At 62.4% G+C, this 113,467-nt stretch carries 106 protein-coding genes and 3 tRNA genes (1 of these 109 cut by a window edge); 43 read left to right on the forward strand and 66 right to left on the reverse strand.

Annotated features, from left to right (window positions below; translation table 11 throughout):
* The 6 genes from KIH45_RS11350 to KIH45_RS11375 form a co-directional block, all read left to right on the forward strand.
* Nucleotides 1-3,099: DUF5801 repeats-in-toxin domain-containing protein (locus KIH45_RS11350; protein WP_213176130.1), on the forward strand; the 3,099-nt coding region annotated here is incomplete at its 5' end.
* 31 nt (nt 3,100-3,130) lie between these two features.
* A complete protein-coding gene (locus tag KIH45_RS19530; RefSeq protein ID WP_420481937.1) occupies nt 3,131-3,826 on the forward strand; it encodes an OmpA family protein in 696 nt (231 codons plus the stop codon).
* 12 nt (nt 3,827-3,838) lie between these two features.
* A complete protein-coding gene (locus KIH45_RS11360) occupies nt 3,839-5,239 on the forward strand; it encodes a TolC family protein (protein WP_213176132.1) in 1,401 nt (466 codons plus the stop codon).
* 39 nt (nt 5,240-5,278) lie between these two features.
* The gene (locus KIH45_RS11365) at nt 5,279-7,450 is read left to right on the forward strand and encodes a type I secretion system permease/ATPase (protein WP_213176133.1); all 2,172 of its coding nucleotides are present in this window, start codon (nt 5,279-5,281) and stop codon (nt 7,448-7,450) included.
* Nucleotides 7,425-8,519, forward strand: a complete 1,095-nt coding sequence (locus tag KIH45_RS11370) for a cell wall hydrolase (protein ID WP_337925470.1) — start codon at nt 7,425-7,427, stop codon at nt 8,517-8,519. The genes KIH45_RS11365 and KIH45_RS11370 overlap by 26 nt, the downstream gene beginning before the upstream one ends.
* A complete protein-coding gene (locus KIH45_RS11375; RefSeq protein WP_213176135.1) occupies nt 8,516-9,787 on the forward strand; it encodes an HlyD family type I secretion periplasmic adaptor subunit in 1,272 nt (423 codons plus the stop codon). Before KIH45_RS11370 ends, KIH45_RS11375 begins: the two co-directional genes overlap by 4 nt.
* A gap of 27 nt (nt 9,788-9,814) precedes the next feature.
* On the opposite strand, the gene KIH45_RS11380 is transcribed toward KIH45_RS11375, so the two are convergent.
* From KIH45_RS11380 to KIH45_RS11395, 4 genes are all read right to left on the reverse strand, one after another.
* Nucleotides 9,815-10,792, reverse strand: coding sequence for a transglutaminase-like cysteine peptidase (locus KIH45_RS11380; RefSeq protein ID WP_213176136.1), 978 nt, complete (start codon nt 10,790-10,792; stop codon nt 9,815-9,817).
* A 265-nt stretch (nt 10,793-11,057) separates the two neighbouring features.
* The gene (locus tag KIH45_RS11385) at nt 11,058-11,387 is read right to left on the reverse strand and encodes a 2Fe-2S iron-sulfur cluster-binding protein (RefSeq protein ID WP_213176137.1); all 330 of its coding nucleotides are present in this window, start codon (nt 11,385-11,387) and stop codon (nt 11,058-11,060) included.
* 4 nt (nt 11,388-11,391) lie between these two features.
* Nucleotides 11,392-12,480, reverse strand: coding sequence for a cysteine desulfurase family protein (locus KIH45_RS11390; protein WP_213176138.1), 1,089 nt, complete (start codon nt 12,478-12,480; stop codon nt 11,392-11,394).
* On the reverse strand, nt 12,477-13,529 hold the full coding sequence (locus KIH45_RS11395) for a cysteine desulfurase family protein (protein WP_213176139.1): 1,053 nt from the start codon (nt 13,527-13,529) through the stop codon (nt 12,477-12,479). Before KIH45_RS11395 ends, KIH45_RS11390 begins: the two co-directional genes overlap by 4 nt.
* A gap of 160 nt (nt 13,530-13,689) precedes the next feature.
* Here KIH45_RS11395 and KIH45_RS11400 point away from each other — a divergent pair, with 160 nt between their 5' ends.
* Entirely contained in the window at nt 13,690-14,346 is a 657-nt protein-coding gene (locus KIH45_RS11400; protein WP_213176140.1) for an alpha/beta hydrolase, read from the forward strand.
* A 4-nt stretch (nt 14,347-14,350) separates the two neighbouring features.
* On the opposite strand, the gene KIH45_RS19465 is transcribed toward KIH45_RS11400, so the two are convergent.
* Nucleotides 14,351-14,701 (reverse strand): PilZ domain-containing protein, encoded by a 351-nt coding sequence (locus KIH45_RS19465; RefSeq protein WP_213176141.1) that lies wholly within the window; start codon nt 14,699-14,701, stop codon nt 14,351-14,353.
* A 226-nt stretch (nt 14,702-14,927) separates the two neighbouring features.
* Between KIH45_RS19465 and KIH45_RS11410 the strand changes: the two genes are divergently transcribed.
* Genes KIH45_RS11410 through KIH45_RS11420 form a run of 3 tightly spaced genes read left to right on the forward strand, consistent with a single transcriptional unit; the run spans nt 14,928 to nt 16,843 of the window.
* Entirely contained in the window at nt 14,928-16,043 is a 1,116-nt protein-coding gene (locus KIH45_RS11410) for a PP2C family protein-serine/threonine phosphatase (protein ID WP_213176142.1), read from the forward strand.
* Between the two features lie 25 nt (nt 16,044-16,068).
* Nucleotides 16,069-16,407 (forward strand): STAS domain-containing protein, encoded by a 339-nt coding sequence (locus tag KIH45_RS11415; protein WP_213176143.1) that lies wholly within the window; start codon nt 16,069-16,071, stop codon nt 16,405-16,407.
* Nucleotides 16,408-16,411: 4 nt separating this feature from the next.
* Entirely contained in the window at nt 16,412-16,843 is a 432-nt protein-coding gene (locus tag KIH45_RS11420) for an ATP-binding protein (RefSeq protein WP_213176144.1), read from the forward strand.
* Between the two features lie 10 nt (nt 16,844-16,853).
* Here KIH45_RS11420 and KIH45_RS11425 read toward each other — a convergent pair whose 3' ends face one another.
* On the reverse strand, nt 16,854-19,124 hold the full coding sequence (locus tag KIH45_RS11425; RefSeq protein WP_213176145.1) for a serine/threonine-protein kinase: 2,271 nt from the start codon (nt 19,122-19,124) through the stop codon (nt 16,854-16,856).
* Between the two features lie 139 nt (nt 19,125-19,263).
* On the opposite strand from KIH45_RS11425, the gene KIH45_RS11430 reads away from it, so the two are divergent.
* A complete protein-coding gene (locus KIH45_RS11430; RefSeq protein ID WP_213176146.1) occupies nt 19,264-19,926 on the forward strand; it encodes a PP2C family protein-serine/threonine phosphatase in 663 nt (220 codons plus the stop codon).
* Between the two features lie 75 nt (nt 19,927-20,001).
* A complete protein-coding gene (gene glsA / locus KIH45_RS11435; RefSeq protein WP_213176147.1) occupies nt 20,002-20,991 on the forward strand; it encodes a glutaminase A in 990 nt (329 codons plus the stop codon).
* Between the two features lie 10 nt (nt 20,992-21,001).
* Here glsA and KIH45_RS11440 read toward each other — a convergent pair whose 3' ends face one another.
* The 4 genes from KIH45_RS11440 to KIH45_RS11455 form a co-directional block, all read right to left on the reverse strand.
* The gene (locus KIH45_RS11440; protein ID WP_213176148.1) at nt 21,002-22,333 is read right to left on the reverse strand and encodes an alkaline phosphatase PhoX; all 1,332 of its coding nucleotides are present in this window, start codon (nt 22,331-22,333) and stop codon (nt 21,002-21,004) included.
* Nucleotides 22,330-23,340 (reverse strand): phytase, encoded by a 1,011-nt coding sequence (locus KIH45_RS11445; RefSeq protein WP_213176149.1) that lies wholly within the window; start codon nt 23,338-23,340, stop codon nt 22,330-22,332. The genes KIH45_RS11440 and KIH45_RS11445 overlap by 4 nt, the downstream gene beginning before the upstream one ends.
* Nucleotides 23,340-26,165: a TonB-dependent receptor gene (locus tag KIH45_RS11450; protein ID WP_225899876.1), complete on the reverse strand. Its 2,826-nt coding sequence runs from the start codon at nt 26,163-26,165 to the stop codon at nt 23,340-23,342. Before KIH45_RS11450 ends, KIH45_RS11445 begins: the two co-directional genes overlap by 1 nt.
* Before the next feature lie 191 nt (nt 26,166-26,356).
* Nucleotides 26,357-26,590 (reverse strand): DUF6894 family protein, encoded by a 234-nt coding sequence (locus KIH45_RS11455; RefSeq protein ID WP_213176151.1) that lies wholly within the window; start codon nt 26,588-26,590, stop codon nt 26,357-26,359.
* A 338-nt stretch (nt 26,591-26,928) separates the two neighbouring features.
* Between KIH45_RS11455 and KIH45_RS11460 the strand changes: the two genes are divergently transcribed.
* Nucleotides 26,929-27,002, forward strand: a tRNA-Gly gene (locus KIH45_RS11460).
* A gap of 59 nt (nt 27,003-27,061) precedes the next feature.
* Here the strand turns inward: KIH45_RS11460 and KIH45_RS11465 are convergent.
* Nucleotides 27,062-27,137: transfer RNA gene (locus KIH45_RS11465), tRNA-Val, on the reverse strand.
* An 85-nt stretch (nt 27,138-27,222) separates the two neighbouring features.
* Here KIH45_RS11465 and KIH45_RS11470 point away from each other — a divergent pair.
* Nucleotides 27,223-28,941 carry a mechanosensitive ion channel family protein gene (locus KIH45_RS11470; RefSeq protein WP_213176152.1) on the forward strand — a complete coding sequence of 573 codons (1,719 nt, stop codon included), beginning with the start codon at nt 27,223-27,225 and terminating at the stop codon, nt 28,939-28,941.
* A gap of 44 nt (nt 28,942-28,985) precedes the next feature.
* A complete protein-coding gene (locus KIH45_RS11475) occupies nt 28,986-30,026 on the forward strand; it encodes a peptidylprolyl isomerase (RefSeq protein ID WP_213176153.1) in 1,041 nt (346 codons plus the stop codon).
* Here KIH45_RS11475 and KIH45_RS11480 read toward each other — a convergent pair.
* The 3 genes from KIH45_RS11480 to hemF form a co-directional block, all read right to left on the reverse strand.
* A complete protein-coding gene (locus KIH45_RS11480; protein WP_213176464.1) occupies nt 30,023-32,113 on the reverse strand; it encodes a RelA/SpoT family protein in 2,091 nt (696 codons plus the stop codon). The genes KIH45_RS11475 and KIH45_RS11480 overlap by 4 nt on opposite strands.
* A gap of 150 nt (nt 32,114-32,263) precedes the next feature.
* On the reverse strand, nt 32,264-33,460 hold the full coding sequence (locus KIH45_RS11485; RefSeq protein WP_213176154.1) for an MlaA family lipoprotein: 1,197 nt from the start codon (nt 33,458-33,460) through the stop codon (nt 32,264-32,266).
* 174 nt (nt 33,461-33,634) lie between these two features.
* Nucleotides 33,635-34,492, reverse strand: coding sequence for an oxygen-dependent coproporphyrinogen oxidase (gene hemF, locus KIH45_RS11490; RefSeq protein WP_213176155.1), 858 nt, complete (start codon nt 34,490-34,492; stop codon nt 33,635-33,637).
* Nucleotides 34,493-34,538: 46 nt separating this feature from the next.
* Between hemF and pdeM the strand changes: the two genes are divergently transcribed.
* Together pdeM and infC are read left to right on the forward strand one after the other, a co-directional pair.
* The gene (pdeM, locus tag KIH45_RS11495; protein ID WP_213176156.1) at nt 34,539-35,237 is read left to right on the forward strand and encodes a ligase-associated DNA damage response endonuclease PdeM; all 699 of its coding nucleotides are present in this window, start codon (nt 34,539-34,541) and stop codon (nt 35,235-35,237) included.
* Between the two features lie 195 nt (nt 35,238-35,432).
* Nucleotides 35,433-35,951, forward strand: a complete 519-nt coding sequence (gene infC, locus KIH45_RS11500) for a translation initiation factor IF-3 (protein ID WP_213176465.1) — start codon at nt 35,433-35,435, stop codon at nt 35,949-35,951.
* Between the two features lie 29 nt (nt 35,952-35,980).
* Here the strand turns inward: infC and KIH45_RS11505 are convergent, their stop codons facing one another.
* The gene (locus KIH45_RS11505) at nt 35,981-36,373 is read right to left on the reverse strand and encodes a VOC family protein (protein WP_225899877.1); all 393 of its coding nucleotides are present in this window, start codon (nt 36,371-36,373) and stop codon (nt 35,981-35,983) included.
* Between the two features lie 69 nt (nt 36,374-36,442).
* Here KIH45_RS11505 and KIH45_RS11510 point away from each other — a divergent pair, with 69 nt between their 5' ends.
* The gene (locus KIH45_RS11510) at nt 36,443-37,858 is read left to right on the forward strand and encodes an SLC13 family permease (protein ID WP_337925471.1); all 1,416 of its coding nucleotides are present in this window, start codon (nt 36,443-36,445) and stop codon (nt 37,856-37,858) included.
* Here the strand turns inward: KIH45_RS11510 and mltG are convergent.
* The 4 genes from mltG to aspS all read right to left on the reverse strand — a co-directional run bounded on the left by mltG (nt 37,855) and on the right by aspS (nt 42,452).
* Nucleotides 37,855-38,829 carry an endolytic transglycosylase MltG gene (mltG, locus tag KIH45_RS11515; protein ID WP_213176157.1) on the reverse strand — a complete coding sequence of 325 codons (975 nt, stop codon included), beginning with the start codon at nt 38,827-38,829 and terminating at the stop codon, nt 37,855-37,857. The two genes, KIH45_RS11510 and mltG, sit on opposite strands and share 4 nt — an antisense overlap.
* A 5-nt stretch (nt 38,830-38,834) precedes the next feature.
* Nucleotides 38,835-40,094 (reverse strand): beta-ketoacyl-ACP synthase II, encoded by a 1,260-nt coding sequence (gene fabF / locus KIH45_RS11520; RefSeq protein WP_213176158.1) that lies wholly within the window; start codon nt 40,092-40,094, stop codon nt 38,835-38,837.
* 123 nt (nt 40,095-40,217) lie between these two features.
* Nucleotides 40,218-40,454, reverse strand: coding sequence for an acyl carrier protein (locus KIH45_RS11525; protein ID WP_047821044.1), 237 nt, complete (start codon nt 40,452-40,454; stop codon nt 40,218-40,220).
* 180 nt (nt 40,455-40,634) lie between these two features.
* Nucleotides 40,635-42,452, reverse strand: a complete 1,818-nt coding sequence (gene aspS / locus KIH45_RS11530) for an aspartate--tRNA ligase (RefSeq protein WP_213176159.1) — start codon at nt 42,450-42,452, stop codon at nt 40,635-40,637.
* A 185-nt stretch (nt 42,453-42,637) separates the two neighbouring features.
* Between aspS and KIH45_RS11535 the strand changes: the two genes are divergently transcribed.
* The 4 genes from KIH45_RS11535 to KIH45_RS11550 all read left to right on the forward strand — a co-directional run bounded on the left by KIH45_RS11535 (nt 42,638) and on the right by KIH45_RS11550 (nt 46,763).
* Nucleotides 42,638-43,603, forward strand: coding sequence for a hypothetical protein (locus KIH45_RS11535; RefSeq protein WP_213176160.1), 966 nt, complete (start codon nt 42,638-42,640; stop codon nt 43,601-43,603).
* Between the two features lie 10 nt (nt 43,604-43,613).
* A complete protein-coding gene (locus tag KIH45_RS11540; protein ID WP_213176161.1) occupies nt 43,614-44,579 on the forward strand; it encodes a hypothetical protein in 966 nt (321 codons plus the stop codon).
* Nucleotides 44,580-44,664: 85 nt separating this feature from the next.
* Entirely contained in the window at nt 44,665-45,867 is a 1,203-nt protein-coding gene (gene rnd / locus KIH45_RS11545) for a ribonuclease D (RefSeq protein WP_213176162.1), read from the forward strand.
* On the forward strand, nt 45,864-46,763 hold the full coding sequence (locus KIH45_RS11550) for a hydrogen peroxide-inducible genes activator (RefSeq protein ID WP_213176163.1): 900 nt from the start codon (nt 45,864-45,866) through the stop codon (nt 46,761-46,763). Before rnd ends, KIH45_RS11550 begins: the two co-directional genes overlap by 4 nt.
* Nucleotides 46,764-46,766: 3 nt before the next feature.
* Here KIH45_RS11550 and KIH45_RS11555 read toward each other — a convergent pair whose 3' ends face one another.
* The 4 genes from KIH45_RS11555 to KIH45_RS11570 all read right to left on the reverse strand — a co-directional run bounded on the left by KIH45_RS11555 (nt 46,767) and on the right by KIH45_RS11570 (nt 49,555).
* Nucleotides 46,767-48,308, reverse strand: coding sequence for a phospholipase D-like domain-containing protein (locus KIH45_RS11555; RefSeq protein WP_213176164.1), 1,542 nt, complete (start codon nt 48,306-48,308; stop codon nt 46,767-46,769).
* A gap of 47 nt (nt 48,309-48,355) precedes the next feature.
* On the reverse strand, nt 48,356-48,847 hold the full coding sequence (locus KIH45_RS11560) for a hemerythrin domain-containing protein (protein ID WP_213176165.1): 492 nt from the start codon (nt 48,845-48,847) through the stop codon (nt 48,356-48,358).
* Nucleotides 48,848-49,002: 155 nt separating this feature from the next.
* Nucleotides 49,003-49,079: transfer RNA gene (locus KIH45_RS11565), tRNA-Arg, on the reverse strand.
* Nucleotides 49,080-49,135: 56 nt separating this feature from the next.
* The gene (locus tag KIH45_RS11570) at nt 49,136-49,555 is read right to left on the reverse strand and encodes a (deoxy)nucleoside triphosphate pyrophosphohydrolase (RefSeq protein WP_213176166.1); all 420 of its coding nucleotides are present in this window, start codon (nt 49,553-49,555) and stop codon (nt 49,136-49,138) included.
* A 125-nt stretch (nt 49,556-49,680) separates the two neighbouring features.
* On the opposite strand from KIH45_RS11570, the gene KIH45_RS11575 reads away from it, so the two are divergent.
* Entirely contained in the window at nt 49,681-49,866 is a 186-nt protein-coding gene (locus tag KIH45_RS11575) for a Flp family type IVb pilin (protein WP_213176167.1), read from the forward strand.
* A gap of 134 nt (nt 49,867-50,000) precedes the next feature.
* Entirely contained in the window at nt 50,001-50,180 is a 180-nt protein-coding gene (locus tag KIH45_RS11580) for a Flp family type IVb pilin (RefSeq protein WP_213176168.1), read from the forward strand.
* 142 nt (nt 50,181-50,322) lie between these two features.
* Here KIH45_RS11580 and KIH45_RS11585 read toward each other — a convergent pair whose 3' ends face one another.
* The 5 genes from KIH45_RS11585 to KIH45_RS11605 form a co-directional block, all read right to left on the reverse strand.
* On the reverse strand, nt 50,323-51,828 hold the full coding sequence (locus KIH45_RS11585) for a M48 family metalloprotease (protein WP_213176169.1): 1,506 nt from the start codon (nt 51,826-51,828) through the stop codon (nt 50,323-50,325).
* A 126-nt stretch (nt 51,829-51,954) separates the two neighbouring features.
* Nucleotides 51,955-52,923: an acetyl-CoA carboxylase carboxyltransferase subunit alpha gene (locus KIH45_RS11590; RefSeq protein ID WP_213176170.1), complete on the reverse strand. Its 969-nt coding sequence runs from the start codon at nt 52,921-52,923 to the stop codon at nt 51,955-51,957.
* 10 nt (nt 52,924-52,933) lie between these two features.
* Nucleotides 52,934-53,839 carry a tyrosine recombinase gene (locus tag KIH45_RS11595; protein WP_213176171.1) on the reverse strand — a complete coding sequence of 302 codons (906 nt, stop codon included), beginning with the start codon at nt 53,837-53,839 and terminating at the stop codon, nt 52,934-52,936.
* A gap of 13 nt (nt 53,840-53,852) precedes the next feature.
* Nucleotides 53,853-55,754 (reverse strand): hypothetical protein, encoded by a 1,902-nt coding sequence (locus KIH45_RS11600; protein ID WP_337925472.1) that lies wholly within the window; start codon nt 55,752-55,754, stop codon nt 53,853-53,855.
* Nucleotides 55,751-55,906, reverse strand: coding sequence for a hypothetical protein (locus KIH45_RS11605; protein WP_213176172.1), 156 nt, complete (start codon nt 55,904-55,906; stop codon nt 55,751-55,753). Before KIH45_RS11605 ends, KIH45_RS11600 begins: the two co-directional genes overlap by 4 nt.
* 110 nt (nt 55,907-56,016) lie before the next feature.
* Between KIH45_RS11605 and KIH45_RS11610 the strand changes: the two genes are divergently transcribed.
* The gene (locus tag KIH45_RS11610; RefSeq protein WP_225899878.1) at nt 56,017-56,652 is read left to right on the forward strand and encodes a shikimate kinase; all 636 of its coding nucleotides are present in this window, start codon (nt 56,017-56,019) and stop codon (nt 56,650-56,652) included.
* A gap of 5 nt (nt 56,653-56,657) precedes the next feature.
* Nucleotides 56,658-57,779, forward strand: a complete 1,122-nt coding sequence (gene aroB, locus KIH45_RS11615) for a 3-dehydroquinate synthase (protein ID WP_213176470.1) — start codon at nt 56,658-56,660, stop codon at nt 57,777-57,779.
* Here the strand turns inward: aroB and KIH45_RS11620 are convergent.
* From KIH45_RS11620 to KIH45_RS11665, 10 genes are all read right to left on the reverse strand, one after another.
* A complete protein-coding gene (locus tag KIH45_RS11620) occupies nt 57,754-58,224 on the reverse strand; it encodes a DUF421 domain-containing protein (protein WP_225899879.1) in 471 nt (156 codons plus the stop codon). The two genes, aroB and KIH45_RS11620, sit on opposite strands and share 26 nt — an antisense overlap.
* 87 nt (nt 58,225-58,311) lie before the next feature.
* Entirely contained in the window at nt 58,312-58,752 is a 441-nt protein-coding gene (locus KIH45_RS11625; protein WP_213176174.1) for a DUF488 domain-containing protein, read from the reverse strand.
* The gene (locus tag KIH45_RS11630) at nt 58,752-59,123 is read right to left on the reverse strand and encodes a tRNA-binding protein (RefSeq protein WP_213176175.1); all 372 of its coding nucleotides are present in this window, start codon (nt 59,121-59,123) and stop codon (nt 58,752-58,754) included. The genes KIH45_RS11625 and KIH45_RS11630 overlap by 1 nt, the downstream gene beginning before the upstream one ends.
* Nucleotides 59,124-61,163, reverse strand: a complete 2,040-nt coding sequence (locus tag KIH45_RS11635) for an acetyl-CoA carboxylase biotin carboxylase subunit (RefSeq protein ID WP_213176176.1) — start codon at nt 61,161-61,163, stop codon at nt 59,124-59,126. It abuts the gene before it with no gap.
* Complete coding sequence (locus KIH45_RS11640; protein ID WP_213176177.1) at nt 61,163-61,984, reverse strand: heme-dependent oxidative N-demethylase subunit alpha family protein; 822 nt, start codon at nt 61,982-61,984, stop codon at nt 61,163-61,165. The genes KIH45_RS11635 and KIH45_RS11640 overlap by 1 nt, the downstream gene beginning before the upstream one ends.
* 10 nt (nt 61,985-61,994) lie before the next feature.
* Nucleotides 61,995-64,139 carry a methylmalonyl-CoA mutase gene (gene scpA / locus KIH45_RS11645; protein ID WP_213176178.1) on the reverse strand — a complete coding sequence of 715 codons (2,145 nt, stop codon included), beginning with the start codon at nt 64,137-64,139 and terminating at the stop codon, nt 61,995-61,997.
* A gap of 19 nt (nt 64,140-64,158) precedes the next feature.
* Nucleotides 64,159-64,938 carry an enoyl-CoA hydratase-related protein gene (locus tag KIH45_RS11650; protein ID WP_213176179.1) on the reverse strand — a complete coding sequence of 260 codons (780 nt, stop codon included), beginning with the start codon at nt 64,936-64,938 and terminating at the stop codon, nt 64,159-64,161.
* Nucleotides 64,938-65,381, reverse strand: coding sequence for a methylmalonyl-CoA epimerase (gene mce / locus KIH45_RS11655; RefSeq protein WP_213176180.1), 444 nt, complete (start codon nt 65,379-65,381; stop codon nt 64,938-64,940). Before mce ends, KIH45_RS11650 begins: the two co-directional genes overlap by 1 nt.
* Nucleotides 65,378-65,857: an OsmC family protein gene (locus KIH45_RS11660; protein ID WP_213176181.1), complete on the reverse strand. Its 480-nt coding sequence runs from the start codon at nt 65,855-65,857 to the stop codon at nt 65,378-65,380. Before KIH45_RS11660 ends, mce begins: the two co-directional genes overlap by 4 nt.
* A gap of 10 nt (nt 65,858-65,867) precedes the next feature.
* Nucleotides 65,868-67,400, reverse strand: coding sequence for an acyl-CoA carboxylase subunit beta (locus KIH45_RS11665; RefSeq protein WP_213176182.1), 1,533 nt, complete (start codon nt 67,398-67,400; stop codon nt 65,868-65,870).
* A 147-nt stretch (nt 67,401-67,547) separates the two neighbouring features.
* Here KIH45_RS11665 and KIH45_RS11670 point away from each other — a divergent pair, with 147 nt between their 5' ends.
* The gene (locus tag KIH45_RS11670; protein WP_213176183.1) at nt 67,548-68,951 is read left to right on the forward strand and encodes a helix-turn-helix domain-containing protein; all 1,404 of its coding nucleotides are present in this window, start codon (nt 67,548-67,550) and stop codon (nt 68,949-68,951) included.
* A 6-nt stretch (nt 68,952-68,957) separates the two neighbouring features.
* Here the strand turns inward: KIH45_RS11670 and KIH45_RS11675 are convergent, their stop codons facing one another.
* From KIH45_RS11675 to gor, 3 genes are all read right to left on the reverse strand, one after another.
* A complete protein-coding gene (locus KIH45_RS11675; protein ID WP_213176184.1) occupies nt 68,958-69,263 on the reverse strand; it encodes a hypothetical protein in 306 nt (101 codons plus the stop codon).
* Between the two features lie 71 nt (nt 69,264-69,334).
* Nucleotides 69,335-70,351: a S66 peptidase family protein gene (locus KIH45_RS11680; RefSeq protein WP_213176185.1), complete on the reverse strand. Its 1,017-nt coding sequence runs from the start codon at nt 70,349-70,351 to the stop codon at nt 69,335-69,337.
* Entirely contained in the window at nt 70,348-71,694 is a 1,347-nt protein-coding gene (gor, locus tag KIH45_RS11685) for a glutathione-disulfide reductase (protein ID WP_213176186.1), read from the reverse strand. The genes KIH45_RS11680 and gor overlap by 4 nt, the downstream gene beginning before the upstream one ends.
* A gap of 217 nt (nt 71,695-71,911) precedes the next feature.
* Here gor and KIH45_RS11690 point away from each other — a divergent pair, with 217 nt between their 5' ends.
* Both KIH45_RS11690 and KIH45_RS11695 read left to right on the forward strand, forming a co-directional pair.
* Nucleotides 71,912-72,313 carry a TadE/TadG family type IV pilus assembly protein gene (locus tag KIH45_RS11690; protein ID WP_213176187.1) on the forward strand — a complete coding sequence of 134 codons (402 nt, stop codon included), beginning with the start codon at nt 71,912-71,914 and terminating at the stop codon, nt 72,311-72,313.
* Nucleotides 72,314-72,324: 11 nt separating this feature from the next.
* The gene (locus KIH45_RS11695) at nt 72,325-73,968 is read left to right on the forward strand and encodes a TadG family pilus assembly protein (protein WP_213176188.1); all 1,644 of its coding nucleotides are present in this window, start codon (nt 72,325-72,327) and stop codon (nt 73,966-73,968) included.
* Between the two features lie 30 nt (nt 73,969-73,998).
* On the opposite strand, the gene pgi is transcribed toward KIH45_RS11695, so the two are convergent.
* Nucleotides 73,999-75,531, reverse strand: coding sequence for a glucose-6-phosphate isomerase (pgi, locus tag KIH45_RS11700; protein WP_213176189.1), 1,533 nt, complete (start codon nt 75,529-75,531; stop codon nt 73,999-74,001).
* Nucleotides 75,532-75,623: 92 nt separating this feature from the next.
* On the opposite strand from pgi, the gene lepB reads away from it, so the two are divergent.
* From lepB to era, 3 genes are read left to right on the forward strand one after another with little or no spacing between them, the layout of a single operon-like run.
* On the forward strand, nt 75,624-76,505 hold the full coding sequence (gene lepB, locus KIH45_RS11705) for a signal peptidase I (RefSeq protein WP_213176190.1): 882 nt from the start codon (nt 75,624-75,626) through the stop codon (nt 76,503-76,505).
* 7 nt (nt 76,506-76,512) lie between these two features.
* Entirely contained in the window at nt 76,513-77,184 is a 672-nt protein-coding gene (rnc, locus tag KIH45_RS11710; RefSeq protein WP_213176191.1) for a ribonuclease III, read from the forward strand.
* A complete protein-coding gene (era, locus tag KIH45_RS11715) occupies nt 77,177-78,079 on the forward strand; it encodes a GTPase Era (protein ID WP_213176192.1) in 903 nt (300 codons plus the stop codon). Before rnc ends, era begins: the two co-directional genes overlap by 8 nt.
* A 4-nt stretch (nt 78,080-78,083) precedes the next feature.
* Here era and KIH45_RS11720 read toward each other — a convergent pair whose 3' ends face one another.
* The 4 genes from KIH45_RS11720 to plsY all read right to left on the reverse strand — a co-directional run bounded on the left by KIH45_RS11720 (nt 78,084) and on the right by plsY (nt 84,146).
* Nucleotides 78,084-79,529: an MFS transporter gene (locus KIH45_RS11720; protein ID WP_225899880.1), complete on the reverse strand. Its 1,446-nt coding sequence runs from the start codon at nt 79,527-79,529 to the stop codon at nt 78,084-78,086.
* A 50-nt stretch (nt 79,530-79,579) separates the two neighbouring features.
* The gene (gene topA, locus KIH45_RS11725) at nt 79,580-82,126 is read right to left on the reverse strand and encodes a type I DNA topoisomerase (RefSeq protein WP_213176193.1); all 2,547 of its coding nucleotides are present in this window, start codon (nt 82,124-82,126) and stop codon (nt 79,580-79,582) included.
* Nucleotides 82,127-82,441: 315 nt separating this feature from the next.
* Nucleotides 82,442-83,542, reverse strand: a complete 1,101-nt coding sequence (gene dprA, locus KIH45_RS11730; RefSeq protein ID WP_213176194.1) for a DNA-processing protein DprA — start codon at nt 83,540-83,542, stop codon at nt 82,442-82,444.
* A gap of 10 nt (nt 83,543-83,552) precedes the next feature.
* Nucleotides 83,553-84,146 carry a glycerol-3-phosphate 1-O-acyltransferase PlsY gene (plsY, locus tag KIH45_RS11735; protein ID WP_337925475.1) on the reverse strand — a complete coding sequence of 198 codons (594 nt, stop codon included), beginning with the start codon at nt 84,144-84,146 and terminating at the stop codon, nt 83,553-83,555.
* A gap of 120 nt (nt 84,147-84,266) precedes the next feature.
* Between plsY and murI the strand changes: the two genes are divergently transcribed.
* The 3 genes from murI to KIH45_RS11750 all read left to right on the forward strand — a co-directional run bounded on the left by murI (nt 84,267) and on the right by KIH45_RS11750 (nt 87,268).
* Nucleotides 84,267-85,097 (forward strand): glutamate racemase, encoded by an 831-nt coding sequence (gene murI / locus KIH45_RS11740; RefSeq protein WP_213176195.1) that lies wholly within the window; start codon nt 84,267-84,269, stop codon nt 85,095-85,097.
* A gap of 291 nt (nt 85,098-85,388) precedes the next feature.
* Nucleotides 85,389-86,603, forward strand: coding sequence for a 5-aminolevulinate synthase (gene hemA, locus KIH45_RS11745; RefSeq protein WP_213176473.1), 1,215 nt, complete (start codon nt 85,389-85,391; stop codon nt 86,601-86,603).
* Nucleotides 86,604-86,608: 5 nt separating this feature from the next.
* The gene (locus tag KIH45_RS11750) at nt 86,609-87,268 is read left to right on the forward strand and encodes a leucine-rich repeat domain-containing protein (protein ID WP_213176196.1); all 660 of its coding nucleotides are present in this window, start codon (nt 86,609-86,611) and stop codon (nt 87,266-87,268) included.
* Here the strand turns inward: KIH45_RS11750 and KIH45_RS11755 are convergent.
* The 5 genes from KIH45_RS11755 to KIH45_RS11775 all read right to left on the reverse strand — a co-directional run bounded on the left by KIH45_RS11755 (nt 87,265) and on the right by KIH45_RS11775 (nt 91,694).
* Nucleotides 87,265-88,191 carry an NAD(P)H-dependent flavin oxidoreductase gene (locus KIH45_RS11755; RefSeq protein WP_213176197.1) on the reverse strand — a complete coding sequence of 309 codons (927 nt, stop codon included), beginning with the start codon at nt 88,189-88,191 and terminating at the stop codon, nt 87,265-87,267. The genes KIH45_RS11750 and KIH45_RS11755 overlap by 4 nt on opposite strands.
* 73 nt (nt 88,192-88,264) lie before the next feature.
* Nucleotides 88,265-88,897: a CPBP family intramembrane glutamic endopeptidase gene (locus KIH45_RS11760; RefSeq protein WP_213176198.1), complete on the reverse strand. Its 633-nt coding sequence runs from the start codon at nt 88,895-88,897 to the stop codon at nt 88,265-88,267.
* A gap of 41 nt (nt 88,898-88,938) precedes the next feature.
* A complete protein-coding gene (locus KIH45_RS11765) occupies nt 88,939-89,577 on the reverse strand; it encodes a CPBP family intramembrane glutamic endopeptidase (protein ID WP_213176199.1) in 639 nt (212 codons plus the stop codon).
* Nucleotides 89,578-89,629: 52 nt separating this feature from the next.
* Nucleotides 89,630-90,832, reverse strand: a complete 1,203-nt coding sequence (locus KIH45_RS11770; protein ID WP_213176200.1) for an alanine racemase — start codon at nt 90,830-90,832, stop codon at nt 89,630-89,632.
* 277 nt (nt 90,833-91,109) lie between these two features.
* The gene (locus KIH45_RS11775) at nt 91,110-91,694 is read right to left on the reverse strand and encodes a LemA family protein (protein ID WP_337925476.1); all 585 of its coding nucleotides are present in this window, start codon (nt 91,692-91,694) and stop codon (nt 91,110-91,112) included.
* Between the two features lie 52 nt (nt 91,695-91,746).
* Between KIH45_RS11775 and KIH45_RS19470 the strand changes: the two genes are divergently transcribed.
* Complete coding sequence (locus KIH45_RS19470; RefSeq protein WP_213176201.1) at nt 91,747-92,688, forward strand: DUF3137 domain-containing protein; 942 nt, start codon at nt 91,747-91,749, stop codon at nt 92,686-92,688.
* On the opposite strand, the gene KIH45_RS11785 is transcribed toward KIH45_RS19470, so the two are convergent.
* From KIH45_RS11785 to KIH45_RS11805, 5 genes are all read right to left on the reverse strand, one after another.
* The gene (locus KIH45_RS11785) at nt 92,685-93,578 is read right to left on the reverse strand and encodes a helix-turn-helix domain-containing protein (RefSeq protein ID WP_213176202.1); all 894 of its coding nucleotides are present in this window, start codon (nt 93,576-93,578) and stop codon (nt 92,685-92,687) included. The two genes, KIH45_RS19470 and KIH45_RS11785, sit on opposite strands and share 4 nt — an antisense overlap.
* Nucleotides 93,579-94,112: 534 nt before the next feature.
* Nucleotides 94,113-95,294, reverse strand: a complete 1,182-nt coding sequence (locus KIH45_RS11790; RefSeq protein WP_213176203.1) for a carboxynorspermidine decarboxylase — start codon at nt 95,292-95,294, stop codon at nt 94,113-94,115.
* A 3-nt stretch (nt 95,295-95,297) separates the two neighbouring features.
* The gene (locus KIH45_RS11795; RefSeq protein ID WP_213176204.1) at nt 95,298-95,600 is read right to left on the reverse strand and encodes a hypothetical protein; all 303 of its coding nucleotides are present in this window, start codon (nt 95,598-95,600) and stop codon (nt 95,298-95,300) included.
* 95 nt (nt 95,601-95,695) lie between these two features.
* Nucleotides 95,696-96,082, reverse strand: coding sequence for a hypothetical protein (locus KIH45_RS11800; RefSeq protein ID WP_213176205.1), 387 nt, complete (start codon nt 96,080-96,082; stop codon nt 95,696-95,698).
* Between the two features lie 6 nt (nt 96,083-96,088).
* Entirely contained in the window at nt 96,089-97,300 is a 1,212-nt protein-coding gene (locus KIH45_RS11805) for a saccharopine dehydrogenase family protein (RefSeq protein ID WP_213176206.1), read from the reverse strand.
* A gap of 188 nt (nt 97,301-97,488) precedes the next feature.
* Here KIH45_RS11805 and KIH45_RS11810 point away from each other — a divergent pair, with 188 nt between their 5' ends.
* Nucleotides 97,489-97,923 (forward strand): MAPEG family protein, encoded by a 435-nt coding sequence (locus KIH45_RS11810; RefSeq protein ID WP_213176207.1) that lies wholly within the window; start codon nt 97,489-97,491, stop codon nt 97,921-97,923.
* Here KIH45_RS11810 and KIH45_RS11815 read toward each other — a convergent pair.
* Genes KIH45_RS11815 through ilvD form a run of 3 tightly spaced genes read right to left on the reverse strand, consistent with a single transcriptional unit; the run spans nt 97,920 to nt 102,401 of the window.
* Complete coding sequence (locus KIH45_RS11815; protein ID WP_213176208.1) at nt 97,920-99,131, reverse strand: class I SAM-dependent RNA methyltransferase; 1,212 nt, start codon at nt 99,129-99,131, stop codon at nt 97,920-97,922. The two genes, KIH45_RS11810 and KIH45_RS11815, sit on opposite strands and share 4 nt — an antisense overlap.
* Nucleotides 99,128-100,537: an NAD(P)H-hydrate dehydratase gene (locus KIH45_RS11820; protein WP_213176209.1), complete on the reverse strand. Its 1,410-nt coding sequence runs from the start codon at nt 100,535-100,537 to the stop codon at nt 99,128-99,130. The genes KIH45_RS11815 and KIH45_RS11820 overlap by 4 nt, the downstream gene beginning before the upstream one ends.
* 4 nt (nt 100,538-100,541) lie before the next feature.
* The gene (ilvD, locus tag KIH45_RS11825; RefSeq protein WP_213176210.1) at nt 100,542-102,401 is read right to left on the reverse strand and encodes a dihydroxy-acid dehydratase; all 1,860 of its coding nucleotides are present in this window, start codon (nt 102,399-102,401) and stop codon (nt 100,542-100,544) included.
* A 158-nt stretch (nt 102,402-102,559) separates the two neighbouring features.
* Here ilvD and KIH45_RS11830 point away from each other — a divergent pair, with 158 nt between their 5' ends.
* Both KIH45_RS11830 and KIH45_RS11835 read left to right on the forward strand, forming a co-directional pair.
* Nucleotides 102,560-102,991: a DUF3806 domain-containing protein gene (locus tag KIH45_RS11830; protein ID WP_213176211.1), complete on the forward strand. Its 432-nt coding sequence runs from the start codon at nt 102,560-102,562 to the stop codon at nt 102,989-102,991.
* A 624-nt stretch (nt 102,992-103,615) separates the two neighbouring features.
* Nucleotides 103,616-104,179: a hypothetical protein gene (locus KIH45_RS11835; protein WP_213176212.1), complete on the forward strand. Its 564-nt coding sequence runs from the start codon at nt 103,616-103,618 to the stop codon at nt 104,177-104,179.
* 76 nt (nt 104,180-104,255) lie between these two features.
* On the opposite strand, the gene KIH45_RS11840 is transcribed toward KIH45_RS11835, so the two are convergent.
* From KIH45_RS11840 to KIH45_RS11865, 6 genes are all read right to left on the reverse strand, one after another.
* Complete coding sequence (locus KIH45_RS11840; RefSeq protein ID WP_213176213.1) at nt 104,256-104,849, reverse strand: hypothetical protein; 594 nt, start codon at nt 104,847-104,849, stop codon at nt 104,256-104,258.
* Nucleotides 104,850-104,998: 149 nt separating this feature from the next.
* Nucleotides 104,999-105,211 carry a cold-shock protein gene (locus KIH45_RS11845; protein WP_213176214.1) on the reverse strand — a complete coding sequence of 71 codons (213 nt, stop codon included), beginning with the start codon at nt 105,209-105,211 and terminating at the stop codon, nt 104,999-105,001.
* Between the two features lie 213 nt (nt 105,212-105,424).
* On the reverse strand, nt 105,425-106,147 hold the full coding sequence (locus KIH45_RS11850; protein ID WP_213176215.1) for an N-formylglutamate amidohydrolase: 723 nt from the start codon (nt 106,145-106,147) through the stop codon (nt 105,425-105,427).
* The gene (locus KIH45_RS11855; protein ID WP_213176216.1) at nt 106,144-106,965 is read right to left on the reverse strand and encodes a 4-(cytidine 5'-diphospho)-2-C-methyl-D-erythritol kinase; all 822 of its coding nucleotides are present in this window, start codon (nt 106,963-106,965) and stop codon (nt 106,144-106,146) included. Before KIH45_RS11855 ends, KIH45_RS11850 begins: the two co-directional genes overlap by 4 nt.
* Before the next feature lie 3 nt (nt 106,966-106,968).
* Nucleotides 106,969-107,412, reverse strand: a complete 444-nt coding sequence (locus KIH45_RS11860; protein ID WP_213176217.1) for a DUF3592 domain-containing protein — start codon at nt 107,410-107,412, stop codon at nt 106,969-106,971.
* Between the two features lie 43 nt (nt 107,413-107,455).
* Nucleotides 107,456-109,102, reverse strand: a complete 1,647-nt coding sequence (locus KIH45_RS11865) for an electron transfer flavoprotein-ubiquinone oxidoreductase (RefSeq protein WP_213176218.1) — start codon at nt 109,100-109,102, stop codon at nt 107,456-107,458.
* A 138-nt stretch (nt 109,103-109,240) separates the two neighbouring features.
* Between KIH45_RS11865 and KIH45_RS11870 the strand changes: the two genes are divergently transcribed.
* The 3 genes from KIH45_RS11870 (at nt 109,241) to moaB (ending at nt 112,443) form a co-directional block, all read left to right on the forward strand.
* The gene (locus tag KIH45_RS11870; protein ID WP_213176219.1) at nt 109,241-110,008 is read left to right on the forward strand and encodes a uracil-DNA glycosylase family protein; all 768 of its coding nucleotides are present in this window, start codon (nt 109,241-109,243) and stop codon (nt 110,006-110,008) included.
* A gap of 98 nt (nt 110,009-110,106) precedes the next feature.
* Complete coding sequence (locus KIH45_RS11875; protein ID WP_213176220.1) at nt 110,107-111,903, forward strand: lytic transglycosylase domain-containing protein; 1,797 nt, start codon at nt 110,107-110,109, stop codon at nt 111,901-111,903.
* Nucleotides 111,904-111,915: 12 nt separating this feature from the next.
* Complete coding sequence (gene moaB, locus KIH45_RS11880; protein WP_213176221.1) at nt 111,916-112,443, forward strand: molybdenum cofactor biosynthesis protein B; 528 nt, start codon at nt 111,916-111,918, stop codon at nt 112,441-112,443.
* A gap of 4 nt (nt 112,444-112,447) precedes the next feature.
* Here moaB and KIH45_RS11885 read toward each other — a convergent pair whose 3' ends face one another.
* Nucleotides 112,448-112,963 (reverse strand): YcxB family protein, encoded by a 516-nt coding sequence (locus tag KIH45_RS11885; protein WP_213176222.1) that lies wholly within the window; start codon nt 112,961-112,963, stop codon nt 112,448-112,450.
* A gap of 94 nt (nt 112,964-113,057) precedes the next feature.
* On the opposite strand from KIH45_RS11885, the gene KIH45_RS11890 reads away from it, so the two are divergent.
* A protein-coding gene (locus KIH45_RS11890) for a sodium:calcium antiporter (RefSeq protein ID WP_225899882.1) crosses the window boundary here: on the forward strand, nt 113,058-113,467 show its beginning. It continues 625 nt past the right edge of the window; only the first 410 of its 1,035 coding nucleotides appear in the window; its start codon is at nt 113,058-113,060; its stop codon lies off the right edge, out of view.

The following is a 113,467-nucleotide window of genomic DNA, read 5'->3' on the forward strand; positions in this document are numbered from 1 at the left end:
AACGGCGGCGCGGATACGGCCTTCACGGTCGAGATCAACGACGACGGCACGCTCACCGTCACGCAGTACGCAGCGCTCGAGCACACCGATGCGACCGACGACAACGACACGCTGGATCTTGCCGGCCTGATCGACGCCACGGTCACGATCACTGACAACGACGGCGATACTGACAGCGGCACGGTCGCAGTTGGCGCAGCGGTCACCTTCTACGATGACGGCCCGGCAGTGACCAACGCCACGGCAATTGTCGACGACGACGGGCTGACCGTTGCCGCGGACGACAGTGCTTTGGGCGACGATGTTGGCGGTTCGGGCGGCGACCAGACCCTGTTCGAAGGTACGCTAGACGTAAGCTTCGGCGCGGACGGCGGTTCGGTTTCCTTCTTCGACGACATGAACGGTGAAACGGCCGTGATCGGTCAGGAAACGGTGACGTACTACTTCAACGGCGGTGTTCTTTACGCAGAGATCACCACCAGCGACGATGCGACCCGTCTGAACACGGACCTGTTCTCGGTCACGCTCGACGAGGCGAACGGTGACTTTGCCGTGCAGCTGTTGCAGAATGTTCTGCACACTGACGACGGCACTGATACCGAGAACAACGCTTCGGCGACCTTGGACTTCACCGCGACGGACAACGACGGTGACACCGCGTCGGGCACCCTGCAGATCAGCTTTGACGACGATATTCCGGTGTTTGAAGCGAAGACTGCGGCGTATCGTACAGATCCCGATAACGCCCCCAACACCTTCGTCGGCGACTTTGAGTACTCGATCGGTGCGGACAGCTACAACACGTACGATACGGCAGAGAACTTCGAGATCGATCTGACTGCGTTCAGCGGCACGGTCGGCGGCGGGGCGATCCTGATCGACGACTCGACCTATGCCGATGGCATCCAGTTCGTGTCGGCAAGCGCGACGACCGAAGTCTACAACATCTACTTCAGCTACGCTCCGAACCCGGGTGAGCCGCAGACGGGCGATAACGATGTCGCCACCTTTGCGACCGTTACGTTCGACAAGGCGAATGGTGAATATTCGGTTGTGCTTGACGCTCCGATCCAGAGCTATTCGATCGACACGGTGCAGTCGGACTCGACGATCGCGTTTTACAACAGCCCGGGCAACCCGTTTAACGGGGCCGGTCAGTTTGAAATTGCGAACGCCGCTTTCGACAGCGATTTCTACGCCCAGTTCACGAGTGTCTACAACAACCTCGCGCTAGCGGCTGATGGACAGTTTACCGGACAGCTCGGCTATGTCGCCATCTCTTCGACCGCAATCGGTGTGAACGGAAACGCGATCCAGCCAGGCGAAATGCTCGATTTCATGTTCTACAATGCCGATCCGGGCGGTCAGCCGGGTGCCACTGACGCGCTGACCACTGCCGTCGGCACCTACTTCCTGCTGGACCAGTACAACGGCGAAGACGTGGTCGTGGTCCTCAAGATCGCGGATCCGGCAGACCCGTCCAACTATCAGTCCGTATCCCTTATCGTGGACGCAGCGGACATCTTCACCCCTGGTGATGATGCAGGGGCACCGTATCCGACGCTTACGGGCAACCAGGCCCTGATTGTCATCGAGCAGGACGACTACATCAACTTGGACGGCATTCCGGACAATTATCAAATCGTAGGCGTCCAGCTGGTCACTTCGACCGAGGGCCTCAGCGGCACGGCTTATGAATTCAACGGTGACCTCAACGCCTTCGACAATGATCCGACATCATTCACGACTGCAAACAACAGTCGCACGAACGATCAAGACGTGATTAAAATCCTCGATATCGGCGTCATTCGCGAAACCGAAAACTCGGAATCGCTTTCGCTCGATCTCGACGTCACGGTCACTGACAGCGATGGTGACAGCTTCAACCAGACGCTGTTCGTCAATCCGGCCGTTGTGCCGCCGGTCGTTCTCGACCTTGACGGTGACGGTGTCGAACTCGTCGGCCTCGATGCAAGCGAGATGTACGATTACGGCAACGGCGCAGTTCATACCGCGTGGGTTGGCGGTGAAGACGGCATCCTGTTCCACGACACGGACGGCAACGGTGCCGTTTCGGGCGCGGAAGAGTTCGTCTTCGGTAGCGACGGCGTAACCGATCTGGCCGCCATTGCCGCCGAATACGACAGCAATGAAGATGGCGTGCTGTCCGGCGCAGAACTGAACGACTTCGGGGTCTGGATGGCTGACGGTTCGGTTGCCACGGTCGAAAGCCTCGGCATCACCGAGATTTCGCTCACCACCGACAGCCAGGGCTACCGCGCGGCAGATGGCGACGCGATCGTCTTTGGCGAAGGCAGCTTCGTCATGGATGGCGAAGAGCATGTTCTGGCCGACGTAGGCTTTGCGACCTCGGAGTATGAAGGCGAACTAAGCGACAGCCAGGTCCGCCAGGCCGAAGCCGCGCTGCTTGCCGCAGCGGTGCCCGGCCTGCTGGTTTCGGCTGCTCTCGACACCACCCCGCTTTTCGATGCTCCGGAAATGGTTAATTTCGAGCCAACGGACATCGATTTCGCCATGGCTGTTAACGCGATCACTCCGGTCGACGTCGAATTGTCACATGTCTCGCCCATGGCGAACATGCCTGAACTGACGGAAACCGGCGCGATGCCCGAAAGCAGCAACCACTTCTCCGATGACGCCGCCTCGGCTTCGCGCTCCACCTTCAACGCCGCGAATGACGCGCCGAAGATGGACGCTGCCGACCTTGGTCAGTCGTCCGAAGCAGGTGCAGATTTCGGCGGCGCGAGCCACGCGGCAAGCGGCGGCGTCAGCGGTGATGTCCTCGAAGCTCTTCTCAACATTGGCGTACCTGCCGGTGACGATAGCGAGGGCGTTCAGGGCAACGGCGCAATGGATGCCGTGCGCGTCGCACTGCAGGAAGTTACAGCGACAGACGACATCTCTGCGCTGGTGAACCATGTTGTTGACAACGCTCCGGAAACGGCTCAGCACGGTCCGGTAGGAACCGAGATCATGGAAGCGCTGCTGAACAGTGGGGTTGCAGGGCATCACTTCCAGATGGCCGCACTGCCGGATGGAGCGGATGACGCCGCCAACCTTGCAGTGGCAGCAGCCTGATAAAGTTCTTGGGGTAATAGGGGGCCTTAAAATGAAAACCTGGCAAGTCCTCGCGGGCGCATCTGTCCTTGCGACGGTCGTAACCATGCCTGCATTCGCGCAGGAAGCTGTCGACCTCCAGTCGCTGGACGACGATACGCTCCGCTCGGAGTTGGAAATGCGGTACGAAGCATCGCTCGCTGCGACGCTTGATCCCGCGATCGTGAACTCGACCGACACTCGCTACATGTGGGCGTCCGAGGCGAAGGTGCAGTGCGCCATCGCGATCGGGTTCATGAAGAATGACCTGCGCGACGCGGATTCCATTCGTAAATGCGACGCGGCTTATCTGCGTTGGATGACGCCGCCGGCACCGCCGCCGCCGCCTCCCCCGCCGCCGCCGCCCGCCGTCTGCAACACTGGCAACTTCATCGTGTTCTTCGACTGGGATTCGGCCGAGATCACGCCTGAAGCGGCCAATACACTCGACAGCGCGATTGCGGGCCTTGCCGATTGCTCGACCGTTTCGATCACGCTGGGCGGCTATACCGACACCTCAGGTTCGGACAGCTACAACATGGGCCTGGCCGGTCGTCGTAACGACTCCGTTTCGTCCTACCTCACCTCGCGCGGTGTGATGGATGGCGACATCTCCAGCTCCGCTTTTGGTGAAACGAACCTGCGCGTTCCGACTGCGGACGGCGTCCGCGAGCTTCAGAACCGCCGCGTCGAAATCAACGTCCAGTAAGGGGGGACGGACATGAAGACCTATCTTAAGTTCGCCGCCGTAGCCGCAGGCCTTCTAAGCGCCTCGGTGTCCGGCACTGCCCTTGCACAGGGCGCACCGATCTCGCTTGGCGAAGCTGTCGCCGTCGGCGTCGATTCCAATCCGGAAATCAGCCAGGCGCAGATGAACAAGGAAGCTATCCAGTTTGAGCGTAAGCAGGCCCAAGGCCTCTATGCGCCGCGCGTGGACATCGAAGGCAACATCGGTGCCCGCAAGCTGGAAAACCCGACCCGCCGCTCGCTCGGCATTTCGGACGACTGGCTCTACCCAAAGGAAGCGCAAGTCCGCGTCGACTGGACCGTGATCGACTTTGGCCGCCGCCGTGGTGAACTGCTACGTCAGGCTTCGCGCGTCGACGGTGCTTCGCTCCGCGTTCTCGAACGTTCGGAATTCGTCGCCCTGCAGATTGCGCGTCAGTACCTCGACGTCATGCTTCAGCAGCGCGTCATGGCCGCATCGATGGACAACACCGGTTTCCATCGCGAATTGGTCGGCAGCCTGAACCAGGGTGTCGAACAGGGCTCGATCTCTATCGCTGACCGTCAGCAGGCAGAGGAACGCCTTCAGGCCGCCCTCATCCGCGAAGCCGAAGCCGCCGAAACGCTGCAGAACGCCAAGATCCGCCTGCAGTCGCTGACCGGCCTGTCGATCGACAATGTCATGACTCCGCCGGACCTGTCGGCCATGCTGCCGCCCAGCGAAGCGGACGCCATCGGTCTCGCCCGCACGCGCAATCCGCTCGTGCTCGAAGCAAAGGCTGACGTTGACGCGGCACGGGCCCTTGCCGATAGCGCAAAGGGTGACCTGCTGCCCACGATCGGTGTCGAGGCCTATGCCCGCACCGGTGAAGACATCGACGGGTTCCGTGGCAACACCAACGACCTGATGGCCCGCGCTTACCTGCGCTGGAACATCTTCGACGGCGGTATCAACCACGCCAAGTACCAGGAAATGGTCCGCCGTTCGAGCGAGGCCCGCTTCCGCCTTCACACGCGTGAGCGTGAGGCCGAGGAAGACGTCCGCATGGCGTGGAACGGCCTTGAAACGCAGCGCCGCATTGTCGGCGAACTCGCTACGCAGAGCACAGTCACCGACAACCTGCTGGATTCCTACCAGAGCCAGTTCAACGTCGGCCGCCGCTCACTGCTCGACGTGCTCGATGCGCAGAACACGCGTTACAATGTGCAGGTCCGCCTGGAGACTGCGCGTTTCTCGGAAATTTTCGCACAGTACCAAACTCTGGCAGCTACCAATCGCTTCCTTGAAGCGCTCTCGGTTCCGCCGCACTATGGTGCCGGTGAAAACGAACGCGAACGTTTCGACTACGGTCCGCACATCCCGGCCGAGCGCGAAAGCCGCGTCTATCCGAAGTAAGGGAACTGCCGCGCGCAGTTCCCGGGATCGAGGTCTTCGATGAATTCCGCTGCGCCGGAGAAGTTTGAACTACCCCCGCAGGCCGCGGGGGAACAGCAGGCCAGGCAGGTCGATCCGCTGATCGTCTGCCTGGCCCGGCTTGCCCGTCATTTCGACACGCCATTCGCGCCGGCGACACTGGCCTCATCGTTGGCATTCGCAGCCGACGGCACCCTGCCCTGGCATCAGGCAAAACCTGCGCTCGATTTGCTCGGCCTCAATCATGACGAGAGCCCGGCAAAGCGCCTGCCGGTCGCCAAGTCCTATTATCCGCTGATCCTGCGCGACGCCGCGGGCGAACTGACAGTCCTGTTGGAGCGCGAAGGCGACGATGTCCTCGCCTGGCGACCGGGCGATAGCGCCGACAGCTGGCAGCCGGTTAGCCAATTCAATGGCGCCGCCCCTTTCACGCTGCTCTCCGTCGAAGGTGATCCGTCGACCTTGCGCGATGCCGGGCAACCTTGGCATCAGCGCGCACGCAGCCACTGGTTCTGGTCCGAAATCGCACGCCGGCGTCGTGAGTTCTGGCCGGTCATTACCGCTTCGGTCATAATCAACCTGCTGGCGGTCGCGCTGCCGATCTTCACGATGAACGTCTACGATCGCGTCATCCCGAACCAGGCCACGGCCAGCCTGTGGGTCCTTGCGATCGGTGTGTTTATTGCCTTCACGCTCGAGTTCGCCCTGCGCAAGGCGCGGACGAACGTTCTGGACGAGATCAGCCGCGACCTCGACATCAGCCTTTCGCAAAAGATCTATTCGCGCGTGATGTCCATGCCGCTTGCGGCGAAGACGGGGCACACGGGCAACCTCGTGGCGCGGGTGAGCGAATATTCCGTCGTACGCGATTTCTTCGCATCGACGACCATCGTGCTGATGGTCGACGTGCTGTTTCTGTTCATTTTCATCGGCTTCATCGCGATCATTGCCGGCCCGCTGGCCCTGATTCCGCTCGTCGTGATTACCGGCATGATCCTCCTCGGCATCCGGCTACAGCGAAAGATCACCGATAGCGCGCGCGACGCACAGGCCGACTACGGCCTTCAACAAACGCAACTGGTCGAATCCATCGCCGGTCTCGAAACCCTGAAGAGCATTGCTGGCGAAGGAGAAATGCTGGGCCGCTGGCGGCGCATTTCCGATATGGCAAGCCGGTCGCAGAAGCGCCTTCGCGAAGTCAACGCGACCGCCATCGGCGCTGCCTCGACGTTCCAGCAGGTGTCGACGATCTCGCTCGTTATCGGCGGATATTACCTCTTCGATGCCGGCATCATTTCAATGGGTGCGATCATTGCCATCGTCATGCTCGCCTCACGCGCACTCGCACCGGCAGGGCAACTTGCTTACCTTCTGACCCGTTGGAAACAGGCCAGCGAAACCCTCGATTCCATCGAACACCTTTGGGACGGAGAGGATGAGCGGAAAATGGGCAGCAGCGCCCTGCCCCCTCAGGTCCGCAGCGCCAATGTCCGTCTTCAAAACGTGAACTTCGCCTATCCGGGATCGAGCGTTCCCTCGCTGAAGGACATCAATCTCACGATCCGGCCTGGTGAACGCATTGCCATTATCGGGCGTGTCGCTGCCGGAAAATCCACACTGGGCCGGGTAATTTGCGGGCTGTTTCAGCCTGACGAAGGGGCAGTCCTGATCGACGGCATAGATGCGCGCCAGTATCGACCGCACGACATCCGCCGCAATTTCCGCTTCGTCGCTCAGGATTCGAACCTGTTTTCGGGTACGATCAAGGACAACTTGGCCCTCGCAGGCAGCCGGGCGAGCGAGCAGCAGCTGATCGCAGCCCTGCGTAAAGTCGGGGCAGACCGCTTCCTTTCGCGCGATGCAGGCGGTTTCGACCGGACCGTCGGCGAAGGCGGCCGGTCTCTTTCGGGCGGACAGCGAAATTTTCTTGCCCTCGCACGCGCGTTCGTTTCGCCGAGTCAGTTGCTTTTCATGGACGAGCCTACGGGCGCGATGGATGCCCAGACCGAAATGCTGTTTATCGACTCACTGTCACAAAGCCTGACACCTTCGCAGACGCTGGTTGTAGCGACTCATCGTCCCGCGCTATTTGCATTGTGTGACAGGGTCATAGTCGTGAACGACGGCCAGATTGTCGCCGATGGCAAGAAGGAAGAGGTCATCAAGAGTGCCGGTATCGACACCCGCAGCTAAGCCCGGCTCTGCCGAGGCAAGTGCGAAGCGCCGCTTCGGCGTTCGCGCACTGCTGCTTGGCGTCCTTGTCACTGCACCTGTGCTGGTACTGACCGGCACTACCATCATGCCCGGCGGGCTCACCGGCGAGGCACAGGCTGTTCCGATCAAGGTGGACCGCGTTACCGCGCAAAAACGCGCCGTCGCTGCCCTGACCGAGGGCGACAAGACCGAATTGGTCGCCAAGGGAGACAGCGCGATCGAGCGTAATGCAGGCATCCGCTTCTCCGATCTGCCGATCGAGAAAATGCGCGGATTCAAGCCTGCCAGCGTGCCCGTAAACGCCGAACGCTGCCTTACACAGGCGATCTACTACGAAGCCGGTTTCGAACCTGAAGAGGGCAAACGTGCCGTCGCGCAGGTGGTCTTGAACCGCGTTAGCCACCCCGCCTATCCCAATTCGGTCTGCGGCGTGGTCTATCAAGGTTCCGATCAGCGCGTCTGCCAATTCAGCTTTACTTGCGACGGATCGCTCGGACGGCGTCCGGCTGCCGGCGCCTGGGCTCAGGCAGGCCGTGTGGCGCGTTCGGCCCTTGCCGGCCATGTTGAAGACAGCGTCGGATCGGCCACACATTACCATGCCGATTATGTGGTGCCGCGCTGGGCCTATTCGCTAGGTAAGGTTCGGCAGCTTGGCCGTCACATCTTCTATCGCTTCAACGGTTCTCTGGGCCGCTCGCAGGCTTTCAGCGCGCGTTATACCGCGCGGGAAACGATACCGAGCATTCGCTTGGCCGAAGTAGACGAAGGTCTCGATACCTCCACCGGTCTCTATGAGAACGGCCTGACCATCGCACCTGACGTTAAGGACCGGCACGCACAGTCCGATATCGGCGGCCGTCTGGACACGACCAAGGGGTGGCGCCTCGAACTGCCCAAGACGGGCAAATATCGTCAACTCGTCGCCAAGCACGGCGAAGCTGAGGCAGATGCGAAGCCGCCCGTGGCTGCTGCTACTGCCGAAACTGGCATGGCAAGGCCCGGTCTAGTCACCGACCTTGATACGGAAAGCGCGGATCCAGGCGCATGATCGCAAAAATGAAGGCACGGTGGGAGCGGCTCGATGCGAGCCGCAGGCTGATCGTCGCAGCGGCAATCGGGATATTCCTGCTGCTCATCTGGGCCGCTTTCGCTCCGCTTGACGACATCACGCGCGGTCAAGGCAAAGTCATCCCGAATAGCAAGGTCCAGGTCGTGCAGGCCGCGGACCCAGCGACAGTCGATGAAATCCTTGTCCAGAACGGCGAACAGGTGAAACGCGGCCAGCTTCTCGTCCGACTGAACGACAGCGAAAGCGCAAGCCAGCTTGGCCAGCTTCAGACCGAGACCAGTCGCCTCTCCGCTCGCGCGGAACGCCTCCGTCAGGAAGCGTCAGGCGAAGGTGCCGGATGTGAACCCGGTAGCGTGTGTGCTGAAGAACAGCGTCTGCAACAGGTCCGCCTCGCCGCGGCCCGCAGCCGTCAGACAGCCTTGGCCGCAGCGGTCGAACAGCGTCGCCGCGATCTGCGTGAGGGTGAAGCCACGGCCACGTCGTTGGAGAGCAACCTGAAGCTGGCGCAGGAGCAAGTGAACATGCTGACCCCGCTGGCCAAGCAGGGCATCGTGCCGCAAACCGAACTTCTGACTGCACAGCGCGACGTCGTGGACATTCAAGGCCGCCTCGCCGCCGCTCGCCAAGGCGTCCAGCGCGCCCGCGCCGCCGTCAGTCAGGCTCAGGCCGATCTTTCGAGTGCGCAGTTGGATTTCCAGCAGCAAGCACTCAACGAACGAAGTGAACTGGCGACCCGCATTGCCGTGAATGAGGAATCGATCAAGGGCGCGGAAGCACGCGTCTCGCGTAACGAATTGCGCGCGCCGGTCGACGGCATCGTGAACGACCTGCAGGTCTCTACTGTCGGCGGTTTTGTGTCACCGGGCGAGACGATCATGCAGGTCGTGCCTACGGGTGACCGACTTCTGGTCGAGGCGAAAATTCGGCCTTCCGACATCGCTTTCATCAAGGTTGGTGATCCAGCCAATGTGAAAGTCACCGCCTTCGATTTCTCGATCTACGGCGGGCTTCGCGGCAAAGTCCGTCAGGTCAGCGCGGACAGCGTCTACGACGAAGATCTGCGCGAAAGCTTCTACCTTGCCCAGATCGAGACCGACCGCGCCTATATCGCGCATGGCGGGCAGAAGCTGGCGATCATGCCCGGCATGATTTGCGAGGTGGAGATCATCACCGGCCGCAAGAGCGTGCTGCGTTATCTGCTGAAGCCCATCACTCGCGGGCTGGATACGGCGCTGACTGAAAAGTAATCCGCGCCGCACTGGCGCCGGACCTGCTCAGTACCCGTGCAGGTAGCTGGCGTTCTTCTTGAACGACATGATCGGGCGATAATCGTTGGCACGGTCGCCATCGAGCAGCGCATCGCTCGCGTTGTCGAGCATGATCGAGCGACCATTCAGCTTCACGATCAACACGGCGTGATCGTCACGGCGGACAAGGTCGCGAGCGATCGTCAGGTACATATCGTCACGCGACACGCCCATCGCGGCCAGGATTTCCATCTTCGCGATGGCGTAGTCCTCGCAGTCGCCTTTGCCTTTGCTCAGCGTTTCGCGCGCGCTGGCCCAATAATCGGCCTTGCCGTAGAGCTTGGCGTCGGAGACATAGGCGACCTTGCGGTTCACCCAGCGGTTTACGCTGGCGATGCGATCTTCCATTGATCCCGCGCCGTTGTCGGCGGCAACGACCGAAGATGCTGCCACGCCCTTGCCAGCTACGCGGCCCCAGTCTGCATCGAAACTCGTGGTCGAAATCGGCAGGATGCGACTTTCGAGGAAGTCGAAGCTCTTGCGTCCGATGCCCGGGCGCGCCGCGTCGAAAGTGGTGGCGCAGCTGATGCCGAACTCGGCTGCCGGAACGGGCTTTGCCGCTTCGGTCGCCTGGGGCGCGGCGATGCCGCTGGCCTGCATGGCGATGGCGGGCATGTAGGCTGGACGCTCTACCGCGGTGCCGGTCATGACTGCGGACTGCGGGTTGGCCTGCTGCATCCGCATCCTTTCGAGCGCAGTCATCGCACGCTTACGCGGGCGGCTGACGAGAGCGGCGGTGCCGACCGTCTGCGCCGTGGTAAAGCTGGTCGCGCTGAAACGGTTGCACCCCGTGGCGTGCGAGACATTGGCAACGGCGGTCGCGATGATCGCAGCCCCTGCCGAACGCGCCTCAGCCTCACCGGGCGTGGCGAGTGCCAGAACGGCAGCACCGGCGGCCAGAATGCCGAGGGTTTTCGAACCGTTGCAAGAGGGCGCACTGAACATGCTCCCCTTTTCGCCCGCGAGCGATCAAGGAATGCTTGCGCCTTATGCTTGCGCAGATTGGTTAACAAAAATCGGCAGCCGATCGCCGCAGCAGTGCTCGGTTATCCCAGCGTTAACCACCAACAGCACCGGGCATCCGAGCCTGAAGATCTCTGACTATTGGTTAAGTCCCAAACCTCGAATTGCGCGGTCCAGTGGTTAACGTTGGCGCGCAGCGCTCAGATAAATTTTCAGGAATTTTGATAAAAAACCGAAATCACGCGCATCAACGCTGCACATTGTGCACGTGTGCGGGGATCGCCACTTCCAGCCCGTCAAGGCTCTCATCCAACGTGATCTGACAGGCCAGTCTGCTTGTCCCCTGCACACCTGCGGCAAGGTCCAGCATATCTTCCTCGTCCTCCGAAGCGGCTTCCAGCTTACCGAACCATTCCGGCGCCACCACGACATGACAAGTCGAACAGGCCATTTGACCCTCGCAGGTCCCTTCAAGCGGCATGCCTGCGACCTGTGCGACCGTCAGCAGGCTTTCACCCCGATCGCCTTCTGCCGCGACCTTGTCGCCTTTTGCCGTCGTGAAGTTGACCCGAACCATGCGTTCAAATTCCCTGCGCCGATGCTGCAGCGTTTATCGCCGCTGCTGCCTCTTCGAGGTCATCCATTCCCGTGTAGCGTCCGAACCCTAGCCGGATCGAATTTTTAACATGTTTGTCATTCAATCCGATGGCCTGCAAGACCCGGCTCGGTTTGCCTGATCCCGAAGCACAGGCCGAACCTGCCGAAAAAGCGACATTTCGGACATCGGACATTAGTCTTGCGACATCGAGCCCGTCTCTCCGCAAATTGAGATTTCCGTGCCAGCGCGCATCGTCGCTACCGTTGAGCGTCCAGCCTTCGAACAACTCGAGCGCACGCGCCCACAAGGTTTCGATATGATCCGCATCGGCCTGCATCCGGTCGTTGGCGAGCTTTGCAGCAACTCCAAAACCAGCACAAAGCGCAGGGCTAAGCGTACCGGACCGCAGACCACCTTCCTGCCCCCCGCCGGTGATCAGCGGCGCGACTTCAACCCCGTCACGCAGCCAGAGCGCTCCGATGCCTTTCGGTCCATGCAGCTTGTGCGCAGAGATCGCGATGGCGTCCGCATGGGCAATCGGAATGCGACCCGCCGCCTGCACTGCATCACAAACGAACAGCGCGCCCGCAGCTTTCGCAGCCGTCGCGATCTGTGCAACCGGCTGGATCGTGCCAATCTCGTTGTTCACCTGCATCACCGCGACCAAGCCCACGCCATCTGCAATCTCTGGCTCGGGGTGGACGAGCCCCTCTGCGTCCACTGCCAATTCGTGGAACGGGTTCGCAAGCGCGCGTGCCGTATCCCAGACCGCCGCATGCTCGATGCCAGAGACCGCGATACCAGCCCCTGCCCTCACCGGCTCGCATCCGCGCATCACAGTGTTGAGCGCTTCGGTTGCAGAGCCGGTAAAATAGACTTTCCCGCCCGGAGGAAACAGCGCCGCGACCCGTTCCCGCGCCAGATCGACCGCCGCCGCCGCCTGCCGCCCCAGCCTGTGCGGACTATGCGGATTGCCAAAGCCCATGCCATCCGGCCCGTCGAGCCAGCGCATCATCGCATCGCGCGCCTCGGGCGCGAGCGGGGTCGTGGCCTGGTAATCGAGATAGATCATGCGCTGGCCCGCACCTGCTGCGCCAATGCCGTCCAGACTTCGAGGAAAGCGTCGATGTCGGCCTCGGTCGTGTCGGGCCCGATCGAAACGCGGATCACTTCGGCAGCGGCTTTCTCGTCCATTCCCATCGCCGTCAGGACGCGGCTGGCCTTGAGCGAGCCCGACGAACAGGCACTGCCTGCCGAAACCGCGATACCTGCCCCGTCGAGCCGGATCAGTTGAACCGCCGAGGCCAGCCGCGGAATTCGGATCGAACCGATCGTCGCGATGCGCGGGCTATCGGCAGCAACGATCTCGCCGCCAGCCTCGATCGCTGCATCCTCGAGCTTGGCGCGCAGGCGCAGCGCCTCTGCCATCCATGCGTGGCCGGTTTCAAGCGCGGCGGCCATGGCCATGGCGCCGGCCACATTCTCCGTACCCCCTCGATAGCCGCGCTCTTGCCCGCCGGTCGGCGCGAGCAGAGAGAAATCGCGGACCAATAGCGCGCCGATACCCGGCGGTCCGCCGAACTTGTGCGCGCTGATCGCGGCCATGTCGCAATCGGGCAGCGGTATCTTGCCCGCCCCTTGCGCGCAGTCCGCAAGCAGCACGCCGCCCCCCGCCCGCACGGCATCGGCGATCGAGCCCAGAGGCTGCATCACGCCGGTCTCGTTGTTCACCTGTTGCAGGGCGACGATCGTATCGGAAACGTCGCCCAGTGCATCAGGATCGACGAGCCCGCGCGCGTCCACAGCCAGCACCCGCGCACCGGTTGCATGGCGTGTCACGGCCTCGTGCTCGACAGCCGATACCGCGCGCCGTCCGGCGTGCGTGCGGGTCAGCGCCAGCATCAGCGCTTCGCTCGCCCCGCTGGTGAAAACCACTTCGCCTTTCCAGCCAAGCGACGCCTTTACCCGCTCGCGCGCATCTTCCAACGCGCGGCGCGCGGCGCGGCCAGCGGCATGCGGGCTCGACGGATTGGCGTCGAGCGCGAGCCCTGCCAGCATCGCCTCACGCGCTTCCGGCAGGATCGGCGCGGTGGCCGCATGGTCGAGATAAGTCCGCTTCATCGCTCGCAAAACTGCTCCGGGATCATACAAGACGCCACCTATTTCGGATGTGGTCGTCACCAAGATTGTCAATAGGCGCGCAATTTCTATATAGGCACCATCAAATTGTCACACCCGGCATCCTTTCAGGCCGGTGTTCGTCCCGAATTCACGAGGTTCCATGCCCTCCGTCATTTTCCCCGGTCCCGAAGGTCGCCTCGAAGGCCGCTATCACCCCGCCCCGCGTCCGCGCGCTCCGCTTGCCCTGATCCTGCACCCGCACCCGCAGGGCGGCGGCACGATGAACGAGCGTATCACGCAGGCGCTCTACAAGGATTTCGCAGCGCGCGGCTTCGCCGTCCTGCGCTTCAACTTCCGCGGCGTCGGACGCAGTCAGGGCAGCTTCGACAACGGCATCGGCGAACTGTCGGATGCGGCAGCGGCCCTCGACTGGGTGCAGACGGTTCATCCCGAGGCACAAGTCACCTGGGTCGCGGGCGTCAGCTTCGGTGCGCTCATCGGCATGCAGCTCCTGATGCGCCGTCCGGAAATCCGTGGCTTCATCTCGATCGCGCCGCCGGCGAACATGTATGACTTTTCGTTCCTCGCGCCTTGCCCCGCTTCGGGCATCATCATCCAGGGTGCGGCCGATACGGTCGTCACGCCCGGCGCGGTTCAGAAGCTGGTCGACAAGCTGCGCACGCAAAAGCACATCACGATCCACCACGACGAGATCCCCCGCGCCAACCACTTCTTTGAGCATGAGTTCGACGATCTCATGCGCTCGGTCGACAACTACCTCAATTTCCGGCTCAACCCGGACTGCCCGATCCGCTGATCGATCAGGGGGCGTGATCGTCCTCTGACACTTCTTGCCACTGCTGCGGGACCAGTTTCACGCGTCCCGCGCAGTGCGCGACCAGCAGGTCCAGCTGCCCAGCATCGACGGGATCAACAAAGCGGAAGCCCGCCGCAATGCCGCGCTCGTGCCAGCGCACTTCACCCTCGTGGGGGTCGAGACCATCCACGAATACGGTGACCTTGTCTCCGACGAAAAGGTTGCGCGACGGGCCCAGGACCCGACATCCGAATTCGGAAATGTCGACGACCGAGATGAATACGTCAGCACCCGCAGGGGATCGGTAAGCCCCCGCAACCCTGATTTCCCAACGCGGCTGACAACGCCTTCCCACTGGTGCGACCCTCTTTTTGCGTAGCGTCGCCAGTAGCCGGTCGCACCCAAGCCCCTGTCTATGAGGGGCTAGGTCCTTGTACTTATTGCAAACCTCGACCGTGGCGCTGACGGGGCCGTAAATGTTCCGGTGTCCCGCATTGCAGCAAAGGTCGTGTTGCTCTTGCGAAGGACCATCGAAGCCTGCACACTCGCGCAATTCAGGGATTCTCGACTTGGTGGGGCAAGTGGCGGATATCGATCAGACCCAGATAGTTACCTTGGCGCGCGACATCGATCTGGTCGCGGGCGACAGGCTACATTGTCTCGAATACTCGCTCAGCGCCGATAGCGAGGAACGCCACGTCATCGGTCCGCTCGGCCTGAAGATCGGCCGTACTTCTCCTGCCGACATCGTTATCGCCGATTCAGAAGTTTCGCGCGGACACTGCATGGTGACGATCGTAGGCGAAGATGTCGTCGTCGCGGACCTGGGCTCCACGAACGGCACTTATGTCGACGGTACACGCGTGACGGCACCGACGGTCCTGCCGGTCGGATCAGTGCTTCAGGTCGGCAACCGATCGATCAAGCACGAGTGGCGTACAAGCAGCGAAATAAAGCAGAGCGACGACTTCAACCGCGAATTGAAAATGGCCGCGTCCTACGTCCGCGCGCTTCTGCCCGAACCGGTGACCGACCAGTCTATCCGCGCGCGCTGGACTTATCTGCCCTCGGCCAAGCTTGGCGGCGATGCCTTTGGCTATGGCCACCTTCGGGACGAACTGTTCGTCTGTTACCTCGTCGATGTTGCGGGCCACGGCGCAGGTGCGGCCATGCACGCGGTCGCAATCATGAACCAGCTTCGCCAGCATGCCCTGCCCAATACCGACATGGCTGATCCGGCAGCCGTTCTGCGCCGTCTGAACGAACTGTTCCAGATGGACGAACACGCGGGGCTCTATTTCACGATCTGGTACGGGGTCTATGACGGTGCGACCCGCAGGCTCGAATATGCGAGCGGCGGCCACCATGCCTCCTATCTCGTTTCGCGTGACCGTTCAGAGGCGATGCCGCTGCGCACGCGTAATACTCTGATCGGTGCTATGCCGGGCATCCAGTACAAGTCCGACAGCCTGATCGTGCCGAACGGCCACCGCCTCTTCATCTTCAGCGACGGCGTTTACGAGATCATCGACAAGGACGGAAAGCAGTGGGGCATCGCCGATTTCGTCGCGCTGCTGCAGAACGGCCCCGAAGACCACGCGGATGAGACAAACCGGCTATATCGCGAAGTCTGTGCCCGTGCGCGGCCCGATACGCTCGATGATGACTTCTCACTCGTCATGCTGACATTCGACTGAATTTCCGAAAAAGCGAGAACCATAGATGGACGTCACGATCACAGAGATCGGAAGTGTAACCAAAGCCGCGCTGGCCGGTCGCCTGGACAGCGCGCAAGTCGGCGTCGTGGAGTCTCAGTTTACAAGCGGGATCATCCCGAAAGAACAGGACACGCTGGTCGACCTGTCGAGCGTTACCTTCATCGCGTCCCTGGGCATCCGAATGCTGCTGACCGTGGCGCGTGGACTTAGCCGTCATGGCGCGCGGATGATCCTGTTCGGAGCGACGCCCGAGGTGATGGAAATTCTCGAGACGACGGCACTTTCGGATATCATCCCGGTCTTTGACAGCGAGGGCGACGCCCTGGCCGAGGTCAGCGCCTGACGGAATGGAGAAAGCCGTCGCCTCCCCCGGCGCTTGCGCTTTCGCACTGGACCTGCCCTGCGGGATCGACGCGGTGGAGCAGGCACGGGCTGGGCTGGAGGCTAACTTCGCTCGGCTCGATCTCACCTCGCACGTCGTGAACCGGATCGAAGTCGTGCTGGAAGAGCTCGTCAGCAATGTCGCCCGCCATTCGGGCGAGGCGACCGTCATACGGATGGAGGCGGAAGCGGACAGCGCAGAGATCAGGCTGATCATCTCTGACGACGGCGCGCCTTTCGATCCGCTCAAACAGGACGATCCGCAAGCGTTCAAAGACGTCGACAGCGCCCGCCTTGGCGGGCTTGGCATTCCGCTGGTCAAGCGGCTGACCAAGTCGGCCTGCTATCAGCGCGTCAATACCCGCAACGTCGTAAGCGTGACGTTCGCCCGCGCCTGATTTCACCTGCTTATTGAGCGGCGGTCGAACGCGAGAGCAGCACTACCAGATAGCCCTTGTACTTGTTCGCTTGCGAGACGACGTCCTTCGCCTCCCCCGCATTTTCCGCCTTGCGAATGTCACCAGCCAACCGGTCTAGATAGGCGACGTACTGCTTCGCCCTGTCGGCATTGTCCTTCCGCAGTTCGTAGTTGGCTTTTTCGGAATCGCTGGCCTTGGAACCGGGCCTACGCCCCTCACCCATCGCGATAACTCTTGCCGCAAGATCCTTGGCACTCGCGACGATGCCGTCGACCTCCGTAATGCGCGCAGCGGGGGAGAACGCCGCGGGCTCGCTCGTCGGTTCTGGAGCGGCGGCTGCAATGGCGGGTTCGTCTTCGGCGGGCGTCGTGGCGCTATTGCGCGCCAGTCGAGTTGCTTGAGTACTCGCGGCCACGAACTCGGCATAATCGGTGAGAGCAGCGCGCGTCGCGGTCAGCGATCCCTCGAAGCCGTCGGCCTGTTCTGTCGCCGCTGTGCTTGTGATCAATGCCTCGCGGCTTGCCTGTAATTTGTCGGCGAGTTTGCGCTCGTTCGCGTTCGCCCTGCTGCCCGGCACCGTCCATGGCGCGGTGCGGGCCAAAGTCCGGCTCTTTTGCTGTGCATCGCTCAGAAGACCGGTAGAAAAAACCTCCAGCGCCTGCGACGCGGCGAGGTTCATTTCCGCCATTCCCTCGCGGAGCTCATCGGCCTCTGCCTTTTCCGCGGCCCTGATCGCCAACGCTTCGTAACGACCAGTCAGATCGGTAGCCGCATCATCCAGCCCCTTGGCAAGCGCCCCGCCCGCCCCGGCGTTGCGCGCCTCTGTGGCGAGTGACAGGAGCGCTTCCGAAAGACCCGACACGGCGGTGAGGTCGACGCCATCGCTGGATACTATCGGCGCTGCCAGCGGGGTCGGCCCCTCGGGAGGCCGGCTGCTTTGTGCCCAGAAGAAGCCGCCGACGAAAATGGCAATGGCCGCAGCTCCGATCCCGGCGATCAGGGCCGGGCGAACACCGGGCCCCTTCTCCTTGGCGGCATCCACGGCCTTGGGAGAAGCATCGATCGGATTTTCTGGTGTGGCGACATGCTCTGCAACCGGTGGCGGGGTCGGTACCGTGGCGGGTTCCTCGACCAACTCCGCAGGCGGATCAATCGCAGCCTTGCGCGGCCACGCACCGGTCGCTTCACCCGCCAGCTTGAAACTCGCCTGACTGGCCCGATCGGGTACGTCGGTCTCACCATCGATCATGTGCTGCACCCCATCGGGCGGCGCATTTACCGGAACGATTGGCTGGGGCATGTCTTCGATCCTGACGATCCGCGTCGCGTCGTCATCGTCGAAGTCAGGCAGGTGCATCGGGGCGGGCCCTGCATAGTCCTCATCAAACATGCGCAGCCATTCACCGATGGACTGCGGACGATCATCGGGACGAATGATCATCGCCGCATCGATCGCCTTCAACGTCCGCTGCGAGAAGCCTGGCCAGTCGCCTTCGGCAAGGTTCTTACCCAGTCCGCCATGCAACCGTTCGAGAACTTCAGGCGGCTTTTCGCCGGTGACGCATTCATGCAGCACGACGCCCAGCGCGTAGATATCGGTCCACGGCCCTTGTTCGTAGGTCTTCACGTACTGCTCGATCGCGGCATAGGGCGGCGTGTGGAACGTGACCGTCGTGCTCGTCGCCTGGTTCGCATCGAAGCGTGCCGACCCGAAGTCGATCAGCACCGGCCGACCGTCATCGTTGATCAGGATATTGGGCGGCTTGATGTCGCGGTGGAGGACGCCAACGCGGTGGGCCCGCTCCAGCCCCTCGGCGATCGGGCGGACGAGATCGAGCAGCTCGGCCTCGGCGAATTTCCTGCCGCTTTTCAACAGTCGCGACAGTGAAACGCCGTCCTCGAAGTCCATGACCATGTAGGCCGTGCCGTGGATTTCGAACAGGCTGCGCACGCTGACGATGTTGGGATGGCGAGTCGGGGTCGACAGGTTCCAGAGGAGTTTTGCCTCCTCCACGAACTTCTTCAGACCCAGCGCGTGGATTTCCTCGGCATCGGAATCGATCGGCACGACCGTATCGCCATCCCGCCTTTCGGCGATGGAGCTCGGAAAATATTCCTTGATGGCAACTAGTTCGTCGAAATAGATGCCGCGGCCCTTGTAGACGATCCCGAAACCGCCGACGCCCAATACTTCCTCGAGCCGCCATTCGCGCAGCACGGTTCCCGCCGGAAGTGCTTTTGTACTGTAAGGCTTGTTCATCGCGTGCCCCCCGGCCTAGACTTGCTGCAATGCAGCGAGAATCGCAAGCCGGTTGATTCGGCATATGCCGGATTGATCAGCGTCACCTGGTCACGGGGGGATCATGGGCTTCACTTGCGCGGTACGAACGCATCCGGGCTTGCGCCGCAAGCACAACGAGGATGCCGTCCTGTCACGACCCGATCAGGGCCTGTGGGCCGTGGCCGACGGCATGGGCGGGCACGAGGCCGGTGACCTTGCAAGTGGCATGATCGTGGATGCACTCGGCGGGCTTTCGCGGCCGACCCCTGAAACGGTTGCAGCGAAATTGCGCACCGTGAACGACGCACTCGTCGATCTGGGCGCAGGGCATTTTCAGCAACGCACGATCGGCAGCACTGCCGTCGCACTAGTCATTCAGGACACGCAATTCCGCTGCCTCTGGGTCGGTGACAGTCGCGCTTACATGATGCGCAGCGGCGAACTGATGCAGATGACCCGCGACCACAGCCTTGTGCAGGAACTCGTCGATGCAGGTATGCTGGAACCCGATGAGGTCGAGGGGCATCCCAATGCCAATGTGGTTACGCGGGCCGTGGGGGCATCGGATGATCTGGTTGTCGATGTCGTCGGCGGCAGCGCGAAGGTGGGCGATCTGTTCCTGCTTGCGAGCGATGGGCTGACGAAGGTCGTTACCGATGGGGAATTGGCACAAAGGCTTCAGGGCGATGGTCTTGAGACTATTGCCGACGGGTTGATCGAAACGACGCTTGAACGCGGTGCACCGGACAATGTCACCCTCGTGCTCGTCAGGACCGAATGAACGGGTCACAAAATTGTTGCATCGCACAAAGAGGAATGATGATATTCGCCCGGGTGGGCAATTGGGGGATCACGCATGGCAACACAGCGGCACGCTCTATCGAGTAAAAGCGAATTCGAGAGTGCGCTGGAACGGGCCTATGCGTCGCAGATCGACAATCACGCTGGCGCGGTTGCCGACTATATCCCCGAATTGACGAAGGCTAATCCCGATCACTTCGGCATGGCAATTGCTACCGCCAAGGGACGCATATTCGAAGTCGGCAATACCGACATTCCCTTCACCATCCAGTCTGTGTCAAAGGCTTTCGTCTTTTGCCTCGCGCTTGAACTCGCCGGGCCGGAACTGGTCGCCGAAAGGGTCGGCGTGGAACCCAGCGGCGATCCGTTCAATGCGATCGTGTTTGATCCAGGTACGAACCGGCCATTCAACCCGATGGTCAATGCCGGCGCCATCGCGGTGGCAGGGATAATCTACGAAAAGCTTGGCAAGGACGCTTTTGCTTTCCTGATCGACCGCTTTTCCGATGCGGCCGGCAATCGGCTGGACCTCAATCAATCGGTCTATCAATCGGAGGCCGAAACCGGTCACCGCAACCGGGCCATCGCACATCTGCTCTTGGCCAACGATGCCCTCGCCGTGCCGCCGGACGAGGCACTCGACCTGTATTTCCGTCAATGTTCGATCAACGTGTCGGCAGCCGACCTTGCCTGGATGGGCGCGACTTTTGCCAATATGGGGACTAATCCGGTCACCAAGAAATTCGCATTCGACATTGCCGCCGTTCGCTCCACCCTCGCCGTGATGTTCACCTGCGGGATGTACGATTATGCCGGCCACTGGGCGTACGATGTCGGCATTCCGGCCAAGAGCGGTGTCGGCGGAGGGATCGTTGGCGTGGTCAACCGCCAACTCGGCATCGCGAGCTATTCGCCCAGGCTTGATCCCAAGGGCAACTCGGTCCGCGGAGTTGGCGGCTTTCAGGTCCTGGCGGACCATTTCGGGCTGCACGCGTTCGATTGCACGAACATCGGTTCGTCCTTCATTTCATCGCTAGTGCGCTAAACCCGCCCCCTCAACCGAGGTAAGCCGTACCGACATCGATCGCGACGGTCGTGCCAGGCGAGTAGAGGTTTACGAACAGCGTTCGCCCATCGGGCGAGAAACAGGCCCCGGCCAACTCGGTCTGCAGACGCAGCCGCGCAAGCGGATAGGCCGTCCCGTCGGGCATGACGCAGCGCAGATGATTATCGACGACGTCGGTATACTGGTCCTCGCAGACGATCAGGCAGCCGTTCGGCGCGATCGTCAGGTTGTCACCATAGTCGAACTGCTCGCTGCTCTCGCTTTCGAAGAAAAGCTGCATGCGGTCGGCTTCACCACCCACACCGGGCACAAGGCGGAAGATCTGGCCAAGCTTGGCCGCGCCGCCCGAAGTGCAGCAGAAATAGAGCTCGCCCTCGCCCATGTGGATACCCTCGCCCCGCGCGAAGATTGCGCCGCCGGCATCCGCCGTACGGAAGCGCAGATCATCGTCAGGTGCTTCGGGGTTGTCGAGGTCGATCCACGTAACTTCCGCCCAGCCACGCGGCGCAAAACCGCTGCCGTTCCAATTGCGCGTGTCGGCAGCCTGACCAATCACTTTCGCAGCCTGCAACCGTCCACCCTCTGCCAGATGGCCCGGACGGTTCGGGATGAAGCGATAGAGTGCACTCTCGTCCCGGTCCTCGGTCATGTAGACGATGCCTGTGCGCGGATCGACGGCGGCCGCTTCACGCTTGAACCGGCCCATCGCTTTCAAGGGTACCGCATCGACCATGCCGGGTGCATCTGCAGGCACCTCGAAAATCCAGCCATGCGGCTTCGTCGCTTCGTCGCCCGGGGTGGTGACGTCCTCTTCGCACGTCAGCCAGCTACCCCAAGGCGTGATACCGCCCGCGCAATTGCGAATGGTACCGGCGAGCGAGCGATGCTGGCGCTTTACCGCCAAGGTCACGGGGTCGAGGATCAGCGTCGTCGTACCGCCCGGCAGCGGAGCGCCGCCCGGTGCCGTGTCGAAGCCCGACACCAGTTCCCCGCCCGGTGCGTCCTTGACCTTGAGTTCGTGATTGCGAACCAGCGCAAGCGAACCATCCGCCAGACCGATGCAGCCCATACCATCAGCCTTGTCGGGGACGGTCAGGCCATCATCCATCACGTCGCCGAGGCTGGATATCACGCGATAGGTCATGCCCCGAGGCAGGTCGAGAATGCCTGCGGGATCGGGAACAAGCGGCCCGAACGGCGACGCCAAGGCAGAAGAGCCCGACAGGCTACGAGCCGTGCAGCCACTGGCCAGCAAGGCAGCGAAGGCCCCCGCCGTCGACTTGAGAAAGCGACGGCGGGAAGCGCTATTTTCGTGGATCATTTCAGTTCCAGAGCCGCGACGATTTCGTCCCAGCGGACCATCTTGAAATTCTGCGCACCGGCGGCGTTGATGCCGTCCTGTGCGATGAAGATCCCGGCAGGGAACGTCGGTCCGAAATTACCGGCCTTCACCTCGATCCCGTCGGTTTCGTCAGTTGCCCCGAATTCACCCGCAACGACGCGGAAGCGCCCTGCAAATGTCATGTCGGGCAAGCGATAGACGGCATACGCGCTGTCACCCTGGCTCGACGCGACAAGCCAGCCTGAGTCCGTACCTTCCGCTACGAGAGCGAGGCCTTCGACATCGGCGATCAGCTGTTCGTTATCGATGGGCGCGACGATTTCACCTTGGGTCTCGCCCGGCTCAAAGCGCCAGATGCCGGCCACTTCCTCACCGACGTAGAACGTGCCGTCGCGGGGATCGACGACACACCCTTCGGCCTGGCTCGGCACGCTAAGCGTGCGAACCCGCGTCGAAGCAGGTGTCGCCAGATCGAGTGCGTATTCCTCGATCGTACCGTCTTTCAGGACCGAAAAGGCATGAAGGGCATCGGGTGCCTTGTGCAGGCAGAAGCCATAGCCCTCGCCCGTGCCGCCCGGCACTTTGCCAAGCGCAGTCAGTTTGCCTTCGTGAGACAGGCGATAGAGGCGGATGGCCGCGTTAAGCTCATCCGTGCGGTCGCTGGCCGCAACGATGATGCCTTCTTCGCCCATGTCGAACAGGTCGACGTTGTTGAGCTCGCCGTCCGGGGCATAGTCGAGCACTTCGCCATCCATCGAATAGACGTAGAGCCCGGCTTTCTTGTCTGTCCCGACAATAAGGCTGGCGCCAGGTTCATCGACATTGCGCCAGATGGCCGGATCGTCTGCTGCGTCCGCGTTGGCAGTACCGACGGGCGATGTCTCCCCCCGGGCCACGACTTCAGCCGTAGGCAGGGGGGAAACGATCGGCGTGGTGGCGCAGCCGCACAAGGCGGCTGCACCGATCAGGGCAGGAAGGGCGCGCATCAGAACACCACCCGCGCGCCGAACTTGGCGGTCCAGTCGTATTCTTCGTACTGGTACACGTTCCGCTGGTTGCCCAGATTGTTGTACGCAAAGTACTTGGCGTTGTTGATGTTGATCCACTCGCCAAAGATCTGGACCATGTCGGTCAGCTGGTACTTGGCGCTGAGGTCAAGCTGGAAATGGTCGTCGACGTAGCGATCCTCTTCCGGCTCGTCGCCAAGCTCGTCGAGATACTTGTCGCGGAAGGTACCCGACAGGCGCAGCGATAGCGGGCCCTTTTCATATCCCAGAACGGCGTTGAACGTGTGCTTGGACGTCGAAGGCAGCGTGATCTTGCGAAGTTCGCTCACGTCGCCATCGGTCGGCACCGTACCGGTCGCGTCGGTATAAGTGTAGTTTGCCTGGACCACGAACCCGTCGAGCGGGGCCGGAAGCATTGTCAGCGCTTGCGAGAAGCTGAGCTCCGCACCGAAGACTTCCGCGCTCGGCCCGTTGATCGGAATGACCGCCTCGTCGGCGTAAATGCCATTGAAGGTCACGCCTTCCTGCACCGTATCGACGATGTAGTTCTTCACGTCCTTGTAGAAGACAGCGGCGCTGATGCCGCCCGTACGCGACATGTACCATTCGAGCGAGGCATCGAGGTTCCATGCCTCGTAGGGATCGAGGTCCGGGTTACCGAATTCGCCTTCGATCTCGTCATCGTCGTTGATCTCGACGGCAAAGCGCGGGGCCAGCTTCGAAAGCTTCGGACGGACAAGGCTGCGATAACCGGCAAGACGGACCAGCACGTCTGCCTGAACCTCGTAACGCAGGTTCAGGCTCGGCAGAAGATGACCGTAGTCCTTCTCGTACTGCACAGGCGAGAAGACGACGGTATCGTCGGTTGCAGTCGTGCCATCGGGAAGCGTGGAGTCTTCCTCGTAGAGCGTGACCGTGTTGCCGAAGATGTCGTTCTTCGTGTGCTCGTAACGCAGGCCACCGATCGCGCGAAGCGGGCCGTTGTCGTAAGTCGCCATGACGTAGCCGGCCATGATGTCTTCATCGACGCGGTAATCCTCGACCGAAGAATCGAATGCCGTGTCCACGCCCTGAAGCTCGAACTGGTCGAAGTTGTCGTAGAAGAACTCGGTCGGCGCGGTGAAATCAGGCAGCGGAGAGATGCCGATCAGGTCGAAGGTCTGGTAACCCTGCACCATGTCGAGCGTATAGTCGCCGTCACCGTCCCACTCGTAGAACTCGACCGTCTTGTCGTAGGTCTTCTTGCGGAAGCGCCCCTTGGCACCGGCCTGAACGGTCAGGCTGGCATTGCCCATGAACATCTCGTACCCGGCGTCGAACTGGCCGGCGTATTCCTCGTCCTCGGCGCTCGACAGTGCGGTAAGTTCAATGTCCTTCAGTTCGTAGCCTGCAGGATCGAAAAAGCCCGAAGTGTTGCCCGATGCCGAGTAGAGCGGCACGCGCGGATCGGAATAGTCGACGCCGATCAGCAATTCGTCGCCAACGATGCCGCTGTCGCCTTCGAAATCCTGTTCGAACTGTGTCGGGTCGAGCGAGCCGTTCTCCCGTTCGGTCGCCTTGGCGTAGCTGGCCGAATACTCGGCAAAGAAGCCGCTATCGAACTCGGTCTCACCACCCACCACGATCGAATAGATGCGTTGGCGTTCGAAGCGGTCCTTTACGTCACGTTCTGCGGTGAACTCGGCCGTGTCGGACGAATAGGTGGCCGTGCTGCCGGCGAAAGTCGGCAGGGCATCGTCTTCGAAATCGCCGAAGTCGAACGTCAGGCGGCGGCGGAATTCCTGGTCGTCGAACTGGCTCCACGTGCCCTTGATGTAGAGTTCGGTCGTGTCGCCGGCGCGGAAGTCCATGCCCAGCGTCGCGCTGATGCGCTCACGCTCGACGTCATAATCGCGATACTGGATTTCCTGCGCGTATGGCGTGCCGCCATCGTCGGTCCAGTCGTCAGCCTCGATGTTGTCGGTTTCGAACTTGCGCTGGTAATAGGAAACGCCGCCCGAAATACCGACGTTCTCGCCAAGACGGCTGGCGAAGTCGATGCTGCCCTTGGGGGTCAGTTCGTTGGCCTTGTCGTTGTAGCTGCCCTCGATCTTGGCGACGAGCAGGTCCTTTTCGCGGTCGAAGGCGCTGGTCGTCTCGATCTCGATGCTGGCGCCGATGGTGTCGGCGTCCATGTCGGGAGTGAGCGACTTTTTCACTTCGATAGATTCGATGATGTCCGAGCTGATGACATCAAGCGCGACCGAGCGGACATCGCTTTCCGGAGCCGGCAAGCGCACGCCGTTGAGCGAGGTCGAATTCAATTCGGGATCAAGGCCGCGAACCGAAACGAAACGGCCCTCGCCCTGATCGTTCAGGACGTTGACGCCCGGCAAGCGGCGCAGCGATTCCGCGACGTTCTGGTCAGGAAACTGGCCGATGGCGTCACGCGTGATAACGTCGCTGACGGTGTCGGCGGCGCGCTTGCGCGACAGGGCGCTGCCAAGGTTGGCGCGTTGACCGACCACGAGGATCTGGCCGTCGAGACCGGCGAGCGTAAAGTCGGCATCGACCGAGCCGGTCGGCGGGACCGTGACGGTTATTTCCTGGGCTTGGGCCCCGATGTAGTCCGCGCGAAGCGTATATGTGCCCGCGGGCACGTCGACGAAGCGGAAAGTACCGTCGCTGGCCGTTGCGGCCTTGCGATCAAGCTCCTCGATCTCGACCTCAACCGCGCGAAGACCTGCGGTGCCGGTTGCGTCGATGACGCTACCTTCGATTTCCCCTGCGATTGCCGGTGCGCTGCCCAGCGCAATAGCCCCCATGGCAGCCCCGAGGAGCCAGCGTGACGATCCCATTATTCAACCTCCGTGATGTTGTCGGGAGGCCGGATAGGAGCGTCATTTTACTGGTTCGCGACGTTACGAAGAAAGTCCCGTGACGCATGTGCGAATGCTGTAATGGATTGGAAACATAACAATTGCGTCGCCAACATTCGCAAACGCAGTGCATCGGGTCAGGAAATGCAGATCGCCTCGTCAAGCGGCACGCTATCAACAAGCAGGCCAAGTTCGTCCTCGATCAAAAGCATCTGCGAAATGCGCAGGCGGCCCTTCAGAATGTCTTTTGCAGCGAGTTGGCGGGCCACGTATTTGGCGGTCAGATGCGCCGAATTGAGATCGGGGCAATCCATGACGCAATCGCGCTTGTTCGGCGCGGTGTCTTCAAGGCGGAAACGATACTCAGGCATTGTAACTCCATCCGCATCAGACGCCGGAAGAACCCCGGACTTTTGGCAGAATTGGCGCAAAGCGGCAACGAGACTATCCTGACAACAATGTGACACGACAGGTGTCCCATCCGTTCATGCCGTTCGTCGCGAAAAAATTTTGCGGACGCTGGAACCGATGGGACTTCAGGGCATTCACCAATGCAAGACGGTGCCGCCTCCCTGGCCCCTCGGTGTCAAAGAACGCACCGTCTCAAACCTCCCCTGTCACAATTCGATCTGGCCCCAACCTGCTTTGGCAGGGCCACAATCCGAATCGATTGACGTTCAGGCAAAGCTTTGCGAATTGGACCCGCCTCGCGGGTGTAGCTCAATGGTAGAGCAGCAGCTTCCCAAGCTGACGACGAGGGTTCGATTCCCTTCACCCGCTCCAGCGTTCTCGTCCAGCAATGTCGGGATTTTTCGGCCTGCGAGTTTCGTCGCGCCGGTTCATGGTGGGCGGTGAGGGGCTCGAACCCCCGACCCTCTCGGTGTAAACGAGATGCTCTACCAACTGAGCTAACCGCCCTTGCCGGGGGCGCTTAGCGCAAAGTCTTGCGTTGGGAAAGCCGAGTTTTCGTGAACGAAACCGGATGACGTGCGTTCGATCAGACATGATCGCAAAAACCGCAGCAATCCGTCTGTCGCAGGCCCTGGTATTTCTTGTCCTTGCCCTGCTCGCCAGCCTCGCCCTTGTTGCTCCAGCCTTTTCCCAATCGGGCGGTTCTTCGTCCGAGCCCTACGTCTATGAAGTCGATTCGATAAACCCCGGCCTAAGGACGACATTCTCCGGCTCGCAGAACGATACGCCGCAGGCGCTGATGGAAGCCTTCATGGAGGCCGGACGGAACGAGGATTGGCGCAAGGCTTCGGGCGCTCTCGACCTGTCATATCTTCCCGTATCGGAACAGGCCGGACAGGGTCCGGAACTGGCCCGCAAGCTCCATTCCGTTTTGAAGCGAGCAATGACAATCGACTGGGCCGGTTTGCCCGATCGTCCCGACGCCGTGGACGTCACAAGTTCAGACAAGAATCCAATGGCCGGCATCGCGCGCCGTAACCTGATGCTGGCACGCGTATCAACCGAAGACCGTAGCGTCTCGATCCGGATGCATCGCCTGAAAGTCGACGGCGGCGAGCCTGTATGGTTGTTCGCCAGCCAGACGGTCGAAAATGTGCCGGCGCTTTACAAACGGTTCGGCCCCACCAAGTTCGAACAGAAGATGCCTCCCTGGCTTCGCGCTCCCGCGTTCTGGACGCTGGCTTGGTGGGAAGTCATCGCCATCCCGCTCGTTTTGCTGATCGCATTACTGGCAGCAGCCGGTACGTGGGTGGCAATCCGCACCTTCTGCCGCCGCTATGGAGAAACACTGCCGGGCCGCATCCTTGCCGCGATGAAAGCACCTGCTGCAATACTCGCCTTTGCCGGAACATTTGCGGTCGTCCGGCGCATCGTTTTCACATTTTCGGGCGCAGTGAACACCCTACTTGATCCGCTGCAGACATTGCTGATCGTCATCGCCCTTGCTGCGCTGTTCCTCGCCGTGATCGAGGCGATCCTAGACATGGTCGCCGACAGCCAGATCGACGATCTTGGAAAGCCGGATCACGAGAAAGACCGGAACTACTACACCACGCTTTCGGCCGTCCGCCGCATCATCATTGTTCTGCTCATCCTGCTCGGCATCGGGATCGTGCTGATCCAGACCAACATGACCGATACGCTCGGCTTTTCGCTTCTGGCAGGTGCAGGCATGTTCTCGCTGGTCCTCGCCTTCGCGGCACGCAAGATGCTGAGCGACATCATGGCGTCGATGCAGATCGCTTTTGCAAAGACCGCGCGGATCGGGGACGCGGTCGAGTTCAATGGGGAGTGGTGTTACGTCGAGAAGATCGGCTTTACTCATCTGCGCCTGCGCACGTGGGACGATCGCCGCATCATGGCCCCGGTCGCCTCGTTCGTTCAGTCGAGCTTCGAGAACTGGACCAAGCAGGATGCGAGCTTGCTGAAGCTGGCGCACTTGAGGCTCGACCACCGCGCCGATGTGGACGCCTTGCGCAAGGAATTCGCCAAGTTCGTCGAGGACGAAGACGGCATCTGTGACAAGGAGAATGCCAAGATTCAGGTCGTGGATCACGATGCCAGCGGCATGTGGCTGCGCATGATCGCCCGCTCGCCCGACCCCGCCACGGGCTGGGACATGCATTGCCGGATGCGCGAATATATGCTGGCCGCTGCCGCAAGGCTCGATGCGGCGGCAGGCAACGAGCCCGCACCCGCCTACCTACCGCGAGAGCGCGAGGTGCGGATCGATCTTGCGGACAAGGGTTGAGCAAGGACTTGCGCACAGGGCGTCAGGCGGCAAGTCTTGGTCCCATGAAATTCAGGACCTTGCTCGGCTCCATCGTCGCCGCCTCCGCCCTCACCGCTCCCCTCTCTGCGCAGGAGAGCGCGGAGTCGGCCGTCACGCCTGGCAGCGTGGTGAAGGCCGCCGATCCATCCGAATGGCGGGAAATTCCGGCGGAAGACCTGCTTGTCATGACACTCGCGCCCGACGACGCGGGCAAGCCGCGCGAAGTCGTGATCCAGTTGATGCCCGATCCGATCTCCAGTGCGTGGACCGCGAACATCCGCACGATGGCCAAGGCGCACTGGTGGGACGGGCTTTCGATCTATCGCTCGGTCGACAACTGGGTGGTGCAATGGGGCGATGGAGAAGACCCGGACAACCCGGAACCGAAGCCACTGCCGGACGGGATCGTCCCGACTAGCGAGGATGACTACACGCTGGATTGGTCGACTGGCATGGTCGAAACACTTTGGGGCGGCTTTGGCAGACGGCATGCCGAAGAAACCTACTACAACATGGCTGACGATGGGCCATGGTTCTCCGATCCTTATTCCAGCGCGATTGGATACGTACGGGGTCTGCCGGTAGCCACCGACCTTGAAACGCAGGTCGACGTGCAGGGAGAGCGGGTCAATCGACCGACAAGGATCTGGCCGGTCCACTGCTACGCTTCTGTGGGAGTCGCACGAGACTTGTCGCCCGATGCAGGTACCGGTGCGGAACTCTATGCCGTGATCGGCCATGCCCCTCGCCAACTCGACCGTAATATCGCGGTTGTCGGCAAAGTCATCGACGGGATCGAGCACATGTCGATACTGCCCCGCGGAACGGGCGAATACGGTGTCTACGAGACAGAGGCGGAGCATACGCCGATCGTCTCGGTTCGGCTGGCCAGCAAGCTTCCGGAAAGCGAGCGCCTCACTTTCCGCTATCTCGACACCGACAGTGAGAGTTTCGCCAAATATGCCGACGTAATCGCCAACCGGAACGACGAATTCTACAAGGTCGCGGCTGGCGGTGCGGACGTTTGCAACGTCCGAGTGCCGGTAAGGCGCGTAGAAGACTAGATCCGGTCTGCCTGCGCGACTGCATCACTGGCGCGCAAGGCGCTGATGATGCGGGTCAGGTGCGCCAGATCGCGGACTTCAATCCCGACTTCGTAAGTGCCGAACAGGTCATCGCGTGACTGTAGGCCAAGATGCGTGATGTTCGCGTGATTTGCCGCAAAAACGCCGGTCATTTCCGACAATGTGCCAAGCCGGTTGTAGAGCATGACGCGCAAGTTGCCGGTCGCACCATCGCTTCGCGGATCCCACTGCAAGTCGATCCAACGCTTCCCGTCCTCGTCCGCCAGCGTCATGCAGTCGATCGAGTGCACTTCGACCTTTCGTCCTTCCTTCACACCGATGATACGATCGCCGGGCACCGGATGGCAGCAGGTCGCCAGGGCGAACTCCGCCCCCTTGGGCAGACCGCGCAAACGAACCGAACGCGCAGGGGCCTGCCAGAAACTATCGTCGGGGAGCTCTGCCGCGCTGCCGGGGATAAGCGCTTCCATGACCTCTTTTTCGGTCAGCTTGGCGCTGCCGATCGCCAGCATAAGAGCGGTCTCATCGTCCAGGTCGAGGCGTTTCAACGCACCGTTCAGCGCCTTCTTGCCGACCTTCATCGGCATGCGCGCAACGATCGAATCGTAAAGCTCCTGCCCGATCCGCGCCGTTTCCTCACGCTCTTTCAGGCGGACCGAGCGCCGGATCGCGGCGCGGGCCTTGGCGGTGACCACAAAAGACAGCCACGCCAGCTGTGGCTCGCTGTCGGGGCCCTTGATGATCTCGACAATGTCGCCATTCGCCAGCGGCGTACGCAGCGGCATGTGGCGGCCGTTGATCTTGCAGCCCACGGCACTCGCGCCAAGGTCCGTGTGGACCGAGAATGCGAAGTCGACCGGCGTCGCGCCCTTGGGCAGCTGATACAGCGCGCCCTTGGGCGTGAAGGCGAAGATGCGGTCCTGGTAAATCGCCAGCTTCGCATGTTCGAGCAGTTCTTCCGCGTCCACCGCGGTGTCGAGAATCTCGATCAGGTCGCGCAGCCAGCCCACTTGCCCGTCCGGCGTGCGCCCGCCCTGCTTGTAGGCCCAGTGCGCAGCAAGGCCGAACTCGTTCGTTCGGTGCATTTCCTGCGTACGGATCTGCACTTCGACGCGCATCGAATTTTCATAGACCAGCGAGGTGTGCAGCGATCGATAGCCGTTCGACTTGGGCGTCGAGATATAGTCCTTGAACTTGCCGGGGATCATCGACCACGTCTGGTGCAATACGCCCAGCGCGCGATAGCAGTCTTCCGGCGTGTCGGTGATGACGCGGAATGCCATGATGTCGGTGATCTGTTCGAAGTTCACGTGACGCTCGGCCATCTTCTTCCAGATCGAGAACGGGTGCTTCTCGCGCCCCGAAACCTCGACGTTCACACCGCCTTCGGCCAGCGCCTGCTTGATACGGAACGCGATGTCATCGACCCGCCCGCCTTCTTGGCTGCGGATCTGGGCAAGTCTGCCGGTGATGGTGGCATACGCTGCCGGCTCCAGCTGCTCGAACGCAAGAAGCTGCATCTCGCGCATATATTCGTACATGCCCACACGCTCTGCCAGCGGGGCATAGATATCCATCGTCTCACGCGCGATGCGGCGGCGCTTGTCCTCATTCTTGATGAAGTGGAGCGTGCGCATGTTGTGGAGCCGGTCGGCGAGCTTAACCAGCAGGACTCGAAGGTCCTCGCTCATCGCCAGGAACAGCTTGCGCAGGTTCTCAGCCGCGCGCTCATTCTCCGGCATTTGCTCGATCTTCGACAGCTTGGTCACACCGTCGACAAGCCGGGCCACGTCGGTCCCGAAATTCCGCTCTACGTCGTCGATCGTGGCAAGCGTATCCTCCACCGTATCGTGGAGCAGCGCAGTGATGATCGTTTCCTGATCAAGCTTCAGATCGGTCATCAGACCGGCGACTTCGACCGGATGGCTGAAGTAAGGATCACCCGATGCGCGCTTCTGCGTGCCATGCTTCTGCACGGTATAGACATAGGCGCGATTGAGCAGCGCCTCGTCCGCTTCCGGATCGTAGGCCTTTACACGTTCGACGAGTTCATACTGGCGCAGCATCGTGCCCCTGATGTGCGCATTCACAGTTGCGATGCAATGACAATTTTACGCCTTTGCAACGCGGAATTGACGGAGCGGGATAAAATCCCCGTCCTCGCCTCAATTATCGGCTGAATTGATCGCTTGGCGGAAACTGATTTAGCGAAACTATCAGACAGCGAACCCCGGCCGGGGGATTGCGCCAACGCGTTCCGCCTCTGCCGGAGCTTCCTCCATGATCGGTTCCGCGTCAGGCGACGGTTCGATGATCGGCTCTTCCACGGTTTCTTCTACCGGCTCCTCGACCTGCGCCGCATCCTCGTCATCGAGGAGCGTCGTCTGGCCCTTCACAAAGCCTTCGCCCTTTTCGGGAACGATGCCGGTCTGGATTTCGATATCGCAGTTGAATTCAAGGCGTTCCTGAATTTCGCCAAGATTGGCCGTCACGCGCCCGCGCAGGCGGTCAATCTCGACCTTGCGCTGGATCAGGTAGAGGTCGCGCGTTGCCGCATAGGGATCGCCGCACTGGTCGCGAATGGCGTCGATCTGGGCATCGGTTTCAATCCGCGATTCCAGCGAGGTCAGCGCGCCGACAGGGATCGCGAAATAGGGATCGTTGAACGGCTTACCAGCAACAGCCGGAACTATCGAAAGGTCGACAAGGCGACCCGCAAGGTCGCGGACAGTCGTCGATCCGATGAACGGCAGGTACAGGTAAGGGCCTGAGCCAACCCCGTAATAGCCGAGCGTATTGGCAAGGCCGTTGTACTCGTACTCGATGTTGAAAGGCTTCTTGGAAGCGACATCGAAAACACCCGCAATGCCCAGCGTCGTGTTGATGGCAAAACGGCCAAGCGACTTAAGCGCCTTGCCCGGCTTCAACTGCAGGAGCGAGTTCAGGATATTGATCGGCTCGCCGAGATTGCGCAGGAAATTGCCCAGCCCCTGGCGGATCGGCTTGGGCAAGGCTTCGTCGTAGACTTCGGCAATCGGCTCAACCACGGCGGCATCGACCGCCTGAGAAACCTTGAACGTCGCTGCGTTCAGTTCCTCAGCCGGATCGCCTTCGGGCGGGCCAATCTCACCCTCGACGATAATGACATTTTCTTCCTCGGGCGCTTCGGCGCCGATCTCGTCCTCGGGCTTTGCGTCGAGAGAGCCATTGTCGACAGCGTCCAGCGAGGTATCCGGCGTCTCTTGCAATGCATAGACGATCGGCTTCGGCATGGCCGCGATATCGCCGCGAAACAGCGGCGTGGCAGCGTCTGCGCGAACCAGTGACGGGTCTGCAACACAATCGATATCGCGCACGCACGCCGGATGCGGCGTCGCGAGCGAAACCGTCAGTGCAAGACCGGAAATTAACATAGAACCCTCACGATACCCTGCCGCCACGACTCTTCGCGAGCGGGCAGGTTCCCCGAAAATGTCAGGCATCTGCCGCGCGCACAACAAAGCACGCGGATGGCGACCAACATGATTACAGCAGATAAGGAGCCGATGGTTAAGACCGGGTTCTCACAAATCCGGACGAAACTTCGATCACGACCACGTGGCTTCGGGCGGAAGGCTCATCAGGATGGCGTCGATATTGCCGCCGGTCTTCAATCCAAACAGCGTGCCGCGGTCATAGACGAGATTGAATTCGGCATAGCGCCCGCGCCATTCGAGCTGGCGCTGCTTGTCCGCCTCATCCCATTCCATACCCATGCGGCGACGGACCAGCTTGGGGAACACATCGAGGAATGCTTCGCCAACGTCGCGGGTGAACGCGAAGTTGCGCTCCCATGCTGAAACGTCCGCGCATTCGAGGTGATCGTAGAAAATGCCCCCTACCCCGCGCGCGACATTGCGATGCGAGATGAAGAAGTACTCGTCCGCCCACTTCGAGAAACGCTCGTAATAAGTCGGGTTATGCTTTGCGCAGGCCGCCCGGAATGCCGCGTGGAATTCCTCGGTGTCCTCTTCGTAGGGGATCGGTGGATTGAGATCGGCACCGCCACCGAACCATGCGGCTTGCGTCGTCAGGAAACGCGTATTCATGTGCACCGCCGGCACATGCGGGTTCGCCATGTGCGCGACGAGGCTGATGCCGGTCGCGGTGAACTCGGGATTTTCCTCGCTTGCACCGTTGATAGATGCAGCGAACTGCGGCGCGAAAGATCCGTGCACGGTCGACACATTGACGCCGACTTTCTCGAAGACCTTACCCTTCATGACGCCGCGCACGCCGCCACCCGGGTTGTCGTTGCCCTCTTCCTCGCGGTTCCACGGCGTATATTCGAACGATGCCTCGCTTCCGGCTTCACGCTCGATCGCCTCGAAGGCGGCGCAGATACGGTTGCGGAGGGTTTCGAACCACTCTTTCGCGGCGGCGGTCTGTTCTGTCCACTCGGTCATGCAGCAGCGCTTGCCAAACCACGGGCGCTGCGGCAATAGCGCTCTGATGGTTCCCGTTTCGTTCGCATCTTTTTCCTTCGCTGGCGAGGAATGGCACATGGTCGACGGCCGTGCCCTGTTCTGGCCGCGCGAAAATGCTCTGCTGGTCGCAGACCTGCATCTTGAAAAGGCAAGCTGGTATGCAAAGACGGGACAGCCCCTGCCCCCGTACGACAGCCGCGAAACGCTCGAACGGTTGGCCAACGCGATCAAGGCGACGGGCGCGCGGCGGGTGTTCACGCTGGGCGACAATTTCCACGACAACGAAGGGCCGGAAAGGCTCGAAGCGCATGCCAAGGGCATGCTCGACGCGCTGACCCGTGCGGTGGATTGGGTCTGGATCACCGGCAACCATGATGAGAAACATGGACTGCGCCGCGCTCCGGGCGGAACCCAAGTGGCGGAGATGGAAGCAGGCGGCCTTCTGCTACGCCATCAGGCGGCACCGGGCGAAACGCGCCCCGAACTGTCGGGACATTTCCACCCTCGCCTGCAGGTCTCGATCCGTGGCCGCCGCATCGTGCGCCCCTGCGCCGTGACGAGCGAGAGCCGCATGGTCCTGCCCGCATTCGGTTCTCTTACTGCCGGCATGGACGCTGCCGACCCAGCCATCCGCGCCGCCCTGCAACCGGCCAACAAGGCCGATGCCATCGTTCCGGCCGCGGGAAAGCTGCTACGTTTTCCGCTCTGGTCCACCGCCGCATAGTGGCCAAACGGATGCACTAATCGCGTATCGGCGCGGATCGGGGCCTGTTGCCCCTTTAAATACATCCGATTTGGTTCTAAACCGCGCGCGACGAGGGGGAGCCGTTTGCAAAGCCGCAATGCGGACCCCATCTTTTATTCGTAGTATTCAGCCGACTGAGGAGAAGGCCCCATAGCACGTCCACCCCGCCGCTCAATTCAACCACCGGTCAAGAGCGGGCCGCGATTCAACAATTTCATTCAGGTAGACAAGGTCCGCGTCATCGATGACGAGGGCGAAAACCTTGGGGTGATGTACACGCGCGAAGCGATCGAGCGCGCCGCCGAGGTTGGCCTTGACCTCGTCGAGGTGTCGCCGAATGCCGACCCGCCGGTGTGCAAGTTCCTGGACGTGGGCAAGTTCCGCTACGAGGCGCAGAAGAAAGCCAACCTCGCACGCAAGACGCAGAAGACGCAGGAACTCAAAGAGATCAAGATGCGTCCCAACATCGATGACCACGACTACGATGTGAAGATGAAGAACATCGTCAAATTCATCGAACACGGTGACAAGGTGAAGTGCACCCTGCGCTTCCGTGGCCGCGAAATGGCGCACCAGGAACTCGGCCTCGAACTGCTGAACCGCGTTCGTGCCGACGTCGATGAGATCGCGAAGGTCGAGGCCTTCCCGCGCCTCGAAGGTCGTCAGATGGTGATGGTGCTGGCGCCCAAGTAAGCGCCGCACCTTTATCCGCCCGCCAGCCTTCAGGCGGCGGGCGGCTCCCACAATTCGATAGCGTTGCCGTCCGGATCATGGATTCGGGCGAAACGCCCTGTTTCGGGCGAATCCCATTCGTCCCGACGCTCTGCGGCTATGCCGCGGTCGGCAAGTCGCACGACCAGCGCATCCAGACCTGACACCCGCAGATTGATCATGAACGCCTTGTCGGCGGCGAAATAGTCGCTGTCGGCCTTGAACGGCTGGAAGACCATCGCGCCTGCCTCGGGAAACCAGAACCAGTCGGCGGCAGGATGCCCATCGGCCACGCCGCAACCGGGCCCGACGCCAAGATGCTCCTTGTACCACGCAGCAAGCGCATCGGGATCACTGCTTCGGAAAAACAGCCCACCCATGCCCAGCACTCGACCCTCGCTCATGGCCTACTCCTCTTGCCCTGACCGGAGGCGAGGCTAGAACCGCAACGGGACGAGCGGAAGGGGCATTGCGTGTCGGGGGCAAGGATCGGATTCTGGCTGGGGCTGGCGCTGATGGCGGTCACTGTCGTCTTCCCGCCGCCCGCCGGGATGGAGGGAACGGCGTGGCATACCGCCGGGCTCGTGCTGTGGATGGCGACATGGTGGATGACGCAGGCCATCCCGCTGTCGGCGACGGCCATGCTGCCTTTCGTAGTCCTGCCGCTTTCGGGCGTGTCACCTGCAAAGGCGGTGGCATCGTCCTACTACTCACCGATTATCTTCCTGATTCTCGGCGGCGCCATGCTGGCGCTCGCCATTGAACGAACCGGCCTGCATCGCAGACTTGCGCACGGGCTCGTCAGGCTCGGCGGGCATAGCGCCTTTTCGATGCTGCTCGCCTTCATGGTTGCGACGGCCCTCCTCTCAATGTTGATCAGCAATACATCCTCGGCCCTCATCATGGTTCCGATGGCGCTCGCCGTGATTGCTGGCGGCGCACCGCAGGAAAGCGAAGAACCGGTGCAGACCGGCATTGCGGGGGCCTTGCCCATTGGCATCGCTTTTGCCGCGACGATCGGCGGGTTCGGCACCATCGTCGGCACGCCGACAAACGCAATCGCGGTGGCATTGCTTGACGAGATGCTGGGCGTGAAGATCAGCTTCGCGCGCTGGATGGCTTTCGGCCTGCTGCTGGTTGCGATCTCGCTGCCGGTCGCAGCGATCCTGATCGCGCGTGTACAGCGCCTGTCCGAAGACCGTTTCGATGTCGATGCCGCCCGTGCTTCCCTCGCCTGCGCGGATCACTGGACTCAGCCGCAAAAGCGCATGAGCGTGATCATCGCCCTCGCCTTCGTCGGTTGGCTGGTCGCTCCATTCCTCGTCAATAGCCTCCCTGACGGTGCTCTGACCGACGGCACCGTTGCGATCATTGCAGCGCTGATCCTGTTCGTACTTCCGGACGGAACCGGACGCCCCATGCTGACCTGGAAAGAAGCAAACCGCGCCCCGTGGGATGTCTTGTTGCTCTTCGGTGGCGGGCTCGCCTTGGCCAGCGGAATGGCAGCCTCGGGGCTGGCCGACTGGCTTGGTCAGATGTTGCTGCCGCTGCAGGCCGTGCCGCTTTTCGTCGTCGCCATGGCAATCTGTGCTCTGGTAATCGTCATCACCGAGTTTGCCAGCAACGTAGCCACCGGCAGCGCCATAATCCCGGTAGTTGCCGGGCTTATCGCGGCACTCGGCGTCGACCCGATCCTGCTTGCCATGCCCGCGGCCATCGCGGCTTCGTGGGGCTTCATGCTTCCGGCTGGAACAGGACCAAATGCTATCGCGTGGTCTTCGGGGCATATTGCCCTGCCCGCGATGATCCGCTCCGGATTCATGCTCGATCTGGCAGGGGTGATCCTGCTGCCAAGCGTGATCTGGGTCGTCGCGCTTATGCTGACCTAGGGTATTTCGCCCCGTTCACGCCTGATCTCGCGCCACTTCACGACGTTGTCGTTGTGGCCCGACAGACTGTCGGCAAAGGCGTGACCGCCCGAACCATCGGCGACCATGTAAAGGGCCTTCGTCTCGGCGGGATGCAACACCGCGAGGATCGATTCCCGGCCCGGATTGGTTATCGGCCCACGCGGCAGACCGTCCATCGAGTAAGTGTTGTAACCGTTGACGGCATCGATCTCCGACCGCCTGATCCGGCGGCCCAGCGGCTTGCCCTTGGTGATCGGGTAGATGATCGTAGGATCGGCCTGAAGCCGCATGCCGACTTTCAGGCGGTTCGAATAGAGCCCCGCGACCATACGCCGTTCGCTCGGCACCCCGGTTTCCTTTTCGACAATGGCAGCAAGGCTCAGCGCCTCTTCCACAGTCTTTACCGGAATGTCGGCATCGCGCTTTGGCCACTCGGCGGCGAGAAAATCGGTCATTGCCTGCTGCATCCGGGCCAGCACGTCCGCACGGCTCTCACCGCGCTCGAAATCGTAACTGTCGGGCAGGACGGAGCCTTCGGCAGGAACATCGACTTCACCGGTCAGCAACGGTTCTGCCATCAGGCGTTCGTGAACCATGACCGAGGGCAGCCCCTCAGGGATCGTCACCATGCGGCGGATGACTTCGCCATGCTGCAAGGTATTGAGAATGCTTGCCGGGCTTGAGCCTGCCGGAAGCATGAATTCGCCCGCCTTCACCGGATCGCCACCGCCAAGTATCTTGGCGCGCAGCAGGAATGCATCGGCTGAGCCGATCAGACCTTCTTCTTCCAGCTTGGCCGCAGTCGAGGTCAGTGACGCGCCCGAAGGCACGATAAACGCGGTATCCTCGTCGATCGCGGATGCCGCATACCAACCGGAGGCGAACCAGCCCGCAATGCCCGCGATGGCGACGACCGCCACCGCGAACAGCACGAGAATCCCGCGTTTCATGATGTTTAGTCGACCGCCTTCATGATCAGCGATGCGTTGGTGCCGCCGAAACCGAACGAGTTGTTCAGCACGGCTTTCACGTCACGCTTCTTCGCGATCTTCGGGACGAGGTCGACGCCTTCGGTGCCTTCGTCCGGATCGTCGAGGTTGAGCGTCGGCGGTACGATCTGGTCACGGATCGCGAGGATGCAGAAGATCGCTTCGACAGCGCCTGCGCCGCCCAGAAGGTGGCCGATGGCCGACTTGGTCGAGCTCATCGATGCGCCGCCCAGATCGTCGCCCAGCACGCGCTTTACTGCGGCCAGTTCGATCGTGTCGGCCATCGTGGAGGTGCCGTGGGCGTTGACGTAGTCGATATCGCCTTCGCCAAGACCTGCCTTCTTCAGCGCCATGCGCATCGCGTTTTCCGCACCCTTGCCTTCCGGGTGCGGCGCAGTGACGTGATAGGCGTCGCCCGACAGGCCATAGCCTACGACTTCGGCATAGATTTTCGCACCGCGCGCCTTGGCGTGCTCGTACTCTTCCAGCACGACGACGCCCGCGCCTTCGCCCATGACGAAGCCGTCACGACCCTTGTCATAGGGGCGGCTGGCCTGTTCCGGTGCGTCGTTCGACGAGCAGTTGAGAGCCTTCGCCTGCGCAAAACCGGCAATGCCGATCGGGCAGATCGTGCTTTCCGCCCCGCCCGCCAGCATGATGTCGGCATCGCCGTCCTTGATCATGCGAGCCGCGTCACCGATCGAGTGCGCGCCCGTGGAACAGGCCGTGACCACCGCGTGGTTCGGCCCCATGAGGCCGTACTTGATCGAGACCTGGCCCGAGATCAGATTGATGAGACGCCCGTGGACAAAGTGCGGACTGACGCGGCCCGGGCCCTTGTTGGCCAGAACCAGCGATTCGCTTTCGATACCTGGCAGACCACCGATGCCCGAACCGATTGAGCAACCGGCACGCAGCTTCGTGTCCTCGTCCATGTCGAGGAGATTTGCATCTTCCAGAGCCTGACCGGCAGCATCGATGCCATAGACGATGAAGGGATCGACCTGGCGGCGGATCTTGAAATCGACGCGCTTGTCCGGATCGAAACCATATTCGTGATCGGCAGGTTTCACTTCACAAGCGATCGTGCACTTCTGGTCCGACGTGTCGAAGCGGGTGATCTGGCCTGCGCCGCTCTTCCCGGCGATCAGGTTGTTCCAACTCGTTTCGACATCGCCGCCAAGCGGGGTGACGAGGCCAAGTCCGGTTACGACGACACGGCGCATCTTAGTATCTCCGGGAAACTCTTCGCGGCAAATCCGCTGCAAACGCAACAGGCCCAGCCCAGCGGGCCGAGCCTGTCGTTAAAGGCCCGATCCGCTGGTGCGGCGGGCAGAACAAAAGGGTGATTAGCCCTTGTGCTCTTCGATGTACTTCACGGCGTCGCCGACAGTCGTGATCTTTTCGGCAGCGTCGTCCGGGATTTCGACCCCGAATTCTTCTTCGAAAGCCATGACCAGCTCGACAATGTCGAGGCTGTCCGCGCCCAGATCGTCAATGAAGCTCGCATCCATCGTCACCTTGTCGGCTTCAACGCCCAGGTGTTCGACGACGATCTTCTTAACGCGTTCCTCGGTGTCGCTCATTGATAACCCTCTCGGTAAAAGCGGTATGTTGAAACTCGCCGCTTGCCCTAATCAAGCGGCTCAGGCGTTGCAAGGGGAATGAACCCTTCCCCACAACCCCTTTCGCACGGCCGTAGCGTCAAGTCCGCTCTCGTGGTGAGAGATGGACACCGACGCATGGCGGCCGCGCAAGGTCCTTGATCAGTCGCCGATCTGGTCCACGCGCACCTTTTCGGCGTCGGTTGCCTTGGGCGGCTCGATCGTGCGGATGTGCAGTTCACGCAGCTGCTTGGGGCTGACCACGGTCGGGGCCTGCATCATCAGGTCCTCGCCCTTCTGGTTCATCGGGAAGGCAATGACCTCACGGATCGCCTGCTCGCCAGCCAGCAGCATGACAATGCGGTCGATGCCCGGCGCCGAACCGCCGTGCGGCGGCGCCCCGAACTTGAAGGCGTTGATCATGCCCGAGAAATTCGCGTCGACTTCTTCCTGGGAATAGCCTGCGATCTCGAACGCCTTGTACATGATGTCCGGACGATGGTTCCGGATCGCACCCGAGGACAGCTCGTAGCCGTTGCAGACGATGTCGTACTGCCACGCCAGAATGTCGAGCGGATCCTTGGTTTCCAGCGCTTCCATCTCGCCCTGCGGCATCGAGAACGGGTTGTGGCTGAAATCGATCTTCTTCAGGTCCTCGTCGTACTCGTACATCGGGAAGTCGACGATCCAGCAGAACTTGAAACAGCCCTGTTCGATGAGGTCGAGATCCTCGGCAACACGAGTGCGGGCGGCACCGGCCAGCTTTGCCGCGTCCTTTTCCTTGCCGGCGGCAAAGAACAGGCCGTCGTCGGGGCCGAGGCCAAGCTCGTTGTAGAGCTGTTCCATGCGCTCGGGCCCGTGATTCTTGGCAATCGGACCGCCAAACTCGCCGCCCTTGCGGGTGACGTAGCCAAGCCCTGCGAAACCTTCGCCGCGGGCCCAGTTGTTCATGTCGTCGAAGAACTTGCGGCTCTTGTCCGCAGTGTTCGGGGCCGGGATCACGCGGACCTTACCGCCGCTGCCCACGATCTTCTCGAACAGGCCAAAGCCCGACGTTTCGAAGTGCGAGGTAACGTCGGAAATGATCAGCGGGTTGCGCAGGTCCGGCTTGTCGCTGCCGTACTTCAGCATCGCCTCGGCATAAGGGATGCGCGGGAATTCACCGGCCGGCGTCACCGAGAAACCGCCTGAGAATTCCTCGAACACGCCCGCAAGCACCGGTTCCAGCGCCTGGAACACGTCTTCCTGCGTGACGTAGCTCATTTCGAAGTCGAGCTGGTAGAACTCGAGGCTGCGGTCGGCGCGAAGGTCTTCGTCGCGGAAGCAGGGTGCGATCTGGAAGTACCGGTCGAAGCCCGAGACCATCAGCATCTGCTTGAACATCTGCGGCGCCTGCGGAAGCGCGTAGAACTTGCCTGCATGAAGGCGGCTGGGCACGAGGAAGTCGCGCGCGCCTTCGGGGCTCGACGCCGTCAGGATCGGGGTCTGGTACTCAAGGAAGCCCTGGTCCGTCATGCGGCGGCGCAGCGAGGAAATCACCTGCGAGCGCAGGACGATGTTCTTGTGCATCGTCTCGCGGCGAAGGTCTAGGAAGCGATACTTGAGGCGGATTTCCTCGGGGTACTCCTGCTCGCCAGCCACAGGCAGCGGCAGTTCGTCGGCGCGGCTCTGCACCGTAATGGCGCGGGCGAAAACCTCGATCTCGCCGGTCGGCAGGTTCTTGTTAATCGTCGATTCGGCGCGGCTCTTCACTTCGCCATCGATGGTTACGACCGATTCCACGCGAAGCTTGTCCAGCACTTCAAGTGCCGGGCTGTCTTCGTCGGCGACGATCTGGGTCATGCCGTAGTGGTCACGAAGGTCGATGAACAGGACGCCGCCGTGGTCGCGCTTGCGATGGACCCAGCCCGAAAGGCGAACGGTGGAACCGACATCGGCCGCCGTCAGCGCGGCGCAGGTGTGAGTGCGATAGGGATGCATGATGCTGTTACGCTCGAATAATCGAAAATGAATGGATTGGCGCCGCCCCTAGGCCATGCCGAGGGGGATTTCCAGAGGCGGTTTCAAGCTCGCCACATGGTTAACGGCATTTCAAGCCTGTGGCTAAAACTCTTCTTAACCATCGCCCCGTTAGAACCATGCTCAGATGACTTAAGGGGCCATGCATGTTTGCGAGCAACATTTTCGGCAGCGAGGACGAGCTTTTCGCCTTCCTCAGTGACGTGGAGGCACTGCTGCGCCGCGGTCAGCCGGACGTTGCGGCGGGTATTCTGGAAAGCCAGTTGGGCGACCTTGCCGACGAAGGCAACGAGCTTGCGAAGCTTTGCCTGAAGGTCCCGGTTAGTGCGATCCGCATCGTCGGATGGGAACAGCTGACGACGAAACTCGAAAAGCTCGACCGCCCGAACCGCCCCGTTACCGCCGTCAGCATCGACATCTCCGCTCCGTTCGAAATGCCGCAGCTCGAAGAAAAGCACGGCAATTTCTACGAACCGGACATCGACACGGTCTATTATACAGACAGCCTCTACAAGTTCACCGGCTCCGACCGTGACACGATGCTGGAGGCCTATACCCAGCAAGGCGCGCCGTGGCACGGCCACTTCGAAAACGTCGACTCCACTATCGGCATTCGCGGGCTTGGCGGGATCTACGGCGAAGTCCTGATCGCGCAAAAGGCCTGCCGCGCCGACGATCACGAAGACGCAATGGAACAGGATGCAGCCGCGATCGCGTCGGCCTTCATCGCCGTCCGCCTGCACCAGGCCATCAAGGCCACGGCCGAAGGGCGCGGAATGCCCCGCCCGATGACGCTTCTGGTCGGCAACAATGAAAGTTTCCCGTTCTACGACGCCCCCGTCATCACGCGCCTCGAATACGAGGACATGCTGGATGCAGAGGGTGAAGAGGACGATTGCGGCAACTACGACGCCATGTTCGCCCCGTTGCAACTGGCGCCGATGCCCGACGATTACGATCCCTTCGCAAGCGTGCCCGGAGAGGAACAGGTCTCCGGCGCGTCGCTGCGCAAGCGCCTGCGCGAAGCGGAACCCGAACAGGAGGCGGCGAACGACCAGTCGCCCGGCGGCTTCGGCGGCTTCCTGAACAAGATCCTGAAGCGCAGCGCCTGAGGAGAACCGCATGGTCTTTGCCAGTCAGCTTTTCGCCACCGAGGAAGAGGAACGCCGCTTCCGCCTGAAGGTCGAGATGATGCTGCGCGAAGGCAAGCCTGACCTTGCCCTTGCCGCCGTCGATGCACGCCTTGGCGAAATTGCGGAGCGGCCTTTTGCCAAGCTCGCCCTCTCGCTCGAGCCTGAAAGCATAGAAATCACCGGCTGGGAAAAACTGGCGACGACCATCGATTCGCTCGACGTCCATGGTCAGCCTATCAGCGCGATCGGCATCGATTTCTGCAATCCCGCGCAATCCGGCGGCAAGCCGGACGATGCAATGAACCTCAAGCCCGTTCTGGAAACCGTGTACTACTGCGACGAAGTCTTCCCCTTCACGAGCAGCGACCGCCCCGCCGTCAACGCGGGATATGGCCGGGCCGGACCTCGCTGGCAGGGTGGGTTCGACCATAATGACCACGAGATCGGTGTCACCGGCCTCGACGCGATCTATGGCCGCTATCACGCCGTGCTGCCGCATATGGAAGCGGGCGAGCTGACCGAACTTGCAGATTACGACGCGCCTCGCCTCACCGCGATGCGTACGGCGGTCCTGCTGCACATGGCCGTCGCCTGTGCGGTCGAGGAAAAGGGCCTGCCCCGCGCGATGGCCGTGATGGTCGGCAGCAACGATGATTATCCGTGGTTCGACGCGCCCGTCATCACACGCGACGAATATGACGAGGCCACCGACGCGCAGGCCGAATCGGGTGATACCGACGAGGCGCTGTTTACCTCGCTCGCCACGCTGGCCCCGGTTCGGCAGAACTCGACTTATCGCTTCACGCCCGAAACCGAACATGTTTCTGGCCGATCCTTGCGCCACAAGCTGGTGCGCGAGGCACAGGAAGCAAGCGCCGAAGTGGATACCGTTGTCGCAGGCGAAGCGAACGAGCGTACGGGACTTTTCGGCCGCCTCTTCCGCCGCTCTGCCTGAAACGGGCACAAAATGCCTGAAATCGGGGCACGACAGTGCATGCGCCGTTGAATGAGACCGGCCGGTGCACTAATGCGCCGTCTCGATGAAAGTACACGATCTGATCACGTCTACCGATGAGCTTCGCGCCATCTGCGATCGCTTTGCCACCGCGGATTTCGTAGCCGTCGACACCGAATTCATGCGCGAGTCCACGTATTGGCCGCTGCTCTGCCTCGTCCAGATCTCCGACGGCAAGGAAGCGGCCGCGATCGATCCGCTGGCCGAAGGCATCGATCTCAAGCCCCTGCTGGACCTGCTGACCGAGAACGAAGACGTTCTGAAGGTCTTCCACGCGGGCGGACAGGACGTTGAGATCATCTACAACCTGACCGGCAAGACGCCGCACCCGATCTTCGACACGCAGATCGCGATGATGGCGATCAGCCAGTCGGAACAGATCGGTTATTCCAACCTCGTCGAATCGTGGCTGGGCACCGCGATCGACAAGGGTGCGCGCTTTACTGACTGGTCCCGGCGCCCACTGACTGAACGTCAGCTCGAATATGCGATCGGCGACGTCACTTACCTGTCGAAGATTTTCCCGAAGATGCTGAAGAAGCTGGTGAAGACCGGGCGCGGCGCCTGGCTGAACCAGGAGATGGAGCGACTGGCCGATCCGTCGAACTATGCGACCGATCCGGGCACCTTGTGGCGCCGCGTACGTGCATCGGGCCGCAACCCGCAAATGCTGGGACGGCTCAAGGCGCTGGCCGCATGGCGCGAAAACGAGGCGCAGGACAAGGACATCCCGCGCGGCCGCATCATGCGTGACGAGACACTGGCCGATCTTGCCAGCCACCCGCCGAAAAAGCAGGCCGACCTTGCCAAGGTGCGCGGTCTTTCGAACGGCTGGAAGGACAACGACATCGGCAAGCGCCTGATGAAGGTGCTCGACAACGCCGAACCGCTACCCGGTGACGAAATGCCCGAGCGTAAGCGCGGCGCGCCGCTGGGCAAGGAAGGAGCGTTGGTCGCCGACCTGCTGAAACTGCTGCTGAAAATCCGCGCCCGCGAGATCGACGTCGCCGCTCGCCTGATCGCGCGGTCGGACGACATGGAGCAGCTTGCCGCCGGCGTGCGCAAGGATCTGCCCATGCTGGAAGGCTGGCGTTTCGAAGAATTCGGACGTGATGCGCTCGATCTCGTCGAAGGCAAGCTCGGCTTCGGTGTTGAAAACGGCCGCCTCAAGATCGCCCGCATCGGTGAAGACCCGATTGCCCCCGTGCCGGAGAATCAGGAAGCGTGAGCGCGACCTACCTGCCGACGCTCAAGCAGCTGCAGTACCTTATCGCACTGCATGAGCATGGGCATTTCGGCAGGGCGGCCGAATCGTGCTTCGTTTCGCAGTCGACCCTTTCGGCGGGCATTCGCGAACTCGAATCGCTGCTCGGCGTCACGCTGGTCGAACGCACCCGGCGCGTCGTTCGCTTTACGCCGCTTGGCGAGCAGGTCGTCGCCAAGGCACACCGCCTGCTAAGAGAGGCCGAAGAACTTTCCGATCTCGTCCAGTCCGCTGGCCAGCCCCTTTGCGGCGAATTGCGGATGAGCGTGATCCCGACGATCGCCCCGTTCCTGCTGCCACGCATTCTTCCGCGGCTTCGCAAGGAACGTCCGAAGCTCAAGCTGTTCCTGCGCGAAGAGCCAAGCGCGGACGCGATCGAATCGCTGCACCACGGGCGAGCCGACTGCGTCCTGCTCGCGCTCCCCTTCCCCACCGGCGAAGTCGAATCGGAGAAGATCTGCGACGATCCGCTCTACGTCGCCTTCCCCAAGGATGATCCGCGCGATCCGCCCAAGGAAGTGCCGCCGTCGATGATCGACGAGGCACGGCTGATGCTGCTGGAAGACGGCCACTGCCTGAAAGAGCACGCGCTCGCGGCCTGCAACCGGCCCGAGATGCGAGCAAGCGCGACAATGATCGGCACGTCGCTCCACACGCTGGTGCAGATGGTCGATAATGGCCTTGGCCTTACGATGCTGCCCAAGATGGCGCTGGACGCAGGTATCCTGCACGAAACGCAAGTCATCGCCCGCCCGCTGCAGTCCGACAACGCGAGCCGCGAGATCGCTCTGGTCTGGCGAAAGGGGAGTCCGCGTGCTGACGAGTTCAAGCTCCTCGCCAGCGAACTGCGCGAGGGCTGAGCGTTACTTCGGCCTGCGGATGCGCCGGAAAAGGCCCTTACGCTCGCTGATTGGTTCGAACATGTCTTCCGCACTTTCCGGATCGAGCAGTTCTTCGTCCGCCAGCGTCTTCTCGATGCCGTTGAGTTCGGGAATCTTGTAAAGCTGCAGCGCGCGGCCGGGTTGCGGATGGTTCTGGATCAGGGCGTGCATCGAACCATACTTGGCGAGCAGAGGCCCGATTTCGCTCTCCTCCAACCCGCAATGCTCTGCCAGCAGTGAATAGCGTAGGCGGCGGATCTTCTCGACTTCATCCTCATTTCCGAACCGCGTTGCATCGAGCAACAGGTCACACTCGGAATCGAGGCCAAGCGAGCGGTTGTTCATGTTCGCCGAACCGATCTTCAAAATCTCGTCATCGACGATCATCAGCTTCGCGTGGACGTAGATCGGATTCCCGCCAGTGGTGTGCGGAATGTAGACGCGAAATCGCTTCTTCGTGTCAGCCTGTCCGATGGCCTTCAGCAGCCGCGCACGCGCGGTGTCCATCGCCTGCTGCTCAAGCCAGCCTTCGGCTTCCTGCGGATTCACCAGGACGATCTCGGGGGGATCATCTTCTGCCATGCGTTCGGCAATCGCCTCGCCGATCTTGCGAGAGGCGAAATACTGGCTTTCGGCGTAAATGAACTTCTTTGCCCGCTTGATTAGCGAGATGAAAAGCGTCTCGATTTCGCGGATTTCATCGTAATCCTCGAAAGCTGCGCGTGTTCGCGAAACGCCGAGCATGATGTTATCGAAGCTGGGCTCCAGATCTTCCGGCCATACGCTGTGGGGCTGTTCCGGCACGCGGTCCAGGTCCTTGCCGCTGGCGATATTCCACCGCTTGCGCCCCAGATCGTCAAGCGCGCGAGCAACGTCCCCTTCGACCAGCATCGTCATGTCGTGCCACGGCATATAGATGCCGCCACCGGGTTCGCGGCGAAGGCGATTGTCGTCGAGGTGGTCTCGCGTGTCCCAACGGTCGGCCGTCATGTCGATCCCGCCGCACACGGCAAAACGATCGTCAACGATAACGATCTTCTGATGGTGGCTGCAGCCGACAGGATGGGCGGCGTCGAATTTGAAGTGAATGCGCTTGTGCTTGTACCAGCGCCATATGTCGGCGAGCATCCGTCCGCGGAAGAACATCTTCACCGCACCGAAATTCCATTTCAGCACGTAGATTTCCAGATCGGGATTGCGATTCGCCAGCCAGACAATGAAACGGCCAAGCCTGCGCGGCGGGCGGCTGCGGGGCAGTAGCTGCCACCACTTGCGGCCGCGGCCAAGGGCGATGCGCGTGTCGAAGTCCCATCCGATCAGGAAAATGCGCTTTTTCGCGCGCATCATGACGTCCTGCATCGTCAGGAAATAATCGGCCGCATCGACGATCACGCGGGCCCTGTCGGCATGCTCGAAACGCCAGACCCCGGGTTCGGCGCTCTTGGCGAAATCCGACCCGGGGCCCTCGTTCTCGATATCGGCCGGGACGTCCGGCTGGTCCGGACGAACCGTCTTGTCCGTCATGCTACCTCCTGGTGATGCGACCCGGCCTTCATGGCACTGAGCCGCATTTAGTCCTTGGCGTCTTCCATCTTTTCCGGCGTCACTTCCTGCTCGTCACATTCCGCGTCTTTGCGGCGCTGGAAGACCGAACGCATGTGGGCCAGATCGGCATCGGTGAGGTACTTTTCGAAGTCGGGAAAGTGATCTTCTTCCTCTTCTTCGATGTGATGTTCATAGCGGTGACGAAGATCCTTGAACTTCGACAGCCACGCGCTCGAGCTCATGTCGGTAGCGGCCAGATCGTTGAGCATCTCCTCGATCTCGTGGTGCTCAGCGACGGAGTGACGGGTCTCGCCCGTCGTTTCGGGCTTGCGCAGCATCGTCGAGTAGAGCGCCTGCTCTTCCGCGGCGGCGTGGCTCTTCACTTCGACAGTGAACTGCTCGAGCAGGTTCGAACGCTCGTCACTTGCGCCTTCGGTCTCGGCCATCTTTTTCAAAAGCTCACGATGCTTGTCGTGATCTTCCTTGAGACGGTCAAAAATGCCGGATGCGTCGGCCATGGCAATACTCCTGCGATAATTTGTGCGTTTGCAGGAATAACTGGATTTGGCGGGTGTAGTTCCGGCGGAAACGCGAATCGCGTGCGTCGTCGGCGCATCACCAAGGTCCAAAAGCACTTCGCCCCGCCTGCCGATGGGCAAGCGGGGCGATGTAATGGCGCGCCCGAAAGGATTCGAACCTCTGACCCCCAGATTCGTAGTCTGGTGCTCTATCCAGCTGAGCTACGGGCGCGCTGTGGAGCCGGCATTTAGGCGGGGGGTCCGGGCTTGGCAAGCCCCCAACGCAGGTTATTTTTCAAGAGTGTGAAATAATCTCTCGCTCTGCGGCTGGGACAGCAGAACACGGTCGAGCGGAGCAAGGTCCAGCGCCTCACACTCAGCCCTGTCGCACCAATCCACGCCCTCCCCCTCGATCGAGCGAGGCTCCCCGGACCAGGCCCGGCAAGTGTAAAAAAGAATTACAAGCCCGCCCATGGCCCCTGGCGGCGGCGGCCCTGTAACGAAAGATAACGGCTCCAGACACGCCGGATCGACGCTGATTCCCAGTTCTTCGGCCAGTTCGCGCACCAAAGCGCGCTCTGGCGATTCGCCATCGTCGACCTTTCCGCCCGGAAACTCCCACAGACCGCCGTGATGCTTGCCTATCGGACGGCGGTGCATAAGCACCCTGCCCGCCCCGTCTAAGAGTGCTGCTGCAACGACTAACATGGTTTCACACCTGTTTACGGGGACGGGGTGTCGGAAAGTTTTTCAATGCTGCCGGCGCTCTAAACCAAAATTTAAGAAGTGATGCCCATTCTCGGTGACGGACCACAGGAAGAGGCCCGAAACTAATGTTGAGCACCATCGCAAAATTTCGCGACGACGAAAACGGGGCGACGGCCATCGAATATGGCCTGATCGCTGCGCTCATCGGCATTGCGATGATGGTTGGGCTTAACGGCGTTGCGGGCGCAACTAACGGAATGTGGACCTATGTTGCCGACAGCGCAACTGAAGCAATGCAGAATTCCGGATAGGTTTACGCATTATTCAGGATTTGCACTTAGGCAAGTAAACGCTCGAAACAGGAACTGGGGGCACCGAAGTTAACTTCGCCAGAACTTGATGAGAGCCGGGTGAACGTAAGTAAATTTGAACCAGGAGACCTACCATGCAGTTTTTCAAGAACCTTCTCGCTGACGAATCCGGCGCAACCGCAATCGAATACGGCCTGATCGCCGCTCTCATCGCAGTTGCCTGCATCGCGACCCTGACCGCCGTTGGTTCGGAACTGAACGAAACGTTCGGCACGGTCCAGACGTCGCTCGAAACTGCGAACGACGCAGCCTAATAGACGGTTCTACCGTTCTTGAGCGAGCGGGCGGCAGGAAACTGCCGCCCGCTTTGCGTTTGGGGCCTGCATCGCTTGCAAGTCCCATTGAAAAAGGGCGCGACGGCAACAGCCATCGCGCCCTTTTTGCATTCTGCGATGATCAGTAGGTAACGATCTTCACTTTCTGACCAACTTGAAGCGAACTGTTGCTGTCCAGCGAGTTCAGTACAAGAAAGCGCTCCATCTTGTAATCGTCGTAGGCCATGCGGCTTGCCAGCGACGACAGGGTGTCGCCCGACCTGACAGTCACGACGTCGATCTTCCGCGCCTTTACCGCCGCAGCCTGGGTCGCATTGATGCGCTGCATGCTCGAATACATTGAATTGAACACGCCTGCATTACCGGCCTGCGTGATCGTAACGAAGTGGAAGGCCTGCGAGTTCGAAAATTCGTAGGCGAAAACCGTCACATCTACCGCGCCATTGCCCGAATTGACGCGGGCAGTACCGTAAGCCGCAGGGATGCCGTTTACAGTGGTACGTTCGATCGAAGACGGCGTGACCTGCTGCTGCCCATCGGTGAGCGCGTTGAACGCGTTCTGGAAATAGGTGTTCATATCCCCGTTGTACGAGCCAGCCGTCAGCTGCCCCTTACCCGACTGGCCGCTGATCGAGACCGCCCGCGTGCCGTTGACCATGAAATAGCCACTCGGGACGCTGAACTTGAAACGATAGACCGGGTGGATGAAGGTATCGCCGTCGACGACGCCCTGCTTGGGATCGTCACCGTACATCATGCCGTCGATCCGCGTCAGGAAGGTGTCCTTGTTCGTGACGCTACCCGGCAGGCCCTGCGCTTCGCTCAGAGCACGACTGACGCGGCTGGCCGGGTCGGGGTGGGTCGAGGCCCATTCAGGGACCTGATTCGACGAACCCATGCGCTGTGCATCCAATGCGTTCTGCGCGGCGAGGCTCTGCAGCACGGTTCCCATCGCACGGGGATCATAACCCGCATTCGAAAGGTAAGCGATGCCAAGGTCGTCGGCCTGGATTTCCTGACTGCGCGAATATTTCAGCGTCAGAAGCTGCGAACCCTGCATGGCCAGCTGTTGGCCAAGCTGACCAATCTGGCTGTTACCGAACAGAACACCCGAAAGTATGGCGCCCACAGCGCCGAGGATGGAATTCTGCTGCGCGGCCTGCTGGCGCTGCTGCGAGTGGCGGGCAGCCACGTGGCCAACTTCATGACCAAGAACGCCGGCCAGTTCCGCCTCGTTATCCATCAAGGCGACGAGTTCGCGGGTGGTGTAAATATAACCGCCGGGAATCGCGAAAGCGTTGTTCACCGGCGAATTGAGCAGCGTGACCGTATAGGCCGTGCGCGCATCGCCAAGGCCGGACTGCATCGCGATATTCTTGCCGACCTGCTCCACGTAGGCGGCCTGCGGGCCAGTGTAGGCGCCGCCGAATTCAGCAAGCAATTGGGGATGCGCTTCGGCGCCAAGCTGGCGCTCTTCCGCACTCATTTGCGGAGCCTGGCCGGGGACGACGGGAGTGGTCGACGTCGCAGCGCAACCGCCAAGAGCAAGCGCGAGCGCCCCTGCGGATGCGAGGGCGGCAAAACGACTGCGCCTGTTGTGATGATTCGTGTCGGACGGGATCGGCATCTTTGGCTCCTCGATCATAATAGATAAGGGGAGCCACCACCCCTACGACGGATGGCGAACGTCCCCTCGTTCGAGGATAAAAACCGGAGATGCCGGGGGTTTGTTCCCGAGCAGGTCGCGAGAAGGCTAGGCGAGAGACCCGATTTTCAGGAAGCGCTTGGCCCGGGCATCGCGCAATTTGTCTGCGCTCTTGCCGGAAAGAGCGCCGAGTTCCTTGGCAATCGCCTTGCCAAGCGATTTGGCCGCCGCAACCGGATCGCGATGGGCACCGCCCAACGGTTCAGGAACGATCGAATCGATCACGCCAAGCTGCTTCAGGTCCTGTGCGGTAACGCGCATCGCCTCTGCCGCGTCGGGGGCACGATCGGCCGTGCGCCACAGAATCGAGGCACAGCCTTCGGGGCTAATTACCGAATAAACGGCATTTTCCATCATCAACACGCGTTCCGCGCTGGCCAGAGCGACTGCGCCGCCCGAACCGCCCTCACCCACGATGGCCGCAACCATTGGCACCGGCAGGTTGAGGCAAGCCTCGGTCGCACGGGCGATGGCTTCGGCCTGTCCGCGTTCTTCGGCCTCGACGCCGGGGAATGCACCCGAAGTGTCGACCAACGTCACGACCGGAAGCCCGAACTTGCCAGCCATTTCCATAAGGCGGATCGCCTTGCGATAGCCCTCGGGTTTTCCCATGCCGAAATTGTGCTTGAGCCGGGACTGCGTGTCGTTGCCCTTTTCATGGCCGATCACCATGACTTTCACGCCTCCATCAGGCGTGTCGAGGGTCGCGAAGCCACCAAGGATCGCCTGATCGTCGGCAAAGGCGCGATCGCCGCCAAGCGGCACAAAATCGGTAAAGGCGTGTTCGATGTAGTCGCCAAAGTGCGGGCGCGAAGGGTGACGCGCGACCTGCGTCTTCTGCCAGGGCGTCAGTGACTTGTAGATCGTGGCGAGCTGCCCCTGCGCCTTCTTTTCGAGGCGAGCGACTTCGGCGTCGATATCGACGGCAACATCGTCCTGATCGGCGGCGGTGCGCAGCTCTGCAATGCGGCGCTCCAGCTCGGCCAGCGGCTTTTCGAATTCGAGATAACTGGTCATCGCACTTGCGCTAGTCGTCCTTCGCGGGCGGGGCAAGTGGGATAGGCGCACCTCTGCCCAGAGGATGCCGCGCATTCACCAGTTCGACGAGCCGCGCCGAATCGACATGAGTGTAGATCTGCGTGGTGGCTATATCCGCGTGGCCAAGCAGCGTCTGAAGCACGCGCAAGTCCGCCCCGCCCTCCAGCAAGTGCGTCGCAAAGGCATGGCGCAAGACGTGCGGGCTCACCGATTCGGGCGCGAGCCCCGCCCTGCCCGCAAGTTCACGCAGCATCTGGAACAGCCTGATGCGGCTGATGTGCTTGCCGCGCGAAGGGAAGACATAGCGCCCACCCTTGGGTCGCACCTCAAGCCAGCGGGACATCGCGGCCCGGGCGCGGCTCGACACCGGGACCATGCGTTGCTGCCCGCCCTTACCGGTGATGGTCAGCAGCGGAGCATCGCGCGGCACACTGTCCATCGTGAGCGAGACCAGTTCGGTTGCGCGCAAACCCGAGCCATAGAGCATTTCGAGCAGGGCGAGCATGCGGATGGCGTTGGGCTGGCCCATCTCCGCCTCTTCCTCTGCCAGCCTCAGCATCGCCAGCACCTGCTCCTTGCTCAGAAGGCGCGGCAAGGGGCGGCGAATGCGCGGGCGCGGCAGGGCATCGGACGGGTCATCGTCGCGATAGCCCTCGTCAATCAGGAACCCGAAATACTGGCGGATAGCGGAACAACGCCGCGCAAGACTGGACGGCGCCAGGTCTGCCCATGCCTTGCCCAGACCCGACAGATCGGACGGCTGCGCATCTGCTAGCAGCGGCACTTCCTGCTCCGCCGCCTCCAGATCGCGGCGATAGGCAGCAAGCGTGTTCGCCGCCGCCCCGCGTTCGGCGGCCAGCATTTCAAGAAAATCCTCGATGCCCGGCGCTTTCATCCGAGCCGCTCCGTCAGGCGCGCGTGACCGCTTCGGCCGCGATCATCCTCGCCTCTGCGCCGAGGCCTACTTCGTCAAGAGCCTTTACGATGTGATAGAGGTGAACCGGCGTCATCTGCGACCAGCTGTCACCCTGCATTCCCAGCGCCATGAGGTAAGTCACAAGCACCTGGTTGTTGCGCGAAGCAGCAAGGTCGATCGCGCGGGTCCAGCGGGTTTCGCGGCCAAGGTCGAAGCCAAGCACGCCCGAAAGCTCGTTCGACTTGGCTGGCGTCATGCGCCCAAGACCTGCGAGAGAAGCCACCAGGAACTGCGACCGGCGCTGCGACGTGCTGTCATCCTCGTCCATGAAGGCGCGGACCGCGCTTTCACTGACGATTTCGCTAAGCGCCGGGCTGCCGACCATCAAGACACCCCAGCCAAGGCTGCCGGTCTGGACGGTGCTGCCCCAGCGAACGGCATTGGCATCGAGCCCCGCGGCCATCATCGCGCCAATCAGCAAGCCTGCGTCCGCCTCGAAAGACGGGTCAGTCGGTAGGCGCGCTGCGGCATAGGCCGTCATGACAAGCCGCGTGTAGAACCGCTTCGAAAGGTCCTTCTCACCCCAGATATCGCGCATGGCGGCAAGACGCTCTTCAGGCTCACCGACATAGGCTTCGCGCAACAGAGACGCGCGTGCGGCTTCTTCGCCGCCAATTTCGGGATCGGAGTAAATCTGCGAATAGAGATCGATCAGCGCCGCGCTGGACAGCACACCTTCGCCCGCCGCCATCTCGGCACCGCGTGCACGCTGCACCAGCGGGACCGAGGGCGAGATCGCGGCAAGACGCTGATACGTGGCGCCGCCCGCATCGATCAGGCTTGCCGGAACTTCGGCGCCAGTCGCGGTCGCCAGCGCATAGCGCCAGACGGTCAGTTCATCGACATCGTCCCATTCCAGCGTCACTGCCCGGCGCGTGCGGCCGACAGAGCCGGCGTATTTCTGAGCCAGCAGCGAATCGATCTGCGTGCCCTCGCTGCGACGGCGCTGCTGCTCGATCCGATCCATGCCGCTGCTCTCGCCCGAAAACGAACTGCAGATGCCGCGCAGCAGTTCCCAGTCCCGATCTTCGCGGGCGCGGGCATGAAGGCGAACCATCGGACAGGCACCCGTGAAATCACCCGTCGAGACATAGGAATCGTAAGCGCTGGCAATCAGGGCCGGCGAATAGTCCGCCGTATCGACTTCCTGCACGACGGCGCGCGCAATCGGTGTCTCGCCCATGCGGTTGAGCAGGCCCGCGCGCAGGGCTGCAAATTCCACGCCCTCCATGCCATCGGGGGCGGCAAGCCTGCTGGCGAGTGCGCGGCGGGCAAGGATGTGACCCCAGCGCGAGACCAGCGGGCCCTTGGTACCTTCAAGGATGCGGCGAACGAACAGCGCCTTGTAATTGCCGAGCGAACCTTCACGCATCCCGCCTTCGGACGGGCCAAGAATACCGACAACGTCGGTCGACCGACGAGCCGCATCGGGGATATCGAACGTAGGCTTCAGACCGAGAATTTCGTCGATCTCGTCCGTGTCCATCTCCTCCAGCTCATCGAGGCTGGGAAGCCGTTCGAGCAAGCGGCGTGCAGCATCGGCACGCGAGGATGAGGCAGAAGCGGGAGCCGGTACGGAACTGTCCGGCACTTGCTGCACGACCGGCTGCGAAACGCTAGGCGCGGCTTGTCCGCTGTTCTGCGTGGAAGTCGGGGTCGGACGCGGCGCAGGAGCGGGCGTCGGCGCAGGGGCGGGATCGTCGAAGCCCGGCGGCAGGAGCGATTCAGGGCCGTCCTGCGCGGAAAGCGCAACTACGGGAGCAGCGGCCAGCAGCGCGGCAACGAACATCGTGCGCCGGGAAAAAGGAACGGCGTATTTAGCGGGGCGCTTCACTGGCCGTTCTCCGACCCGCCCGGTCCTTGCTGCACCGGCAATTCCTCCTCGATCCAGCGGGGCTCCTCGCGCCCGCCGTCGATATAGGCGTAGACGAGCAGGATCAGGATTGCGAGAGCAAGGATAAGGAATACGCCCTTGGTTCCGCGCATGAATTTCCTTCTCGACCTGCTTAGCTGCGTAAATTTCCCGCCAATTCCGCATCACTGACACGGGCATGGCGCTTGCGCGACCGCCTAGCGCAACTATAGGCGGGGCTGCAATGGACCAGAGTGACCCCATGCCCGGCAATTCGACCGGGAATGACAACGCATCGGCGCATGACGGCGCAGCGCTGCCCGATGCGCGCGCGTTGGCAGAGCTTTCGCGCAAGCTGGATCGCCCGGTCGTTCTCGTGGGCCTCATGGGAGTCGGTAAGTCGACCATTGGCCGCAAGCTGGCACAGGCGTTGGGCACTCGGTTCGTCGATGCCGACGACGCCATCGTCGAAGCGGCGCAGATGTCGATCCCCGAGATTTTCGAGAAATTCGGCGAGGCATACTTCCGCGACGGAGAGCGCCGCGTGATCGCCCGCATCATCGAGGATACGCATGGCCGGCCCGCCGTGATCGCCACCGGCGGCGGCGCTTTCGTCGATGCCGAGACGCGCGCGATGATCCTAGACAAGGCAATCGCAGTCTGGCTCGACGGTGATCTCGACGTGCTGGTCGAACGGGTCAGCCGCAAGAACACGCGCCCCCTGCTGATCGGCAAGGACCCCCGCGAGGTGCTTTCGCAACTGATGGAAGTGCGCCGCCCTGCCTATTCGCAGGCGCATATCCGCGCGGTAAGCGATGCAGGGCCGCAAACGGCAAGCGTGGCGCGCATCCTTGCCGCGCTGGAGGAATACGAGGGATGAGCGACATGCGCACGATCGACGTCGAACTCGCCGGACGGCCCTATGAAGTGCGCGTCGGGCCGGGCCTGCTGGAGCGACTTGGCGCGCAATGCGGGTCGATGCTGCGCAAGGCGACCGTTCCCGTCATCACCGACGCCCATGTCGCCTCGCTCTATCGAGGCAAGGTCGATGCAGCGCTTGCCGCCGTCGGCAAGGAAGCGCGCTGGCTGGTCCTGCCCGCGGGCGAGCAGACCAAGAGCTGGGCGCACCTGGCCCATGTCATCGATTTCCTTCTGGCCGAGGGTGTCGACCGGAACGACCGTATCGTTGCGCTAGGCGGCGGGGTCATTGGTGACCTTACCGGTTTTGCCGCCGCGATCCTGAAGCGCGGCTGCGGCTTCGTGCAGGTGCCGACAACGCTTCTGGCGCAAGTCGACTCCAGCGTCGGCGGCAAGACCGCGATCAACGTGCCGATGGGCAAGAACCTCGTTGGCGCGTTCCATCAGCCTGCGCTGGTGCTGGCCGATACCGATGTCCTGTCCACCCTGCCGCCGCGCGAACTGCGTGCAGGCTATGCCGAAGTCGTCAAATACGGGCTGATCGACGATGCCGACTTCTTCACATGGTGCGAGGCGAACGGCCCAGCCCTGCTGGGCGGCGACGCCGATGCCCGGATCGAGGCGGTAAGCCGTTCGGTCGCAGCAAAGGCGCGCGTCGTCGCCGCGGACGAGCGCGAGACGACCGGCACCCGCGCCCTGCTCAACCTAGGCCATACGTTCGGCCACGCGCTTGAGGCAGAGACCGGCTATTCCAGCGATCTCCTGCACGGTGAGGCGGTGGCCATCGGCATGGTCCTCGCCGCCCGCTATTCGGTGCGGCGCGGATTGATGGCGCAGCACGAGGCAGACCGGATCGCGGCGCACTTCAAGGCTTGCGACATGAAAGCCGAAGTTTCGGAACTCGGCCTTGAATGCGGCGGACAGAAGCTGGCCGACCACATGCTGCACGACAAGAAGATGGACGCTGGCACCCTGCCCTTCCTGCTGATGCGCGGGATCGGGCAGACGTTCCTCGCCAAGGATGTCGAGATCGGCGACGTCTCCGAATTTCTGGACGGCGAACTCAGGTCTCACCACCTGGCTGATTGACGGGGCCGAGCACGGTCAGACTATCGCATGGCCCGTCGGCAAGGACCGAAAGGCTGCCATCCGATTCCAGCACGACGGCTGCGATATCCTCATAGCGTCCGTGACCTTCCTTGCGGATTTCTGCGATCACTTCGTCACGGGTGAAACGCTCGTTCACGAGGGCCTCGTCGAGGAATTTTCCATCTCGCAGAAGCAGCTTCGGCTCGCTACGCACGAACTTGGCGAACCGCTGCCAGTGGGCCGAGGTTTTCGAAACGATGAACTGCAACAGCAGCAACGCGGCGAAGGCAAAAATCCCCTCAAGGATCTTCGCGCTTTTTGAAAGAACGGTGCTCGCAAGTATCGAGCCCAAAGCAACGGTGACGATGAAGTCAAACGCATTGAGCTTCGACAGCGAGCGTTTGCCGTTAATACGCAGGATGAGAATGACGGCAGTATAGGCCATGGCCGTTGCCGCGAGGATGCGCAGAAATGCGTCTAGCGAACCAAAGAACATGTCCCACCTACGCTCGGCAGGCTTGTTGGGTCCGGATCAGCTTGCCGGCACGAGGTCGATCGCTTCAAAATCGGCGAGCATGGCGTCGTGAAGCAGCGAGCGATGGCACTTGGCCGCATCGCCGCAGAAACAGAGAAGCGCGACGCGCTTGCGGGACGCCAGATCGCGCAGTTCCGCCGCGGCGGCAAGCGCTTCGGGCAGTTCGAGCTGGCCGGAATAGACGCTCTCCAACTCCTCGCGGTCACCCTTGCGCGCAGCCTCGCGCCCTTCCTTTGGCGTGCCCAGCGCCTTGAAGTGGCGGTACTCCATGCCCGCTTCTTGCGCGGCACCAGCAAGAGCAGTCTTCGAAAAGCCCGGCCTGCGTGAAAGCGGCAGGGCGCGGACATCGGCCAGAACCTCGACCCCGGCTCCGACCAGAGCATCGATCACTGCCGGAACCGTCGCCTGTTCATAGCCGATGGTCCAGACGCGCTTCATCAGAACAGGCGCGATCCGTTTGGCACGGCCTTGTCGGGCGCGAACAGCGTGACCTCACCCGCCTCATCAGCGAAGCCCAGCGTCAGGACCTCGGACATGATCGGGCCGATCTGCCGCGGCGGGAAATTCACGACCGCCGCGACCTGCCTTCCGACGAGTTCGTCACAGGCATAGTTGGCGACGATTTGCGCGCTCGACTTCCTGGTGCCGATGGTCGGCCCGAAATCGATCTGCAGGATGTAGGCAGGCTTGCGAGCTTTCTCGAAAGGCTCTGCGGCAACCACCGTGCCGACCCGGATGTCGATCTTCAGAAACGTGTCGAAGTCGGTCGGGTCGGCAGCGGGGGCCGTATGGTCGTGGAGTAAGTGCATTTACTCCAGTTCGAGGATAATCGCGTCGACCGCAAGGCTGTCGCCGGCCTTGGCGTTGACTTTGGCGACCACGCCTGCCTTTTCGGCGCGCAGGATGTTTTCCATCTTCATCGCCTCGATCACGGCGAGCGGCTGGCCCGGCTGGACCTCGTCGCCTTCTGCCACGTTCAGCGACACGAGCAGGCCCGGCATCGGACAGACGAGGAACTTGCTCATGTCCGGCGGGATCTTTTCGATCATGTGCTTGTCGTACTTCGCCATGCGGGTCGGCAGGACACGAAGAACGTGCTTTGCGCCGCGCGTGGTGAATTCGAAGCCTGCAGGCACGGGCTTGATCTGGACGATCAGCTGTTCACCACCTTCGCCTTCCTCGTCGCTGTCAAAGACCGCGGCAACAGTGCGCTGGCCGGGCGTGTATTCCATCGCCAGATCAACCGTTTCGCCATCGACCGAAATCTCGTCACCCGACAATTCGGCGTTGTGGAACTCACCGTCGATCTTGACGCTCCATTTCGCAGGCGGGCGCAGGCGGTTGCCAAGCTGGCCGTCGATGCGGCGTGCACGGTCGGCGTAGGCCGCCGCGACGAATGCCCCGATTGCGGCAAGACGCGTGCGCAGCTTGCGACCGGCAGGCGCACCTTCGAAGCCTTCGGGGTACTCCTCGGCGATGAAGCCGGTGGTCAGTTCGCCGGAACGGAAGCGCGGGTGCTGCATGATCGCCGAGAGGAAATCGATGTTGTGGCCCAGCCCTTCGATCTCGAACGCGTCGAGCGCCTTGATCTGCAGGTCCGCGGCCTCATCGCGCGTCGGTGCCCAGGTCACGAGCTTGGCGATCATCGGGTCGTAGAACATCGAGACTTCGCCGCCTTCCATGACGCCGTCGTCGACGCGGATGCCGCCGTTGCCTTCTTCAACGCCGCGGATGCCGCCCTTCCAGCCCGGGACCGGCGGATCGTAACGGACGAGGCGGCCCGTCGAGGGCAGGAAGCCGCGATAGGGGTCTTCGGCGTAGACGCGGTTTTCGATGGCCCAACCGTCGATCTTCACGTCTTCCTGTTTGATTTTCAGTTCGCCGCCAGCGGCAACCTTGATCATCTGTTCGACGAGGTCGACGCCGGTGATCGCTTCGGTGACCGGATGCTCGACCTGCAGGCGGGTGTTCATTTCGAGGAAGTAGAACGACTGCCCGGTCTTGTCCGCGCCCGACACGATCAGTTCGACCGTGCCCGCGCTGTAGTAACCGACCGCCTTGGCAAGAGCGACGCACTGCTCGCCCATTGCCTTGCGCATTTCGGGGGTCACGAAGGGCGACGGCGCCTCTTCCACAACCTTCTGGTGGCGACGCTGGATGGAGCATTCACGCTCGTTCAGGTAGATCGTGTTGCCGTGCTTGTCGCCAAGGATCTGGATCTCGATGTGGCGCGGGTTCTCGATGAACTTCTCAATGAAGACGCGGTCGTCGCCAAAGGAATTGAGCCCTTCGCGCTTCGTCGCTTCAAAGCCTTCGCGCACGTCCTTTTCGGAATAGGCAAGGCGCATGCCCTTGCCGCCGCCGCCGGCGCTGGCCTTCATCATGACCGGATAGCCGATGTCGTTCGAAATCTCGACCGCGTGATCGGTGTCGCGGATTTCGCCGACGAAGCCGGGAACGACGTTCACACCCGCTTCCTTGGCGAGCTTCTTCGATTCGATCTTGTCGCCCATCGCGGCGATTGCCTTCACCGGGGGGCCGATGAACTCGATACCCGCTTCGGCCAGCGCCTCTGCGAAGGACGTGCGTTCGGACAGGAAGCCGTAACCGGGGTGAACCGCTTCGGCGCCGGTCTGCTTGCAGGCGTCGATGATCTTTTCCGCGATCAGGTAGGATTCGGCAGCAGGCGCCGGGCCGATGTGGACAGCTTCGTCAGCCATCTGCACGAAGGGCGCGCGGGCGTCGGCGTCCGAATAGACGGCGACCGTCTGGATGCCCATGCGACGCGCGCTCTTGATGACGCGGCATGCGATTTCGCCGCGGTTGGCGATCAGGATCTTCTTGAACATCAGGCTGCTTCTTCCCTGGGACCGGGTTTGGATTGATCGAGGCGGCGGTCGGCATAGCCGGCCAGCGCCGCTGCGTAGTGTGGAGCGGCGCGGCGGTCGCCCTCGCCCTCCATGAAACCTTCGATGGACTGCGCGATGCGCGCGACGCCTGCGTCGGACAGCGTGCCGAGCGGCGCGACGTGGACGCCGATGGTAAAGACGATGGCGCCCGACTTGGGCAGCTTGCGCAGCGTCTCGCGCTCACACCGTACGAACAGACGCTCGCCAGCATTATCGGCAGTGACGCCCGCGAACCGCTCTTCCGGTGTGTCGGAGGGCAGATAGCGCCAGTTGCCGTTCGCCATGACGAAGGCGTTGGTACGCCCGAAGATGTGCGGTGCGCGCAGGCCATCCATGAACTTGTCGACCGCAGTCGCGAGCTGATCGGCATAGCCGTCGATCGGCTCGTGCACGGCCAGCATTGGCTTTCCGATCTTCTCGTCGAGATGCCAGTCGGTCGGAAAGGCAACCGCCGCGCCGGTCAGCACCCAGCGACCCGCATCATCGCGCGTCAGGAGGCAGAAATCCTCCCAATGCGTGCGGCCAATCTGCTCGAGCCCGCCTTCGATGCCGAGCATGGCGGCCAGTTCGGCCTCCGCCTCGCGCGCCTCGTCCATGACGATCACGGCATCGGGGTTGGCATCGAAAGCCTCGCCGCGCGGTGCCAGATCGGGCGCATCGGCCAACCACTCGCTTTCCGGCAGACGCACGAGCCCCATGCGCAGCGGGCCGGACACCCGTGCGCTGGGAAGCAGCGTCTCTACCGAAAAACCGAGTGACATGGGGTGAGCCTTACTCCGCCGCTTCGTCCAGATCGGACGGCGGCATGTTGTGGCCCAGCAGGCGCAGCACATCGGCAGCGGCCTCGACCACGTTGGAGCCCGGACCATAAATGCCCTGGACGCCCGCATCGCGCAGGAACTGGTAGTCGCTGGGCGGAATGACGCCGCCTGCGGTCACCTTGATGTCCGCACGTCCCGCTTCCTTCAGCAACTGGATCAGCTCGGGGATGAGCGTCTTGTGCCCAGCGGCCAGCGACGAAGCACCGATGAGGTCCACGCCGTTATCCAACGCCATGTCGCGCGTTTCGGCAGGGGTCTGGAAGAGCGGGCCGGAGACCACCTCGAAACCCATGTCTGCAAAGGCCGAAGCGATGACGTTCGCACCGCGATCGTGGCCGTCCTGGCCCATCTTGGCGATCATCACCTTGGGCTTGCGACCAAGACGGCGGCTGACGGCATCGACGCCATCAACCACGGCCTGATAGCGATCGTCACCCGCATAGGCAGCGCCGTACACACCCTTCACCGGGCGCGGCATCGTGTCGTAGCGACCGAACGCGCTCTCCATCGCGTCCGAAATTTCGCCAAGGCTGGCGCGTTCGCGAGCTGCATCGACGGCAAGAGCAAGGAGATTGCCATTGCCCTTTGCGCCTTCGCGAAGCGCGGCAAGTGCAGCCTGGCATTTCGCCTCGTCGCGGTTGGCGCGCATCTTTTCGAGCCGGGCAATCTGGGCCTGGCGGACAGCGGTGTTATCAATGTCCAGCGTCTCGATCGGGTCTTCGTCCTTGAGGCGGAACTTATTGACGCCGACGATGACGTCATCGCCCTTGTCGACGCGGGCCTGACGACCAGCGGCAGCTTCCTCGATCATCGCCTTGGGCCAACCGGCGGCGACCGCCTTGGCCATGCCGCCTTCGTTCTCGACACGCTCGATGATCGACCATGCCTCATCGACCAGCGACTTGGTCAGCGCCTCGACGTAGTAGGAGCCGCCGAGCGGGTCGACCACGTTGGTCATGCCCGTTTCTTCCTGGATCACGATCTGCGTATTGCGCGCGATGCGAGCCGAGAAGTCGGTGGGAAGCGCGATGGCTTCGTCGAGAGCATTGGTGTGCAGCGACTGCGTCCCGCCCAGCATCGCGGCCATTGCTTCGATCGTGGTGCGCATGACGTTGTTGTAGGGGTCCTGCTCGGTCAGCGAGACACCGCTCGTCTGGCAGTGCGTGCGCAGCATCTTCGAACGTTCGGATTGCGCGCCAAGCTGCGTCATCGCGCGATGCCACAGCGTACGGGCCGCGCGCAGCTTCGCGATTTCCATGAAGAAGTTCATGCCGATGGCGAAGAAGAACGACAGGCGGCCAGCGAACTTGTCGATGTCGAGGCCGCTGGCCACGCCGTACTTCACGTATTCCATGCCGTCGGCGATGGTGAAGGCCAGTTCCTGCACCTGCGTCGCGCCGGCTTCCTGCATGTGGTAGCCGGAAATCGAAATGCTGTTGAATTTCGGCATGTTGTCCGCGGTATATGCGAAGATGTCCGAAATGATCCGCATGCTGGGTTCGGGCGGATAGATGTAGGTGTTGCGGACCATGAACTCCTTCAGGATGTCGTTCTGAATGGTCCCGGTCAGCTGGTCGGGCGAAACGCCCTGTTCCTCTGCCGCGATGATGTAGAAGGCAAGGCACGGGATGACCGCGCCGTTCATCGTCATCGACACGCTCATCTGGTCAAGTGGGATCTGGTCGAAGAGGATCTTCATGTCCTCGACGCTGTCGATCGCAACACCCGCCTTGCCGACGTCGCCAACAACGCGCGGGTGGTCGGAGTCGTACCCGCGGTGCGTCGCAAGGTCGAAGGCGACCGAGAGGCCCTTCTGGCCCGCGGCAAGATTGCGGCGATAGAAGGCGTTCGATTCCTCAGCCGTCGAGAAGCCCGCGTACTGACGGATCGTCCAGGGACGGCCCGCATACATCGATGCCTTCACGCCGCGCGTGAACGGCGCGAACCCGGGAAGGCCCGGATCCCAGCCTTCGACGTCTGCTTCGGTGTAGAGCGGCTTTACGTCGATGCCCTCCGGCGTGTGCCAGGTAAGGTCACGGCCCTTCACTTCCTTGTCGGCAAGGGCTTCCCAGTCTTTGACGGTCTTGTCGGTCATGTCCGGTCCTTGGTGGGCCTCAGCGGCCCTTGAATTCTGGTGAACGTTTTTCAAGGAAGGCGGTCACCGCCTCCTTGCAATCGTCGGTGTTGCCTGCGCGGCCCTGCGCCATCATTTCAAGGTCCAGAGCCTCGGTATAGCTGGCGTTTTGCGCGGCTCGCACGGTCTTGCGAATTTCGGCGTAAGAACGGGTCGGCCCATCGGCGAGAAGCTTTGCCAGTTCCAGCGCGCTCGCCATCAGGTCTTCATCGGGCACGACCTTGTAGATCATCCCCCAGTCCAGCGCCTGTTGCGCCGGAATGCGTTCCGCCAGCATCAGGGCCTGCATCGCACGTGCCTGCCCGACAAGGCGCGGCATCAGCCAGCTTGCCCCGGCATCGAGCGCAAGCCCGACTTTCGGAAACGCGAAGAAGAAGAAGGCATTTTCGCCCGCGATCGTGAAATCGGCGCTGAGCGCGAGCGGCGCGCCTGCACCAGCGGCCGCTCCGTTGACCGCGCTGATCACCGGCATGTCGAGTTCGGCAATGCGGCGCAGCATCGGGTTTACAGAATCGCGCAGCCCTTCCTCGACCAGTTCGCCGAAGCTTTTGTCGCTGCTGCCAAGACTCAGGTCGCCGCCCGAACAGAAGCCCTTGCCCGCGCCTGCGATAATCAGCGCCCGGGCATCACCGATACCGTCCAGCGCCGCGTTCATGTCGTCAGCCATGTCCCAGGACAGCGCGTTGCGCGTCGCCGGATCGTCCAGCGTCAGGATCGCGACGTTGCCGTCGTGTTCAAGCCGTGCCTTACCCGTAGCCATCAGTGCGCCGCCCCTTCCTTGGGCGTCTCCATGATCTCGGTCAGCATGCCCATCATATCCTTGGGATGGACGAAGAAGATCGGCGTGCCGTGGGCCCCGATACGCGTCGGGCCAAGGATACGCTTGCCCACGCCTTCGAAGTACTCACGCGCCGCAGCGATGTCGGGGACTTCGAAACAAACGTGATGCTGCCCACCCAGCGGGTTCTTCGCGATGAAGCCCGCGACAGGCGAATTCTCGTCCAGCGGCGATAGAAGCTCGACCTGCGTGCCTTCGGTGCCGTCATGGCCCGGCGTGTTCACGAAGCAGACCTTGACGCCCTGTTCCGGCAGATCGAACGGTTCGGTGATCACTTCTGCCCCCATGACGTCGCGATAGTGGGCAATGGCGGTATCCATGTCGGGCACGGCGTACCCGAGGTGGTTCATTCGTCCCAGTTTCATTCAGCCTCTCCGAATACCGGCTCGATCGTCATCTCGCTTTTTAGCGAGTTCGCGATGATGCAGGACTTGTGCGCCCTGTGATGAAGTTGGTCCAGTTCCTCGGCGGTCGGGACCTTGTCGCCCACGAATGTAGCACATGGGCGCATGACGATGGTGGAAACCCACGGATCGCCATCCTCGTTCTTCTCGACGTGACCGACGGGGTTATCCTCATAGGCGTCGATCGAAAAACCCGCCTTTGCCGCATAGGCAAGGAAGTAGAGCATGTGGCAGCTCGCGGCAGAGGCTAGCAGGGCTTCCTCCGGATCGACCGCACTTTCATCGATCAATGCGGGCGGAAGATAACCGGGCGCGGCGCACCCGGGCACGACCGCACCGCCATCGAAATGCCACTCATGACGGCGGTTGTAGCGGTTGGTCGTAAAAACCTCGCCCTCGCCGATTTCCCAGCGGACGGTTGCCTTGTATTCACCCATGGCGGTGTCCTCAGAGCGGGATGTTGTCGTGCTTCTTCCACGGGTTCGCCAGCTCCTTGTTGCGGAGCTTGCGCAGGCCCAGCGCGATGCGCTTGCGAGTGGAGTGCGGCATGATGACCTCGTCGATGAAGCCCTTGCTTGCCGCGACGAACGGATTGGCAAAGCGGTCTTCGTATTCCTTGGTCTTTTCCGCGATCTTTTCCGGATTGTCGCGATCCTGGCGGAAGATGATCTCCACCGCACCCTTCGCACCCATCACGGCGATCTCGGCGGTCGGCCATGCGTAGTTGAGATCGCCGCGAAGATGCTTCGACGCCATGACGTCATAGGCACCGCCATATGCCTTGCGGGTGATGACGGTGATCTTCGGAACGGTCGCCTCGGCATAAGCGAAGAGCAGCTTCGCGCCGTGCTTGATGATGCCGTTATGCTCTTGCGCGGTGCCCGGCAGGAAGCCCGGCACGTCGACCAGCGTGACAATCGGAATGTTGAAGGCATCGCAGAAACGCACGAAGCGCGCGGCCTTCTTGGAACTATCGATGTCGAGCACGCCGGCCAGCACCATCGGCTGGTTCGCGACGACGCCGACAGTGCGCCCTTCGACACGGCCGAAACCGCAGATGATGTTCGCGGCGTGCTTGGGCTGAATCTCGAAGAACTCACCCTCGTCCACCGTCTTACGAATGACTTCGTGCATGTCGTAAGGCTGGTTGGCCGAAGCCGGGATAATCGTGTCGAGGCTTTCTTCAAGGCGGTCCCACGGATCGTTCGTCGGACGCTCAGGCACGTCTTCGCGGTTCGAGGCGGGCAGGAAGTCCATGAAATCGCGTGCCTGAAGCAAGGCGACGATGTCGTTTTCGCAGGCAAGATCGGCAACGCCGGACTTCACGGTGTGCGTCGATGCACCGCCGAGTTCTTCCTGCGTTACGACCTCATTCGTCACGGTCTTCACGACCTCGGGGCCCGTCACGAACATGTATGAGCTGTCTTCGACCATGAAGATGAAGTCGGTCATCGAGGGGGAATAGACCGCGCCGCCAGCGCAAGGCCCCATGATGAGCGAAAGCTGCGGGATCACGCCCGAGGCCATCACGTTGCGCTGGAACACTTCGGCATAACCGCCGAGCGAGGCCACGCCTTCCTGAATGCGGGCACCGCCCGAATCGTTGAGACCGATGACCGGTGCGCCGACTTTCATCGCGGCGTCCATCACCTTGCAGATCTTTTCCGCGTGACGTTCCGACAGCGAACCGCCGAACACGGTGAAGTCCTGACTGAAGACATAGACGAGCCGGCCGTTGATCGTGCCGGAACCCGTAACGACGCCGTCACCCGGAATATGCTGTTCCGCCATGCCGAAATCGACACAGTTGTGTTCGACGTACATGTCGATTTCTTCGAAGCTGTCTTCGTCCAGCAGCACTTCGAGGCGTTCGCGCGCGGTCAGGCGACCCTTGGCGTGCTGGGCATCGATGCGCTTTTGACCGCCGCCCAGCTTGGCTGCGGCGCGGCGACGTTCGACTTCGGCGATATTGGCGGACATCCGGTCGGCTCCCTTCGGGCCGCGAGTGCGGCCTAACGTGACGAACTGCGCCTATCCTGTCCTTGGGCGGGCAAGTCCAATGCAAATTTGCAAAATCAGGTGAAGAGGTTTTGCAAAACTTCGCAAGACCGTTAAGGCGTTCTGGTCATGAGCAAACCACATCGCATCTTCGCTGGCCAGTCCGTACGTGCCCTGCGCGAACGTCACGGCATGAAGCAGGCGGAGATGGCGAAAGCGCTGTCGATCTCGGTTTCCTATCTTTCGCAGATCGAAAACGACGATCGCCCGCTGACTGCACCGATCCTTGCAACGCTCACCCGCCGCTTTGGCATGGAGCGCGACGAGATTGGCGGGGAAAGCTCCGACGCGCGCGCCGAAGCGCTGCTGCAGGCGGCATCCGACCCGATCTTCACCGAACCGCTGGACGAAGCGCTGGCCACCCGCGCAGTGCGCCAGTTGCCGCATCTGGCCGAACGGTTCGTCTCGCTTCACCGCGCCTATCGCGATGCAGGGGAGCGGTTGCAGATCCTTGATGAAGCGCTTGGCGCGGGCACCGACAGCGCGGCGCGCCTGCCGTGGGAGGAGGTGCGCGACTGGTTCCACGACGCCGGAAATTACATCGACACCCTGGACCGCGCCGCCCAGCAGCTTGCAGCACGGCTGTCTGGCGATGCTCCCTCACCCGGCACTTACGCCTTGGAGCGGTTCGGTCAAAACGCGCTGGGTCTCGGCGTGGTCGAGGGCGACGGCAGCGCGCTTCGCAAGCTGGAGGAAGGCCGCATCGTCCTCGACAGCGCACAGCCGCCAGAAACGCGCCGCTTTCAGCTGGCGCACCAGATCGTCGCAATTGCGCTGGAGAGCGAGATCGGAAGCGTCGTCGATGCATCGGGGCTAGCCACGCAAGCGGCTCGGCAGCTTCTCGCTGTGGGCCTTGCGAACTACACGGCAGGCGCACTGCTCATGCCTTATACCGCCTTTCGCGAAGCAGCGCTGGAAGAACGGCACGACATCGACCGCTTGACCCGCCGCTTCTCGGTCAGCTTCGAACAGGCCTGTCACCGCCTCTCAACGCTGCAACGCCCGGACGAGCGCGGCATTCCGTTCTTCTTCTGCCGCGTCGACATGGCGGGCAACATAACCAAGCGGCACTCTGCCACACGCCTGCAATTCGCCCGGTTCGGCGGGGCCTGCCCTTTGTGGATCGTGCACGAGGCCGTCGCCATTCCCGACCGCATCCTGACCCAGTTGGCCGAAATGCCGGACGGTGTTCGCTATGTCTCGATGGCAAAAGGCCTCGTGAAACCGTCAGGCAGTTTCGCGCGACCGCCGCGCCGTTACGCCGTGGCGCTGGGGTGCGAGGCGGAACATGCGGAAAGCTTTATCTATGCGGACGGGCTGGACCTTGCCGCACGTTCGGCCGCGACACCGATCGGCACCAGTTGCCGCATATGCCCGCGCGAAAACTGCGACCAGCGCGCATTCCCGCCCGGCGACCGCACGATCGTGGTCGACCGGAACGAGCGCGGGGTCGTCCCTTACTCTATCGGTTGAGGTGGCTCAGGCCGCGCCGAAGATACCGACGGCAGCTTCGGCCCAGATCAGCATCACGGTAAGTAGCAAGATTCCGATTCCGGCAATCCGAAACGTTTGCGCATTGATCCGGCGCATGATCCATTCGACGCCAAGGCCAAGCCCGCCCAAAAGCACGGCGGCGAACAGGAAGTCGCCGGGGCCCCAGTTCACTTCGGGGCTGAACTGCATGGCAATTGCCGGTAGCAATAGCAGCGCGCCAATGACGCTCCACATCAAGGTGCGGGGAAGTCCGTGCAGGGGATCGCTTCGCTGTCCGGCGAAAGAGTTCATGTGGGGGCACTCCTCTTGAACCGGATCATCGTACCACGCCGCGCGAGAGGCAACCCCTTTTTGGCAAAGGCTTAGGTAACGACCGCCTCAAGGATCGCAATCGTACCGGCGTCAGCATCTATTTCGACTTCCACGCCCAAGGGAATGCTGAGCTGGTCACGGATATGGCCGATATTGGCACCAAGGAATGCCGGAATGCCCAGCGGCTCGACCCACTGTCGCACGACGTCAGGCACCGTAAATCCGGCGTAGTCCGGCTCGTCAGTTGCGCAGCGCGTGCACTGGCCGAATACGACACCGGACAGCTTGCCCAGCATGCCCGAGAGCGAGAGCTGGCTCAGCATCCTGTCGATGCGGTACTCGGCCTCTCCGATATCCTCCAGAAACAGGATCGCCCCATCGAAGACAGGCAGCCATGGCGTTCCGACAAGCGCCGTCAACACGGTCAGGTTGCCGCCCAGCATTTTGCCGCGCGCCTTGCCGCCGGTGATCGTCTCAAACGGGATCGGCAAATCCGCCCTCGCCCCGCCAAGGATCGGGGCAGACCCGGCAAAGGCCAGCCACCAGAAACTTTCCCAGCTTTGCCTTAGCCAACTGCTCGCCATGTTTGGCGCGCTGATCGTCGGGTATCCGGCCTTCGCGGCGAACGCCATATGAAGTCCGGTCACGTCGCTGAAGCCGACCAGAAGCTTTGGATTACGCCGGATCAGGTCCCAATCCAGCAGCGAAAGGATGCGCGCCGAACCCCAGCCCCCACGAACCGCAAAGACAGCGCGAATTTCGTCGTCCGCGAACATCGCGTTGATATCGGAGGCACGCTGCTCGTCCGTCCCGGCAAGATAGCCGAACCGCTCACCAACGTGATCCCCAATGCGCGGGACGAGCCCCATGCCTTCCACGGTATGACGGACCCGCGCCAGTGCATCGGGACCGGATGTATAACCCGCCGGTTCGACAAGACCGACAACATCCCCTTCGCGAAGCCTTGGCGGCTTGCGGACCGGTTTGCGGGCAGCGACCGGCGCGGGAGAGAGCGCCAGTCCCGTGGCCGCGCCCAATCCTGCCAGTGCCGCCCGCCGTGTCGTCAACGCATTAACACCAGTTCCTCGGCCATGCTGGGATGCAGGGCCACGGTGTTGTCGAAATCCTGCTTGGTCAGACCGGCCTTCACCGCGATGGCAGCGGCCTGCAGGATTTCAGGGGCTTCGGGCCCGATCATGTGCAGGCCCAGCACCTTCTCGGTCGGGACTTCGACGATCAACTTGTAAAGCCCCCGCTCCTGCCGCCGCGCGAAGATGTTTTTCATCGCCCGGAAATCGGAGGAATAGACCTTGATATTGCCATAAGTATTGCGGGCCTCACCCTCGGTCATCCCCACGCTGGCGAGCGGCGGCTGAGAGAATACGGCACTCGGCACGCAGTCGTAATCCACTGTCGTCGGCTTGTCGCCAAACACGGTATCGGCAAATGCCTGTCCCTCGCGAATGGCGATCGGGGTCAACTGGATGCGATCGGTTACGTCGCCGACCGCGTAGATGCTGTCGCAACTCGTCTTCGAAAATTCGTCGACCGGGATTTCGCCCTTCTCGCCCAGCTCGATCCCGGCGTTCTCCAGACCCAGCCCGTCGGTCTTGGGGCGGCGCCCCGTCGCGACGAGTACCTGGTCGGCAACGAGGACATCCTGCCCCTCCAGATGAACGTCGAAGGCGCCATCGTCGCGCTTCTCGACTTTCTGGAACGGGCAATGGAACTTGTACTCGATCCCGCGGCTCATCGTGATCTGCAAAAGGCGGTCGCGAAGGCTCTCGTCATAACCACGCAGAATGACCGCCGAACGGTTCACGACCGTCACGTGGCAGCCCAGCGCGTTAAGGATTCCGGCGAATTCGAGCGCGATGTAACCTGCACCGGCGATCACCACCCGCTTGGGCAGTTCGTCGAGGTGAAAGACCTCGTTCGAAGTGATGCAGTGCTCTGAACCTTCGAACTCGGGAACGAAGGGCCAGCCGCCGACCGCGACCAGTATGTATTTTGCGCTGATTTCCCGGCCCGATGCCAGCTTCACGGTATTGCTGCCGTTAACCACGGCACGCTCCATGATCCGCTCTACACCGTGGCTTTCGAGTGTTTTTTCGTAAAGACTGTTCAACCTGTCGACGTCGCCCAGCACGTGATCACGCAGGCGATTCCAGTCAAATTTCGGATTTTCGAACGACCATCCGTAATTTTCTGCATCTTCGAGGTCTTCTGCAAAGTGGCTGCCATAGACGAGCAGCTTCTTCGGGACACAGCCGCGAATGACGCAGGTTCCCCCGATCCTGTACTCTTCCGCGATGGCGACCTTTGCACCGTGCGAGGCCGCGACACGGGCCGCGCGAACGCCTCCGGAGCCTGCACCAATTACGAAAAGGTCGTAGTCAAAGTCTGCCATGAGGTCTCCTGGTCCGAACCGGCCACACACATAGGAACGCTGTGCCGGATCGCAAATGCCTTAACGCGCGAAGGGCTTCGTATGACAGCCAGCGTCATTACCTTGCGCATTTTACGTAGACCGCCCTTTCAGTTTTCGAAGTTCGTTTTTCACGGGTCGCCTTCATTCTGGAACCATGAAGTGGAACCGACCGAACAAAAACCGGCGCGCTCCCCGAATGGGCTTCGTGGGGGACGAAAAGGGATCGATGGTGGTGGAGGCAGCATTTGCGCTGCCGATCCTCATAACCGTCATGCTTGGCATCGTCAGTTATGGCAGCTGGTTCGTCGCTGCACATAATGTGCAATCTGCGGCCAACGACGCGGCAAGGTCCGCGCTGGCTGGCTTGAACCAGGCAGAACGGACCCGGCTCGTCACGGCAAGTATCGAGGCCAGCGTGATCGGGTCCGATCACCTCGACCCGACGAAGCTCGTCGTGCAGACCGATCTCGACGGCGCCTACTACACCGTGACCGTGACTTACGATGGGTCAGGCACACTCATGGGAGCGACCTCGCTCCTGCCCCTTCCCTCCAGCACGATCGAGCGCAGCGCAGTGGTGCGGCTCGTCGGCGTATGAGGAGATACGACATGCCCCTAACCATTCTTCGCCGGTTCCATCGCAACGAAGATGCCGCCGTCGGCATCATGATGGGAGCTGGCGCTGCCCTGCTTTGCGGAGCCTGTGCGCTGGGCGTCGATCTGGGCATGGTCTATCTTGCGAAGCGCGACTTGCAGAATGCTGCCGACGCTGCAGCGATCGCCGCGGTCGATACGCTCGAAACAGGGGCCGATGCCGCCGTACAGGAGCTGATCGTGCGCCGGGGCGATGGGGACATCGTAATCAAGAGCATCGAGCCGGGCGATTACGAACGGATCGACGATGTCGAGCTCGATGCGCGTTTTACGGCTGACGAGGATACGCCCACCGCTGCCCGGGTAACGTTGTCGCGCGACGTGAAGCTCTATTTCGCGCGCGTCTTCTCCAAGGATACGACAACGGTGAACGCCGTTGCCACCGCAGCACGCATGGACCGCGCAGCATTTCAGGTCGGCGCTCGCCTCGGCTCACTGTCGGGCGGTGTGCCCAATGCCTTGCTTTCGGCGCTGGCCGGAGACGACCTGCAACTGACCGTCAACGACTTCTCCAGCCTGGAGGGCACGGCGATCGACCTCATGGATTTCGCCGACGCGGTTCGCGACAAGGCGGGGCTGTCAGGCAAAAGCTATGGCGAAGTGTTCGAAAGCGACATTCCCCTGAACGACATCGTTGAGGCAATGGCCGGCGTTTCGCCCAGCGACGACAGCGAGACCATCCTGCTTGCCGTTGCCAGCAAGCTTGGCGGCGAAACGATCAAGCTGGCCGACATGATCGACCTCGGCCCTTATGCGAAAACCGACTTCAATGACGGCACGGGCAAGATGACGGTGGACGCGGCCTCTGTTCTGCGCGGCGCGATCGAATACTCGCACGGCGACGGATACGACGTGCAGACCAACGTGTCGGTCGCAGGTCTCAGCAGCACCAAGGTACGGCTCGTCGGCGGGAACGTGATCGCGGCAACGCCCCTGTTCACGGTTACGGACAGCAAGGACATGGTAGTGCGCACCGGTCGCATCCGGCTCTACATCGAAAGCACCGTTCCGGCCGCAGCCACCGGCATCACGTCGATGAAGGTTCCGCTTTACGTCGAACTGGCTTCGGCTGAAGCCAAGCTAAGCGCGATCAGCTGCGGCGCGGGGGACTCCACCGACGGCGTCACCCTTGCCGTGACACCTTCTATCGGCACCGTGGCCATCGCGCAGACCGATGCCAGCGAACTGGGCGAATTGACCAGCGAACCCGTACTGACGAATGCCACGCTCGCCAGCATCGTCGGTGTGAAAGTCGAAGGGCTGTCCGTGATCGAACTGGGCGGAACGACGGCCAAGTCAGTGCACTTCTCGCCCAGCGACATTTCTTCAAAGACCACCAAGTCGGTTTCGAGCGATGACGCGATTACGGCGATTGCAACCTCTCTGGCCAACGACGCCGCGATCACGGTCACGGCTGGCCCGCTCTCGCTTACACCGACCGACGTTATCGAGGGCCAGATCTCGACCGCGCTGCTGTCGGCCGCGCCTACGCTCGACAGCGTGGTCAACACCGCGACCCGCACGATGGGTGTGCGCCTCGGGATTGCCGACACGCGGGTCAACGCGATGAAGTGCGGGCTTCCTACACTGGTGGCGTAAGGGTCGCTGGCTGCGAGAGCGCTGGAGGGATCAGTCCTTCAGGCCCGCAGCCGCCAGCAGAGCTTCCGTACTGGGGTCGAACCCCTCGCCCCCGCCAGCTGCGATCTGGTTGGCGATCTGCTTGCCAAGCTCCACGCCGAACTGGTCGAACGGGTTGATGCCCAGCAGGACCGCGTTGGCGAACGTGCGATGTTCGTGGAACGCGATCAACGCGCCAAGCGTCGCCGGGTCCATCCTGTCGCACAGGATCGTGGTCGACGGGCGATTGCCCGGATAGGCCCGCGCACCATCGTCGCTCTCCTTGCCCGCCATCAACGCCGCGCCTTGCGCGAAACAGTTGGTCAGCAGGATCGCATGGTGTTCGGGATCGAGATCGTGCCCCGCCTGCTTCACCGCGATGAAGTCGACCGGAACTTCGACCGTGCCTTGGTGGAGAAGCTGGAACACCGCGTGCTGTGCATCGGTACCCACCCCGCCCCATGTGATCGGCGCGCTCTGCCGGCCAAGCGCCGATCCGTCCGTAAGGACCGACTTGCCGTTCGATTCCATCTCGAGCTGCTGAAGGTAATCGGGAAACAGGGCCAGCCGCTCGTCATAGGCAAAGACCGCGCGCGTCTGGCAGCCGCGAAGCTGTACATACATCAGGTCGACGAAAGCGGCGCGCAGCGGCAGGTTCGCAAACCCGTCGGTATCGGCAAAATGCCGGTCGACCGCAGCCGCACCTTCGAGAAACGCGGCAAACCCGTCCCAGCCAAGCGCAATGGCAACCGGAAAGCCGATCGAGGACCAGAGCGAATAGCGCCCGCCCACGCTTTGGGAAAACGGCAGGACGCGGGTCTCATCGACGCCCCATTCGACGGCCTTGTCGGGGCTGGCGGTCAGGGCGACGACCTTGCCGTAGGGATCGGATACGCCCGATTCTTCCAGCCACTGGATCGCGCTGGCCGCGTTGGTCATCGTCTCGATCGTGGTGAAAGTTTTCGACGCGACCGCGATCATCGTCGTTGCCGGATCGCAGACCTCGAAAGCGGCTTCCAGCGCATTGCCGTCGATGTTGGAGACGACATGGACATCGACCGGCGCGCGCCATTCCGCCGTCGGACGGGCGAGCGCGTCGATGGCCAGCGCGGGGCCGAGCGCCGAGCCGCCGATGCCGATGTGGATCAGGTGCTTTACCGGCCCGAAAACGCCTTCGTGGATCGCCTCGACCAGGCCGCGCATCCGCATGTGGAAGGCGTCGGCCTCGGCCACGCTTTCGTCCGCGCCGATGCCGCGCTGGGCGGTATGTTCTGCAGCACGCCCCTCGGTCGGGTTCGCCATACCGCCACCCAGCATCGTTTCGCGTGCAGCGTTAAAGCCGGCGGCCCGCGCCAAAGCCTCGAACTTTGCGACCAGATCGGCGGAAAGATGCGTCTTGGACCAGTCGAAATAGACTTCCGATTCCTCCACGGTCAGTGTCGCCGAATAGGTCCCCACCCGGTTCGCATCGGCAGCGAACAGCTCTTTCAGCGTCGCGGTCGGCGTATTTTCAAGGGCAGTCCAGCAGGCGGCAGTATCGGTCATCGGGCGGATCGGTCCTTCGTTTTGCTTTGCAACACGGGGTTACTGCCCTATGCCGCGCAGGCTTACCAGTGGGCATGGATGAAACACCTCGAATGCGATTGAAATTCGGCAAAGGGAAAGACGTGGACGCCGCAGATACCGGCGCTGCTCCCGCGAAAAAGGAAAAGAAGGAAGACAGCTTCGTCGTCTTCCTCGTGAAGCTGGCGGTCGTCGTCTTCATCTTCCGCAGCTTCATATTCTCGCCCTTCTCGATTCCCTCGGAATCGATGCTGCCGCGCCTGCTGATCGGGGACTACCTGCTCGCCGCGAAATGGCCCTACGGCTACACGCGCTATTCGCTGCCGTTCAACGTGCCGCTGATCCCGGGCCGCATCCTCGCTTCCGAACCGGAACGCGGCGACATCGCGGTGTTCAAGGCACCGCCTACGGCAGAGGTCGACTATATCAAGCGCGTCATCGGCCTGCCGGGTGACCAGATCCAGATGCGCGACGGCACGCTCTACATCAACGGCGACGAAGTGAAGAAGCGCAAGATCGACGACTTCGTTCTGCCGATCACGCAGAACATGATCGACGCCGCTGCCCTAGACGGTCGCCCCTCGCCCTGTGCCCGCACCGATTTCGAGGAAGTGGACGATGCTGGCCAAGGCTTCTGCCGCTATCCCCGCTATGTCGAAACCCTGCCCGAGGGTCGCAGTTACGAGGTGCTCGACATCGCGATCACGCCACAGGACAATACCTCGGTATTCACCGTTCCCGCAGGCCATGTCTTCATGATGGGCGACAATCGCGACAATTCCGAAGACAGCCGCTTTCCGGCCGAAGTCGGTGGCGGTGTCGGAATGGTGCCGATCGAGAACCTTGTCGGACGCGCGCAGATCATGATGTGGTCGACCGACGGTTCGGCCGAGTGGCTGCTTCCCTGGACCTGGTTCACCGCCGCGCGCTGGGACCGGCTCGGCACGACCTTCTGATCCGACCATGACCCTATCCCCCGAAACGAAGGACTGGATCGCGGCTCAGACCGGGCTTCCGGCCAAGGACGAGCATTTGTGGACCGCTGCACTGACGCACGGCAGCACGGGCGAGGATTTCGATTACCAGCGGCTCGAATTCCTTGGCGACCGCGTGCTTGGACTTTCGATCGCCGAATGGCTCTACGAAAAGGGCGAGGATACCGAGGGCAAGCTGTCGCAGCGCCTCAACGCCCTTGTCAGCCGCCAATCCTGTGCCCGCGTCGCACGCGAAATCGACCTGTCGGCCCATATGCGTCTGGGCAAGCAGGCCCGCGCCGATGGCGGGCTGGATAGCGACAACATCCTTGGCGACATCATCGAATCGCTGATCGGTGCCTGTCAGGTCGATCACGGCTTCGAAGTCGCCCGCGCGCTCGTGCGCAAATGGTTCGGCGATGCGGTGGAAGGCCGCGCCGGACGCAAGAAACACCCCAAGTCCGCCTTGCAGGAGTGGGCCGCCGGCAATCGCCGCAAGCCGCCCGAATACGAACTGCTCGACCGGTCCGGCCCCGACCATGCCTCGCGCTTTACCGTCAAGGTAACCGTCAGGGGTGTCGGCGAGGCGACCGGCGAAGGCGATTCCAAGCAACAGGCCGAAACCGCGGCCGCAACGGCATTTCTGGACCAACATGGCTGAAGAACAGACAAATTGCGGCGTCGTCGCCGTCATCGGCGCCCCCAATGCGGGCAAGTCGACCCTCGTCAACGCGCTCGTCGGGCAGAAGGTGGCTATCACCAGCCCCAAGGCCCAGACGACCCGCGCGCGCCTGCTGGGCATCGCACTGCTTGGCTCGACGCAGATCGTGCTCGCCGACACGCCCGGCATCTTCGCGCCGCGCCGCCGGCTCGACCGCGCGATGGTCTCCGCCGCATGGGAAGGTGCAGAGGCCGCCGATGCGATCATGCTCGTCGTCGACAGCGTGAAGCTGCGCCGGCACGAGCTTGAGCCGCTGCTGGAAACGCTGGCATCGCGCAAGGAGCGCAAGCTCCTCGTGCTCAACAAGGTCGATATCTCGAAGAAAGAAGCGCTTCTGCTGCTCGCACAGGAGTTGAGCGACAAAGCCGCTTTCGATGAAATCTTCTTTGTGTCGGCCATGACCGGCGACGGCGTTCCCGAACTTAAATCGCGCCTTGCCGAGATGATGCCCGAAGGCCCGTGGCTTTACCCCGAGGACCAGGTCTCGGACGCCTCGGAACGCCTGCTGGCTGCCGAAATCACGCGCGAACAGCTCTACCGCCAGCTTCGCGACGAACTGCCCTATGACAGCGCGGTCCGGCCCGAGGCCTATCGCCAGAACGAGGACGGTTCGGTTGAAATCCGCCAGCAGATCGTAGTCGGACGTGATACGCAAAAAGCCATCGTGCTCGGCAAGGGCGGATCGCGCATCAAGGCCATCGGCGAAGCTGCGCGCAAGGAGTTAAGCGAACTTCTCGAACAGAAAGTCCACCTCTTCCTCCACGTGAAGGTCGAGGAAAACTGGGCCGATAATCGCGAGTTCTATGAAGTGCTGGGGCTGGACTGGGTGAAGTAAGCGCCTAAAATGCCGATCCCGCCTCGCTCTGCCGCGCCTGTGCCGCCGTTACGGTATTGAACCGGAACATCGTGCAGGCAGCGGCGAGAACGGCGAAGCCGATCGACACGTAGAACGGTATCGGACCAAGCCCGAGCCCAAGGCCAAGCAACAGGCCGACCACCGCCGCTGCGGTCGCCTGACCCAACAGCCGCGAAGTCGACAAGACACCGCCCGCAGCCGCAGACCGGTGCATCGGCGCATTGCCGATGGCGAGGCGTGAATTGGGCGCGAGGAAGAACCCGAAGCCCGCCGCGGTAATGGACAACCGCCACGCAACGTCCCAGCCACCGGCGTCGTCAGGCAACAGCGAAAGCAGGATGAGCCCGACGATCGCGACGATGAGGCCGGGTACGCCCAGCTTGCTGGCTGCGACACGGTCGGACAGCCAACCCGCGGTGGGCGAAATGACGAGCATCGTGAGCGGGAACGGCAAGAGCAGCAGGCCGACCTGATCTGGCGAATAGCCCATGCCTTGTTCCAATCGGAAAGGCAGCGTGATCATCAGCGCGCCGGCAGACAGGAACACAGCCACAGCGGCAAGCGCGGATAGCCCTATGACCGGAACCTTCAGCAGGTCGACCGGCACGATGGGCCGTTCCCTCGTGCCTTCGCGCTTCACCAGGAACCATGTCGAGGCGATGCCTGCCAAAACACTCGCAATGCCAAGCCAGCGAGTATTCTCGTGGCTGGCAAGCTGCAGACCGCCGATCAGCAGCGCCATCGTCACCGCGCTCCAGATCCCGCCGGTCCAGTCGGTCTTGCCCGGACGCGGCTCCGGATCGGGCAAAGCTCGACCCAGCAAGAGGGAGACGACGGCTAGCGGAGCGGCGACGAAGAACACGCTCTGCCAAGGAAAATGCGCGACGATGTACCCGCCAAGCGTCGGCGCCAAGGCCGCCGATGATGCGACGACGATGGAGTTGAAGCCCAATCCCGCACCAAGCGACTTTTCGGGATAGATCGCCCGAACCAGTGCGACGTTGACGGCCATCGCCATGGACGCACCAATCGCCTGCCCTGCGCGCAGGACCAGTAGCATCGAAAAGTTGTCGACGAAGAAACACAGGGCCGAAGCCACGCAGAAGACAAGCTGCCCGATCTGGTAAAGCTTGCGGTGCCCGATGCGGTCGCCAAGACTGGCCAGCGGCAAAAGCCCCATGACCATGACGAGCTGGTAGATCGTGACGACACTGGTGATAGCGCCCTCGCCCACGCCCAGTTCGCGCGAGAGTGTCGGCAAGGCGACATTGGCGATCTGTCCGTCGATGACGAGCAACGAAAGACCGAAGGAAATGGCCGCGATAGCATAGAAACGGCGCGGCATGGGAAGACCCTGATAGCCTTCAGCCTCCGTCGAGCTTTTGCCCGCCCGTTCGGCGTCCGTCACGTTACCTCGCATCTGCAGCATGACCCGACAACGCCCGAATTACCGTCGGTATCCCGGGCGCTACCAAGGTATCATTCCGCCTTCTTGGCAGGCGCCTTTTTCTTGGCCGCCGCCTTCTTTTTCGCAGGCGCCTTCTTCTTGGTAGCCTTCTTCTTTTTCTTCTTCGTGCCGCCCTTGGCCGCACGTTCGGAAATCAGGCGGACCGCGTCTTCCTCGGTCACGTCCTCCGGCTTCATGTCGCGCGGGATCGTGGCGTTGGTGGTGCCGTCGGTGACATAGGGGCCATAGCGCCCCGCCAGCAGCTTGATCTCGCCGCCGCTTTCCGGATGCGCGCCGAAAGTCTTCAGCGGCTCTGCCTTGGCGCGCGCCCCGCGTCCGCCACGGTTCTGCGCCTCGGCCAGCAGGGTAACTGCCGCGTTCATGCCGGTGTCGAACACGTCGGCCGTGCTGGTGAGCTTCGCATACTTACCGTCGTGGCGAAGATAGGGACCGTAGCGCCCGATGTTCGCCTCGATTTCCTTACCGGTCTCCGGGTGCTCACCCACGATGCGCGGCAGCGAGATGAGCTTCACCGCCCATTCGAGATCGAGCTCTGGAATGTCCTTCGGGATCGAAGCGCGCGCCGCTTCCTTGCCCTCACCCATCTGGATGTAGGGACCGAAACGGCCCGTCTTGCGAACGATGTCCTCACCCGTTTCCGGGTGCTTGCCGACAACGCCGTCGCCGCCTTCGTCCCCGTCGGCCCCCGGCTGGCCGAAGCCGCGGGTATATTTGCACTCGGGGTAGTTCGAGCAGCCGATGAACGGCCCGTTGCGGCTGCCGCGAAGCGACAGCTTGCCGTCACCGCAAAGCGGGCAGGCGCGCGGGTCGGTGCCGTCTTCCTTGGGCGGGAAGAGATAGTCCGAAAGGAAGGTGTCGAGCTGCTCCATCACTTCGGACGGCTTGTGCTCCATGACCTCGTCGGACTTGGGCTTGAAGTCGCGCCAGAACGCGTCGAGCACGGCCTGCCAGTCAGCGCGCCCGCCCGAAACGTCGTCCAGTTCCTCTTCCATGCCGGCGGTGAAGTCGTAGGCGACATACCGCTCAAAAAAGCGTTCGAGAAACGAGGTGAGAAGCCGGCCTGAATCCTCTGCAAAGAAACGGTTTTTCTCGGTCCGGACGTAGTTGCGATCCTTCAGGACCTGAATGACCGAGGCGTAAGTCGAAGGACGCCCGATGCCCAGTTCCTCCATCCGCTTGACGAGGCTGGCCTCGGAGAAACGCGGCGGCGGCTGGGTAAAGTGCTGGGTCGCTTCGACGCCCTTCTTGGCCGGACGGTCGCCCGACTTCAGGAACGGCAGCAGGCCCTCGTCATCGTCCTCGCCCTTCTGGTCGAGCCCTTCTTCATAGACCGCGAGAAAGCCGGGGAACTTCACGACCTGACCGGTTGCGCGCAGCTCGTGGCTGCCCGTGCCGTCGCGCATCGTGACGGTCGTGCGTTCCAATGCGGCAGAAGCCATCTGGCTGGCCATCGCGCGCTTGTAGATGAGGTCGTAGAGCTTGGCCGCATCGCCCTGCCCTGCACGATCGCGCGAGAAATCGGTCGGGCGGATCGCCTCGTGCGCTTCCTGCGCGTTCTTGGCCTTGGTCTGATAGTGGCGCGGCTTTTCGGGCAAGTAGTGCCCGCTGAACCGGTCCGAGATCGCCTTGCGCGCCGCGCTGATCGCGCCCGGGTCCATCTGGACGCCGTCGGTACGCATGTAGGTGATCGCGCCCTGCTCATAGAGGCCCTGCGCCAGCCGCATCGTGTGGCTGGCCGAATAGCCCAGCTTGCGCGCCGCTTCCTGCTGCAGCGTCGAGGTCGTGAACGGCGGTGCCGGATTGCGGCGCTGGGGCTTGGTCTCGACGTTTTCGACAGTGAAGAGACCGTCTTCGACAGCCTTCTTCGCCCGCGTCGCGATGCCTTCGTCGCCAAGGCTCAGGCGGTCAAGCTTGTTGCCTTCGAACCGGACCAGACGCGCATCGAACGCAGTGCCGTCATGCTCCAGCTTGGCAAGGACGTTCCAGTATTCCTGCGGCTTGAAAGCCTCGATCTCGCGCTCACGCTCGACAATCAGGCGCAGCGCGACCGACTGGACGCGACCAGCGGACTTGGCGCCCGGCAGCTTGCGCCAGAGGACCGGCGAGAGCGTGAAGCCGAAGAGGTAGTCCAGCGCGCGGCGGGCGAGATAGGCGTCGATCAGGTCGCGGTCGAGTTCGCGCGGGGCGGCCATCGCGTCGGTGACCGCCTTCTTGGTGATGGCGTTGAAGGTAACCCGCTCCACGTCCTTGGGCAGCGCCTTGCGCTTGGCCAGCAGCTCCTGGACGTGCCACGAGATCGCCTCTCCCTCGCGGTCAGGGTCGGTCGCGAGGATCAGGCGGTCGGCCTGCTTGGCGGCATCGGCGATCGCGCGGACCTGCTTCTGCTTGTCGCCGTAAAGCTCCCAATCCATGGCGAAGCCTTCGTCCGGGCGGACCGAGCCATCCTTGGGCGGCAGGTCGCGGACATGGCCGTAGCTGGCAAGGACCTTGTAGTCCGAGCCGAGGTATTTCTCGATTGTCTTCGCCTTGGCGGGCGACTCGACGATAACAAGCTGCATTCAATATTCCCGGGCGCGGGACAGGACGCCCCTACGCGTATACGCGTGTGAATCTGGGTACCGCCCCCTGCGTTGGTCAAGCCGATAAAGCAAGACCCGGCCGCAAAGTCGCGGACCGGGTCCTACTTCAACCGTCGGAATTATCAGCGAAGCATTGCGACGCCCGCGATAGCAAGGTCGTTCGCAAGCGTTGCGACCTTGACCTTGGATCACCATGTGACCGGTGCCGAAAGACCTGTGCGCCCCGGCGGCCGCGCAATGGGATGCCAGCGTTGGCGCCTGAATACCGCTTACAAATGCTGCAATCTTTATTGCTCAGGTATTGAGAGATACACGTCCGCCGGCATGGCGCGTCAGCCGTCCCGCCAGCTCGAGTTCGAGCAGCGCCAACTGGACCGAGCCCGGACTTTCGCCGCTGGATCGCACGATGTCATCCACCGGAACCGGCGCGGAAGAGAGCAGGCTCTCGATCTCGGCAGGGTGTTCCCCAGCACCTTCCGCCAGATCGAATTCCGTAAATGCGGGCCGTTCCTCCCGGAAAGTCGAGCGCGGCTGTCCGGTGAAGTCCTCGATCAATTCGATCACGTCATCCGGCGTCTGAACGAGAACCGCGCCGTCACGGATCAACTGGTTACACCCCCTCGCCCGGCCGTCGAGCGGATTGCCCGGGATCGCCATGACCTCCCGGCCCGCTTCGCCAGCGAGGCGCGCGGTGATCAGGCTGCCAGATTTCGGCGCGGCCTCTACGACGAGCGTGCCAGAGGCAAGCCCCGCGATAATGCGATTGCGGCTGGGGAAATGGCGCGCTTGCGGTTCTGTGCCGGGCGGCTGTTCCGCGATCAACACGCCTTCGTTCGCGATGCGCTCCTGCAAGTCGGCATGTTGAGGTGGATAGACGACATCGATACCGCCCGCGATTACCGCCGCGGTCGCGCCGGTCGACAAGGCGCCTTCATGCGCTGCACCGTCAATGCCGCGTGCAAGGCCCGACACGACGAGCTTGCCCGCATCGGCCAGGGCCTCGCCGAACTGGAGCGCCAGTTTCAGCGCGGCGGCACTGGCATTGCGTGCGCCGACAATGGCCACGGCGGGCTCGGCCAGCAAAGCGACATCGCCGCGATAGGTTACGATTGGCGGCGCGGACGGAGCCTCGCGCAGCAGGGCCGGATAGGCAGTATCGTCGTGAAACAGGTAACGCGCCCCTGCCGCGCGAACCGCCGCGATCTCTTCGCGTATCGCGTCGGGATGCGCGACCGTCATTCGCCGCCCGCCGCGTGCCGCCATGTCCGGCAAAGCCTCAAGCGCCGCGACGGCACTGCCGAAACGCCGCAGAAGCTGACGGAAAGTCACGGGGCCCACGTTGGGCGAACGCAACAGGCGGATGCGGGCGAAAGCCTCTTCCTGCGTCAGGGTCATCGGAGCGGGATCAGCCCTTCTTGCTGCCGATGCGCGGCTCCTTGCCGGCGAAAAGCCTGCGAATATTGTCACGGTGCCGCCACAGGACGACCACCGCCATCGCGGCCAGCGCCGGTGCGTAAATCTGATAGCCAAGCACTTGCGCCGCGATGGGCGCCGCGATTGCCGCGCTCATCCCGCCGACCGACGAAATACGCGTAATCGCCAGCACACCGATCCACACGACCGCGAAGATCGCTCCGATCGGCCATGCCAGACCCAGCGCAACGCCCATCAGCGTCGCCACGCCCTTGCCACCCTTGAACCGCAGCCAGATCGGGTAACAATGGCCGATGATGGCCGCGACACCGGCAATCGCCTCAAGCCCTGGCCAGAAAGAACGGGCCAGAAATACGACCAGAACGCCCTTCAGCAGGTCCAGAAGCAAAGTCGCAGCCGCCAGTCCCTTGCGCCCGGTGCGCAGCACATTCGTCGCCCCCGTGCCGCCGGAACCGATCTGGTGCAGGTCGCCAGCGCCCGCCATGCGGACGAGGATGACGCCGAACGGGATCGAGCCGAGCACATAGCCCAGGACAAGGGCCGAAATCAGCACGGTTGCAGACACTTGAAGGACAATCCTCTCTGCCGGCATGGGGGCCGGTTTCATTGGTAGGTAGAAGCTAGCGCCCGTCTGTTTCGGGCACAAGACGCGCGGATGCCTTGCCAAATCGGCGCAGCATCGCGCATGGCCTTTCGCCAGATGGAACGCGAAACGCAAGCGCCCGAACCCGACGCCCCCCTGCTGATTTTCGATTCAGGGGTCGGGGGGCTTTCGGTTCTCGATGCCGTGCGCAAGGCGCTGCCCGATGCGCCCATCATCTACGCCGCCGACAACGCAGGCCTTCCCTACGGTAGCAAAAGCGAGGCGGAGATCGCCGCCCGCGTCGCCGGACTGCTGGGCCGGATGGCCGAACGATACCGTCCCCGCCTTGCCTGCATCGCATGCAATACCGCGAGCACGATCGCGCTGGGCATGGTGCGCGAGGTGCTGCACATCCCGATCGTCGGCACGGTCCCGGCAATCAAGCCGGCCGCCGAGATCACCGAAACCGGCACGATCGGCCTGATCGGCACAGAAGCGACGATCCGGCAGGAATACGTCGACAATCTTGAGGCCGAATTCGCCCACGGCAAGACCCTGCTGCGCCTCGCCGCGCCTGATCTCGTAGCGGCGGCTGAAGCAAAATTGCGCGGCGAACCCGTCGATTCCGCTTCTATCGAACAGGCAGCGCGCCGCCTGACCATGATGGCCAGCGGCAACAGGATCGACGTGCTGGTGCTGGCCTGCACCCACTTTCCGCTGCTGTCAGCCGAGCTGCAGGAGGCTTTCGGCCCCGATGTGCGCCTCATCGACGGCGCCGAAGGCATCGCCCGCCGGATCGCCAGCCTGACGCAGGGACAGTCCTTTGCCCGCAGCCGCCCCGACCGCGCCGTATTCACCCGCAACGAAGCGGGTCTTGCGGGCCTGAAAGATGCCCTCGCCCGGCGCGGGATCGAGGAAATCGAGATCCTGTAAGGTTTTTTCCTAGTGCTTTGGGCCAATTTGACCTGACGCAAGGACGGCCTAACTTTCCCTCGACCATAGCGGTGCGCGGTCGTCATCCGTGCCGAGGGGGCCCCGGATGGCGACCAACCTTTTTCCAAAATGGTCACACGGGGGCGATGACTTTGGCACGGATCGGCCAAAGTTTTTGCAAGGAGAGACGCGATGGACTATGGGCGCGATGGACGGAACGGGCTGACGGTCATTGGCCGTATCAAGCACCGCTGCACCGCTGACCATTCGCAGGATAACGGAAGCGCGACAGTGAATTACGACCAGGTTTTCGATCAGGCTATCGAGCGCCTCCACACTGAGGGCCGCTACCGCGTCTTCATCGACATCCTGCGCAACAAGGGCGCATATCCCAACGCTCGCTGCTTTGCCGGCCACAACGGCCCGAAGCCGATCACCGTGTGGTGTTCCAACGACTATCTCGCCATGGGCCAGCATCCCAAGGTGATCGAGGCGATGGAAAACGCCTTGCATGACGTTGGCGCAGGCTCTGGCGGCACGCGCAACATCGGCGGCAACACCCACTATCACATCGAGCTTGAGCACGAGCTGGCCGACCTTCACGGCAAGGAAGGCGCGCTGCTGTTCACCTCGGGCTATGTCTCGAACGACACGACGCTGACGACGCTGGGCAAGCTGCTGCCGGGCTGCGTGATCTTTTCGGACGAACTGAACCACGCCTCGATGATCGCTGGCATCCGCAATTCCGGCTGCGAGAAGCGGGTGTGGCGCCACAACGACCTTGAACACCTGGAAGAACTGCTGGCCGCCGAAAACCCCGACGTGCCCAAGCTGATCGCTTTCGAGAGCGTCTATTCGATGGACGGCGACGTCGCCCCGATCCACGCGATCTGCGACCTTGCCGACAAGTACAACGCGCTGACCTACATCGACGAAGTCCATGCCGTGGGCATGTACGGCGAACGCGGCGGCGGCATTTCGGAACGCGACAAGGCCGCGGACCGCATCGACATCATCGAAGGCACGTTGGGCAAGGCATTCGGCGTGATGGGGGGCTATATCGCGGCCGACCAGAAGATCATTGACTGCGTGCGTTCCTACGCGCCGGGCTTCATCTTCACGACCTCGCTTTCGCCGGTTCTGGTCGCAGGCGTGCTCGCCAGCGTGAAGCACCTCAAATCCAGCAGCGTCGAGCGTGAGGGCCAGCAGGCCTCTGCCGCGTTCCTGAAGCAGGCAATGCGCGATGCGGGCCTGCCGGTCATGGATTCGACCACGCACATCGTCCCCCTCATGGTGGGCGATCCGGTGCGCGCGAAGAAGATCAGCGACATTCTGCTCGCCGAATACGGCGTCTATGTTCAGCCAATCAACTTCCCGACCGTGCCGCGCGGCACCGAACGCCTGCGCTTCACCCCGGGCCCGGCGCATACGCGGGAAATGATGACCGAACTCGTCACCGCCCTTCTCGAGATCTGGGAACGGCTGGAGATGAAGCTGGCTGCCTGACGGGAATGGCCGACCCTGACGACAAGGTCGGCATCCCGCTGGACGCGACGTCCGGCACCCACAACCGCGAGAAGAAGTCGCACGTCGGCATTTCGCGCCGGACGAACTTGCGCGCCTTGTGGGCGGGCGCGGTCAATCAGGACTTCTTCAATGAAATCGTCCAGCTGACGAACCTTGAAGAACTCTACATGGCCTGGCCGACGACGGCTGCGGACATTTCGGGGATCACCGCGCTCAAGAAGCTGCGCAAGCTGCAGATCGACAGTCCGCGCAATGTCACCGACTTCACGCCGCTTACGCGCCTGCCGAACTTGGTCGAGCTTGATCTGGAGAACGCGAAGCATCTCTACGACCTGTCATGGCTGCGTCCCCTGAAGGACCGGCTGGAGGTGCTGCACCTCGACGGGTCGATCAACACGTCGCAGAAACTGAAAAGCCTCGAACCGCTGGACGGGTTCGTGTTCCGCAAGTTCTGGATGACCAATGCGCGGCTTGAAGACAAGGACTTCGGCCCGCTGATCAATTGCCGCAACCTGACCGATTTCCACTGCGCGCGTTTCGCCGCCCGCAAGGAGGATTTCATGCGGCTCGCCGATGCGCGGCCCGATCTCAAATGCCAGTGGTTCGACCCCGACTTGTGGGAGCCGCCGCGCAACTTCCGTTAGCTGAGCGCCAACCTCGCACGCGCGGCATCGTACTGCGCCTTCAGCGTCGCGATACGTTCTGCCACCGGCACCACGGCATCGATCGCACCAATGCCCTGCCCGCTGCCCCAGATGTCCTTCCACGCCTTCGCGCCGCCAAAATCCATCGCCGAGGGATCGCTTTCAGGCAGTTTGTCCGGGTCCATGCCCGAATTGACGATTGAACCGCGCAGGTAGTTGCCGTGAACGCCGGTAAACAGGTTCGAATAGACGATGTCGTCCGCCGTACTGTCGACGATCATCTGCTTGTATCCGTCCGAGGCCACGGCTTCCTCCGTCGCGATCAGCGCAGAGCCGATATAGGCAAGGTCCGCTCCCATCGCCTGCGCTGCCAGCACCGCGCCGCCATTGGCGATAGAGCCCGACAGGGCGAGCGGCCCGTCGAACCACTCCCTGATCTCCTGAATCAGCGCGAAGGGTGACAAGGTACCCGCATGGCCCCCTGCTCCGGCGGCGACCGCGACAAGGCCGTCAGCGCCTTTCTGGATGGCCTTGCGGGCGAACTTGTCGTTGATCACGTCGTGGAACACCACGCCGCCATAGGAATGAATAGCCTCGTTAACTTCCTCGCGCGCGCCGAGCGAGCTGATCACGATCGGCACCTTGTACTTCACGCAAAGTGCGAGATCTTCCTCCAGCCGCACGTTCGAGCGGTGGACGATCAGGTTCACGGCGAAAGGCGCATCGTCCTCAGTCAGTTCGTCGTTCAGCCGCTGCAGCCAGCTTTCGAAAACGCCTTCGCCGCGCGCGTTGAGTGACGGGAACGAGCCCACGATGCCGCTGCGGCATTCGGCCAGCACCATGTCGGGCTGCGAAATGATGAACATGGGCGCTGCGATCACCGGGAAACGCAGGCGATCGGCAAGCAGGGGCGGCAAGGACATGGCTCGATTTTCTCCCGATTTTGCCCGTGGCTAGCAGCGCGGATTGCCCCTCACAAGAACGCTACGGAAAGCATCAGCCCATACCGAGAAATATCGCCGTGATGCCGATTGCATTGTTCGTCATGTGCGCGGCGATGCATGGCAAGAGCCTGCGAGAGCACAGGACGTAAAGCGCACCGAGGATCAGGCCCATCAGGCCCGTCGAGATAACGCCCGACCATCCCTGGTAGAGATGCGTGATGCCGAAAACGACAGCGGACAGGATCGCGAGCGGCCATGCCAGGTGCTTGCCGAAAGCAGCGCTGCCCCATCCGATCACCGCGCCGCGGAATATCACTTCCTCGAATATGCCGCCAAAGATCAGCCCGACGGCCATCATGACGAGGTAGTTCGGCACGCTGCCCTTCACCGCATCGAAATCGCTGAGATCCACCGGCTCCCCGGTCAGGGCCGTGATCAGCGGCTCTACCGCCACGCTGAACGCGATGGCCGTCGCTGTGCCGACCGCCATGCCGAGCAGGATCGAGGCCGGAACCGAGCGCCATACGAGAGCCAGCGTCGGCTTGCGGCTGTTCGACAAGAATATAAGCGCCAGCGCGACGACAATCGCGGATACCAGCGCGCCCGCCCCCGGCAGCAGCAAAGCGGGCAGGAAAACGCCCGCGATCAGCAGGCCGCAGACGATACGTTCGGTCTTCGTGGTCATCGATGCCCTCGCCCCTTTATCCGAGAGCGAGCATCGGGCCATCAGGTCGCCAAGTAAAGCGCGGTCGATCCGATGAAGTTGAAGGTCATGTGCGCCGCGATGCAGGGCAAGAGGCGGCGTCCGCACAGAAGGTAGAGCGTGCCAAGCACCAGCCCCGCAAACCCCGTCACCACCGCGCCGGATACGCCGTAGTCCATATGCGCATAGCCGAAGACCGCAGTCGAGAGCAGCATGATCACCGGCGCGAAACCCTTGCCGAAGATCTTTGCACCCCAGCCGATCACGTAGCCACGGAACACGATCTCCTCGAGGATCGCACTGCCCAGCGCGATCAGCAGGACGAAAGCATACATCACGGGATTGCCCGCCGCCTGATCCAGCCCGCCGACGCTGATCCCCTTGCCGAACTGCTGCTCGACAAAAGGCCGCACGAAATTGGCGATGCCCCACGCCATGCCGGCGCCAACCGCGATACCGAGCAGAATGGAAACGATCCGGTTCTTCCAGACCATCGCCAGCGTCGGCGCCCGCGCTCCCTTGAAGAAAACGAGCCCGATGGCGGCAAGCGCGATCGACGCAAACACGCCGAAACCGGGCTGAAGCGCCACGGGGACGAGCGGAAGCAGGCAAGCAATCGCCGCCAGCAGCGTGCCGGTGGCCTTGGTGGCTTTGGATGACATGGGCCGTTTCCTAAAGCGGCAAGGCTAACAGGGCCTTACCGCTTTAGTGAAATCAGCGAAGCGAGACGACGTTGTCCGAAACACGCGGATCGTCGCGGTCGCCGCGATAGAGGCTGCTCATCGGCTCGTCCGTGACGGTCTCGACCGGGCCCGAACCGAAACCGTTGAAACCGGTCCGCATCGCCGCGCCATAGGCACCCAGCATGCCGACTTCGATATAGTCGCCAGCCTTGATGTCGCCGGGCAGCGGGAACGGGCCTTCCATGAAGTCCGCATCGTCGCAGGTCGGGCCGTAGAACGAAAAATTCTCGCTCTCCACGTCATTGCCGGCGGTGCCGTCGGCCGCGATGCGGCGGACGGGGAAGCGCCATGCCACGTGGGCGGCATCGAACAGCGCGCCATAGGCACCGTCGTTGATGAACAATTCGGTCCCGCGGCGCTTTTCGACGCGCACGATCATCGAGTTGTACTCCGCACACAGCGCACGACCCGGCTCGCACCACAGTTCGGCGTTGTAGGCGATCGGCAACGCGTAAAAGTGCTGGTGGATGATCTTGAAGTAATCTTCGAGCGGCGGCGGTTCCATGCCCGGATAGACCGACGGGAAGCCCCCGCCGACATCGATCATGTCGATGACGACCGATGCCTCGGCAATTGCGGCGCGGACGCGTTCCAGCGCCTGCACGTATGCAAACGGGCTCATCGCCTGCGAACCGACGTGGAAGCATACGCCCAGCCAGTCGGCGACCTGGCGGGTCGCCTGAAGCAGCGCGGGTGCCTCGGTCAGGTCGACACCGAACTTCGACGCGAGCGACAGTTCCGAATACTCGGACGAGACGCGCAGGCGCACGCACAGGCGCAGGTCCGTCGCGCCCTTGGTGGCGCGGACGATCTTCTCCAGTTCCTCGACGGAATCGAGGCTGAAAGTCTTGCAGCCGTGATCGAAGTAGGCCTCTGCGATCGCACGCTCGGTCTTGACCGGATGCATGAAGCACAGCGTCGCTTCGGGAAGCGTTTCGCGCACGAGCCGCACTTCCGCAATCGAGGCGACGTCGTAGTGCGTCACGCCCGATTCCCACTGAAGGCGCAGCAGATCAGCCGAAGGGTTCGCCTTTACCGCGTAGAGCACCTTGCCCGGAAACTTCTCGACAAAGAAACGGGCAGCGCGCCGCGCAGCGTGCGGGCGGTTGAGGATGACCGGTTCGTCCGGAGCGAGGTCGCGAACTACAGAAGCGGCGTCAGGATGGATGTGCAACTCAAGGGACCCCCAGGACAACGTGTTCAACAAGGCTGCCTTGCGGTTTGGAAGTCCCCTTGGGGCAGCGAGGGGGCGCATATAAGGCAAGGCGCGCGAACTGCAAGCCAAAAGTGACCGGAAAGCACGCGTTTTCGGATGACAAAACGATGACATCCACGCACTTTCCGCTGCGGCTTTGTCCCTGCAGCATGACCATCATACGATCAGGCGCAACCATGCGTTCCGCGACCCGCCACAGGCCGTGGCGCTTGTGCGGCGGGTCGGGAAAAGCGGGTCAGAACTGGACGTTCGGAACCTGGTCTACGACGCCCTTTTCGCTGTCGTCCAGCCGGTGGAAGTCGGCGTGGGTGAACCCGAGCATTCCGGCAAAGACCACCGCGGGGAAGCTTTCGACGCCGGTGTTGTAGCGCGAAACGGCGGCGTTCAGTGCGCGGCGGGCAGCGGCGAGCTTGTCCTCGACGTCGGAAAGTTCGCGCTGCAATTCCTGGAAATTCGCGCTTGCCTTCAGATCCGGATAAGCCTCGCCCAGTGCCATCAGGCGGTCGAGCGCCACGCGCAGCCCTGCCTCGTCGTTCGAATCGATCGCGCCCGTTGCAGCTTTGTTGCGGGCCGAGATCACGGCGTCGAGCGTCTCCTGCTCGTGGCTGGCATAGCCCTTCACCGTGTTGACGAGATTGGGCACGAGGTCGTGCCTCTGCCGCAGCTGCGCGTCGATGTCGGCCACGCCCTGCTTCACGTTCTGACGCAGTGCGACCAGCTGGTTGTAGATTCCGATCACGATGACGGCCAGCACCACCACGATGACCAGCACGACGATCCCGACAACGCCCATGTAGATATCCCCCTTCGAAGCCTTCACAGGCCTTTTACGGTCAATATGTTAATCAACGCAAACGGGGGGCGCGAAAGCCGTGATCGACAATCTCAATCCGCAGGCGCTGATGGCAGGACCGCTAGGCGACTGGCTGGGCGAGCAGCGTCACGTGCGCGAAGCCGCAAAGGCAAAATCTAAGAGCCGCGGATGGAATGCAGCTATCGTTCTACTGCCGCTGTTTGCGGCAGGAATGATCCTGATCCCGATGGACTTCGTACCCAAGCTGATGATCGCGGCATTCATCGGATTCTTCGCGCTGATCTGGGTGCAACAGCCGATTTCGAAGGCCAAGAAGGCGATGAAGGTCGGCATAAACGAGGCGATCGCCGGATCGCTCGGCCTCGCCTACTCGCACGATGTGGAGCCGGGCGAGCATTTCGAACGCGCCCGCGGCTTCGACATGGTGCCAAGCTTTCACCGGTCCAAGTTCGAGGACATGTGGCACGGTGAGATCGGCGGACAGCGCTTCATGCTTCACGAAGCCAAGCTGGAGCAGAAGCGCGGAAGCGGAAAGAACACCCGCTACGTCACCGTCTTCAAGGGCGCGATCATTGCCATCGGGTTCTCACGCGATTTTCACGGCACCACCCTGCTGCAACGCGCGAACAAGCACCGCGGCTTTTTCGGCGGGCGCAAGGACAGCATCAAGCTGAACGGGATGACACTCGACAATGTCGACGTCGTTCACCCCGTGTTCGGCGATTCCTTCGCCGCCTGGACAACCGACCAGGTCGAGGCACGCTACCTGATCCATCCCGCCTATGTGGAACGGATCATCGCGATCGAGGAGGCCTTCTCAGGCAAGAACATCCGCACGTTGTTCCATCGGGGCGAAGTGCTTGTCGCGATCGAATCCGGCGACATGTTCGAAAGCGGATCGATAGATGCGGACAAGGATCACGAGATGATCGCAAAGACGTGCGAGCAGTTTTCCTCGCTCGCCGGTCTGGCCCGTTCGCTGGACGAAGCGGCGCGCTAACCCTTCAACCCGTTGGACGTCGTACCGCGCGCGAATGCACCGACCGACGACATGAACAAGCGCCCGCCCGCCGCTGCGGCATCGGGGCCGATGTTCTGGTAGGCCAAGGTCTTCAGCTCTTCCTCGCTCAACGGTTGCAGCGGCTCAGGCTGGGTCTCGATAATCTCGCGAAGGCGCGCATCGTCCTTTTCCCGGTCGCCGGTAATATCGCCGACCCGCTCGATCACGATGGGCAACGCGGCAGGTGTCCGGCCCGGATCCAGCGCGGAAAGCAGCAAAATCCCGTCCATCGACATGGCACGCGGCAAAGTGACGCCCTTCATCAAGGCAATCAGCGGCGTGCGACCCACCGGATCGAACAGGAAGAAGTAGAGGTTGCCCGCCATCGGGAACATCCAGCCTTCGAACTTCAGTCCCGAACCTTCCATCGAGACCTCGATCATGCCCTCGTCGGTCAGACGAAAGATGCCGTAGTCGTGAAAGAGTTCTGTCGGCATCAGCACCGAAGGACGCGTCGTGCGCCAGAAGCCGGTGTAGGTTTCCGCGCGGAAGGCGATCTCGGCCTCCGATGCCTCTACGATCTTGGCGAAAGGACCTTCAGCACGCATTTCCGGGCCCGATGGTACCCCGGCGCGATAGGCGATGCCGATGCGATCGGCGAGAACGGACTGATCTTCGTACCAGTCCGCCAGCGTCAGCATCGGAAAGGTTTCCTGGAGCACGGCAGTCAACTTGGCGAGGTTGTGTTCGCCCGGATGGATGCTGCCCTTGACCCAGCGGCCGACCAGCGATTTGTCCACCCCGACTTGCTGCGCAAGCGCAACCCTGCTCAGCGACGAAGCCTTGAGCAGCATGTCCAGTTTGGAAGAAAGGTCGGCAACCCGTTTCATTACGGGCGTCATTTAACGATTTCCGGCCAAAATGCAACCGGGTTGCACGAAAGTTGCATTAAGATGCGCCGCTTGGTGCAACTCCCCACCCATCCCGTTTTGGCGCACTTTCAGCACGTTCCGTAGCCGGTTGGGGGATTGGCTACGTTCGGTACGACCGGATTTCGACCCCTTAAAAAGGGTCGCAAGAACGCCAAAACGGCGGCCTAGTGGGAAGTCTCCGTTCTTTCCATCAGCCGCCACTGGCCGTGGCGTCCGTTCCAACGCCTATGGCCGAACGGCAGGTGATGCTTTTGCATCCGCGAAGCCTTCGGACTCCCGTCTGGTCCGGCTTCGCGCCCTGCCAGCCTTGAATTGGCGCGAGCGATCCGGGGCATGGACTTGGTGGGTCGCACCAGAGCCGTTTGTCCGGACGGCGCTTGATGGAGTGATACAGAGCCAAGGCGGCATTGTCCGAGCCGCTGTCCGTGCTTCAGATCGCTCCGCCAATTTTTCTTTTCAGAATGAACGGCCCTGTACCAAGCCGCGCCGTGGTCAGCTCAGCCGGTCGCGGAACGCGTCGTAACCGAAGCCCTTGATCTTCTCGAGCATGCCGGTTTCGCTGTCCCACAGCCATATCGAGGGCAGCGGCACGCCGTTGAAGGTGTTGGTCTTCACCATCGAATAGTGCGCCTGATCAAGAAACGCGAAACGCGCGCCCGGCTCCGGCTTGAACGGCAGGCGGTAGTCGCCGATCACGTCACCGGCGAGGCAGGACGGCCCGCCCAGCCGAACAGGTTCGACGCCCGCTTCTTCGGGCAGTTCACCCAGCATCGCGGGGCGATAGGGTGCCTCGATTACGTCGGGCATGTGGCAGGTCGCCGAAACGTCGGTGATGCCTAGTGGCATCCCGTTCCAGTGCGTGTCGAGCAAAGTGCCGACAAGGATACCGGCGTCCAGCGCAACCGCCTCACCCGGCTCCATGTAGATTTCGCACCCGGTCATATCGCGCACGTCGATCAGGAAACGAACCAGTTCGTCGCGCTGGTAATCGCTGCGCGTGATGTGGTGCCCGCCGCCGAAGTTCAGCCACTTGAGATCTGGGATCACATCCTCGATCCACGGTAGCAGCGCCTCCCATGTGCGCTTGAGCGGCTCGAAATCCTGCTCGCAAAGCGTGTGGAAGTGCAGGCCATCGATGCCTTCCAGATGCTCCTCGGTCACCTGGTCGATCGGAAAGCCCAGTCGCGAATGCGGTGCGCAAGGGTCGTAGCGCGGGACTTCACCCTCGGCGTGCATCGGATTGATGCGCAGGCCGACATCGAAGGATTCGCCGCGATTGCGCGCAAGTTCGATTTGCTCCTTGAAACGTTCGTGCTGCATCGGCGTGTTGAAGATGACGTGGTCGGAGAGGCGCAGGATCTCCTCCATGTCCTCTTCCTTGTAGGCCGCGCAGTAAGTCGCGATCTCGCCATCATAGTGCTCTGCCGCCAACAGCGCTTCCCACAGGCCCGAGGTGCAGACCCCGTCGAGGTATTCGCCGATCGTGGGCGCAACCGACCACATCGAGAACGCCTTCAGCGCCGAGAGCACCTTGATGCCCGCCCGGTCGCGGATGTCGGCCAGCACACGCAAGTTGTCGCGCAGCTTGGCCGTGTCCACGACGAAAGCCGGGCTGTCGACGAGGTTCAGGTCGAAGCGCGCAAAGGCGCCGGGGTCGCCGGCACGGGTTTCCATGGATCAGGTACCTGTCTTGTAGAACCGGCTGATGTGCACCCGGTTTTCGGATTGGATGTCGATGGACACCCCTTTGGCATCCTTGAACACGGGTATGTATTCATGTTCGTCGACGAATACGACCTCGCAGTTCGCCCCGTCTTCGCTGAACCGCACGGTTGGCGAGGCAACGATGAAATCGTCTCCGTCAACGTTCAGTAGGTCGAACCGGCTCTGCTTCCCGCCAAGGACAAGCTTGTCGTTATCGACCGAGAGCGAGCCACACGCCCCGTCGGCGAAGTTGCCCTGCAGGTCGGCGAATTCCATTCGGCGATCGGTGCTCTCGGCACAGCCGCTCATCAAGGGAAAGGCAAATGCCGCCGTTGCCGTGAGTGGCCGGACCCTTGTGCGTACCCTTGCCATCAGTCGACGCAGATCGCGCGAACGAGCTTTCCGTCCACGACTTCGGCATAGCACCCGAACAGCGCATCGTCGGCCTGACATGTGCCGACGACTTCGCCGTCGGGCCCGTCATCCGGCGCAGCGACGCATTTGCCATCGCACTGCTGGTTGTCGGTGCACTTTTCGCCTGCGTCGGCATAGGGATGCACGCACATCAGCGTATTGGCCCTGCCCCGCCGGTCCAGGAAACCACCCGCAGCGGTGCAGGTATCACCGTCGATCGAAGCCGAACTGCTGACCTGCGCATCGGGTGCGACCACCTCGCCCGCGGCCCCCGGCTCGTCAGTAACGGCCTGCGTGCAGGCCGCGCCAAGCAGCAGGATCGGGGCGAGGAAAAGCGCGCGCATCAGGTCTTAAAACGGCAGGGGGGCGGGAAGTTCCTCGACCGTCCACGGAAGGCCGTGTTCGTTCAGCATTTCCATGAAGGGATCGGGGTCGAACTGTTCCATGTTGAACACGCCCTCGCCGCGCCATTTCTTCGTCAGCATCATCGCCGCGCCGATCATCGCCGGAACGCCGGTGGTGTAGGACACGGCCTGGTTGCCGGTTTCCGCATAGGCGTCTTCGTGGTCGCAGATGTTCTTGATGTAGAACGTCTTCTCACCCGATCCGTCGAGCGCTTCACCGGTTGCGATGTCGCCGATGTTGGTCTTGCCCTTGGTTGTTTCGCCAAGGCTGCTCGGTTCGGGAAGCACGGCCTTCAGGAACTGCAGCGGGATGATCTCGCGCCCTTCGTACATGACGGGGTCGATGCGGGTCATGCCCACGTTCTGCAGGACGGTGAGGTGCTTGATGTACTCGTCACCGAAAGTCATCCAGAAGCGCGCCCGCTCCATCTCGGGCACGAAGCGCGCGAGGCTTTCAAGTTCCTCGTGGTACATCATGTACATGTTCTTGGGGCCGACTTCCTCGAAGTCGAACTCCTGCTTCATGCCCATCGCAGGAGTTTCGACGAACTCGCCGTTTTCCCAGTGACGCGCAGGCGCGGTCACTTCGCGGATGTTGATTTCCGGATTGAAGTTGGTGGCAAAAGCCTGGCCGTGATCGCCGCCGTTGCAGTCGAGAATGTCGAGCGTGCGGATGGTCTTGAGCTTGTGCTTCTTCAGCCACATCGCGAACACGCTGGTCACGCCTGGATCGAAACCCGAACCCAGCAGCGCCATGAGACCCGCTTCCTTAAAGCGATCCTGGTATTCCCACTGCCACTTGTATTCGAACTTCGCGACGTCCTTGGGCTCGTAGTTCGCGGTGTCCATGTAATCGACACCGGCGTTGAGGCAGGCGTCCATGATCGCCAGATCCTGGTACGGCAGGGCGAGGTTCACGACGAGCTCCGGCTTTTCCGCCTTCAGCAATGCGGTCGTCGCCGCGACGTCGTCGGCATCGATCTGGTGCGTCTTCACGGTCTGGCCGGTGCGCTGCTTCACCGATTCGGCGATCGCATCGCACTTGGACACGGTTCGGCTCGCCAGCACGATTTCCGAGAAGATACCGGGATTCATGGCCATCTTGTGGACCGCGACAGAACCGACACCACCTGCGCCGATCACCAGAACCTTGCTCAAAACTCGTCTCCGTATTCTTCGTTCGGCCGTCCGTTCCTGCGGACAGCCGATGCATCAGGCGTGCGATATAGGCCCCTTGCGTGACAGAACAAGCACAGTGAACGCCCCGCAGCAACCGCAAGAGGCCGCTGGACAATCCGATGCTGCACAAGCATCACTGCACGCAACTCACAGGGGAAGGAAAATCGATGCCCGACAAGGCGATCCTGATACCGGCGGCGCTGCTCGTATGCTGGACGATGGTGATGGCGGTGTGGATGCTCGTCCACCGGGCGGGGACTTTCTCTGCCATGAAGACCGGGCTGGGCAAGTTACCTGTCGGCGCGCGGGGGCCGGATCTTTGGGCCCGCCTTCCGGAAGGCCGGAACGACTGGCCCGCGCATAATTACATGCACCTGATGGAACAGCCGACGATCTATTATGCGGCGGTTGTCATCCTCTCGATCGGCGGGCCGACCGGGTACGACATGGTGCTGGCCTGGGCGTACCTCGTCCTGCGGGTGATCCACTCGGTCTATCAGGCCAAGGTCAACGTGGTGAAAATTCGCGCCACGCTGTTCATCCTGTCGACGCTGGTGATGCTTATCCTGTCAGTTCGGTCGCTGCTTTCCGTCCTGAACTAACGGACGAAAAGGCTGGCCAGTTCGACGTGGGTGGACCACCGGAACTGGCCGACCGGGCGCAGCTTTTCGAGGCGATAACCTGCCTCGATCAAAGTTGCGGCATCCTTGGCCCAGCTCGCCGGATTGCAGCTGATGTAGCAGATCCGCTCGACCTTGCTGGCCGCAAGCCTTCCCACCTGCTCCTTCGCTCCGGCACGCGGCGGGTCAAGCAGGACGGCGTGAAACTTGTCGAGATCGGCAGGCAGCAGCGGATTGCGGAACAGGTCGCGGTGCTGCGCGAACACGGGACGCTGCGCCGCACCGGCCGCCGTCTTGCAGGCCATGTGGGCATCGCGCGCGGCCTCTGCGGCAAGGACTTTCGCTCCGATGCCGTCATTGCCGGAAAGCGCGAAGGCGAACGTACCGAGGCCGGAGAACAGGTCCGCGACCGTCTTTGCCCCCGCCAGCCATTCGCGGGCCGAAGCCATCAGGGCCGCCTCGCCCTCCGCCGTCGGCTGAAGGAAGCTACCGGGCGGAAGCGCGACCGGCACGCCGCCCAGCGTGACAGTGACCGGCTCCGGCTCCCAATGCGTTTCGGGGCCATAGCCGTCGTCCATCGTCAGGCGGGCAAGGCCATGCTCTTGCGCAAAAGCGATCAGCGCCTCGGTCTCTGCCAGCCCTTCAGGTGTGAAGCCCTTCACGTTGCAGTCGACACCCTGATCGGCGAGCGTCATGTGAATGTCCGCCGACAGCTTTTTGCGCGCGAAATTGCTTAGAAGACGGCGCAGCGGTTCGATCATGGCGAACATGGCAGGGTGCATGATCGTGCATTCGGCCAGATCGACCAGCGCGTGACTGCGCCCTTCGCGGAAACCGATGCGCACCGACTTGCCGCGACCTTCGACATGCAGTGTCGCGCGGCGGCGGCTGGCGGGCGGAGACAATTGCGCAGGCTCGATCTGCGCAGGCTCCAGTCCCTGTCCCGAAGCGGCGTTCAGTACGCGCGAGGTCACGAAATCGCGCCACGCCTCTTCGTCGAGATGCTGAAGCTGACACCCGCCGCATTGCGGGAAGTGGCGGCACGGAGGCACCGCGTGATGTGGCCCGGGCTGCACCGTGCCGTCGGCCAGCACGGTATCGCCGGGCGCGGCCAGCGCAACGTGGCGGCCGGACGCAGTGACGCCGTCGCCTTTGGCCGCGACGCGCAGGATGACTTCGGTTTCGCTCACAAACAGGATTCCAGTGCGGATCGGACATGGTCGGCAAGCTGGCCTGCCGTGAAAGCGGGGCCTGCCAGGTGGGCGGCCTCGGCGTGAAGCCAGACCGCCTCGTTCGCGGCCTGCCATGGATCGCCGGTCACGGCGAGACGCGCTGCGGTTAGGCCCGCGAGAACGTCGCCGGTGCCCGCGACCGAGAGCCAGCTCGACGCCTTGCCTGCAAACGCCAGCCTGCCATCAGGCGCGGCGATCACGGTGTCGGGGCCCTTGGCGATAACGACTGATTTGGCAGCCCCGGCCAGCGCCCTCGCCCGCTCGTGTTTCGCGGCATCGCTGGCAAGGCCGAACAGCTTTTCCAGCGTCGCCAGTTCGCCTTCATGCGGGGTCATTACGAGTGGGGCCTTGCGCCCGTCCAGCATTGCCGCGCGCAGGATCGTCAGCCCGTCGGCATCGATCACGGTCGGGCGGTCCAGTGACAGGCCCTGTCCAAGCCGCTCGCTCGCCTTCGCGTCGCGGCCTAGCCCTGGTCCGACGAGGAGAGCGGAAACCCGCTCATCCCCCGCCATCTTGCCGAAAGAGGCATCGCCCGGCGCCTTCACGGTCACCAAATCGGCGGGCGCGTTCGCGATCTTCTGCTGGCTGACCAGCTTGACATAAGCGGCGCCAGCATGGGCTGCGGCCTGACTGGCCAGCAAGGCTGCACCGGGCATCGCACCGCCGACAACAGCGACCAGACCGCGCCGGTATTTGTGAGCATCGGGCGCGGGCCGGATCAGATGCGGCTTGGTGACGGCAAGAGAACCGCCATTTTCCCGATCCGCGCCGATATCGACCAGACGCGCCATGTCCCAAGTTGCCATCGCTGGCATCAGGAAATGCGCCTGCTTCCAGGCACCCAGCGCGATGCAGAGCGCGTAGTGCGGTAATTCGCTGGCGAGGAGAGCGCCGCTATCGCTCTCGATCCCGCTCGGCATGTCGATCGCGATGGCGCGTTCGTGACGCGATGCGAGGTCGAGCAGGAGGTGGCTCATTTCCTCCGAAAGCGCACGGCTCAGCCCCGTACCGAACAGGCAATCGACAAAGATCGCCCCTTCCGCCTGCGCCGCCTCGACCACCGGACCGCCGTGAAGCGAAGCAGCGCGCTTGGCCGCATCGGTCGCAGGCTCGCGTGCCGCGACGACCTGAACCGCCCCGCCACGCTCGCGAATGGCCTCTGCAATCACATAACCGTCGCCGCCATTGTTGCCCGGCCCGCACAGGACCGTGACCGGCGCGCCCGCAGCCATGCGCCAGACATATTCCGCCGCCCCGCGCCCTGCCCGCTGCATCAGTTCGTGCACGTCAGTGCCTGCGGCCATAAGCCGCTCCTCCGCCGACACCATCTGCCGGACGGTCAGGACCTGATCGGGCGCGAGCATGGGATCAGCGGACGCGGGTGATCGCCGACAAGTCGCGAACCGCACCGCACGCGGCGCTGGTCGCCATCGCGGCATAGGCCTTTAGCGCGGTCGATACCTTGCGTGGACGCGGGTGCGAGGGGGCCCATGCCGCATCGCCCTTCGCTTCCATCGCGGCGCGGCGTTCGGCCAGGACCTCGTCCGACACCGCGACGTTGATCGTGCGGTTGGGGATGTCGATCTCGACGGTGTCGCCTTCCTCGATCAGCCCGATCGCGCCGCCCTCTGCCGCTTCGGGCGAGGCGTGGCCGATCGAAAGCCCGCTGGTCCCGCCGGAGAAACGCCCGTCGGTGATCAAAGCGCAGGCCGCACCGAGCCCCTTCGATTTCAGGTAGCTCGTCGGGTAGAGCATTTCCTGCATACCCGGCCCGCCGCGCGGTCCTTCGTAGCGGATCACGACGACATCGCCCGCCTTCACCTGATCGCCAAGGATCGCGACGACTGCCGCTTCCTGGCTTTCGTAGACTTTGGCCGGGCCGGTGAAAGTCAGGATGCTCTCATCGACGCCAGCGGTCTTCACGATGCACCCGTCGCGGGCGATGTTGCCATAAAGCACCGCAAGACCGCCGTCTTTTGAGAAGGCATGCTCGGCGCTGCGGATGACGCCGCCCACGCGGTCGGTGTCGATTTCCTTCCAGCGACGGTCCTGGCTGAACGCCGTCTGCGTCGGCACCCCGCCCGGCGCAGCGGCATAGAACGTGCGCACCGCGTCCGAATTGGTCCGGCCCACGTCCCAACGCTCCAGCGCCTCGCCCATCGTGCGGCTGTGCACGGTAGGGCATTCCGCGTTGATCAGCCCTGCCCGCTCCAGCTCGCCGAGGATTGCCATAATGCCGCCTGCGCGGTGGACGTCTTCCATATGGACGTCGGACTTGGCGGGCGCGACTTTCGATAGGCACGGCACCTTGCGCGAAAGCCGGTCGATGTCGGCCATCGTGAAATCGACCTCGCCCTCGTGCGCTGCGGCCAGCAGGTGGAGCACGGTGTTGGTCGAACCGCCCATCGCGATGTCGAGGCTCATCGCGTTTTCGAATGCTGCGAAATTCGCGATGTTGCGCGGCAGGACGCTCTCGTCCTCTTCCTCGTAATACTTTTTGCAGAGGTCCACGACGGTCCGGCCCGCCTCGCGGAAAAGCTTTTCGCGGTCCGCATGGGTGGCCAGCATCGATCCGTTGCCCGGCAGCGAGAGGCCCAGAGCCTCCGTCAGGCAGTTCATCGAGTTCGCGGTGAACATGCCCGAGCACGAACCGCAAGTCGGACAGGCCGAACGCTCGATCGCGGCCACGTCCTCGTCCGAAACGCGGTCGTCGGCGGCGGCGACCATGGCGTCGACCAGGTCGAGCGCCTTTTCCTTGCCGTTCAGCACGACCTTGCCCGCTTCCATCGGGCCGCCCGAGACGAAGACCACCGGAATATTGAGCCGCAGCGCCGCCATCAGCATGCCCGGCGTGATCTTGTCGCAGTTGGAGATGCACACGATCGCGTCGGCGCAGTGGGCGTTGACCATGAATTCGACGCTGTCCGCGATCAGGTCGCGGCTGGGCAGCGAATAGAGCATGCCGTCGTGGCCCATCGCGATGCCATCGTCGACGGCGATCGTGTTGAACTCTTTCGCGACGCCGCCCGCTTCCTCGATCTCACGCGCGACAAGCTGGCCCAGATCCTTGAGGTGAACGTGGCCCGGCACGAACTGGGTGAAGGAGTTGGCGATGGCGATGATCGGCTTGCCGAAGTCGCCGTCCTTCATGCCGGTTGCGCGCCACAACCCGCGCGCGCCGGCCATGTTGCGACCGTGGGTCGATGTGCGTGAGCGGTAGGCGGGCATGGCATGGACTCCGATGAAGCTTTTCAGGGGCGCTCCCTAGCGCGACATGCGCGGCTGTCTAGGTTTTTCGGGCCTTTCGGCCCCGGCGAGCGCTGCTCTTAACCTTGTGGATAGCACCGATTTCACCCGCGCCCCAGCCCGTGCTATGCTTTGCGGCGATGGACGACTTACCCCGCTACCGGCTCGAAGACCCGGAGCGAGAGTGGCTCGAAGAGTCGCGATCGTGGATCAAGGGTCACTTCAGCGACAAGGCTGAAGAAAACTACGAGGACACCGACGCAAAGCTCGCGGTGATCCGGGCCAACCTTGCACATGGTTGGGTAGGCGTGGACGATACCTGGAAACTGCAGGCGCTGGGCATCGCGATGGGCGATGCGCTGGCCGATGAACTGATGCTCGACTGGGTGACGATCGACGACGAATATGGCCGCGTGCCCGCGCTGAACTGGCCGGGCACCTCGATCGTGCTCTACCCCGTGACGATGATTTCCCAGCGCCTCGAAAGCGGCGAGGAAGTCGACGTCGACGTCATGTTCGAACAGACCCGCGAGAGGCTTCAGGAAATCGCCTTTTCGGGCGACGTCCAGTAACAGCGCAAGATTGCCGCGGGTGACAAAGGTGACACCCTGTCACCCACTGCATCCACGCCCGAAACCCGCAGGAAAGCTGGCATCTGGCTGTCACCGGGCAGGGTGACAGGTTATGCAGGAAGTACGACGATAGCAAAGAACGGCGCGCATGATGGCGCGGCTTTGCGCTGTAGGACAGCGGATTTGCGGCGCGGGTTGAACGGCCGGATTCAGGGAAAACTCATCGACCTTCGAATGGCGGGTATGGGGTGGGAAGCGGACATTATAGATATTTACACCAACTTAGAGGCTGGTGTTTTAGGTTAGCCTCTCTTCGCCATGGAGGTCACGGTGTCCGTCCGTAGTTTTGGTTACCCATTCTCGCTGAAATCGCCTGCGTCTGTGTCCGAGGTCAAGGCTGAAATCAGATGGAGGAAGATGGGGTGGTTTAAGCAAGCACCAGGCCCGCGAGGCGTTATAGTTGGGCCGTTCCTTTATCTAAGGTGGGAGGCGCTAGGACAAAGCAGCCCCAAACTCTTCGGTCTCATCCGGAGCGAGGCTGGCGGCACACATATAACAGGTCGAACAAATCCACCGCTTGCTGCACTTTTTTATCTCGTTCTTTTCGCACCAATTGGAATTTCCTTGATTTATGGTGCATTCACGGTCGGCACCGGCACAGGCAAGACCATACTATTCGCGTTGGCTGCGCTGCTTGGTGGACCCGCTTTATTATTTTTGACGCGCAGCCCTTGGCACGAGGGAGAACCGCTAGTCCGTTTTCTGCGCCAAACCGTTACCGCATCTGGTGCGTCACTGCGGAAAATTTCTGCAAAAACAGCAATTCCGAAATCCCATACGGTCACAGTGAATGGAGTTGGGCTGCGCCGGGGCGTAACGATGGAAGCGGTCTATGATGCACTTGTCAATCTAGGCGACTGGTCTAGCGTCATTCTTGGATTGAATGGTGAGACCTATGTGCGGACAGCCTCGCTGGAAGGCGGTTATGTCATAGAAAAGCGCGAAGGCGGTCCGAACAAACATGTTCGAGCTTTTAGGCTGGGCAGCGGCCCGCGATGGGACGATAGGACTATCTTCGACTTTGAAGAAACTCTCGCGGTGTTTTCTTCATACGCTTCCAAATCCTCAATGCCTCCGTTCTTGGAATGGAAGCGAATATCAGACACGGCCAAAGTGAAGCTGGGATGAACGTCCGCAATCGGTCGTTACCTGAAATTCCGCTTTTGGCCGCAACTTGCACCAACCAGCCGCTCGGCCAAACCCGTCACCCCTCGGGCGGCACTGCCATCGGCTCTACCGTTTTTAAGTTCAGCATTTCGGGCAGCAGTTCCTCGCCCTTCGCGTCCGCTGGCGCTTCGGGGGCGGTCGAGGCGTTGGAGGGGTAGTTCTCTCCGTCGAATTTCAGGATCATGGTGCCCGACGAGCCGCCGCCGCCCGATACCGCGACGGTCAGGTCGCGCCAGCCACTGGTGCTGGTTTCCAGAACGCTGACCGGCGTGCGCGATACGCTGACATCGCCGACCTTGCGCCACATCGGGCCTGCGGGCGTCAGGACCAGCAGGTTGCAGCCGCCCGTCCCGCAGAAATAGGGCCCGCCCAAATAGACGATCGCCTCGTCCTCTCCGTCGCCGTTCAGATCGCTCCACGCGAAGTCGTAGGAGATCGAGGTCGCGTCGGGATATTCCTGCAGCAGGAAGTGGCGGATGTCCTCTTCCGCGTCGGACGGCGGCGGGACAGTGGGCGCGGCCATTTCATCAGCTGCGTCTTGCGCAGCAGGCTCGGCCTCTTCGGCAGGAGCGCCGCAGGCGGAAAGGGCGATGGCAGCAAGGCCGCCGGCAAGCACATGGCTGAAACGCATTTCCTTTTCCCCCACCAGATCAGGTGGGCGGAACGTGCCACGGCTGTCAGGGTTCAACAAGCCTGTCGGTAGGGCGCAAAACCGTCCGACAGGCCCGTTACGAATCCTCCCCGCGCCAACCCTCCGTCGGCGCGGGGAGAAACGCGTTATCAGTCGGCAGCCGACAGGTTGACGGCGCTTGCCTTGCCGTTGCGGCCGGTCTCGACTTCGTAATTCAGGCGCTGATCCTTATCGAGCGACTGCATGCCGGCGGCCTGCACGGCAGTGATGTGGACGAAGCTGTCGTCCGAACCGTCGTCGGGCTGGATGAAGCCATAGCCCTTGTCGGTGTTGAAGAACTTTACGGTGCCAGTCTTGGCCATGATGCGTTCCTTTCAAGAACGGTAGGTTGCCGCGCATGCGACATGCAGCGCGGTATGCGTAAGGCCGTCCGATGAAAGGAAGTCGTCGTCTGGTTTGCGCCGTTCCGCATGGGCGGTCGGGCGGTCGTCAAATGCCGAAGTCCGTCGCAAATTTCGACGTCAGCGCGCGGCTTGTAACAGGCTTGGCGCGTTTTGCCTAATCGTTATCCCAAATCACCCCATGGCCAGCACGGTGCGCTGCGCCACGTCCGCGATCAGCGCGGCCCAGCGTGCCTGGTCTGCCTCTGTCGCGATCTGGTCGTTGCGAACTTCGATGGCGAGATAATCGCGGCCCTTCGCCTCGGCATGGCGGTTCATCGTCGCGTTCAATTCGCGGCCCGAATATGGCTCGTTGTCGCCCACCGTCAGCCCTTGCGCAGCGAACAGCCGGATCGCGTGGCGCGCCGGTTCGCTATTGGTGTTGTAGAGCAGACCGACTTCCCAGGGGCGTTCCTGTTCGGGCTTGCTCTCAAGGCTGGGCGTGAAGCTGTGGAGCGAGATGATAAGGCGCGGCTGAGCTGCCTCCAGCCAGCGCTCCATCGCCGTGTGATAGGGGCGGTAGAACTTCGCCAGCCGCATGTCGCGATCCGCACCAATATTGCCGACGATCAGTTTGCCGTCGCTTTCCTCGGGGATCATGCCGGGGTGGTCTTCTTCGCGGTGGAGATCGACGACAAGGCGGCTGATCGTGGCGAGAAACGCGGGGATGTCGTGGCGGCGGGCCATGCGTTCGGCCACGCCCTCCACCCCGATGTCGACCGCGATGTGGCTTTCCATCGTCGCGGCGCTGACGCCCAGTTCAATGCCTTCGGGCACCGCGTTGCTGGCGTGGTCCGATACGAGGACGATGCCGCCAGTCCTTGGTTCACCGATCTGGCGGTAAGGTGTGAAACTCAACGCAATACTCCGCTCATCTGCCACCAGCCGGGTTGGAGATCGGCAATCGCTTTTGCCGCCCGGTCACGGTGCTCCGTTTCCTCGTACAACGCGAAACAGGTCGCTCCTGATCCCGACATGCGGGCAAGCCACGGATCGGTGCCGTTGAGGCTTTCCAGAACGCCGGCGATTTCGGGGCAGATCGAGACGGCGGGTTGCTCCAAATCGTTGCGCCCTTCCAGCGCGATCTGGCGGGCGGAACCGGTGGGCATGGGGCCAAGATCCTCGCCCCCGCTCTCGCTCCACGCCTTGAAGACGGGGCCGGTCGGGACGGGCTTTCGTGGATTGACCAGCAGGACGGCCATGCCCTTCAGGTCGTTCTCGACCTTGGCAAGCTCGGTCCCCGTGCCCGTGCCGATCCGCGTGTCGGACCAGATGCAGGCCGGAACGTCGGCGCCCAGCGCGGCGGCGCGGGCCATGACATCGGTCGGCACCGACTGCGCTTCGGCAATCATGCGGATCAGCGCGCCAGCATCGGCAGACCCGCCGCCAAGCCCGGCCGCGACAGGGAGGTTCTTTTCGAGATGGACATGCCACCCCTCGCCGCGCGGAAAATTGGTCAGCGTATGGGCGAGGATGTTGTCGAACGGATTATCGAGCGCGCCCGCGAACTCGCCGGAGACGGTGATCTTGTCCTCGTCGGCGTGCCTCGCGGTCAACCTGTCGCCATCGTCGACAAAGGCGAAGAGCGTTTCAAGCTCGTGATACCCGTCCTCCCGCCGCCTGCGGACATGCAGCGCGAGGTTGATCTTGGCGTAGGCGGTTTCGGAGTATCCCATCAATTACCTCGTGAACCGGAGGGCGCTGCGCCGTGCGCGCTTTCGACTATCTTTGAGCATCGCGTAGGCAAGCATCCCGCCAAGGAGGAGAAGCAATGGGCCGATGAGCAAAGGCACGACGACCCAACCCGGCCAGAGATCAGCACCTACCGCAATCGACTGGCTGGCATCCGCAGGCGCGAAATGCACTTCCACCCGGCTGCCGACGGGATGATCCTGAACGAGAGGGCAGCCGCCCTCTCCTCCTTCGAACTGTTCACCCTCATGCTCGAAGCGGTAGCCGAAGCGACAACTGCGCCCCCAGCTTTCCGACTCTACGACGGTCGCCATCACCACGACACCGTCGCGCAGCAGGCCTGACCTACGATCATGTTCCGCGACCGCGCTGACGATCATCCACGCCAGAGGGACCGCCGCGAGAAAACCCAGAAACGAAAGGCTGGACAAGCCTTTCGTCAAAGAGCGATCTCCTCGCGGCACTCAGGCCACCTCACATATTCGGATAGTTCGGCCCGCCGCCACCTTCGGGCGTCGTCCAGATGATGTTCTGCTTCGGATCCTTGATGTCGCAGGTCTTGCAGTGGACGCAGTTCTGCGAGTTGATCACGAACTTCGGCTCGCCCTCTTCCACGCCCGTGAACTCGTACACACCCGCCGGGCAGTACCGCTGCGAGGGGCCCCCATAGACCGGCAGGTTCACCTCGACCGGGATCGACGGGTCCTTGAGCTTCAGGTGGCAGGGCTGATCTTCCTCGTGGTTGGTGTTCGACAGGAACACCGAGGAAAGACGGTCGAAGCTGATCTTGCCGTCGGGCTTGGGATATTCGATCTTCTTGTAAAGATCGGCGCGGCCCGTGCTTTCGTAGTCGGCGTGGTGGCCCATCGTGATCGGCAGACCGATCTTGAGCGTACGCATCCACATGTCGGCACCGGCCAGAACCGTACCCAGCGCGCCGCCGAACTTGGCGACGGCAGGCTCTGCATTCTTCACCTTCTTGAGTTCGTCCGCGATCCAGCTGCTGCGCAGGTTCGCTTCGTACTCGGCCACTTCGTCATTCTCGCGGCCGGCGGCGATCGCCTCGGCAATCGCTTCGGCGGCGAGCATCCCGCTCTTCATCGCGGTGTGGCTGCCCTTGATGCGCGGCACGTTCACGAAACCTGCCGCACAACCGATCAGCGCGCCGCCGGGGAAGCCGAGCTTGGGCACCGACTGCCAGCCGCCTTCGTTGATGGCGCGCGCGCCATAGGCCACGCGCTTGCCGCCTTCGAGGATCTTACGGATTTCGGGGTGCTGCTTCCAGCGCTGGAATTCCTCGAAAGGATAGACCCACGGGTTCTTGTAATCGAGCGCGACCACGAAACCGAGCGCAACCTGCCCGTTCGCCTGATGGTACAGGAACCCGCCGCCCCAGCTTTCGCTTTCCGAAAGCGGCCAGCCCTGCGTGTGAATAACGCGGCCCGGAACGTGCAGTTCGGGATCGATGTCCCACAGTTCCTTCATGCCAAGGCCATAGACCTGCGGCTGGCAATCAGCCTCGAGGTCGTACTTCGCCTTCAGCTCCTTGGTCAGCGACCCACGCGCGCCTTCGGCGAAGAGCGTGTACTTGCCGTGCAATTCCATGCCCGGCTGATAGTCGCCCTTGTGCGTGCCGTCGGCGGCAACGCCCATGTCGCCCGTGGCCACGCCCTTGACCGATCCGTCCTCGTTGTAGAGCACTTCAGCAGCGGGGAAGCCGGGGAAAATCTCGATCCCCATCTCTTCCGCCTTTTCGGCGAGCCAGCGGCACAGGTTGCCCAGCGAACCGGTGTAGTTGCCGTCGTTCGACAGCAGCGGCGGCATCGCGATGTGCGGCAGCGAATACTTCTTGCCGCGCGTCAGGACCCAGTGGAGGTTGTCCGTCACCGGCGTTTCGGCCATCGGACAGCCTTCGTCGCGCCAGTCGGGGAAAAGTTCATCCAGAGCGCGCGGGTCGATCACCGCACCCGACAGGATGTGCGCGCCGATTTCCGAACCTTTTTCCAGGATGCAGACTTCGATTTCGGGGTTCACCTGTTTCAGGCGGATTGCCGCCGAAAGGCCTGCCACGCCGCCGCCAACGACGACGACATCATACGGCATGGATTCGCGTTCGCTCATCTCTGGGGGTTCCCCTTGTCTTCCAGTTGTCCCTCTTCAACTCCAAGCCCTTGATTGCTGTAGCGCCCGAGGTCAAGACTGGTGCTAAGAACAGCTATGGCTACAAAGGCCACGAAAATTGACCGGAAAGCCACCCGTTTGAGCAGCGACAGACCCGACTTGCGCACGATGTACGACGCGTTGAATGCCTTCTGGCAGGACGCGGGCGTGGACATGGCGTTCGCGGACGAACCGCGCGACTGGCTGGCCGAGGCAGAGGAAAAGGCTAACCCGTCCGCCCCCGCGATCCCGAAAATGCCGCCCCCGCCGCCACCCAAGCCGCTGGGCCCCAGCGCGCCCGAACAGGCGAAGCTGGAAGAGGCGAAGGATGGCTGGCCGCAAAAACTGGAAGATTTTGCGGGCTGGTGGCTGTCAGATGCCTCGCTCGATAATGCACCTGCCGACCGCCGTGTCGCCCCGCGCGGAACGTCGCGCCCGCCGCTGATGGTGATCGTGGCAGAGCCGGAAGAAGCCGACCGTGATTTGCTGCTCTCCGGCCCCGAAGGACAATTACTCGACGCGATCGAGCGGGCGATGGGATACGAACCGCAAGCGATCTATCGCGCCTCGGCCCTGCCCCGCCGCACGCCTGCCGCGGATTGGGAAGGGCTTGCACAGGCCGGAATGGGCGCGGTGCTGCGTCATCACGTGTCACTCGTCGCACCGGAGCGTCTGCTTGTCTTGTCTAGAGAGGCGCTGACCCTGCTTTCGCCCGACACGTTCGAGCGTGACGGCACGGGTTTCCTAGGCATCGGCGACAGGAAAATCCCGCTGATTGCCGCTTATCCACTCGACCAGATGGCAGCAAGGGTCGGATATAAAAGGATTTTCTGGCAACGCTGGCTTGCCTTCGTTTCGGGCGCTTGACGCTAACCCACCTGCGATTCATCGTCGTCATGATGGGGCCGTTCGCGTGTTGGCGCGTTCAGGCCATCTTTACCCAGTTGCCTCACAAAGGGCCGGTCATGGCAAAAACGCGTTCGAACCCTCTTTCCCGGTTGCGCCCGCTTCTCCTCGCACTGTCGGTCGGCACTGCCGCCGTCGCGACAACACCTGCCCTTGCGGACAGCGCCAATCTGCCGTCATCGCGCAGTGCGGGCATCCCCGGCCAGCTTTCCGGTCAGGACCGCGCGTTCTATTCGGGCGTCTTCGCGCAGATCGATGCGCAGAACTGGGGCGCGGTCGAACAGATGCTGGCCGCCCGCCCGAACGACAGCCTGAAGCAGCTGGCGCTGGCGGAATACTACCTCCACCCCAACAGCCCGAAGATCGAGCTGGACGCGCTGAACAACTGGCTGGCGATGGGCCGCGACCTGCCGCAGGCGGGCCAGATCGGCCGCCTTGCGATCAAGCGCGGGCTTGAGAACGGGCCCAGCCTTCCCGGCACGCAGCGCCTCGTTTCGCTGCGCAGCCCAGCCAAGCGGATCCTGCCGCGCGGCACCGGCGATGCGTCAATGCCCGCCGAAGTGTCGAACGCGATCCTCGACCGGATCAAGAACGACGATCCCAACGGCGCGCGCATCCTGCTGGACGGTGTGGACGCGACGCTTTCGCCGCAGGCCCGAGCCGAATGGCGCCAGCGCGTCGCATGGTCCTATTATATCGAGAACGATGATCGCGCCGCGCTCGCCATGGCGCGCACCGTCGCCAGCGGCGGCAGCGGCGCATGGGTCGGCGAAGGCTGGTGGGTTGCAGGCTTGTCCGCATGGCGCCTTGGCGATTGCGCGCTTGCCGCCGACGGTTTCGACAAGGCATCGCGCAGCGCCGCGAACGAGGAACTGCGCGCCGCGTCCTATTATTGGGCGGCGCGCGCCTATACCCGTTGCCGTCAGCCCGAGCTGGCAGACCCTGCCCTGCGTGCGGCGGCGGGCTATTCCGAAACGCTTTACGGCATGATCGCCGCCGAACAGCTTGGCATGGACCCGCCACAACACGTGGTCGGGCAGTCGTTCTCTTCCAGCGACTGGCGCGCGCTTTCGAATGACGAGAACGTGCGCACCGCGATCGCCCTGGTCGAAATTGGACGCGAAGGCCTTGCCGACGAAGTCCTGCGCCATCAGGCTCAGATCGGCGACCCGAACGAATATGACAGCCTGACGCGTCTCGCCCGCGAACTGGGCCTGCCCTCGACGCAACTTTACATGGCCTACAACGCGCCGCGCGGGGCAAAGCCCGATCCGGCGACGCGTTATCCCGTTACGCGCTGGGCACCGCGCGAAGGTTGGCGGGTCGACCCCGCGCTTGCCTATGCCCACACGCTGCAGGAATCGAACTTCCGCGCCGAAGCGGTCAGCCCCGCCAATGCCGTGGGCCTGATGCAGATCACGCCGATTACGGTGCGCCAGCACGCGCCCTCGCTGGGCATGAATGCCGACGGCGTGGATCTCAAGGATCCGTCCACGAACATGAGCTTCGGCCAGCGCAACCTTGAGATGCTGCGCGACAGCGGCGGGACGCAGGGGCTGCTGCCCAAGATCATGGCGGCCTATAACGCAGGGCTTTCGCCGATCACGCGCTGGAACAGCGAAGTGAAGGACTTCGGCGATCCGCTGCTCTACATCGAATCCATCCCCTACTGGGAAACGCGTTCCTACGTCGCGATCGTGACGAAGAACTACCTGATGTACCGCCGCCAGGAAGGCGCGAACGACGATGTGCAGCAGGCACTGGCGCAGAACCTGTGGCCGACGTTCCCCTCGCCCACAGGCGCGGGCGCGGTGGCGCGGCATGGCAAGCCGGTCCTGTCGAAACTGAAACGCTGACGGGAACCACACATGGCCATCGACGAAAGACGCAAGTTCAAGCCGATCCGGATTGCGCTCATGACGGTGTCCGACACGCGCACGCCCGATAACGATACCAGCGGCGACATCCTTGCCGACCGCATCCACAACGCGGGCCACACCCTTATCGATCGCACGATCATGAAGGACGACGCCGACCGTATCGTCGCCCAGCTTCATTCATGGATCGAAGATGAAAACATCGACGCGATCGTCACCACAGGCGGCACGGGACTTACCGGCCGCGACGTCACGCCAGAGGCGCTGGAGCGTGTGAAAACGCGCGAGATCCCGGGCTTTGGCGAATTGTTCCGCTTCATCAGCTTCCAGTCCATCGGCACCAGCACGGTCCAGTCGCGCGCCTGTGCAGTCGTGGCGCGGGGCACGTACATCTTCGCCCTGCCGGGATCGAACGGCGCGGTGAAGGACGGTTGGGACGGCATTCTTGCCGAACAACTCGACAGCCGGAACCGGCCCTGCAATTTCGTGGAACTGATGCCCCGCCTGCGGGAGCAATAAGGGCTCAGACCCGCTTCACGCCCGCCGCTTCCAGCTTTGCGATCAGGTCCGCCGCCGCATCGCCCACGGCGTCCAGAGGCAAGAGATTGAAGTACATCTCGGTCTGGTAAAGCATCAGCATATCACCGCTGACGGCAAAGCGATGGAACTCTGCAAACGGCATCCGCGCATGGCCGCGTTCGCCGCTGAACATCACCGCCTCGTCATCCCACGCGATAGTGCTTTCGGCACGTAGCGCCGCGCTTTGCCGGTATTGGCGGCGGCCCATCATTGGCGCCATCCAGAAATAGACGATGGCCAACGCAACCGGCACCGCGATCAGGAAGGCAAGGGCTTGCCCCGACACTTCGCCCGTCATCGAGAAATCCAGCACGACCAGCAACGCCAGCAACACGGCGATCAGGATCAGCATCCAGCGGATCGGCCCTTTCCAAGCGCGCGCCAGCATCAACCGCTTCATCGCGGCGACGACTTGTTCCTCGCGGACAGTGAAGCTGAAAGGTCCCTTCGTCTCCATCATGTTCGTTTAGGCCGCAAAGGTTACCGCATTGCAAGCCGCGCGGAACGAAGCGCCGCGTTCGCGTGTTCGCAGGTGACATACAGGGGAGATCAATTTGCCGGACATCGCAGCCGCTTCCGATACTTTGCTGCTGGCCGCCTTTGCGGGGGCCGCTCTCATCATCGCCGTGCTGGGCAGCCGCATGGCCAACATCGCCGACGTTCTGGCCGACCGGACGGGCCTTGGCGAAGCGCTGATCGGATCGGTCCTGTTGGGCGCGGGCACGTCGATCTCCGGCATCGTCACATCGATCAGCACGGCGGCCAGCGGGCACCCCGAACTCAGCGTGTCGAACGCGCTGGGCGGGATCGCGGCGCAGACGATGTTCCTTGCCCTTGCCGACATCGCTTATCGCAAGGTGAACCTTGAACACGCGGCGGCAAGCGCAGTGAACCTTGGGCAGGCAGGCGTTCTGATCATGCTGTCCGCCCTCCCCATTCTCGCATGGGCCAGCCCTGCGGTGAC

Origin of the sequence: Croceicoccus gelatinilyticus, assembly GCF_018398395.1 — a bacterium.
Lineage (GTDB): Bacteria > Pseudomonadota > Alphaproteobacteria > Sphingomonadales > Sphingomonadaceae > Croceicoccus > Croceicoccus gelatinilyticus.

What these genes read in the sequence shown, in the direction of transcription:
- KIH45_RS19530 (WP_420481937.1), top strand. Translation starts at nt 3,131, where the DNA reads ATGAAAACCTGGCAAGTCCTCGCGGGCGCATCTGTCCTTGCGACGGTC.
- KIH45_RS11360 (WP_213176132.1), top strand. Translation starts at nt 3,839, where the DNA reads ATGAAGACCTATCTTAAGTTCGCCGCCGTAGCCGCAGGCCTTCTAAGC.
- KIH45_RS11365 (WP_213176133.1), top strand. Translation starts at nt 5,279, where the DNA reads ATGAATTCCGCTGCGCCGGAGAAGTTTGAACTACCCCCGCAGGCCGCG.
- KIH45_RS11375 (WP_213176135.1), top strand. Translation starts at nt 8,516, where the DNA reads ATGATCGCAAAAATGAAGGCACGGTGGGAGCGGCTCGATGCGAGCCGC.
- KIH45_RS11380 (WP_213176136.1), bottom strand. Translation starts at nt 10,792, where the DNA reads ATGTTCAGTGCGCCCTCTTGCAACGGTTCGAAAACCCTCGGCATTCTG.
- KIH45_RS11385 (WP_213176137.1), bottom strand. Translation starts at nt 11,387, where the DNA reads ATGGTTCGGGTCAACTTCACGACGGCAAAAGGCGACAAGGTCGCGGCA.
- KIH45_RS11390 (WP_213176138.1), bottom strand. Translation starts at nt 12,480, where the DNA reads ATGATCTATCTCGATTACCAGGCCACGACCCCGCTCGCGCCCGAGGCG.
- KIH45_RS11395 (WP_213176139.1), bottom strand. Translation starts at nt 13,529, where the DNA reads ATGAAGCGGACTTATCTCGACCATGCGGCCACCGCGCCGATCCTGCCG.
- KIH45_RS11400 (WP_213176140.1), top strand. Translation starts at nt 13,690, where the DNA reads ATGCCCTCCGTCATTTTCCCCGGTCCCGAAGGTCGCCTCGAAGGCCGC.
- KIH45_RS11415 (WP_213176143.1), top strand. Translation starts at nt 16,069, where the DNA reads ATGGACGTCACGATCACAGAGATCGGAAGTGTAACCAAAGCCGCGCTG.
- KIH45_RS11420 (WP_213176144.1), top strand. Translation starts at nt 16,412, where the DNA reads ATGGAGAAAGCCGTCGCCTCCCCCGGCGCTTGCGCTTTCGCACTGGAC.
- KIH45_RS11425 (WP_213176145.1), bottom strand. Translation starts at nt 19,124, where the DNA reads ATGAACAAGCCTTACAGTACAAAAGCACTTCCGGCGGGAACCGTGCTG.
- glsA (WP_213176147.1), top strand. Translation starts at nt 20,002, where the DNA reads ATGGCAACACAGCGGCACGCTCTATCGAGTAAAAGCGAATTCGAGAGT.
- KIH45_RS11440 (WP_213176148.1), bottom strand. Translation starts at nt 22,333, where the DNA reads ATGATCCACGAAAATAGCGCTTCCCGCCGTCGCTTTCTCAAGTCGACG.
- KIH45_RS11445 (WP_213176149.1), bottom strand. Translation starts at nt 23,340, where the DNA reads ATGCGCGCCCTTCCTGCCCTGATCGGTGCAGCCGCCTTGTGCGGCTGC.
- KIH45_RS11450 (WP_225899876.1), bottom strand. Translation starts at nt 26,165, where the DNA reads ATGGGGGCTATTGCGCTGGGCAGCGCACCGGCAATCGCAGGGGAAATC.
- KIH45_RS11455 (WP_213176151.1), bottom strand. Translation starts at nt 26,590, where the DNA reads ATGCCTGAGTATCGTTTCCGCCTTGAAGACACCGCGCCGAACAAGCGC.
- KIH45_RS11470 (WP_213176152.1), top strand. Translation starts at nt 27,223, where the DNA reads ATGATCGCAAAAACCGCAGCAATCCGTCTGTCGCAGGCCCTGGTATTT.
- KIH45_RS11475 (WP_213176153.1), top strand. Translation starts at nt 28,986, where the DNA reads ATGAAATTCAGGACCTTGCTCGGCTCCATCGTCGCCGCCTCCGCCCTC.
- KIH45_RS11480 (WP_213176464.1), bottom strand. Translation starts at nt 32,113, where the DNA reads ATGCTGCGCCAGTATGAACTCGTCGAACGTGTAAAGGCCTACGATCCG.
- KIH45_RS11485 (WP_213176154.1), bottom strand. Translation starts at nt 33,460, where the DNA reads ATGTTAATTTCCGGTCTTGCACTGACGGTTTCGCTCGCGACGCCGCAT.
- hemF (WP_213176155.1), bottom strand. Translation starts at nt 34,492, where the DNA reads ATGACCGAGTGGACAGAACAGACCGCCGCCGCGAAAGAGTGGTTCGAA.
- pdeM (WP_213176156.1), top strand. Translation starts at nt 34,539, where the DNA reads ATGGTTCCCGTTTCGTTCGCATCTTTTTCCTTCGCTGGCGAGGAATGG.
- KIH45_RS11505 (WP_225899877.1), bottom strand. Translation starts at nt 36,373, where the DNA reads ATGAGCGAGGGTCGAGTGCTGGGCATGGGTGGGCTGTTTTTCCGAAGC.
- mltG (WP_213176157.1), bottom strand. Translation starts at nt 38,829, where the DNA reads ATGAAACGCGGGATTCTCGTGCTGTTCGCGGTGGCGGTCGTCGCCATC.
- fabF (WP_213176158.1), bottom strand. Translation starts at nt 40,094, where the DNA reads ATGCGCCGTGTCGTCGTAACCGGACTTGGCCTCGTCACCCCGCTTGGC.
- KIH45_RS11525 (WP_047821044.1), bottom strand. Translation starts at nt 40,454, where the DNA reads ATGAGCGACACCGAGGAACGCGTTAAGAAGATCGTCGTCGAACACCTG.
- aspS (WP_213176159.1), bottom strand. Translation starts at nt 42,452, where the DNA reads ATGCATCCCTATCGCACTCACACCTGCGCCGCGCTGACGGCGGCCGAT.
- KIH45_RS11535 (WP_213176160.1), top strand. Translation starts at nt 42,638, where the DNA reads ATGTTTGCGAGCAACATTTTCGGCAGCGAGGACGAGCTTTTCGCCTTC.
- KIH45_RS11540 (WP_213176161.1), top strand. Translation starts at nt 43,614, where the DNA reads ATGGTCTTTGCCAGTCAGCTTTTCGCCACCGAGGAAGAGGAACGCCGC.
- rnd (WP_213176162.1), top strand. Translation starts at nt 44,665, where the DNA reads ATGAAAGTACACGATCTGATCACGTCTACCGATGAGCTTCGCGCCATC.
- KIH45_RS11555 (WP_213176164.1), bottom strand. Translation starts at nt 48,308, where the DNA reads ATGACGGACAAGACGGTTCGTCCGGACCAGCCGGACGTCCCGGCCGAT.
- KIH45_RS11560 (WP_213176165.1), bottom strand. Translation starts at nt 48,847, where the DNA reads ATGGCCGACGCATCCGGCATTTTTGACCGTCTCAAGGAAGATCACGAC.
- KIH45_RS11570 (WP_213176166.1), bottom strand. Translation starts at nt 49,555, where the DNA reads ATGTTAGTCGTTGCAGCAGCACTCTTAGACGGGGCGGGCAGGGTGCTT.
- KIH45_RS11575 (WP_213176167.1), top strand. Translation starts at nt 49,681, where the DNA reads ATGTTGAGCACCATCGCAAAATTTCGCGACGACGAAAACGGGGCGACG.
- KIH45_RS11580 (WP_213176168.1), top strand. Translation starts at nt 50,001, where the DNA reads ATGCAGTTTTTCAAGAACCTTCTCGCTGACGAATCCGGCGCAACCGCA.
- KIH45_RS11585 (WP_213176169.1), bottom strand. Translation starts at nt 51,828, where the DNA reads ATGCCGATCCCGTCCGACACGAATCATCACAACAGGCGCAGTCGTTTT.
- KIH45_RS11590 (WP_213176170.1), bottom strand. Translation starts at nt 52,923, where the DNA reads ATGACCAGTTATCTCGAATTCGAAAAGCCGCTGGCCGAGCTGGAGCGC.
- KIH45_RS11595 (WP_213176171.1), bottom strand. Translation starts at nt 53,839, where the DNA reads ATGAAAGCGCCGGGCATCGAGGATTTTCTTGAAATGCTGGCCGCCGAA.
- KIH45_RS11605 (WP_213176172.1), bottom strand. Translation starts at nt 55,906, where the DNA reads ATGCGCGGAACCAAGGGCGTATTCCTTATCCTTGCTCTCGCAATCCTG.
- KIH45_RS11610 (WP_225899878.1), top strand. Translation starts at nt 56,017, where the DNA reads ATGGACCAGAGTGACCCCATGCCCGGCAATTCGACCGGGAATGACAAC.
- aroB (WP_213176470.1), top strand. Translation starts at nt 56,658, where the DNA reads ATGCGCACGATCGACGTCGAACTCGCCGGACGGCCCTATGAAGTGCGC.
- KIH45_RS11620 (WP_225899879.1), bottom strand. Translation starts at nt 58,224, where the DNA reads ATGGCCTATACTGCCGTCATTCTCATCCTGCGTATTAACGGCAAACGC.
- KIH45_RS11625 (WP_213176174.1), bottom strand. Translation starts at nt 58,752, where the DNA reads ATGAAGCGCGTCTGGACCATCGGCTATGAACAGGCGACGGTTCCGGCA.
- KIH45_RS11630 (WP_213176175.1), bottom strand. Translation starts at nt 59,123, where the DNA reads ATGCACTTACTCCACGACCATACGGCCCCCGCTGCCGACCCGACCGAC.
- KIH45_RS11635 (WP_213176176.1), bottom strand. Translation starts at nt 61,163, where the DNA reads ATGTTCAAGAAGATCCTGATCGCCAACCGCGGCGAAATCGCATGCCGC.
- KIH45_RS11640 (WP_213176177.1), bottom strand. Translation starts at nt 61,984, where the DNA reads ATGTCACTCGGTTTTTCGGTAGAGACGCTGCTTCCCAGCGCACGGGTG.
- scpA (WP_213176178.1), bottom strand. Translation starts at nt 64,139, where the DNA reads ATGACCGACAAGACCGTCAAAGACTGGGAAGCCCTTGCCGACAAGGAA.
- KIH45_RS11650 (WP_213176179.1), bottom strand. Translation starts at nt 64,938, where the DNA reads ATGGCTACGGGTAAGGCACGGCTTGAACACGACGGCAACGTCGCGATC.
- mce (WP_213176180.1), bottom strand. Translation starts at nt 65,381, where the DNA reads ATGAAACTGGGACGAATGAACCACCTCGGGTACGCCGTGCCCGACATG.
- KIH45_RS11660 (WP_213176181.1), bottom strand. Translation starts at nt 65,857, where the DNA reads ATGGGTGAATACAAGGCAACCGTCCGCTGGGAAATCGGCGAGGGCGAG.
- KIH45_RS11665 (WP_213176182.1), bottom strand. Translation starts at nt 67,400, where the DNA reads ATGTCCGCCAATATCGCCGAAGTCGAACGTCGCCGCGCCGCAGCCAAG.
- KIH45_RS11670 (WP_213176183.1), top strand. Translation starts at nt 67,548, where the DNA reads ATGAGCAAACCACATCGCATCTTCGCTGGCCAGTCCGTACGTGCCCTG.
- KIH45_RS11675 (WP_213176184.1), bottom strand. Translation starts at nt 69,263, where the DNA reads ATGAACTCTTTCGCCGGACAGCGAAGCGATCCCCTGCACGGACTTCCC.
- gor (WP_213176186.1), bottom strand. Translation starts at nt 71,694, where the DNA reads ATGGCAGACTTTGACTACGACCTTTTCGTAATTGGTGCAGGCTCCGGA.
- KIH45_RS11690 (WP_213176187.1), top strand. Translation starts at nt 71,912, where the DNA reads ATGGGCTTCGTGGGGGACGAAAAGGGATCGATGGTGGTGGAGGCAGCA.
- KIH45_RS11695 (WP_213176188.1), top strand. Translation starts at nt 72,325, where the DNA reads ATGCCCCTAACCATTCTTCGCCGGTTCCATCGCAACGAAGATGCCGCC.
- pgi (WP_213176189.1), bottom strand. Translation starts at nt 75,531, where the DNA reads ATGACCGATACTGCCGCCTGCTGGACTGCCCTTGAAAATACGCCGACC.
- lepB (WP_213176190.1), top strand. Translation starts at nt 75,624, where the DNA reads ATGCGATTGAAATTCGGCAAAGGGAAAGACGTGGACGCCGCAGATACC.
- rnc (WP_213176191.1), top strand. Translation starts at nt 76,513, where the DNA reads ATGACCCTATCCCCCGAAACGAAGGACTGGATCGCGGCTCAGACCGGG.
- era (WP_213176192.1), top strand. Translation starts at nt 77,177, where the DNA reads ATGGCTGAAGAACAGACAAATTGCGGCGTCGTCGCCGTCATCGGCGCC.
- KIH45_RS11720 (WP_225899880.1), bottom strand. Translation starts at nt 79,529, where the DNA reads ATGCTGCAGATGCGAGGTAACGTGACGGACGCCGAACGGGCGGGCAAA.
- topA (WP_213176193.1), bottom strand. Translation starts at nt 82,126, where the DNA reads ATGCAGCTTGTTATCGTCGAGTCGCCCGCCAAGGCGAAGACAATCGAG.
- dprA (WP_213176194.1), bottom strand. Translation starts at nt 83,542, where the DNA reads ATGACCCTGACGCAGGAAGAGGCTTTCGCCCGCATCCGCCTGTTGCGT.
- murI (WP_213176195.1), top strand. Translation starts at nt 84,267, where the DNA reads ATGGCCTTTCGCCAGATGGAACGCGAAACGCAAGCGCCCGAACCCGAC.
- KIH45_RS11750 (WP_213176196.1), top strand. Translation starts at nt 86,609, where the DNA reads ATGGCCGACCCTGACGACAAGGTCGGCATCCCGCTGGACGCGACGTCC.
- KIH45_RS11755 (WP_213176197.1), bottom strand. Translation starts at nt 88,191, where the DNA reads ATGTCCTTGCCGCCCCTGCTTGCCGATCGCCTGCGTTTCCCGGTGATC.
- KIH45_RS11760 (WP_213176198.1), bottom strand. Translation starts at nt 88,897, where the DNA reads ATGACCACGAAGACCGAACGTATCGTCTGCGGCCTGCTGATCGCGGGC.
- KIH45_RS11765 (WP_213176199.1), bottom strand. Translation starts at nt 89,577, where the DNA reads ATGTCATCCAAAGCCACCAAGGCCACCGGCACGCTGCTGGCGGCGATT.
- KIH45_RS11785 (WP_213176202.1), bottom strand. Translation starts at nt 93,578, where the DNA reads ATGAAACGGGTTGCCGACCTTTCTTCCAAACTGGACATGCTGCTCAAG.
- KIH45_RS11790 (WP_213176203.1), bottom strand. Translation starts at nt 95,294, where the DNA reads ATGGAAACCCGTGCCGGCGACCCCGGCGCCTTTGCGCGCTTCGACCTG.
- KIH45_RS11795 (WP_213176204.1), bottom strand. Translation starts at nt 95,600, where the DNA reads ATGGAATTCGCCGACCTGCAGGGCAACTTCGCCGACGGGGCGTGTGGC.
- KIH45_RS11800 (WP_213176205.1), bottom strand. Translation starts at nt 96,082, where the DNA reads ATGCGCGCGCTTTTCCTCGCCCCGATCCTGCTGCTTGGCGCGGCCTGC.
- KIH45_RS11810 (WP_213176207.1), top strand. Translation starts at nt 97,489, where the DNA reads ATGCCCGACAAGGCGATCCTGATACCGGCGGCGCTGCTCGTATGCTGG.
- KIH45_RS11820 (WP_213176209.1), bottom strand. Translation starts at nt 100,537, where the DNA reads ATGCTCGCGCCCGATCAGGTCCTGACCGTCCGGCAGATGGTGTCGGCG.
- ilvD (WP_213176210.1), bottom strand. Translation starts at nt 102,401, where the DNA reads ATGCCCGCCTACCGCTCACGCACATCGACCCACGGTCGCAACATGGCC.
- KIH45_RS11830 (WP_213176211.1), top strand. Translation starts at nt 102,560, where the DNA reads ATGGACGACTTACCCCGCTACCGGCTCGAAGACCCGGAGCGAGAGTGG.
- KIH45_RS11840 (WP_213176213.1), bottom strand. Translation starts at nt 104,849, where the DNA reads ATGCGTTTCAGCCATGTGCTTGCCGGCGGCCTTGCTGCCATCGCCCTT.
- KIH45_RS11845 (WP_213176214.1), bottom strand. Translation starts at nt 105,211, where the DNA reads ATGGCCAAGACTGGCACCGTAAAGTTCTTCAACACCGACAAGGGCTAT.
- KIH45_RS11855 (WP_213176216.1), bottom strand. Translation starts at nt 106,965, where the DNA reads ATGGGATACTCCGAAACCGCCTACGCCAAGATCAACCTCGCGCTGCAT.
- KIH45_RS11865 (WP_213176218.1), bottom strand. Translation starts at nt 109,102, where the DNA reads ATGAGCGAACGCGAATCCATGCCGTATGATGTCGTCGTCGTTGGCGGC.
- KIH45_RS11875 (WP_213176220.1), top strand. Translation starts at nt 110,107, where the DNA reads ATGGCAAAAACGCGTTCGAACCCTCTTTCCCGGTTGCGCCCGCTTCTC.
- moaB (WP_213176221.1), top strand. Translation starts at nt 111,916, where the DNA reads ATGGCCATCGACGAAAGACGCAAGTTCAAGCCGATCCGGATTGCGCTC.
- KIH45_RS11885 (WP_213176222.1), bottom strand. Translation starts at nt 112,963, where the DNA reads ATGATGGAGACGAAGGGACCTTTCAGCTTCACTGTCCGCGAGGAACAA.